Genomic DNA, 115343 nt, shown 5'->3' with positions numbered 1-115343 from the left:
TTTGATCACCGACGCCAAGTCAGCCTTCCTCACCGGCATGCACGTGGCCGCAGCTGCAGCCAGTCTGTTGCACCTCGTACTCGGCCTCACAGCACTCCGCTGGCTACCTCGTCCAGTCAGGAACGACATCCCGGCTGATGGCTGTCGGCTCCGCCTGAAAACTGACCACGTGGTTCCGGCTGAATCGGGACCACCTCCTGAAGCATCGGGAGGTGCTGAGCGTGGAGGACTGGGCGGAGATCCGGCGGCTGCGGCGGTCGGAGGGGATGGCGATTCAGGCCATCGCACGGCGGTTGAGGATGTCTCGCAACACGGTGAAGAAGGCCCTGGCCAGTGATGAGCCGCCGCGGTATCGGCGGGCGGTGAAGGGTTCGATCGTGGATGCGGTGGAGCCGCAGATCCGGGTGTTGTTGGCGGAGTTCCCGGACATGCCCTCAACGGTGATCATGGAACGGGTCGGGTGGACCCGGGGGAAGACGGTGTTCTGCGATCGGGTGCAGCAACTCCGGCCGTTGTTCCGCCGTCCGGATCCGGCTCAGCGGACGGAGTATCTGCCGGGTGAGTTGGTGCAGTGTGATCTGTGGTTCCCGCCGGCGGACGTGTCGTTGGGGTTCGGGCAGGTTGGCCGGCCTCCGGTGTTGGTGATGGTGTCGGGGTATTCGCGGTGGCTGTCGGCGGTGATGATCCCGTCGCGGCAGTCGGCTGATCTGCTGGTCGGGCATTGGACGTTGATCTCTGGTTGGGGGCGGGTGCCCAGGGCGTTGGTGTGGGACAACGAGTCCGCGGTCGGGCAGTGGCGGGCCGGTCGGCCGCAGTTGACCGAGGCGATGAACGGCTTCCGTGGCACCCTGGGCATCCGGGTGATTCAGTGCCGGCCGGCGGACCCGGAAGCCAAGGGCCTGGTGGAGCGGGCCAACGGCTATCTGGAGACGTCGTTCCTGCCCGGGCGCCGGTTCGGCTCACCGCAAGACTTCAACGCCCAGTTGGCGGACTGGCTGGTGCGGGCGAACAACCGCCGGCACCGGATGTTGGGCTGCCGCCCGGTGGACCGGTGGGACGCCGACCGGCAGGCGATGTTGTCGCTGCCGCCGGTCGCTCCGGTGGTTGGCTGGCGACAGACGACGCGGTTACCTCGTGATCATTACGTGCGTTTGGACAGCAACGACTACTCGGTGCACCCGGCTGCGGTGGGCCGTCGTGTCGACATCGTCGCTGACGCCGATCGGGTGCAGGTGTTCTGCGACGGCCGCCAGGTTGCTGGGCATGACCGCTGCTGGGCGAGGCATCAGAGCATCACCGATCCGGCTCACCGCGAGGCAGCCGCCGACCTGCGCACGGCTGCCCGGCAGGCACCGGCGCCGGTGGGCGCTGCTGAGGTCGAGCACCGGCAGCTCAGCGATTACGACCGGATGTTCGGCCTGGAAGAGGTGGCTGCGTGATGGCCGCCAAGACCAACAACCGCAATGTCACCTCGGAGATCGCGTTCCTCAGCCGCGCACTGAAAGCACCCTCCCTGGCCGCCTCGGTCGAACGTCTGGCCGAGCGGGCTCGGGCGGAGTCGTGGACGCATGAGGAGTTCCTCGCCGCCTGCCTGCAACGGGAAGTGGCCGCCCGGGAAGCTCACGGCGGTGAGGGCCGGATCCGGGCCGCGAGATTCCCAGCACGCAAGAGCCTGGAGGAGTTCGACTTCGAGCACCAACGATCGTTGAAGCGGGAGACGATCGCTCACCTGGGCACCCTGGACTTCGTGGCGTCGAAGGAGAACGTCGTCTTCTTGGGCCCGCCCGGCACTGGCAAGACTCACCTGTCCATCGGTCTCGGGATCCGGGCCTGTCAGGCAGGACACCGGGTCGCGTTCGCGACCGCCGCCCAGTGGGTGTCCCGCCTGGCCGACGCCCACCACGCCGGCCGCCTTCAAGACGAGTTGGTCAAGCTCGGCCGGATCCCGCTGCTGATCGTCGACGAGGTCGGCTACATCCCCTTCGAAGCCGAAGCCGCGAACCTGTTCTTCCAGCTGGTCTCCAACCGCTACGAACGCGCCAGCCTGATCGTCACCAGTAACAAGCCCTTCGGCAGGTGGGGCGAAGTCTTCGGCGACGACGTCGTCGCCGCGGCCATGATCGACCGCCTCGTCCACCACGCCGAGGTCATCTCCATGAAGGGCGACAGCTACCGACTCAAAGACCGCGACCTCGGCCGCGTCCCACCGGCCACCAAAACCAACGACTAAAAATCAACCAACCCGGGGGTGGTCCAGTTTCAGCCGGACCACGGTGGTCAGGGTTGAGGCGGCGTTGACAATGGCGAGCACGGCGAGGCAGTCGAGGCGCGATGACCCCTGCCAACACACCCTCTCCGTCGAAGACGACGGCGGCTGGCGGATCCACGGCCGCGACAGTGACAGGCCAAGGCCGCCTACCGAGCCAAGTCAGCTGGCGCGAAACGCGGCTACGTCTGCCTGCACTCGATCGTCGGTGACGCGCTCGCCGCCGCCGAGAATCAGCTCACCGAGACGGTCAGCCGCACCCGAGGAACCACTCACGGTCGTTGAGATTCGGCGTGCCTGGCCTGAGGTGGTGTCACGTCTACGGCGAAACAACCTGCGCGTGTCGGCCCTCGCTCAAACCGCCTAGGTGGACAGCCTCAGGGAGGGTGGGCTTGTCCTGTCCGCTGCCAGCCCTGTGGTGGTGCGGATGATCAACGACAGTGCGGCGGTGGTCGGCGAAGCGGTGTACGAGATTCTGGGCACCAAGTGAAGGCGCCGGACGGCTCGGCTCAACCATCCGCGCCGAGATCAGCCAGAAGCTGGATGCGCACGGGATGCGGCACCTGCCAGCTCGCCCTTGACGCCGACCAGATGCCCGCCACCATCACCCTCAAACTGCCCATCGAACACGCCGCAGTCATCGCCCGCGCGATCGGTAAGCTGCCGACCAGGCAGGCCGCCGACGTGTACTTCTGCCTCAGCCTGCTGTTCGAGCGCTTCTGGATGGAGGGGCTCGACGGGTACGCCAAGGACAACCGGTGACCGCAGCCCCGACCGTCGCCGACGCTGACGCCCTCGCCGAGCACGCCCACCGCGGGCAGGTCGACAAGGCCGGGTGGCCGTACATCGAGCACCCGCGCGCCGTTGCCGCGATCCTCGCCAAGCAAAGCCACGGCTACCACGCCGTCATGGCCGGTGACCTGCTACATCCCCGGTGCTACCCGCGCTATCCTGCTGGTATGACCGAGCCTGTTCAGCGGTTCCGCAAACTGTCGATCTCCGTCCCCGAAGATGTAGCCGACCGGCTCGAAGCCGAACCCAACGCCAGCGCGTTCGTCGCCGACACCATCCGCGCCCGCATCGAACTCGAACAGCTCACCAACCTCAACCGGGACCTCGGCATCACCGTCACCGCCGAAGGCGTCGCCCGCGCCCGCGCCCGCCGCCTCGCCGTCGAAGCCGAATGGTCCCCCGAACGGCGAGCCGCGCTCCGCGAAGACATCCGACGGGCAGCCGCCGACATGCTCACCGACCCCGGCGCTTCCCACTCCTCCGCCGCGTGACCGCACCCCACCGGCCCGTCCGGCTCATCCTCGACAAGTCCGCGCTACTCGCCTACATCGCCGGGTCCGTGCACGTCGCCGAACCCATCCACGAAATCGTTGAAGGCCGTGTCGCGTTCGGCGTGCCCGCCATCACCGCCGCCGAAGCCCTCGCCGACATCGACGACGGCCGCGACCGGGCCCTACTCATGCGACTCCTCCAACACAGGGCCTGCGCTGTACTCGACACCCACGGCGAGTCGTGGCATGAACTGGCGTACTGGCGCTCCGCGACCGGCCGCCCCGACCTCGCCGCCTGCGCCATGGCCGCACTCGACCACGACGCCGCGGTGCTCACCGCCGACGGGAAGCTGTACGGCGGGGTGCCCGTCATCGACATTGCGGATGTGTGACCCATGCGCGTACACGAGTTCGACGGCTGGCTCGCCGACAGCCTGGCCGTCCAGCCGTGGGCCGGTGGCGTGACCCGCTGGTCGACCGACAGCGGCCCGAAACCAGTCGGTGTCACCCTCGCCGGGCGGGTGCAGATGCAACTCCTCAAGGCCGAGTCCGGGCAGATGTACACCGGGGAGTGGGAACAGCCGCCACCGGCGCCGGCCGTGGAGGCGACACCTGTCGACCCGGTGTCGTGGGCGGCAGCGGTCCCCGATGTACGGCTGCATCGGACCGAGGTTGGCAGGGAGCTCACCGCGCTTTGCTGGCCGTAGCCGTCACCTCCAGACAGCACTCGCGTACCGTTCGTCTGCTGCCGATTCGGGGGTCGGAGCGTCGGCGCGGCCCGTTCGGTGGTGCTGGCTGCGGCGGGGGTTGCGGTGGGCCGTTTCCGCGCTCCGAGGGCTTCTCGGGAAGGAGTCGGAAGGCGTTGTTCGATGATCGGTGAACTAAGTAAGCGAGTCCTGTCCGACCGATTAAGCTCTTTGAAGTTGTGATCCTCTACCTGTGTTTCCGCAGGTGGAGGTGGGTTTGTGGGCGCGGCAGGTTTCGAACCTGCGACCCCTCGCTTGTAAGGCGAGTGCTCTCCCACTGAGCTACGCGCCCCGAACGCCCGTACGGCGGGCCGGAGTCCGGCAAGCCTACCCTGCCGGCCCCGGCCCGACGCGCCGGTGTGCCTGGGGTGGGATCAGGCGGCGACGGCCTCGGCGAGGGCCTTGCGCCAGCCCTGCTGGTCGCGCGCCTCGCCCGGCATGTTCATCTCGGCGAACCGGACGACGCCGGCCTTGTCGATCACGAAGGTGCCCCGGTTGGCGATCCCGGCGACGTCGTTGAACACGCCGTACGCCTGGGCCACCGCGCCGTGCGGCCAGAAGTCGGCCAGCAGCGGGAACTGGTAGCCCTCCTTGTCGGCCCAGATCTTGTGGCTGTAGACCGAATCCACGCTGACGGTGAGCACCTGCACGTCGTCGTTGACGTACTCGTTGAGGTTGTCCCGCACCTCGCAGAGCTCGCCCTGGCAGATGCCGGTGAAGGCGAGCGGGTAGAAGACCAGCAGCACGGTGCGGCTGCCACGGAAGTCCGACAGCCGGACCTCCTGGTTGTTCTGGTCCTTGAGCACGAAGTCCGGCGCGTCCGCGCCAACCTCGATCGGCATGCAAGCTCCTCAGGTCGAGTCAGGGTCACACCAGCCTGCCACCACGCCCGGCGGCCGGGGCTGCCGGGTGTGGTGGCGGAGGGCTGCTGCCCGGTCTTGCCCCGGGCGGGGCCGCTGCTACTTCTTGGCCTTCGCACCCCGGCGCAGCACCAGGCGTGCGCCGCTCCAGTCCCGGCCGGCGTTGACCGTGGAGGTCTGCTGGAGGCCAGCGGTGGGTGCGGACTCCGCGACCTCGCTCGGCTCGACGTGACCCTCCCGCCCGGCCTTGGGTGTCAGCAGCCACACGACGCCGTTGTCGGCCAGCGGGCCGAGGGCGTCAACGAGGAGTTCGAAGAGATCACCGTCACTGTCGCGGTACCACACCAGCACCGCGTCGACCACCTCATCGGTGTCCTCGTCGACCAAATCTCCACAGCGGTCGGTCAGGGCGTCTCGGAGATCCTGGTCGACGTCTTCGTCGTACCCCATCTCCATGACGACCATCCCCGGCTCGATCCCGAACCGGTCCGCCAGGCTGCGTACCCCGTCGGCGGCCTGACCAGCGGTCGCGCTCACTGTCGCGTGCCTCCTCATCTCGTCCCTGCTCGCGGCATCGTTGCGATGCCGTCAGGCAGAGTCCACACACTCGTGGCTCCCCGCGCAAGTGGCGCACCGGGTGGATCGGAATTTACCGTGCCAGCAGCGTACGGGCACCCTGGGTGATGGCCTCCTCGGACACCAGCACCTGGCGCGCTGCCGGGCCTAATGGTACAAACGAGTCAATTGCCGCCACCCGCAGCGCCGCCCCGACGTACCCCCCGTCCACCAGCGCCGCGAGCACCCCCTCCCCGACCCCGCCGGACCGGCGCGTCTCATCCGCGACCAGCACCCGGCCGGTCGCGGAGGCCTCCCGGACGATGTCCGCGACCGGCAGCGGCGCGATCCAGCGCAGGTCCACCACCCGGGTACCGACCCCCTCGTCGGCGAGGGCGGCGGCCGCGCGCAACGACATCCGCACGCCGTTACCGAAGGTGATGATGGTGACATCCTCGGCCGAGCCCACGCCGTAGACCCGGGCCCGCCCGACCGGGGCGTGTCCGGCCGCCCACGCCTCCGGCTCCGGATAGTCGGCCAGCCACTCGCCGTCGCCCTTGGTGTACAGGTCGCGGGTGTGGTAAAGCGCGATCGGCTCGACGAAGACGCACACGCTGCCGTCCACCGCCGCGCTCGCCAGGCAGGCGCGCAGCATCGGCGCGGCATCGTCGGGGCGGGCCGGCACAGCGATCACCAGGCCCGGTACGTCGCGGAGCACGGCGAGGGAGTTGTCGTTGTGGAAGTGCCCGCCGAAGCCCTCCTGGTACGCCAGCCCGGCCACTCGGACCACCATCGGGTTGCGGAACGCGCCCGAGGAGAAGAACCGCATGGTGGCCGCCTCGCCGCGGAGCTGGTCCTCGGCGTTGTGCAGGTACGCCAGGTACTGGATCTCCGGCACCGGCAGCAGCCCGGCCAGCCCGGCGCCCAGCCCGAGCCCGAGGATCGAGGTCTCGTCGAGCAGGGTGTCGAAGACCCGGGCCGCGCCGAACCGGTCGCGCAGCCCCTTGGTCACCCCGTACACCCCGCCCTTGGCGGCGATGTCCTCGCCGAAGACGACCATCCCGGGGTGGTCGAGCATGCCGTCGGCGAGGGCGGCGTTGATGCTCTGGGCCAGGGTGAGCGGGCCGGCCGACTCGGGCAACCGGCCGCTGAACGCCTCGGCCCGGGCGACCGCGCCGGGCCCGGCGGCCCGGGTCGCCGCGTCGGCCACCGCGCGGGCCACCCGGGCCGGACGCCGGGGCGCGATCTCGGCGACCACCTCGGCCGCGGAGGCGAGTTTCGGCTCGCCGAGCACCTCCTCGGCGATCCGGCGTACCTGCCAGCCGCGCTCGTCGTAGCGGGTCAGCAGTTCGTCGGCGGTGGCCATGCCGGCGGAGACCAGCAGCCGCGCGGTGGTCAGCAGCGGATCCCGCGCCAGGTCCGCGGCCAGCTCCCCGGGGCGGCGGTACGCGGCCTCCGCGTCGGCCCCGGCGTGTCCCATCAGCCGCACGGTGGACAGGTGCAGCACGGCCGGCCGCCGGTGCCGGCGCACCCAGCCGGCCGCCTCCACCGCCGCCTCGTACGACTGCACCGGGTCGGTCCCGTCGGCGGCGAAGTAGCGGATGCCCGGCTTGGCCCGCAGCGTCGCCTCCACCCAGCCCCTGGGCGAGCGGACGCTGATGCCGAGGCCGTTGTCCTCGCAGACGAAGAGCACCGGGATGCGCAGCCCGGTGTGGTCGTACCAGCCCGCGGTGTTGAACGCGGCGGTGGCGCTGGCGTGATTGACCGAGGCGTCACCGAACGAGCAGACCACGATGGCGTCCGGCGGCCAGGGCGAGCGGGGTGGCTGCCCGACGTCGCCGACCGGGGCCGCCCCGGCCGGCCGCCCGGCCGGGTCACGCCGGCGCAGCCGCTCCAGGGCCAGGCCCGCGCCGACCGCCCGGGGCAGGTGGGAGGCGATGGTGGAGGTGGTCGGGACGACGGCGAGGTCGGCCCGGCCGAAGACCTTGTGCCGGCCACCGGCGATCGGCTCCCGGGCGGAGGCGACCATGCCGCGCAGCACGTCCCGGGCCGCTTCGGCGTACGCGTCCTCCGGGTCGGTCTCCCCGGCCGGGCCGGCACCCTCGGCGGCGTCTCCCCCCGCCACGGCGTCGGCCGGCGCGCCGGCCGGGCCGTTCGGGCGGACCGCGCCGGCCGGGCTGGGCGGACCGGCCGGGCTGGTCAGGCCGGCGTCGGGGCCCTCGGCGTCGGCGTCTGCGGCGTCCGTGTCTGCGGCAGCCGTGTCGTCGGCGGCGAGGTCTGGGGCGGTAACGGCGGCGTCGGGGGCGGGGTCTGGGGCGGCAACGGCGGCGTCGGGGGCTGGGGCGGTCTCTGGGCGGCGAGGGCCGGCGTGGTCGCCCGCGCCACCCTCGTCGGCGTTCCCGGCCGGGTCGGGGAAGGCCGGCTCGGGGAAGGCGGTCCGGCCGGCGGCCAGGGCGGCCCGGAGGCAGTAGAACGCGCCCGAGCGGTAGTGCAGCAGGGCGGGGTCACCGGGACGCAGCGCGGCGGCGACCGCCGCGTTGCCCTCGTGGCCGGCCGACCCGATGGTGTAGAAGCCCTCGCCGAAGCTGCGCAGCCACCGCCCGGCGAGGTCGAGTTGCCGGCTGGTGACCTGGGCGTCGAAGAGGTCCAGCAGTTGCGCCCCGGTCAGCGCCGTGCCGTCGCGGACGGGCTCGGCCGGGTCACGTCGCCGAGGCGCGGCAGCCAGCCCGGCGAGGGCCTCCCGGAACCGGTCGTCGAGATCTTGCGGGGTGGTCACGTCGGACAGCATTACCGACTCGACGCCCGCTCGCCCACTCAGACACGATTCGCCCGGCGCGGCTCAGTCCTCCGCGCACCGCTGCGGGCAGCCGCCGTCGGAGACCTTCCACACCAGCTCGCGCAGGGTGGCCAGCTCGGCGTCGGTGAGCCCGGAGAGCAGTCGGGAGTCTGACATCGCCCGTTCGACGTGGCCGCGCATCCGCCGGCCTGCCTCGGTGACCGCCAGCGTCTTCAGTCGGCGGTCCGTCGGGTCGGCCCGGCGCTCCACGAGCCCCGCCTGCTCCAGCTTGTCGACCAGGGTGGTGACGTTCGACCGGTCGCAGCCGAGCTGCTCGGCCAGGTCGCGGGCCGGCTGCGGGCGGTCCGGGTCGAGCTGGTGCAGCGCCCGGGCGGCGGCCGGGATCAGCCCCAGCTCGGCCACCTCGGCGTCCTGATGGTGCCGCACGGCCGCCGCGACGTGCAGGAGCCGGCGCACGGTGTCCCCGGCGAGGCCGGAGCGGTCGCCCGCGTCGGGCCCGCTGCCGGGAGGGACGGGCTGCGGCATGGGCGTCATCGTACGTCCGGCCTGCCGAGGGGGGACCGTCCCGCCCTGAGCCGGGTGCCGATGGCGGGTGGGGCCCGCCCCGGGTCAGCCCGGCAGGAACGAGAGACGGACCTTGCGGGTGGGGTTGTCGCCGTTCGTGTCGACCAGGCAGATGGACTGCCAGGTGCCCAGCGCGAGCCGCCCGTCGACCACCGGCAGGGTCGCGTACGGCGGGACGAAGGCGGGCAGGACGTGGTCCCGCCCGTGCCCCTGCGAGCCGTGCCGGTGCCGCCAGCGGTCGTCGGTGGGCAGCAGGTCGTCCAGCGCCCGCAGCAGGTCGTCGTCGGAGCCCGAGCCGGTCTCGATCACGGCCAGGCCGGCGGTGGCGTGCGGCACGAAGACGTGCAGCAGGCCGTCGCCCTGGCCCGAGACGAACTGTTCCGCCTCGGCGGTGATGTCCCGGACGGTCGGCCGGGACCCGGTCTGGACGGTGATCACCTCGGTGCGCATACGGCGCATTCTGCCCGAGGGACGGCGTGCCCGCCGGCAGCCGCCGCGACGGCGGTCACCAACTTCCGCCGCCCCCGCTCTCGCCGCCGCCCGACCAGCCGCCGGAGTCCCCTCCGCGCCGGCGGCCCGCCCGCTCGAACAGCACCAGGCCCGCCGCCAGCAGGGCCAGGCCGAACACCCCGGACCGGGCCGCGTCGAGTTCCCCACCGGCGAGCCCGATCAGCGCCAGCAGGAGGACGAGCCCGCCGACCAGTACGACTGCGCCGGCCAACCCCCGCAGCATCGTCATGGCCCGACGGTAGAGGGCGCGGGCAACCCGCCCGCCACGCCGGGCGGGGCGGGCCGACCCGAAATTACCGACGGGTACGTGTGTCCAGCGTCGCGTCTAGGGGAGGCAGACGTGACGATCACCGTCGGGAGGAGGCAGGATGGCATCTAGAGACCTGTCCCACACACAACCGAGGGAACGCCTGTGGCCACGGAACGCAAGCGCCCGGTGATCACCGCCGGTCTGCCGAGCCAGCTTCCGGACATCGACCCCGAAGAGACCGGCGAATGGATCGAGTCACTCGACGGAGTGATCGACGAGCGCGGAACCAAACGCGCCCGGTACGTCATGCTGCGTCTGCTGGAGCGCGCGCGCGAGCGTCAGGTCGGGGTGCCGTCGCTGACCACCACCGACTACATCAACACCATCCCGCCGGAGCACGAGCCGTGGTTCCCGGGTGACGAGCACATCGAGCGGCGGATCCGGGCGTACATCCGGTGGAACGCGGCGATGCTGGTGCACCGCGCGCAGCGCCCCGAGATCGGCGTCGGCGGGCACATCTCCACCTTCGCCAGCTCGGCGTCGCTCTACGAGGTGGGCTTCAACCACTTCTTCCGGGGCAAGGACCACCCGGGCGGCGGCGACCACATCTTCTACCAGGGCCATGCCTCCCCCGGCATGTACGCGCGCGCGTACCTGGAGGGGCGGCTCAGCGAGCACCAGCTCGACGGGTTCCGCCAGGAGCTGTCCCACCCCGGCGGCGGGCTGCCCTCGTACCCGCACCCGCGGCTGATGCCGGACTTCTGGGAGTTCCCGACGGTCTCCATGGGTCTCGGCCCGATGAACGCGATCTACCAGGCCCGGTTCAACCGGTACCTGCAACACCGGGGCATCAAGGACACCTCGCAGCAGCACGTCTGGGCGTTCCTCGGCGACGGCGAGATGGACGAGGTCGAGTCGCTCGGCGCGATCGGCGTGGCCGCCCGCGAGGAGCTGGACAACCTCACCTTCGTGATCAACTGCAACCTCCAGCGGCTCGACGGGCCGGTCCGGGGCAACGGCAAGATCATGCAGGAGCTGGAGGCGTTCTTCCGGGGCGCCGGCTGGAACGTCATCAAGGTCGTCTGGGGCCGCGAGTGGGACCCGCTGCTCGCCGCCGACACCGACGGCGCGCTGGTCAACCTGATGAACACCACGCCCGACGGCGACTACCAGACCTACAAGGCGGAGTCCGGGGCGTACGTGCGGGAGCACTTCTTCGGCCGCGACCAGCGGACCCGCAAGATGGTCGAGGGGTTCACCGACGACGAGATCTGGAACCTCAAGCGGGGCGGCCACGACTACCGCAAGCTCTACGCGGCCTACAAGGCGGCGACGGAGCACACCGGCCAGCCGACGGTGATCCTGGCCAAGACGATCAAGGGCTGGACGCTCGGCTCGCACTTCGAGGGCCGCAACGCCACCCACCAGATGAAGAAGCTGACGCTGGACGACCTCAAGCTCTTCCGCGACCGCCTCTACCTGGATATCTCGGACAAGACGCTGGAGGAGAACCCCTACCTCCCGCCGTACTACCAGCCGGGCGAGAAGTCTGACGAGATCGCGTACCTGAAGGAGCGGCGGCAGCAGCTCGGCGGTTACCTGCCGTCCCGGCGGACCGCCGGCAAGGCCCTGGCGATCCCGGGCAGCGAGCGGTTCGCCGACGTCAAGCGCGGCTCCGGCAAGCAGAAGGTGGCCACCACGATGGCCTTCGTCCGCCTGCTCAAGGACATCATGAAGGACAAGGAGTTCGGCAAGCGCTGGGTGCCGATCATCCCGGACGAGGCCCGCACCTTCGGCATGGACTCGCTCTTCCCGACCCAGAAGATCTACTCGCCGCACGGCCAGCGGTACACCTCGGTCGACCGGGAGCTGTTCCTGTCGTACAAGGAGTCGACGACCGGGCAGATCCTGCACGAGGGCATCAACGAGGCCGGCTCGGTGGCCTCGTTCACCGCCGCCGGCACCGCGTACGCCACCCACGGCGAGCCGATGATCCCGCTGTACATCTTCTACTCGATGTTCGGCTTCCAGCGCACCGGCGACGGCTTCTGGGCGGCGGCCGACCAGATGGCGCGGGGCTTCGTGCTCGGCGCGACCGCCGGGCGGACCACGCTCAACGGCGAGGGCCTCCAGCACGAGGACGGCCACTCGCTGCTGCTCGCCGCCACCAACCCGGCGGTGGTCGCCTACGACGCGGCGTTCGCGTTCGAGCTGGCGCACATCGTGGAGAACGGCCTGCACCGGATGTACGGGGAGCAGCCGGAGAACATCTTCTACTACCTGACGATCTACAACGAGCCGATCCACCAGCCGGCGGAGCCGGCGGACGTGGACGTCGAGGGCCTGCTCAAGGGCATCTACCGCTACTCCCCCGCCCCGCAGGTCGACGGCCCGAAGGCCAACATCCTGGCCTCCGGCACCGGCATGCAGTGGGCGCTCAAGGCCCAGCAGTTGCTCGCCCAGGACTGGGGGGTGGCCGCCGACGTCTGGTCGGTGACCTCCTGGGCCGAGCTGCGCCGCGACGCGGTGCAGTGCGAGGAGCACAACCTGCTCAACCCGGGCGCGGAGCAGCGGGTGCCGTACATCCAGCAGAAGCTGGCCGACGCCGACGGGCCGAAGGTCGCGGTCAGCGACTGGATGCGCGCGGTGCCGGACCTGATCGCCCGCTGGGTACCGGGCGACTACACCTCGCTCGGCACGGACGGGTTCGGCATGTCCGACACCCGGCACGCGCTGCGCCGGCACTTCCACGTCGACGCCGAGTCGGTGGCGGTCGCGACGCTGCGGCAGCTCGCGCTGCGCGGCGTGGTGCCGGCCACGGTTCCGGCCGAGGCGGCCAAGAAGTACGCGATCGACGACGTGAACGCGGCCCCGGTCGGCGAGACCGGCGGCGACAGCTAGGGCCGGCGAGCACAGGGCCCGGCGCGGTGATCACCGCGCCGGGCCCTTCCGTTTTCGCAACTCGGCGGTGGCCCGGACGCCCCTGGCGGGGACGCCGGACCACCGCCGTCGCGGGTGACGCCTCAGGACGCGGCCCTCAGCCGACGGCGGCCAGATCGGTGAGCCGGGCCAGCGAGTCCTCCAGGTCGGCGCCGACCCGACGCAACCCGAGCCGGAGCAGGGCGGCCTTGACCGGGCCGGCCGGCCAGCGTACGACGATGAGCCGCACGACGGTCCCGCCCTGCTCCTCGTCCCCGGTGAGCTGGACGTAGATCTCGGTCCGGGCCTCGGCCCGGGCCCCGGCGCCCTTGGCGCGCTCCCGCCAGCCGATCAGGTTCGGCTCCTGGTAGGCGATCACCTCGGCCTCGTGGGCCGAGCCGCGCCCGGCCTGGACCAGCTGCCGGCGGCCGAAGCCCTCTCCCGAGAGCACCTCGGCCGCACGGACCCCCGCCAGCCAGGCCGGTAACTGCTCGGCCCGCTGGACGACTTCCCAGACCGCTTCCACCGGCGCCGCCACGTGCGTACTGCGTTCCACGAGGATCATTTTCGTTCTTTCCCCCACTGAGGACATCCGCGATATTCCGCACTCTATGCATGAAAACGGACTTACTAGGACTTCTTCGGAAAAGACACGCCGAAAACCCTTGCGTGCCGATCGCCGACCGCCTATGGCGCGATCGATGGTCGGGGGCCTAGAGTCCGAACACGTTTCGCGTTTCGCGGGCGTCCTGCGGGTCGCGCTCCCGGCGTCCCCGCGGACCGCGAACGCCGTCGGTTCTCGACTCGCCTGGAGGATGCATGACCACCGAGCCGCTGCCCGGGTTCCCGGCCGGATTCCGCTGGGGCGTCGCCACCGCCGCCTACCAGATCGAGGGCGCGACGACCGCCGCCGGACGCGGGCCGTCCATCTGGGACACCTTCGCGCACACCCCGGGGCGGGTCGCCGACGGCAGCACCGGCGACGTCGCCTGCGACCACTGGCACCGGACCGGCGAGGACGTCGCGCTGATGGCCGGGCTCGGCGTGTCGGCGTACCGGTTCTCGGTCGCCTGGCCCCGGGTCCAGCCCGGCGGCACCGGCCCGGCCAACGCCGCCGGCCTGGACTTCTACGACCGGCTCGTCGACGACCTGACCGCCGCCGGCATCGACCCGGTCGCCACCCTGTACCACTGGGACCTGCCGCAGCCGCTGGAGGACGCGGGCGGCTGGCTGAACCGGGACACCGCCGCCCGGTTCGCGGAGTACGCCGACCTGGTGGCCGCCCGGCTCGGCGACCGGGTCAAGCTGTGGATCACCCTCAACGAGCCGTTCGTGCAGATGAGCCTCGGCTACGGCACCGGCCAGCACGCCCCCGGCCGGACGCTGCTGTTCGACGCGTTCCCGGTGGCCCACCACCAGCTCCTCGGGCACGGCCTGGCCGTCGCCGCGCTACGCGCACGCACCACGAGCCCGGTGGCCATCACCAACAACTACTCGCCCGTGCGGGTGGCCGGCGACACCGACGCCGACCGGGCCGCCGCCGACGCGTACGACGCGCTGCACAACCGGCTGTTCACCGACCCGCTGCTCGGCCTCGGCTACCCCGACGTCCCCGGGGCCGACACGGGGGCCGTCCGCGACGGCGACCTCGCGGTCATCGCCGCACCGATCGACGTGCTCGGCGTCAACTACTACAACCCGACCGGCGTACGGGCCCCCGACGCGGACTCGCCGCTGCCGTTCGAGCTGGTGGAGCTGACCGGCTACCCGCGCACCGCGTTCGACTGGCCGGTCGTCCCCGAGGGACTGCGCGAGCTGCTCACCGGCCTGCGCGACCGGTACGGCGACCGGCTGCCGCCGATCCAGGTCACCGAGAGCGGCTGCGCCTACGACGACGCGCCGGACGCCGACGGCCGGGTCCACGACCCGGAGCGAATCACCTACCTGGACGGGCACCTGCGCGCCGTGCGGGCGGCGATCGACGAGGGCGTGGACGTGACCGGGTACTTCGTCTGGTCGCTGCTGGACAACTGGGAGTGGGCCGACGGCTTCACCAAGCGCTTCGGCCTGGTGCACGTCGACTTCGCCACCGGGGCCCGCACGCCCAAGTCGTCGTACGCCTGGTTCCGCGACGCCGTCACCCGGCCGGCGGGCCCCGCGACACCGAACGCGGAGTAGGGCCGTGACCACCGTCGACCCGCCGCCGGTCGCGCTGCCGGCGGCGCTCGCCGAGCCGATCGTGCCGGTGCGGCGGGGCTGGATCGCGCTGATCTTCGCGGCGAACCTCGGGGTGTGGATGGCCTTCTTCACCCCCATCCAGGTGCTGCTGCCCCAGCAGATCGAGCGGATCGCGCCGGGCAACAAGGAGGCCATGTTCGCCGTGGTCACCGGCCTCGGCGCGCTCGCCGCCGTGCTGGCCAACCCGCTCGCCGGTGCGCTGTCCGACCGGACCTGCCTGCGGCTGGGCGGCCGGGAGCTGGGCCGCCGGCACGTCTGGACGGCCGGCGGCGCGGTCCTCGGGGCGCTCGCCCTGCTGCTGCTGGCCCGGCAGAACACGATCGCCGGGGTGGCGGTCGGCTGGGTGGCCGCCCAGGTCTGCTTCAACGCGATGCTGGCCAGCCTCACCGCCGGCATCCCGGACCGGGTGCCGGTGGCGCAGCGCGGTGGCGTCTCCGGCTGGATCGGCATCCCGCAGTCGCTCGGCCTGGTGCTCGGCGCGGTGCTGGTGACCGCCCTGGTGACCGGCAACGCCGCCGGGTACGCCGCGGTCGCGCTGGCCGTGCTGCTGCTGTCGCTGCCGTTCGCGCTGCTCACCGCCGACGACCCGCTGCCCCGGGAGCACCGCCCGGCGCTGCGGCTGCGCACCCTGCTCGCCTCGATGTGGATCAGCCCGCGCCGGCACCCCGACTTCGCCTGGGCCTGGATCACCCGGTTCCTGGTCCAGCTCGGCAACGCGCTGGGCACTTTGTACCTGCTGTACTTCCTCACCGACGGGGTGCGCCACCCCGATCCCGAGGGCGGGCTGCTGATCCTGATCCTGCTCTACACCCTCGGGATGATCCTCACCGCCGTGGTCTCCGGCCGGCTGTCCGACCGGTCCGGGCGACGGAAGGTCTTCGTGATCGCCTCGGGCCTGGTGATGGCGGTGGCCGCGACGCTGTTGGCCGTCGCCCCGGTCTGGTCGATGGCCATGGTCGCCGCGCTGCTGCTCGGCGCGGGCTACGGCGTCTACCTGTCCGTCGACGCGGCGCTGATCACCGAGGTGCTGCCGACGGCCACCGACCGGGCCAAGGACCTCGGGGTGATCAACATCGCCAACTCCGCGCCGCAGGTGCTCGGCCCGGCGCTGTCCGCCCCGCTCGTGGTGCACCTGGGCGGCTACCCCACCCTGTACGCGGCCACCGCGGCGGTCACCCTGCTCGGCAGCGTCCTGGTGGTCAAGATCCGCTCGGTGGCCTGACCCGTCGGGAGGGGGTGGCCCGCCCCCTCGCGAAAGCCGCTGGCCAACCGCCGTAGGCTGGGGGACGTGACGGTACGTGTGCGCTTCGCCCCTTCCCCGACCGGTATGTTCCACGTCGGCGGTGCCCGCTCGGCCCTGCAGAACTGGATCTACGCCAAGCAGCAGGGCGGGGTGTTCGTGCTCCGCATCGAGGACACCGACGCGGCCCGCAACAAGCCTGAGTGGACCGAGGGCATCCTCTCGGCGCTGGACTGGATCGGCATCGCCCGGGGCAGCTACGAGGGCCCACACTTCCAGTCTTCGTACGCCGGGGAGCACCGCGCCGCCGCCCAGCGCCTGTTCGAGGCCGGCCGGGCGTACTACTGCGACTGCACCCGCGACGCCGTGCAGGCCCGCACCGGCTCCCAGTACCAGGGCTATGACGGCTTCTGCCGCGACCGGGGGCTGGAACCGGGCGAGGGTCGGGCGCTGCGCTTCCGGACCCCCGATTCCGGCGAGACCGTGGTGGTCGACCTGATCCGCGGCGAGCCGACCTTCGAGAACAAGCTGATCGAGGACTTCGTCATCGCCCGGGGCGACGGCTCGCCGGTGTTCCTGCTGGCCAACGTCGTCGACGACATGACCATGGGGATCACCCACGTGATCCGGGCCGAGGAGCACCTGCCCAACACCCCGAAGCAGCAGCTTCTCTGGGACGCCCTCGGGGTCACCCCGCCGATCTGGGCGCACGTGCCGGTGGTGGTCAACGAGAAGCGGCAGAAGCTGTCCAAGCGGCGGGACAAGGTCGCCCTGGAGGCGTTCCGGGACGAGGGCTACCTCGCCGACGCGATGCGCAACTACCTGATGCTGCTGGGCTGGGCGCCGTCCGGCGACCGGGAGATCGTGCCCTGGTCGGTCATCGAGGAGGAGTTCCGGCTGGAGGAGGTCAACCCCTCCCCTGCGTTCTTCGACGAGAAGAAGCTGCGCGCGTTCAACGGCGACTACATCCGGGCGCTGCCGGTGGACGGTTTCGTCGCGGCCTGCCAGCCGTGGCTGACCGGCACCGACACCATCGCCCCGCCGCCGTGGCAGCCGGAGGAGTTCGACGCGGAAGCGTTCGCCGCGGTCGCCCCCCTGGCCCAGACCCGGATCGCCGTGCTCAGCGAGATCGTGCCGAACGTCGACTTCCTCTTCCTGGCCGCACCGCTGATCGACGAGGCGGCCTGGGCCAAGGCGATGAAGGAGGGCGCGGCCGAACTGCTGGACGCGGCGGTGGTCGCGTTCGAGGCGCTCCAGTCGTGGAACGCCGACTCGCTGAAGGCGACGCTGGAGGCGGTCGGCGCGGAGCGGGGCCTCAAGCTCGGCAAGGCTCAGGCACCGGTCCGGGTCGCGGTCACCGGCCGCACCGTGGGCCTGCCGCTGTTCGAGTCGCTGGAGGTCCTCGGCCGCGAGCGCTCCCTCACCCGGCTGCGCGCCGCGCGTCTCCGCCTGCCCTGACCTGACTTGCGAAGGGGCCCGCCGGTGACCCGGCGGGCCCCTTCGCCGTCAGCGCCCCGGGCGCGCCCGGGGCAAGGTTCCTTCGCCGTCAGTACCCGGGCACGCGCCGGCTCAGGGGCGGGGCGAGCGGCGGCGCAGCAGGAGGCCGGCGGCGAGGGCCGCGAGGACGACGAGCCCGCCGAGCGCCCACAGCCAGCCGGCACCGCCGCCGTCGTCGTCGGAGCGTTCGGCGGCGGCCGGGGCAGCCGCCGGCGGGCTCGTCGTGGCAGGCGGTGACGACGGCGCGGCCGTCGGGGCGGCGCTCGCTGTCGGGGGCGACGACGGGGGCTGGGCCGGGGTGCCGGTGGTGAGGGTGAACCGCACCTCGCCCTTGATCGGGTGGCCGTCGCCCGAGGCGACCTGGTACCCGACGACGTAGAGGCCGGCGGCGCCGGGCGCGAACGGGACGCTCACCCGGCTGCCGGAGAAGGTGGGCTCGCCCCCGAGCGCGGCCACGTTGTCCGGACCGGTCACTGTGATCTTCGTCGTACCCGGGTCCGGCTTCGCCAGGAAGCGAAGCTCGATCCGGGCCGGCGCGGCGGCCACCCGCGCGCCGTTCTCCGGGTTGCTGCCGGTCAGCGAATTGTGCGCCGAAGCCGGCGCCGCCGGGAACGCCAGCGACACACCGAGCGCCACGCCGAGAACCACTACCCAGGTACGTGCCACACGTGGGAACGTGCCCCCCATGAACCCCTCCGGAAAGGTACTATCCGCCCGCTAATCAACGGCTGATGATTAGTCGGCCCAGGATCGCAGATAGTTCCAATTCCCGATCCAGTAGCTGCAACTGATCGACGTTCCGCACAGTCTTAGAGGTGGGCACCCGCCCTGGGGGCAAGGTCACCGCCGTCGACCGACCAGCGCGTGACCCACAGTGAAGCCATCCAAATCGAAACGGGGCGAGGAGGCGGCGATGGTCCGACAGGTGAGGCGGCTGATCGCGTTGGCCGCAGGGGTGCTGCTGGCGGCGGTCCTCACGGGACCGGCCCACGCTGGCCGTCCGGCGCAGACCGCCGGCCCGGCGCGGGTCGCGGTGCCGGCCGCCCCGAAACCGCAGCCGGCCGGCGTGGACATCACCGGCGACCGGCTCCCCGAGCCGCTGCGGCTGCGGGCCGCCACCCACCCCGCCGCGGTGCCCGCGGTCCTCGACCAGGTGAGCTGGCTGGGTCGCACCGGCTCGCCCTCCGGCCCGGCCGCGAAGGACCTCGGGCCGAAGTACACGGTCGTGGTGTTCGCCGGGGAGATCGCCACCCAGACGTACGACCTGTATCCGCTGGCCAAGGGCGGCCCGCGGGTGTACCGGCCGGCCAAGCAGCCGGGCCCGTCCCCCAAGGTGAAGGCCGGCTGGTTCCTCGGCCGGCTGAACATGTCGGAGAGCCTGCGCACGGCCGGGGTGCCGCTGGAGCGGCAGCTCGACACGGTCGGCGGGGGCGGCGTCGGCGGCGGCGAGCGGGTGAACCCGGACGATTCGCTGAACCCGGGCCAGGACCTCGACGAGACCCTCGGCGAGTTGCAGCGGCTGCTGCTGCTCAACGTCGGGGTGATGCTGGTGATCACCCTCGGGCTGGCCGGGATCGCGCTGCTGATCCGCCGCCGCACCCGCTGATCCGCACCCGCTGAGCCGCCTGAGCTGCCCGAGCGCTACCCGCCGGGCGGTCGGCGGGTCAGACCTCCAGGACCACCTTGCCCCGGACGTGCCCCTGCTCGACCAGTCGCTGCGCCTCGGCGGCCTGGTCCAGCGGGAACGTCCGTGTCACGTGGACGGTGAGCCGGCCGGCGTCGACCAGCCCGGCCAGGACGCTCAGGTCCGTCGTGGAAGGCCTGACGAACAGGTAGTTGCCGCCGAGGCGGGTGACGTGTTCGGGGTCGGCGGTGGAGACCAGCCGGGCGGGGCGGGTCAGCAGCTCGGCCGAGACGTCCAGCGCCGCCCCGCCGAACAGGTCCAGGGCCACGTCCACCCCGTCGGGCGCGACCGCGCGGACCCGGTCGAGCAACCCGTCGCCGTAGCTGACCGGCTCCGCGCCGAGCGACCGGACGAAGTCGTGGTTGGCCTCGCCGGCCGTGCCGATCACCTTGCCGGCGCCGAGCGCCCGGGCGATCTGGACGGCGAGGTGCCCGACCCCGCCGGCCGCGCCGTGCACCAGCACGGTGTCCCCCGCCCCGGTACGGGTGAGCTGGAGCGCCTGGTACGCGGTGAGCCCGGCCAGCGGCAACCCGGCCGCCTCCGCCCAGGACGCGCGGACCGGCTTGTCCGCCACCGTCCGCTCCGGGGCCGGCACCAGCTCCGCGTACGTGCCGTGCTGGAGGTCGTCGCGGCGGACGTACCCGATCACCTCGTCGCCCACGGCGAACCCGGCCACCGCCGGGCCCACCGCGGCCACGACGCCGGCCGCATCCCAGCCGGGCACCAGCGGGAAGTGGGCGGGGATGGCCGCAGCGAGGTGTCCCTCGCGGATCTTCCCGTCGACCGGGTTGACGCCGGCCGCGCGCACCCGCACCAGCACCGTGTCCGGCCCGACCGGCGGGTCGGGCAACTCCCGCACGGCGAGCCGGTCGGCGGGGCCGTACGCGTCGATCGCGATCGCCTTCACCCTGTTCACGCTAGCCGCTGCGGGGTCACCGCGGGGCCGGCACGGGTGGGCCCGCGGACCCGCGCCACGGGGCGGGGCCGGCGGCGGGCCGTCAGGCCGCTGTCAGCACCAGCGGCGCGGCGGGCGCTCCCGGCGGACCGCCCGGTGCCGGGGGCGGACCGGGCCGTGCCGGTGCGCGCCGGCCCAGCCGGGCAGGTCGCTGCGGCAGGCCGCCGCGCGGCCCAGCTCGTCGGCGAGTGGCTCGGGGGTGCGCTGGCGGGGCACCGGCGCGTCGTCCTCGGCCCGCTCGGCGGCCCGGCCGGAGGTCGGCTCGACGGGGTGGACCGGGCCGGTGAGCCGGCGGTGGTGCTCGGCCGCCGGCTGGGGGTCGTGGTGGCCCGGCCGGCGGGTCTCCCCCTGGGCGCAGCCGTACTCGGCCTCCCCGTGCGCCATCCCCGGTCTCCCCCTGCTCGCCGTCGCGCCTGGCCGGTCGTGGCCCGCGTGCCCTGTCACCGTACTGGGGCGGGCCGACGAGTCGTGCGGCGCGTACCCCACCTCAGTGCTTGGGGCGACGCGGGAAGATCGTCTCCCAGACCGGGAAGGCGACCAGCCAGATCCCGATGGCGAGGGTGAGTTTCTGGATCCAGTTCCACAGCTCACGGGTGCGTTCGGCGTCGTCCACGTAGAGGATCCCGGCACCGAGCAGCGCGCAGGCGACGGCCCAGCCCAGCAGCCCCTTGCCCCACTCCCGCCACTCGTGCCGGGTGCGCGCCCAGCCGTGCCGGGGCGGCCGGACCGGGGGCGGGCCGCCGGCGAACCGGTGGGCGAAGCGCTGGTCGGCCCAGCGGATCATCGAGTGTCCGAAGGCCACCGAGAAGCCCAGGTAGGCGGCGGCCAGGCCGTGGGTGACGTCCGCGGTGGCGCCGCGCCGCAGGTCCAGCGCGGTCGCCACGAGCAGCACCAGGTCGACCAGGGGTACGCAGAACAGCAGCGCCGCGCCGAGGCTCGGTCTACGCAGCGGGTAGCGGGCCACCAGCCCCGCCGCGAGCACCACCCAGAACCCGATCTCGCACCCGATGATGATCGTGACCAGCACGCCGACCTCCCCGTTCGTCGGGGTCCAGCATGTCGCCCGTCGCGGGCCCCGGCGTCGGCGCGGACGGTGAGATCCGGGTCCGCCGAAGGACGGACCCGGTCGGGCTCGCAGGGGCCGCCAGGCGGCCAGGGCGACGCCGGGCACCTGCGCCCGGCCGCCGTCATGACCCCGGTGTACGGCTGAGCCGTACCTCCTTCGGCGGACCACGGCCTCGTGCCGTGGGCGGAGCCGGGGCGGCGGCGGGTGTGGTGGGATCGGGCCATGCGACCGCCACCCTGGCTCGGCTCCGGGACCCTTGGCCGGGACCTGGCGCTGGCCGGCGCCTCCCTGACGGGCGGGCTGGCGCTGCTCAGCCTCGGCTCGTACCTGGCGATCGCCCCGCGCACCGACGTGCCGGCTGCGGCCTTCCTGCCGTCGCTGCTGGCCGTGTCGGTGGCGGTCGGCCTGCGCCGGGTGGCCACCCGCACCGGCCTGGCCCTCGGCACGGCGGCGCTGGTCGTCGACGTCGCCCTCGGCACCACCCTCGGCACCGCGCTGATCTACACCCAGGTGCTCTACGACTCCTGCGTGTACGGCCCGCCCCGGCTGTGGCGGTGGCTGTTGCGGGTCGCCGTGGCACTCAGCCTGCTCGCCGCCGGCGGCGGGACGCTGCTGGCCGGCAACTGGCGGGGGGTGGCGCTCGCCGTGCCCGTGGTGCTGGTCGCGGTCCTGCCGGTGCTGACCGGGATCAGCGTGCGGCAGTACCGGGACCAGGCGGCGGCCGAGCGGGCCCGGGCCGAGCAGACCGCCCGGCTCACCGAGCTGGACCGGCGGGAGGCGGTCCGCGCCGAACGGTCCCGGATGGCCCGGGAGCTGCACGACGTGGTGGCCAACCACCTCAGCGCGGTGGCCATCCACGCCACCGCCGCGCTCTCCGTGCCGGGGCTGGACCGGGCGCAGGTGAACTCTGCGCTGCGGGTCATCCGGGAGAGCAGCGTTCAGGGCATGGCGGAGATGCGCCAGCTCATCGGGCTGCTGCGGGAGCCGACGGCGGGGGCGGCGGGGGCGGCCGAGGAGGCGACCCGGGTCCGCCTCGACGAGCTGGACCTGCTGGTGGACCGGATGCGGGCCGCTGGGCTGGCGGTGCGGGCCGAGGTGACCGGCGGGCCGCGTCCACTGCCGGTGGGGGTGGACCTGGCGGCGTACCGGATCGTGCAGGAGTCGTTGACCAACGCGCTGAAGCACGGCGCGGGCGAGGCGGAACTGATCGTGACGTACCGACCGGCGGAGGTGGTGGTGACCGTGGCGAACCCGGTCCAGGCGGGCGGTGGCGGGCTGGCCGGGGCGGGCGCCGGCCTGATCGGGATGCGCGAGCGCGCGGTGCTGCTGGGCGGCGAGTTCGCCGCCGGCCCGGCCGACGGGCGCTGGCGGGTGCGGGCGGCGCTGCCCACCGGGGAGCCGGCGTGAGCGGCCCGGGCGTCGCCGGCCCCGGCCGAGGGGGCGACGGCGCGGAGGGTCCGGTGCGGGTGGTCCTCGCCGACGACCAGGCGGCGGTGCGGTCCGGGCTGGCGCTGATCCTGGCCGGCACGCCGGGGATCGCGGTGGTCGGCGAGGCCGCCGACGGGGAGGAGGCGGTGCGGCTCTGCGCCGAGCTGCGCCCCGACGTCGCCGTGCTGGACGTGCGGATGCCCCGCCTGGACGGCATCTCCGCCACCCGGGAGATCGTCGCCGGCCGGCTCGCCGACGTGCTGGTGCTGACCACCTTCGACCTCGACGAGTACGTGTTCGGCGCGCTGCGCGCCGGGGCGGCCGGCTTCCTGCTGAAGGACACCGACGCGGACACTCTGGTCGCCGCCGTCCGGACGGTGGCCCGGGGCGAGGGGTTCATCGCCCCGGCGGTGACCCGGCGGCTGATCAGCGCGTTCGCGGCCACCGCTCCGGGGGCGTCGGCCGCCGTCCGGGAGGCGGTGGCCGGCCTGACCGCCCGGGAGCGGGATGTGCTGGCCTGCCTCGGGCTGGGCCTGTCCAACCAGCAGCTCGCCGACCGGCTGGCGATGGCGGAGAGCACCGCCAAGACCCACGTCAGCCGGATCCTGGCCAAGCTCGACCTGCGCAGCCGCGTCCAGGCCGCGATCCTGGCGCAGGAGCTGGCCCTGCCGGCCCCGCCGCCGAGGGGGTGAGCGCCCGCGCCACCGGTGCCGTTGACCGGGGCCCCCGGCCTTCTGAAAGGCTGGGGGGGTGAGCGAGCCGGGCGGGATCGAGCTGTCGGCCACGCTGCGCCGGATCGAGCGGGCGGCGGGGGCGCTGGCCACCGCCAGCGTGGCCCGGATGGACGAGACGCTGCCCTGGTTCCGGGCGCTCCCGGCCGACCAGCGCTCCTGGGTGATGCTGGTGGCCCAGGCCGGCGCCCGGTCGCTGGTGCAGTGGCTGCGTGAGGGCGGCGGCTCGGCCGACAGCACCCAGGAGGTCTCCGACGAGGTCTTCGCCACCGCGCCGCAGGCGCTGGCCCGCTCGATCAGCCTCCAGCAGACGGTGGCGCTGGTCAAGGTGACCATCGAGGTGGTGGAGGAGCAGGTCGGCGCCCTGGCCGCCGAGGGCGAGGAGCAGCGGCTGCGGGAGGCGGTGCTGCGGTTCTCCCGGGAGATCGCCTTCGCCGCCGCCCGGGCGTACGCGCGGGCCGCCGAGTCGCGCGGCTCCTGGGACGCGCGGTTGCAGGCCCTGCTGGTGGACGCCCTGCTGCGCGGGGACTCCCCGGACGTGCTGGCCAGCCGCGCCGCCGCGCTGGGCTGGTCGGACGCCCCGCCGGTCGCGGTCGCGGTGGGCCGCTCCCCCGGCGGCGAGGTGGCCGCCGTGCTGCACACCGCGTACCGGCTGGCCCGGCGGATCGGGGTGGAGATGATCGGCGGGGTGCACGGCGACCGGCTGGTGATCGTGCTCGGCGGGGCGGCCGACCCGCTTTCCGCCGCCGGGACGCTGCTGCCCGCGTTCGGTGACGGCCCGGTGGTGGTGGGCCCGGCGGTGCCGAGCCTGGACGAGGCGACGGACTCGGCCCGCGCCGCGCTGGCCGGGTTCCGGGCTGCCCCGGCCTGGCCCACCGCGCCGCGCCCGGTGCCGGCGGCCGACCTGCTGCCCGAGCGGGCCCTGGCCGGCGACGCCGAGGCCCGCCGTCTGCTGCGCCACGACGTGTACGCGCTACTGGCCCGTGCCAGCGGCGAGCTGTTGGAGACCCTGGACGCGTTCTTCGCCGCCGGCGGGACGCTGGAGAGCGCCGCCCGGGCGCTGTTCGTGCACCCCAACACGGTGCGCTACCGGCTGCGGCGGATCGCCGAGGTGACCGGGTTCTCGCCGCTGGTCCCCCGGGACGCGTTCGCCCTCCAGGTGGCCCTGACCGTGGGCCGGCTCGACCCGGTGGTGCCCCTGCTCGCAAATCAGCCAGTAAGCGCCACGAGCCGGCAAAAGTCCACATAACGACTATCACCGTTGCCGATCTTTGTAGGGTTCCTCCAAAGGTTCTAGTGCGGTTTGGTGTCGGTCAGTAGCACCGTGACCGGCGAGTATCCGGAAGAGTCATATCCGTGCTCGCCGTACTCTCACCCGGACAGGGTTCCCAGAAACCCGGCTTCCTGACACCCTGGCTCGACCTGACCGGCGCCGAGGCACGGCTGCGGTGGTGGTCGGTGCTGGCCGGCGTCGACCTGGTCCACCTCGGCACGACGGCCGACGCCGACGAGATCAAGGACACCGCCCGCACCCAGCCGCTGCTGGTCGCCGCGGCGCTGCTCGCGGCCGAGCACCTGCCGATGCACGACGTCGCACTCACGGTCGGGCACAGCGTCGGCGAGCTGGGCGCGGCGGCGCTCGCCGGGGTCTTCCCCGCCGAGACCGCGATCACCCTCGCCGGGGTGCGCGGCCGGGAGATGGCAGCGGCGTGCGCGCTGGAGCCGACGGGCATGGCCGCGGTGCTGGGCGGGGACGCCGAGGAGGTGCTCGCCGCCCTCGACAGGCACGGGCTGGAGCCGGCCAACCGCAACAGCGCCGGGCAGATCGTCGCCGCCGGCTCGCTCGACGGGCTGGACAAGCTCGCCGCCGAGCCGCCCGCGAAGGCCCGGGTGGTCCGGCTGAAGGTGGCCGGCGCGTTCCACACCCCGTACATGGCCCCGGCGGAGGCCGCTCTGGGCGCGGTGGCCGCCGGGATCACCCCGGCCGACCCGGCCCGGATCCTGCTGTCCGACCTCGACGGCGCGGCGGTCACCCACGGCCGGGAGATGGTGCAGCGGCTGGTCCGCCAGGTCACCTCGCCGGTGCGCTGGGACCTGTGCATGCGCACCATCGCCGACCTCGGCGTCACCGGGGTGATCGAGCTGCCGCCGGCCGGCACCCTCGCCGGCCTGGTCAAGCGGGAGCTCAAGGAGTCGGGCCTGCCCGAGATCGTCACCCTGAACACGCCGGCCGACCTGCCGGCCGCGCGGGACCTGATCGCCCGGCACGGTACGGCCCCGGGCCACCGGCCGACCAGGCAGTTCCGGGTCGTCGTCTCCTCCTCGGCGGGCACCTTCGAGCCCGCCGCGGGGCTGGCCGAGGGCCAGTCGCTGCGCACCGGTCAGGTGATCGGGCACGTCGCCACCCGGCAGGGCCAGGTCGAGGTGACCGTGCACGACAGCGGCGCACTCACCGAGTGGCTCGCCCACCACGCCGACCCGGTCGCGCCGGGCCAACCGCTCGCCCGGATCGGGGGTCAACACTGATGACTGGCAGCCGGATTCTCGCGCTGGGGCACTACCAGCCGTCCCGGGTCGTCACCAACGACGACCTCGCCCAGTTTGTCGAGACCAACGACGAGTGGATCCGGGACCGGGTCGGCATCGCCAGCCGGCGGATCGCCGGCGACGAGACGGTGGCCGACATGGCGGCGGCCGCCGCCGACAAGGCCCTGGCGAACTCCGGGCTCACCGCCGCCGACATCGACCTCGTCGTGGTGGCCACCTGCACCTCGATCGACCGCAGCCCGAACGTGGCCTGCCGGGTCGCCGCGAAGCTCGGCATCACCGCGCCGGGCGCGTTCGACCTCAACACCGCGTGCTCGGGCTTCGCCTACGCGCTGGGCACCGTCGACCACGCGATCCGGGCCGGGGCGTCACGGAACGCGATCGTCATCGGGGCGGAGAAGCTGTCCGACTTCACCGACTGGACCGACCGCTCCACCTGCATCATCTTCGCCGACGGCGCCGGCGCCGCGGTGGTCACCGCCACGGCCGAGGGCGAGCCGGCCGGGGTGGGCCCGGTGGTCTGGGGCTCGGTCCCGGAGAAGGGCGACGCGGTACGCATCGAGGGCTGGCGGCCGTACGTCAAGCAGGAGGGCCAGACGGTGTTCCGCTGGGCCACCACCGAGCTGGCCCCGCTGGCCCTGCGGGCCTGCGAGCGGGCCGGGGTCGCCCCGTCGGAGCTGGCCGCGTTCGTGCCGCACCAGGCCAACACCCGGATCATCGACGGCATCGCCAAGCGGCTCGGCATCCCCAACGCGATCATCGCGAAGGACCTCATCGAGTCGGGCAACACCTCGGCGGCGAGCGTGCCGCTGGCGCTGTCCAAGCTCGTCGAGCGCCGGGAGGTGCCTTCCGGCGCCCCGGTCCTGCTCTTCGGCTTCGGCGGCGGCCTGACCTACGCCGGTCAGGTTGTCCGCTGCCCCTGACGTCCGGTCCCTTCCGGGGCCGTTCGCACGCCGCCGGCACGCGCCGCGCGGCGAGTCCAACCATCGAGAGGAACGCACCAACCATGACCCGTGACGAGATCACCGCAGGCCTCGCCGAGATCCTCGAAGAGGTTGCCGGGGTGAACCCGGACGACGTGGCCGAGGGCAAGTCCTTCACCGACGACCTCGACGTCGACTCGCTCTCCATGGTGGAGGTCGTGGTCGCCGCCGAGGAGAAGTTCGGCGTCAAGATCCCCGACAACGAGGTGCAGAACCTGAAGACCGTAGGCGACGCCGTCAGCTTCATCGAGGCGCAGGCCTGATCATGGCTCGCTCCGACGTCGTCGTCACCGGGCTCGGCGCGACCACCCCGCTGGGCGGGGACGTCGCGTCGACCTGGGACGCCATGCTCGCCGGCCGCTCCGGGGTGGGTCCGCTCACCCAGGAGTGGGCCGCGCAACTCCCGGTCCGGATCGCCGCGCAGCTCGCCGTCGACCCGTCCGAGGTGCTGGACCGGGTCAAGCTGCGCCGGCTCGACCGCTCCGAGGCAATCGCGATCATCGCGGCCAGGCAGGCCTGGGCGGACGCGGGCCTGGCCGACTCCGGGTTGGACCCGGAGCGGCTGGCCGTCAGCGTCGGCTCCGGCATCGGCGGGGCCACCACCCTGCTCGCCCAGGACGACATCCTGGAGGCGTCCGGGCCGCGGCGGGTGTCCCCGCACACCATCCCGATGCTGATGCCCAACGGCCCCGCCGCCTGGGTGGGGCTGGAGCTGGGCGCGAAGGCCGGCGTGCACACGGTGGCCAGCGCCTGCGCCACCGGCGCGGAGGCCATCTCGCTCGGCCTGGACATCATCCGCTCCGGCCGGGCCGACGTGGTGATGGCCGGCGGCACCGAGGCGGTCATCCACCCGCTGCCGATCGCCGGGTTCGCCTCGATGCGGGCGATGTCCACCCGCAACGAGGAGCCCGAGCGGGCCTCCCGTCCGTGGGACACCGGGCGGGACGGCTTCGTCCTCGGCGAGGGCGCGGGCGTGCTGGTCCTTGAGCGGGCCGAGCACGCCGCAGCCCGGGGCGCCCGGGTGTACGCGCGGCTGGCCGGCACCGGGATCACCTCCGACGCGTACGACATCGTGCAGCCACACGCGGAGGGCGAGGGCGCGATCCGGGCGATCGCGAAGGCGATCGCGGACGCCGGCGTCGCGAAGAGTGACATCGTGCATGTCAACGCGCACGCCACCTCGACCCCGGTCGGGGACATGCTGGAGATCGGGGCGCTGCGCGCGGCGCTCGGCGACCATCCGGTGCTCACCGCCACCAAGTCGATGACCGGCCACCTGCTCGGTGCGGCCGGCGCGTTGGAGTCGATCGCCACCATCCTGGCCATCCGCGACGGTGTCATCCCCCCGACGATCAACCTGGACGACCCGGACGCCGGCCTCGACCTGGACGTGGTCGCCCACAAGGCACGGCACATGGAGATCCCCGCCGCGCTGAACAACGCGTTCGGCTTCGGCGGGCACAACGTGGCTCTCGTCTTCACCCGGCCCTGAGACTCCAGGCCCTGAAGGCGGAGCTGTCCGGACGACGCGGCCGGCATCGGGGCGGGGCACGACCTGACCGCCACGATGCCGGCCCCGGCCACCTGCCCGGCCCGGGCCAGGAGCGGGACGGCGTGGTCTGTGACCGGTGGTGAGGCAGCCCCCTGTTGACGCGATCCGCGCAGCAGGGGGCTTTTCGACGTTCCGGGGCGCAGGCGTGTTCAGGCTCGATCGCGGGTCAGGCTCGGTTGCGGGGGTGCTGCCGCGCGGCGCGTTCGTTGCCCCGGCGGTAGTTGCCGGTCCACCGGGCCATCACCAGTTGCGGGTCGCCGTCGACCTCGGCGAGGAACTCCGCCGCCCGGCCGCCCCGCAGCGTGCCGGCCACCCGTCCGTGGTGCGTGATCACCACCGACCCGTCCGATCGCTGGGCGTACGCGAAACCCTGTGCTTCTCCCATGCCCGGCACGCTCCCACCCCGCCCCCACCCCCCGCACCCGATTTAGCCCGGACGCCGGACAGATCTTGGTAGGAAACGGCCCCTCCACTTGGGCTCAACCGGTGGTTGCAACACCTTCGTTGATGGTGATGGAGGTGGTTGCTGATGGCGGCGCGGTTGTCGGCGGGGGAACGTGAAGAGATTGGTTTGGGTCGGGCGGCGGGGCTGTCTGTGCGGGAGATCGCTCGCCGGTTGGGGCGGGCGCCGTCGACGGTGAGCCGGGAGGTCGGCCGGTTCGAGCGGTATGGGCAGGTGTACCGGCCGTCGGTTGCGGAGTGGGCGGCGTGGCTGCGTCACCGGCGGGCGAAGCGGGCCTGCAAGCTGGCGGTGGAGGGGTCGCTGCGCCGGCTGGTGATCGATTGGCTGGGGCAGCGGTGGTCGCCGCAGCAGATCGCCCTGCGGTTGCGGCGCGACCATCCCCACTCACCGCACCTGTGGGTGTCCCACGAGACGATCTATCAGGCGATCTACCTGCAAGCCCGAGGTAACCTGCGGGCCGAGTTGACCCGGCAGGTCGCGTTGCGCTCTGGTCGGGCTGCCCGACGCCGCCGACCCCAGGCCGCCGGGGCGATCCGTTCGCAGCGGCCCTGGCTGGGTCTGAACATCAGCGCCCGGCCTGCCGAAGCGGCGGACCGGGCCGTGCCCGGGCACTGGGAAGGCGACCTCCTCGAGGGCGGTCGGGGCCCGAACGGCGGGTCCGCCATCGCCACCCTGGTCGAACGGCAGACCCGCTTCGTGATCCTCGTCGGCCTGCCCGAGGGCAAACTCTCCGAGCACGTCGCCACGCAACTGGCCACCGCGATGACCTGGCTGCCCCGACGACTACGCGCCTCGCTGACCTGGGACCAGGGCACCGAAATGGCCCGCCACCGCCAATTCAGCATCGCCACCGACTGCCCGGTCTACTTCTGCGACCCCCACAGCCCCTGGCAACGCGGCTCCAACGAGAACACCAACGGCCTGCTGCGCCAGTACTTCCCCAAAGGCCGCACCGACTTCCGCACCCTCACCCAAACCGACCTCGACGCCATCGCCGACGAACTCAACGGACGCCCCCGACAAACCCTGGGCTGGGACACCCCTGGTGAGAGAATGTCCCAGCTCCTCGGTGTTGCAACCACCGCTTGAGACCGCCCCAGGGGCCGAAATCTTCCAAGATCTCTCGCGGGCGAGAGAGGGAGGGAGGGAGGGGGCGGCTAGTTGGGGCTTTTCTCGGCGAGGATTCCGGTGCCCTGGCCGAGCTCGATGAGGTAGCCGTCGGGGTCGCGCAGGTAGCACCGGATCTCCACGCCGTGGTCCTTCGGCCCGGTGAGGAACTGCCCGCCGCGCGAGCGCCACAGCTCGTAGACGGCGTGCACGTCGGTCACCCGGACGTTGAGCGCGCTGTGCAGCAGGTTCGGGTCCGTCGGCGCCTGAGCGAGGACGGTCGGCTTGTCGTCGGTCGGGCCGCCCTCGTCGTTGATGACGAGGTAGCTGTTGTGCAGCCGGAGGATGGCGGGCTGGCGCTCCCGTACCACCGTCGCGCCGAGCACCGTCCGGTAGAACTCACGCGAGCGCTCCACGTCCCGCACGATCAACAGGTGGGTGAGCACCATGCCGTTTTCCGGCTGGAAGTAGTCCGGGGCCTCGTTCGTCACTGCCGCCTCCCTCGGGATGACCCGTCGGGTACCCGCGTGCGGCCACGGCATGCCTGCAACGCCTGGTCACGCCCGTCAACGGACAGCTTTGAGGAGACTCGACAGGCGGCCAGGACCCGCCGCCTGCCGGACCAGGCGGCCTACCGGATCAGGCGCCCTACCGGGCCGGGGTGCGGAGACCGGTGACGAAGGTTCGCCAGGCGGAGGGGGCGAAGGTGAGGGTGCCGGCGTCGCGGGCCTTGGAGTCGCGGACCAGCACGACGCCGGGCAGGTTGTCGGCGACCTCGACGCAATTGCCGCCGTTGGTGTTGCTGCGGGTGGCGGTGCGCCAGCGGGGGTGGGGGGTGCTCACAGCTCGTTCACCTGCTTCAGGATCAGGTCTCTGGACTGGTCGCGGGGCAGGGCGACCGCCCGCACAGCTTCCCACGCCCGCTCCAGCGCGGAAACCTGCTTCGGGTCGGCGACCACCCGTCCCTCCAACTGGTCCTCCAGGAAGGCCAGGTGCTCGCCGCCGGCCGCCTCGGCGAGGGTGAACGCGCCGGACTGGCCGATGTAGGGGCCCGCGCCGTACGGCACCACGTGCACCAGCACCCGGGTCCGCAGGCCGACCTCGGCGAGGTGCAGGAGCTGCTCCTTCATCACGGTCGGGTCGCCCCGGCGCAGCGCCGCCTCGTCGATCACGAACGTGGTCAGCGGCGGCTCGGGGCGGTCGAGCAGCGCCTGGCGTTCCAGCCGGAACGCGACGTGCTCGTCCACCTTGTCGGGCACGAGCAGGCCGCTGGCGAGGGCCGCGCGGGCGTACGCCTCGGTCTGCAACAACCCCGGGATGATGACCGGCTCGAAGCAGCGCAGCGAGGTGGCCTCCCGCTCCACCTCCGCCCACGGCCGGAACCAGCGGGGCTGGGCGTCCCGGCGGGCCTCGGCGGCCATCCGGCCGATCAGCTCCCCGGTCTCCAGCAGCTCGTCGAGCCGGCGGGCGGTGTCCGGGTGCGGGATGCGCCGCCCCGTCTCGAACATCGCGATCAGCGAGCCGGAGACGTGCACCGCCTCACCGGTCTGGTCCTGGGTCAGTTTCCGCTTGCCCCGCGCGTGCTTCATGACCAGGGCGAGATACGCGCTCACTCCTCACTCCTCCTCACTGTCGGTGGGTCGGCGGTCACGCTGAGCGCCGTGCCCCTGGTGATCCTCCTTCCTGGGGGCGGCCGAGTCCAGGGTGGAAGCACGCGATCCGGCCGGTGGAGGCGACGCCCGGCGACCGGATCCGCGCGGGGCCGCCCCGCTTCCCCCTTGCGGGGCGGCCCCTCCCCCGACCGGCGAGGAGGCGACAGACGTGGGACATCACCGACGCAGCAGGGGGCGCGGCCGACCTGGGCGGCACTGCGCCTGCCAGGCCTGCCAGCTCATCCGCGCAGACCGGAGCAGCCCCGCGCCAGCCCGAGCGGACCGGGGCGACCCGGCCCCGCCGCGCCCGGACCGGGGCGACGGGGTTCCACCCCGCGCGGACCGGAGCAACGCCGGCCCGCTCCGGACAGAGCGGGCACCCGGCGGCCCGGGGCACCCGGCGCGGGGGCTGGTCCCGGCCGCCGTCGTCCTGGGCTTCGACCCGCCCAGTGGCGGCGTCGCGGGGTGGGGCGGGCCGCCGGCACACCCCCGGGCCGCCGCCGGCCCGCCGACAGTTCCGGCCGTACGCCGATGACCGACACCCGGCCGCACCCGCCGCTGCGCCCGCTGTGGCTGTGCCGGGTGTGCCTGGCCCCGTGGCCCTGCCCACCGGCCCGGGACGCCCTGCTGGTCGCGTACGCCGGGGACCGGGTCGGCCTGTGCCTGTTCCTGGCCTGGCGGATGTTCGACGCCGACGCCGACCTGCGGGCGCTGCACCCGGCCGACCCGCCGCCGCCCACCGAACTGTTCCGCCGGTTCCTGCGCTGGACACGCCGCCCGGCCCCGGGCGCTTCCACCCAACTGGGCCGGGCGGACAGGCCGGGCTGAGCGGACCGACGGTTCCGGGTGCGGTTGTCGCGGCCCGGGCAACAACAACCGCACCCGGAGGGCACTGCCCCGCAAGCGGGGTCAGCGGGGGGCCGGGACCGCCTCGCGGGCCAGGACGACCGCGCCGAGCAGCGCGGCGTCGTCGGCGAAGCCGGAGAGCACCACGTCCGGCCGGTACGGCAGCACGGCGGCCAGCCGCTGGACCAGCAGGCCGCGGATCAGCTCGCTGCCAGCCACCCCGCCCACCAGCACCACCCGCTGCGGGTCGAGCAGCAGGCAGCAGGTGACCAGGTGGCGGGCCAGCTCGTCGACCCGGGCCGTCAGCGCGTCCCGGGCCGGGCCGGGACGCTCGGCGGCGGCGGCCAGCCCGGCGGCCGTCCCCGGCACGCCGAGTTCGTCGGCGAGCCGGTCCAGCGCCCGGCCGGAGAAGTCCAGCTCCAGCATGGTGCCGGGCCACGGGCCGCCCGCCACGGCGTACCCGATCTCGCCGGCCGCGCCGTGGTGCCCGGCCAGCACCGACCCGCGCACGGTGAGCGCCGCCGCGACCCCGGTGCCGAGGCCGACGACCAGGCCGGGGTCGGCGTCGCGGAGCGCGCCGAAGCGCAGCTCGGCGAGGGCGGCGGCGTTCAGGTCGTTGTCGACCGCCACCGCCGGCACGCCGAACCGGTCGCGGACCGCGTCGGCCAGCCGGAGCCGGTCCCAGCCGGGCACGTTCGGGGCCAGGTCGATGCCGTCGGACCGGACCACCCCGGGCGAGGCGATCCCGGCCGCCGCGACCGGGCCGCCGACCTCCCCCAGCAGCTTCGCGGCCAGGTCCAGCGCGCGGTCCAGGGCCTGCGGGGCACCCTGTTCGGCGTGCGTCGGCACGCGCTCGCAGGCCAGCAGCCGGCCCTCGCCGTCGGCCACCCCGACGGCCATCTTGGTGCCGCCGAAGTCGATGCCGAGCAGCACGGGCGCGTCACCGACCACCGGCGCGGGCTGGGCCGCCCGGCCGGCCAGCCGCACGCTCACAGTTCGGTCCCCTCGGTCGTGCCCGCGACGCCCGCGCTCATCGAGCCGCTCGCTCGGCGGCCACGGCGTCCAGCGCCTCGTCGGCCCTGGCCAGCCGGTCCCGTACGGCGGCCAGCCGGCCGGCGACGGTGTCGAAGGTGCCGCGCAGCACGGTCACCTGGGCCCGGACGGCGTACGCGCCGGGGCCGTCGACCTGGGCCCGGTCGAGCACCAGCTCGGGGCGGACGGCGGCGGCGATCAGGTCGCCGATCGCGTCGTCGTCGAGGCGGTCGGTGATCTGGTCGGCCGCCGCCCGGACGCCCTCGGGGGTCCAGGTGTCCGGCGCGCCGCCCCGGACCAGCCGGCCGACCACCGAGTGGGCGGCCCGGAACGGCACCCCGTGCCGGGTCAGCGCGTCCGCGGCGGCCGTGGTGGTGGCCCCGGAGGCGACGATCTCCTCCCGCGACGGCGGCTCCAGCGGCTCGATCTCGGCGAGGAAGCCGCCGAGCAGGGCGAAGAACCGGTCGGTGCGGTCGTTGCTGTCCCACAGCCGCACCTGCACGTCGGTGGTGGCGTTGTTGGAGTCCTCCCACCAGGCCGCGCCCACGTTGTTGAGCACGCTCGCGGCGTCGGCGGCGGTGGCCCCGGCCATCGACACCAGGTGCTCCAGCACCACCGGGTTGCGCTTCTGCGGCATGATGCTGCTGCCCTGGGTGAAGTCGCCCGGGGTGGTCACCCAGCGCCAGGTCAGCCAGTCCATCAGGGTGCGGGCCAGCCGCGCCCCGGTGGCCAGGGCCTGCGCGTTGAGGGTGCCGACCCGGACCAGGTGGTCGGCGCCGGCCACCGCCTCGTACGAGTTGGTGACCAGGCCGCCGAAGCCGAGCAGTTCGGCCACCCGGGCGGGGGCGATGTCCAGGTCGGTGCCGGCGAACGCGCAGGAGCCCAGCGGCGAGGTGTTCAGCTGGTCGATCAGGTCCGCGTACGCGACGGCCTCGCCGGCCAGGGCCTCGGCGTACCCGGCGAGGGCGTGACCGATGGTGGTCGGCTGGGCCGGGCGGCGGTGGGTGTAGCCGGTGATGACCACGTCGGCGTACCGGTCGGCGGAGGCCAGGGCGGTGGCCCCGGCGGCGAGCACCCGGTCGAGCACCCCGAGGAGCTGGTCGCGCAGCAGCATCCGGAACACCCCGGCGTCGAGGTCGTTGCGGCTGCGCGCCATCTGCACGTCCAGCTCGGACGTGGGGATGCCGCACGCCTCGGCGATCCGCTTCTCCATGAGGTAGTACGTGTCCTCGAAGGTGCCGTCGAAGGCGGGCGCGGGGCCCGTGTCGGCGCGCAACTCCGCCAGCCCGCGCAGCAGCCGGGCGCCCCGCGCGGCGGGGATCAGCCCCTGCTCGGTCAGCATGACCACGTGCGCCTGGCTGGCCCGCACCATCGCCGGGTAGAGGTACCCGACGTGGTGGTCGTATGTCGGCCGCAGGTGGTGCCGCTGGTAGGTGGTCAGCGCGGGTGTGCTCATCAGGAGTCTCTGCTTCCTTCCAGGCCGGGTGCGGCGCTGTTCGCCGCGCCCGGACGTCAGCCGGTCTACTCGTGCACGCCGAGCAGGCGCTCGGCGTTCCCGGCGAAGATCGCGCCCAGGTGGTCGTCGGGCAGGCCCAGCTCCCGGCAGATCCGGAGCTGGTCGTCGAGGTAGCGGGTGACGTACCCGCGCGGGAACCACGACGAGTCGCTGCCGTACACGATCCGGTGCGGGCCGATGGTCTCGTAGCAGCGCCGGAACAGCTCCTCCAGCGTGAGCTTGTACGGCATCCAGCGCACCCACTGATTGGAACCCGACGTGTCGACGTGGATGTTCGGGCAGCCCCAGGCGGCGAAGAGCAGGTCCTGCACGTGCTGGACGCCGAAGTGCGGCACCACCACGGCCAGCTCGGGGAAGCGGCGGGCCATCCGGGCCAGCTCGTCCGGGCCGCCGTACCGGCCGTGGGACAGGCCGCCGGCGCTGCCGTAGTGCCCGATGTGGATCAGCACCGGCACGCCGAGCCGCTGGGCGGTGGACCAGAGCGGGTCCAGGTCGGCGTGGTCGAGGGGCCCGCGCAGCAGCGGGGCGAACAGTTTCAGCCCGCGCAGGCCGCGCTCGGTCACCGCGCGGTCCAGTTCGCCTGCCGCGTCGGGGCCGTACGGGTCGTGGTGGGCGAAGCCGAGCAGCAGGTCCGGGTGCCGGTCGACGACGTCGGCGACGGTGTCGTTGCCGCCGCCGGTGACGAAGACGGCCCGGCGGACGTTCACCCGGCGCAGCTCCTCGGCCCACCGGTCCGCCTCGTCCTGCCAGCGCTCGGCCGGGGGCTCCGGGTCGGGAAAGGCCCAGGCCTGCCGCCACTGCCGGGCGTACGGGGCGGAGCCGGCGGCCCGGACGGCCCGCTCGTGCTCCCCGCCGGGGTGCATCCCGGCGGCGTGCTCACACGCCTGGATGGTCGAATCCGCGCCGATGCGGAAGTGCAGGTGGAAGTCGACGATGTCGAGTCCCCGGTCGACGGTCACGATGCCCCCTCGGTCGGTTCGCCGGCCCGCGACGGGGCCGGGACGGCAGCCGGGCTCGGCGCGGGGTCGACGGCCGGGTCCGGCAGCGGGTCGGCGGTGGGCGGGGCGGGCGGCGGGGCGGCCACCCAGGCGGCGACGACCTCGCGCAGCCGCGTCCCGGCCAGCTCCCGCACCCGCCGGCCGGCGGGCTCGTCGGCCACCGAGATGTGCCCGGACCAGCCCTGCCACGGGTCGGGCCGGGACTCCACCAGCACGTACGGGTGGGTCACCGGCAGCTTCGGCTTCGGCGGCAGGTCGTCGACCGCGCCGAGCCGGACCGCGCCGGGGTCGAACCCGAGCACCCCGGAGGTTTCGTACGCCCCGCCGTGCCCGCGCGAGACCAGCGGGCCGTACAGCTCGGTGGTCTCGGCGGGGGTGACGAGCTGGAACCAGTTGACCAGCAGCAGGCTGGCGGTGCGCCGCCCGGAGACCCACTCCATCGCGGCCCGGACGGTGGACATGTTGGCGTCGTGCCCGTTGACGATGAGCAGCCGGGGGAAGCCGGCCGCGACGATGCCCTCGATCACGTCGGCCAGGTAGCCGACCGCGATCTCGGGCCGGATCGCCACGGTGCCGGGCCAGGGCCGGGTCTGGCCGGGGCAGGCGGCGTACGGCACGGCGGGGAAGAGCACCCCGCGCGGGCCCACCGCCGGCCGGCCCTCGGCCGGGGTCGCGGCCTCGTCCGGGGTCCCGCCGCCGGACGAGGCCGCGTCGACTCCGGCCGCCGGGGCGGGGCCGGTCGCGCCGGAGCGGGTCGCGCTCTCGGCGGCGAAGCCCTCGGCGAGGATCAGGTCGGTGCCCAGCGGCAGGTGCGGGCCGTGCCACTCGACCGCGCCGACGGGCAGCACCGCGAAGTCCGCCGCCCCGGCGACCGCCGCCAGCTCCCCGCCGGGGACCCGGGCGACCGGGACCAGCCCGCCGTGGGCGAGCCAGGCGGCCACGTGGTCGCCGCCGGGGGTCACGTCCGTCACGCCGTCCACTTCGCCGCCTCCCGGCTGGACCGCCGGCCGCCTTCCAGCCGGCCGGAGACCACCATCACCACGAAGATCAGGACCACCTGGAGCATGCCGTACGCGGCGGCGGTGCCGACCTCGAACGAGTACATCCGGTTGTTGATCTCCACCGAGATCGGCGCGGTCTCCGAGGTGTAGATGAGCACCGAGGCGACGAACTCGCCGACGCCGTGCACGAAGGCGAGCAGCGCGCCGGCCAGCACGCCCGGCAGCATCAGCCGCAGGGTGACCGTGCCGAACGCCCGCCACCAGGACGCGCCCAGGTTGCGGGCGGCCTCCTCCAGCGACGGGTCGAGCTGCGCCAGTGCGGCCGAACTGGACCGGAACACCAGCGGCAGGAACCGCACGAAGTACGCCAGCGGCATGATCCAGAAGGTGCCGATCAGCACCTGGCCGAAGCTGAACGCGTTGCCGGTGCTGAACGCCGAGATCAGGTTGATCGCCACCACCGTGCCGGGCAGCGCCCAGGCCAGCATGACCGCCACGTCCAGCAGCCCCCGGCCACGGAAGTTCAGCCGGCGCACCGCGTACGCGATGAGCACGCCGACCACGACGCAGGCGACGGTCGCGATCAGGCTCATCTGGAGCGAGTTCAGGATCGGCTGGAACGCCCGGGGCTCGGAGAAGATCGTGACGAAGTTCTGCATGGTGTACTGCGCCGGGATCACCTCGGTGGTCCACGAGCCGTCCGCGGAGAACGCCACCAGGGCGATGGTCGCCACCGGGGCCAGCAGCACGGCCGTGGCCAGCAGCGACGCGGCCAGGGCGAGCCACTTGCCCAACGGATTGGTGATCTCGCGCCGGTGCGCGGCGACGCCCTTGGACTGGGAGCGGTAGCTGCGCCGCCCCTCGTACCAGCGCATGCCGAGCAGGAACAGCACCGAGACGACGCCGAGCACGGAGGCGTACGTGGAGGCCATCGGCAGGTCGCCGTTGGTGCGGTTGATGTAGATCTGCATGGTCATCGTCTGGTCCACCCCGAACAGCAGCGGGGCGGTGTACGACGCCAGCGAGGTCATGAACACCAGCAGCGACGCGGAGACCAGCGCCGGGGTGAGCATCGGCAGCAGCACCGTGCGCCAGACCCGGACCCGGCCGGCCCCCAGGTTGTACGCCGCCTCCTCCACCGACGGGTCCATCCCGCCGAGCGCCGCCGAGGCGGACAGGTAGAAGTACGGGTACATGGTGAACGTGTGCACCACCAGCACCCCGGCGATGCCGCTGAACGGCAGCACCGGGTTCTCCGCGCCGAAGAGCTGCTGGAGGCCACGCGGCAGGATGCCGGTCTCGCTGTAGAGGAGCTGGAAGGAGATCGCCCCGATCAGCGGCGGCAGGGCCGCCGGCACCAGGATGATCGCCTCGATCAGCTTGCGCCCGGGGAACGAGAAGCGCTTGAGCAGGAACGCCATCGCCACGCCGACGATCCCGCAGAGCAGCACGCTCGCCGCGGAGATGATCAGTGAGGTGAACAGGGAGGACCGGGCCACCCCGTCGCTGGTGAGGAAGCTGCCGTAGTTCTCCACCCCGTCCACGCCGACGCTCTCGGCGAAGGTGGCGAACATCGGCTGCACCACGTACCCGAACAGGACCAGCGCGAGCGGGAAGACCAGCACGTACGGGAACCAGCGGGAGCCGGTGCCACCGGCGAACCGGGCGGCGAGCCGGCGGCGCGGGCCCGGCGGCGGTGTCGGGTCCTTCGTCACCGGCGCGACGGTGGCCGGGGTGGGGGTCGCGGGGATGGTGCTCACGGGCGCACCACCCACATCCGCTCGCGGTTGAGCAGCAGCCCGACCTGGTCGCCGACGGCGATCCCGGTGGGCACCTCGACGGCCGCCACCTGCACCTGCTCACCGGCGGTGTCGACGACCAGGTTGGTGGCCATGCCGGTGAACTCCAGGTCGACGATCCGGCCGGGCAGCGCCCCCGGGTCGGTGGTCGAGGTGAGGCCGATGTGCTCGGGGCGCACGGACACCAGGGCGGTCTCCCCCTGGCTCAGGCCGTGGTCGGCCGGCGCGGGGACGACGATCTCCCCGCCGCCGGGCAGCCCCACCGTGAGGGTCTGCGCCGTGGCGCCGAGCACCGGCAGGGTGAGCACGTTGCTGCGGCCGATGAACCGGGCCACGAAGCTGGTGGCCGGGCGGTGGTAGATCTCCTGCGGGGCGCCGATCTGCTGCACCCGGCCGGACTGCATGACCGCGATCCGGTCCGACATGGCCATCGCCTCGGCCTGGTCGTGGGTGACGTAGATGCCGGTGGTGCCGGCTTCCTTCTGGATCCGGCGGATCTCCGTCCGGGTCTCCTCGCGCAGCTTGGCGTCGAGGTTGGACAGCGGCTCGTCCAGCAGCAGGGTCTTCGGCCGGATGACCAGGGCGCGGGCCAGCGCCACCCGCTGCTGCTGGCCGCCGGACAGCTCGTCGATGCGCCGGTCGCCGTACCCGGCGAGGTGTACCTGGCCGAGCGCCTCCTCGACCCGCCGCCTCGACTCGGCCCGGTTGATCTTGCGGATCTTCAGCCCGTACGCGACGTTCTGCGCGACGCTCATGTGCGGGAAGAGCGCGTAGTTCTGGAACACCATGCCGGTGTCGCGCTTGTTCGGCGGGCGCCGGGTGACGTCCTCCGTGCCGAACCGGATCCGGCCCGAGGTGGGGAAGTAGAACCCGGCCACCATGCGCAGGGTGGTGGTCTTGCCGCAGCCGCTCGGGCCGAGCAGGGTGAAGAACTCCCCGGCGGCGATGGTGATGTCGACGTCGTCCACGGCTGCGGTGTCGCCGCCGCGCGCGAAGCGCTTGCTCACCGACTCCAGCGTGACATCGATCATGATGCCTTTCTCCTTCTGCGGTACCGGACCTGGGTCGGTCGTGTGACGGGTGGGCGGTGGACCGGAGGACGGGCACCTGACGCCTCCGGCGGGAAGGGCTCCCCTCCGCACACCGTCCGGGCGCCCCGTGAACGGGCGACGCCGGGGGCGGGAACCTCCCCGCCCCCGGCGTCTGCTGGTCAGCCCTTGTTCTTGATCTGGCTGTTCCAGTGGTTGATCCACTCGGTCTCGTTCTTGCCGATCACGTCCCAGTTGACGTCCAGCGGCTTGAGGTTGAGCTGGGCCAGCCACTCCGGCTTCTCGGCGATGTCCACGGCCGGGATCTGGAAGTAGTCCTTGGCCAGGTCAGCGCGGAGCTTGTCGTCGAAGAGGAACTCCATGAACTTCTGCGCGCCGGTGGTGTTGCCGCCCTTGACCGTGGCGATGCCGTCGACCAGCACCGGGGCGCCGGAGGCCGGCATCACGTAGCCGAACGGCATGTTCGACTGGTTGGCCTGGAGCAGGACGTCCTGGAGGTTCCAGGCGCTGAGCACGCCCTGCTGGCGGGAGAGCTTGAGGTACAGGTCGGCCGGGTTGGCGGCGTACGAGCCGGTGTTGGCGTCGAGCTTCTTCAGCCAGTCGTAGCCGGGCTGCGGGTTGCTGCCGTCCGGGGACTGCCGCATGATCATCGCGGAGTAGATCGACCGCATGGTGCCGGACGCGGCCACGTCCCGAATGATGATCTTGTCCTTCCACTCCGGCTTCAGCAGGTCGTCCCAGTCCTTCGGGGCCTGCTCCGGGGTGAGCGCCTTGTTGTTGTACATGATGACCTCGGGCAGCAGAATCTCCCCGAACCAGCGGCCCTCGGCGTCCTTGTACTTGGCGTCCATCTTGCTGGCGAACGCCGGCTGCCAGCCGGTCAGCAGGTCCTCGGACGCGCCGGCGGAGAGCCCCTGCTGGGTGCCGCCCCACCAGACGTCGGCCTGCGGGTTGGCCTTCTCCGCCCGGACCCGCTCCAGGATCTCCTGCGCGCCCAGGTTGAGGATCTCGACCTTGCCCTTGTACTCGGGGTACTTCGCCGTGAACTGGTCCACGACGAAGGTCGAGACCTTCTTGTCGCGGGCCGTGTAGATGGTGAGCTTCTCGGCGCTCGCGCCGCCGGACGCGCCACCAGCCGCGTCGTCGTCACCGCCGCCGCCACAGGCGGTGCCGGCGGCGAGGACGGTGGCGAGCGCACCGGCGAGCAGAAGACGACGTCTCATGGGGTACCTCCGAGGGGAATAAGGGGAAACTCGTGGGTCAGGGACTGGAGAGCAGGATCGGCAGGCCGGCCGCGGCGGCGGAGAGCGCGTAGCTGACCGCGCCGTGCAGCACGGCCCGGTCACCGAGCACCGCACGGCGGACCTCGGTGACGCTCGGCGCGGCGGCGTCGACCAGCGACTGGAGCCGGTCGACGGCCTGGTCGTCGAGCTGGGCGGCGGCCCCGCTGAGCAGCACCCGACCGGGGTCGATGACGCAGACGCAGGAGACGATCAGCCGGGACCAGGCGGTCAGCACCTCGTCCAGGTACGCGGCGGCCCGCTCGTCGGCGCCGGCCAGCGCGACCAGGGCGGCCACCGGCGCGTCCGGCCGACGCCCGGGGGCCAGGGCCACCACCCGTTCGGCGATGGCGTTCTCCGACCAGCGGGCCTCGAACGGGCCGATACCGTCGTGGCCCCGGTCGGCCGGGTCCAGCGGCAGGAAGCCGACCTCGCCGGCGGCCCCGCCCGCGCCCCGGCGGACCTGGCCGTCGAGCACCAGGCCGGCGCCGATGCCGTCGGCGACGTGCAGCAGCAGCAGGTCGGCGACGTCGCTGCCGGCACCGGCCGCGTGCTCGCCGGCCGCCATCAGGTTGACGTCGTTGTCCACCACCACCGGCACCCCGAGGTGCCGCTGCACCGACTCCCCTATCGGTCGGCCCTCGACGAGGCCGACCGAGGGGGCCAGCCGGACCGCCCCGCCGGAGGAGACGCCGGGCGCGGCGATGGCCACCCCCCGCAGCGCCGGCAGGCCGTCGCCGGCCAGCTCGGGGACCGAGCGGCAGATGGTGTCGATGATGTCGCCGGTCAGCCGGACGGCCCGGTGGGCGACCACGGTGCCGTCGCTGTCGGCGATCTCGCAGCTGATCCGGGACGGCTCCAGCGAGACGGCGGCGACCAGCTCGGCGCGCGGGTTGAACTCCAGCATCGCCCGGGGGCGGCCGGAGCGGGACGCCCCGGGCCCTCGCTCGATGAGGTACCCCTCGGCGATCAGCTCGCGCACGAGCGGGGTGAGCGTGGCGGGACTCAAGCCGGTGAGCTCGGTCAGCTCGGCGCGCGAGAGCAGCCGGACCTGGCGGGCGGTGGAGATCACGGACAACCGCTTGATCTCCTTCGACCGCTCCCGGCTCACCGGGCTCGTTGGTGGCGTCACCACGTCAGTCACACTTCCTTCCTACGGCGAACGAACTATGGAGTCAAGTAACGAAACCGTCTCGGGTTTCGGCGAACCCCTCCGCGAGCAGGGGAAACGTCCCCCTTTGGCACTGCAGTCGGGTTGGGCGCATGCGGCCACGCAGGCACTGATGGGGGCAGTTCGGACGCACTTTCTTTCTTTCGCAAAGAAAGAAAGACCTTGCAAAGCATTGACTGGCCGCCGCGCCGGTCCTTAGCGTCACCGGGCGAAGGCCTTCCAGTGTGTACGGACCACCGTGCCGCTGCTGTACCCGGTGACCCTGCGTCCGTCGGCGCCCACCGGTCCCGTCCTCCACTCGCCGTCCGATCACGACACCCGCGTCGACGCCCCGCGTCCGACGACGGTGGTCGCTGCCCGGACCTCGTAGTTCCGGAAGGATCTGCATGCGAATCAAGGCGTTCCTGCTACCCACGGCGCTCGCCCTGGCCCTGTCCGGGGTGCCCACCGCCGCTCTCGCCGCCCCCGCCGCCACCGACGCCGTCGACCTCGACGTTCTCTTCGTCAGCGCCCACCCCGACGACGAGGCGGGCAGCCTCGCCACCCTCGGCCAGTGGAAGGAGCGCTACGGCGCCAAGGCCGGCGTCGTCACCATCACCCGGGGCGAGGGCGGCGGCAACGCCGTCGGCCTCGAGGAGGGCCCGCCGCTCGGCATCATCCGGGAGCGCGAGGAGCGCACCGCGATCGGCAAGGCCGGCGTGAAGAACCTCTACAACCTCGACCGCGTCGACTTCTGGTACACCGCCTCCGCCCCGCTGTCCGAGCAGATCTGGGGGCACGACGACACCCTGGCGCAGATCGTCCGGGTGATCCGGCAGACCCGGCCCGAGATCATCATGACGATGAACCCGTCGCCGACCCCGGGCAACCACGGCAACCACCAGCAGGCCGCCCGGTTCGCCGCCGAGGCGTTCCAGGCCGCCGCCGACCCGGCCGCGTTCCCCGAGCAGATCAGCAAGGAGAAGCTGAAGCCGTTCCGGGCGGCGAAGTTCATGCGCTCCGGGGGCACCGGCACCTCGGCCGCCGGGCCGCAGTGCGCCACCAGCTTCGTACCCACCGTGCCGACCGACCAGGTCTTCGGCGTCTGGGAGGGCACCCAGAGCACCACCGGCAAGACCTGGGCCGCGATCGAGGTCGACGCCCGCCGGGAGTACGTCACCCAGGGCTGGGCCAACAGCGCTGACGCCTCCACCGACCCGACCAAGATCCGCTGCGACTTCTACACCCTGATCGACAGCCGCGTCCCGTACGACCCGGCGGACACCTCCCCCGAGGCGATCCTGCGCGGCTCCGTGCTGCCGAACGCGGCCGGCGGCCTGCCCAAGGGTTCCGAGCTGTACCTCACCACCGACCGGTTCGACCTCGCCCCCGGCGAGACCGTCAAGGTCACCGCGCACGTGCGAGCGCCCCGGGACCGGGCACTGGCCGCGCCGCGGATCGACCTGCGGCTGCCGCAGGGCTGGACCGCCAAGGGCTCCGGGACGCTGAACAACGCCGTACCGGCCGGCAAGGAGCGGACCAGGACGTTCACCGTCACCGTGCCGGCGAACGCCGACACCAGCCAGCAGCAGCTCATCGGCGCGACCCTGACCACCCGCCAGGGCGTCGGCCGCACCGACCGGGCCGTCCGGGTCGTCGCCGACGTGCGCGGCACCCTGGAGCCGCTGGAGGAGGTCGGGGTGTTCCGGCAGTGGGCCGGCGAGGGCGGATACCCGCAGCTCGACACCCTGATCAAGCCGGTGCTCACCGTCGGCTCCGGCCAGAGCCGGCCGGTCCGGATCGACCTGCGCAACCACGGCGAGGCCGCCCAGAGCGGCACCGTCACTCTCGGCCTGCCCGCCGGCTTCACCGCCGACGCCACGACGAAGAGCTACGCCGACCTGGCCCCCGGCGCGACCGGGGCGGTCACCTTCACCGTCACCGCCGACGCCAGCCTGCCGACCGCCAACGAGGGCGGCACGGGCGGCGACTACGGCATCACCATCACCACCACCAGCAAGGCCGGCAGTGCCGTGGAGACCGGCGCCCTGGAGGTCATGCCGACCACCGAGGTGCCGCAGGCCGGCCATGACCACGCCGTCGACGGCGTGGCCTCCCCCGGCGAGTACCCCGGCGAGGAGCTGGACTTCTCCCGCATCTGGGAGGGTCAGGCCACCACCCCGCAGGACGCCTCGGCAAAGGGCCGCATCGCCTGGACCGCCGACGCGCTGAAGGTGTACGTGCAGGTCACCGACGACGTGCTCGGCACGAAGGTCGTCCCGGAGGACTGCAAGCGGCAGCGCCGCACCGACAGCGTGGAGATCATCGTCGACCCGAAGGGGAACTCGGCGGACACCTCCACCGTGTTCAAGGCCGGCATCTTCCCGATCACCGACGACCCGGCCAACGGCAACCCGCCGTGCTGGCAGCGCGACGCCGACAACCGGCAGGGACCGGGCGCCACCACCGCACCGGGGATGACCGTGGTCAGCAAGGTCACCAGCCCGTACGCGGGCTACACCATCGAGGCGAGCATCCCGTTCGCGGTGCTGCCCGACGCGGTGGACCCGGCCCGGATGGGCTTCAACGTGCTGGTCTACGACTCGGACACCCAGGACCTCAGCTCCCAGTCCCGGCTGGGCTGGTCCACCTTCACCGGCGTCCGGGCCGACCCGTACCGCTACGGCCTGGCCACCCTGCCCGGCTACACCCCGGCGCAGCAGCAGCCCAGCGCCCCGGTGTTCCCGGACACCTCCGCCCGCAGCGTGCACAGCCCGCAGACCATCGCCCAGTCGGCGGTGGACGGGGTGGCCCCGGCCTCCGTGGCCAAGCTGCCCGAGAAGGCGCTGCGGCTGACCGACCAGCGCCGGGTGGCCGGCGGGGTGCTGGTCACCCTGCGGGCCGACCGGGCCGGCACGGCGTACCTGTACGCCTGGAACGGCACCACCGCCATCGGTGACAAGAAGGTCGAGCTGACCGCCGGCCGCGCGGTGACCGTCGTGGTCCCGGTCGCCTCGGGCCGGCCCAGCGCCCTGCTGGCCGCGTTCGAGTCGAACGGCTCGGCCCTGGCCAGCAAGCTCCCCCTGAACTGACGCACCAACCGGGGCCTGTCGGCGACGCATCCGCGTCGCCGGCAGGCCCCGCGCCTTGCGCCTTGCGCCCCGCGCTTGGGCACCGCCGCCGCGCAGCACCGGGGTCGCGGCACCCTGGACGCCGCGAACGTCGGGTCAGTTGCCGCAGGCCGTGGCGGGCAGACCGGAGACCGGCACCGGGGAACGCCCGGCCGGGCGGGCCTTGCCGGCGAGCACGTTCGCCAGCGCGGTCATCGACGCCCGGCCGGAGGAGTACGTGGCCAGCAGCGTCGGCGACTTCGCCTTCGCCAGCAGGTACGGGGTGTCCATCGCCACGGTCACCGCGGCGTCGGCGCTGAGGTCGGCCGAGCCGTCGCCGTACCCGACGAGGTGCACCCTCGTGCCGCCGCTCGGGACCACCTTCACCCCGGTGGCGGTGAGCGCCTCGGTCAGCAGGGCCCGGGTCTTCTCCCGCCCCCCTGAGGAGGTGACGGTGACCGGGCCGCGCACCCCGGTCGCGCAGGAGCCGCGCAGCACGGTCACCGCGCCGGCCGCCAGCGCGTCCGCGGCCTGCCGGTGCGCGGGGCTGTTCAGCGTGGACATCGCCGGGGCGGGCGTGTCGGCCAGGGTGAACTTCATGGTCAGCACCCGGGTGACCGCCTCGACCAGCCGGTCCCGGGGCAGCGAGCCGTCGCGCAGCGCGGCGAGCAGACCGTCGTACGCCTGGGTGACGTTCGGGGGCATCAGGATCAGGTCGTTGCCGGCCTTGAGCGCCCGCACCGCCGCCTCCCCCGGCGCCCAGCGCTTGGCCGGGGGCATGTTCATCCCGTCGGTGACCACGACGCCCTTGAACCCGAGCTGGCCGCGCAGCACGTCGGTGAGGACCTTGCGCGAGAAGGTGGCCGGGGTGCCCGGGTCGATGGCGGTGACGTCGAGGTGGGCGGACATCACCGCGAGTGCACCGGCGTCGATCCCGGCGGTGAACGGCGGGAACGCGGTGCCGTCGAGCACCTTGCGGCTCTGCGGGATCACCGGGACGTCCTTGTGCGAGTCGGTGGCGCTCAGGCCGTGCCCGGGGAAGTGCTTGACGCTGGCCGCCACCCCGGCGCTCTGCAACCCCCTGACCGCACCGGCGACCTGCGCCGAGGCCCGCTTCGGGTCGGCGCCGAAGGACCGTGAGCCGATCACCGTGCTGCGGGTGACCAGCACGTCGGCGACCGGGGCGAAGTCCATGTTGATCCCCATCGCGGCCAGCTCGGCGCCGGCGGCCCGCCACGCCGCCTCGGTCAGCGCCGGGTCGCCGGCCGCCCCGGCGGCCATCGGGCTGGGCAGCAGGGTGACGCCGTCGGTGATCCGGGTGACGATGCCGTGCTCCTGGTCGGTGCCGACCAGGAAGGGCGCGGCGGCGGTGGGGAGCTTTCCGGCTGCCTCGCGCAGGCCGGTGGTCAGCTCGTGAACCTGCTTCGGGTTGTCGACGTTGGTGGTGGCCTGGTTGCCGGCGGTCGGGTCGTCGGCGCTGAAGCCGACCAGGATCAGCCCGCCCAGCCGGTACTTCGCGACCATCTCCGCGGGGGTGGCCACCCCCGCGAGGGACCGGTTGCCGGCGGCGGAGCCGTCCGAGACCTTCGTCGCCGAGCTGCCGTACGCGTACGGCATCAGCACCTGGCCGACCAGGTCCTCGTCGGCGAGGGTGCCGACCAGGGCGGCGGCCCGGGCGGCCGGGTCGGCGGCGGCGGGCGGGCCACCGGACGCGGTCGGTTCCGCCCCGGCCGTGCTGGCCGACGGCGTGGGACGGGGCCGGTCCGGCTCCCCCGAGCATCCGGTAACGAGCACAGCGGTCAGGGCGGCGAGCGCGACGCCGGCACGTCGCGGGGTAATCGACACGCGGACCATCCCACCAGTTCCCCCGTTATCAGGGCAACTTGACCTGGTCGAACACCACCCTGGTCGGGCGCGCGTGGGGCCAGCGCCACCCCACCGGACGCGCGGCGGGGGCGGGTCAGCCGACCCGGGTGAGCAGGGTCACCGGCGCGCCGTCGCCGGCGTACCGGTAGGGCTCAAGCTCGGCGTCCCACGCGGTGCCGAGCGCCTTGTCGAGGGCGTGCGCCAGGGCCTCCGGGGCACGGGCTGCGGCCATGATGGCGCGCAGCCGGTCCTCGCCCAGCTGGATGTCGCCGGCCGCGCCGACGGCGGCCCGGAACAGTCCCCGGCCCGGGACGTACATGAAGCGCTCGCCGTCGACGCCCGCGCTCGGTTCCTCGGTCACCTCGAAACGGATCATGGGCCACTGCCGGAGGGCAGCAGCCAGCTCGGCGCCCGTCCCCGGGCGACCGGTCCACCCGCACTCGGCGCGACGGGCGCCGGGGTCGACGGGCTGAGCCGTCCACTGCAGGTTGACCGGCGCGGCAAGGACGCGCGCGATCGCCCACTCGACGTGCGAGCACACGGCGAGCGGGGTCGAGTGGACGTATACGACGCCACGCGTTGGCACGGTGACCTCCCGGAGAGCGAGGTGCGTCTTCCCCTACGACCTCGACCACCCGAGTGGCTGTTGCAACACATGATGACTGGTGTGGCGGATGGTGCGCCAGTGAATCGGAGAATTCGCCGGAACGGGCGCTCGGATCCACCCCGGCCCGGGTGCCCGGAGCGGCCGTCCCGGGTCGGCCGGCGAGCGGTCCGACCCGGCGGAATGCCGGGCCGGCGTCCGTGGTTGTGCCCTTCGGACAGGCACGGTGACCAGCCAGGCATCGCGGTCGTGTAAAGTTCTCTCGGCGGCTTGTTGCCGCGCACAACTTCGGCGGACCGAGGCTCATTCCGAGCGTCACCCCGTCACAGCCCCCGGACGTTACCGTCCTCCCGTACGTCTCAAGGAGTACCTCCGTGGCGAGCAACACCTCTAAGACCGCGCGCGCGTCAGTCCGGGCCGGCCAGGCAGGCCAGGGTGGCGCCCTCAGCGTGCTGGGCGAGTTCAAGTACGTCATCCCGCTCAACGGCGGCAAGCACGCCTACGTGCGCAACCTGACCAACGGCAAGACCGCGCACCTGCGCACCGACTCCGAGGCCTTCGTCGAGGAGATCCGGGTGCTGGCCGCCGCCGGCCACGCCGCCAAGATCCGGGCCGAGCTGAACAACCTCGCGGCCACCCACCCGGACCACGGCTGGGACGCCACCGAGAAGCGCCTCGCCGAGGCCGGCGTCTTCGGCGGCTGAGCCCGCCCACCGCGACACCAGGAACCGCCCGTCGGGTCTACCCGGCGGGCGGTTCGTCGTCTCCGCCGCCGCTCACGGCAGGCAGTCACCTCCCGTCCACGGCAGGCGTCACCTCCCACCCACCGCAGCCGGCCGGCTGACCTCCTTCCCCTGGGAGGGTTGGCGTGGTGTCATGACGGGTAGCCGGTGTTACCGCCGGGTCACCCGATGGTGAAATTCTCGCGGCGGCCCGAGGGGAGGCGGCGATGCCGAAGCAGACCGAGGTACGGCTCGCCGACGACGTGCGGCTGCACGTCGAGGTGTCCGGGCCGGCGGACGCCGAGGTCACCGCGCTCCTGCTGCACGGTTGGACGCTGGACGGGCGGAGCTGGCACCGGCAACTCGCCGAGGTCCGCGAGCGGTTCGGCGGCCGGGTCCGGGTGGTGACCTACGACGCCCGGGGACACGGCCGGTCGAGCTGCATGGCGCTGCGCACCGCCACCCTCGCCCAGCTCGGCGACGACCTGGTCGCCGTGCTCGACGCGGTGGCCCCGACCGGGCCGGTGGTGCTGGTCGGGCACTCGATGGGCGGCATGACGATCATGGAGTACGCCCACCGCCACCCCCGGCACTTCGCAGCCCGCACGGCCGGGCTGGTCTTCGTCTCGACCACGGCCGAGGGGCACACCCACACCGCCTACGGCCTCTCCCCGCGCATCGCCCGGCTGATCCGGCTGGCCGAGACCGCCGGAGCCGGGGTGCTGGCCCGCTGCGGCGCGTGGCGCCCGCCCCGGGCGCTGCTGCGGGCCCTGCGGCCCAGCATCCGCTGGATGCTATTCGGCGACCGCTGCGAGCCCACCGACATCCGGCTGGTCACCTCGGCGGTGGCCCGCGCCTCGCTGCGCTCGATCGGCGGCTTCCGGGCCTCGATCGGGACGCAGCACCGGCTGGACACCCTCGCCGCGCTGGCCCACCTCCCGGCGGCGGCGCTGGTCGGCGACCGGGACCGGCTCACCCCGCCACCGTGCGCCGAGTCGATCGCGGCGGCGCTGCCGGCGACCGAGCTGACCGTCTGCCCGGGCGCCGGGCACATGCTGATGATGGAGCGGCCGGGCCAGGTGAACGCCGCCGTGGCCGGCGTGCTGCACCGGGTCCTGGCGGGCGCGCCGCACACGGCTTCCCCGGCCTGACCGGAGCCGCGCCACAGGGGTGAGCGGCGGTCCGGGACGTGGGCTGGATCGCGGCGGCGGCATGGCCCCGCGTCCCGGTCGGCCGGTGGCCGTACCCTCTCCGGTTAGCCCGAGGCGCGGCCCGCGCCCCGGCGCGGCCGTCCGCCGCCGTCTGCGAGGAGCTGCGCGTGACCGACCGGACCACCCTGGAGCAGGAGATCGCCGTCGAGCAGCGGCATCTCGACCGGGTGTACGCCCGCCTCAGCGAACTGCGCCGCTCGGCCGCTCAGGCCGAAAAGGACGGCTACCAGCTGGCCCTGGTGGGCAACTTCGGCGCGCTGGTCGAGCGGGACGCGATGGTCTTCCACGCTGCCCAGCGCCGGCACCGGCTCGACGCCGAACACGAGGGGCTGGTCTTCGGCCGGCTGGACCTGCGCGACCGGCAGGTGCTGCACGTCGGACGGCTCGGGGTGCGCGGCGAGGACGCGGAGACCCTGGTGGTGGACTGGCGGGCCCCGGCCGCCGCCGCGTTCTACCAGGCCACCCCGGCGCAGCCGCTGGGCGTGGTGCGGCGGCGCACCATCGGGTCCTCGGCCGAGCGGGTGACCCGGATCGAGGACGACCTGCTGGACCCGGCGGCTGCCCCGCCGGACATGGCGGTGGTGGGCGACGGGGCGCTGCTGGCCACCCTGTCCCGGGCCACCGGCCGGGGCATGCGGGACATCATCGCCACCATCCAGCGGGAGCAGGACGAGGCGATCCGCTCCCCCGGCTCCGGGGTGACGATCGTCTCCGGCGGCCCGGGGACGGGCAAGACGGCGGTCGCCCTGCACCGGGCGGCGTACCTGCTGTACTCCGATCGCAGCCGGTACGCCGGCGGCGGCATCCTGGTGGTCGGCCCGTCGGCGGTGTTCGTGGAGTACATCGCCTCGGTGCTGCCGTCGCTGGGCGAGGAGACCGCGACGCTGCACTCGCTCGGCTCGCTGTTCCCGGGGATGGACGCGACCCGCACCGACCCGCCCGAGGTGGCCGCGGTGAAGGGATCGCTGCGGATGCGGCGGGTGCTTGAGCAGGCTGCGCGGGACGCGGTGCCGGGCGGGCCGGGCGAGCTGCGCCTGCTCTACCGGGGTGCCCTGCTCCGGCTGGACCGCCGGGAGCTGGACGGCATCCGGGACCGGGCGCTGTCCCGGGGGGCCCGCCGCAACGAGGCGCGCCGGGCCGGCTTCGACGGCGTGTTCGCCGCGCTGTGGGCCCAGGCCCGGCGGATGAACGTCGGGCGGCTGCCGGAGCAGCGCGCGTTCGAGGACGAGATCGCCGAGCGGTCCGAGTTCCGCGAGTTCCTCAAGGCGTGGTGGCCCCGGCTGCACCCCCGGCACGTGCTGGGCTGGCTGGCCCGCCCGGACCGGCTGCGCCGGTACGCCGGGGGGATCCTGTCCCGGGCGGAGATCGGCCTGCTCGCCGAGGCATACCGGACGCTGGACGCCGAGGGGCTCACGATCGCCGACATCGCCCTGCTGGACGAGTTGGACGCGCTGCTGGGCAAGCCGATGCAGCCGAAGCGGGCCAAGCGTGACCCGTTCCAGCTCGCCGGGGGCGTGCGGGAGCTGAGCACGCAGGCCGACCGGCAGCGGGCGGCCCGGGAGGCGGCCCGGCAGCGCCCGGAGGACTACCGCGACTACGCGCACGTGGTGGTCGACGAGGCGCAGGACGTCTCCCCGATGCAGTGGCGGATGGTCGGCCGGCGCGGCCGGCTGGCGTCCTGGACGGTGGTGGGCGACCCGGCGCAGACCGCGTGGACGGGCACGGAGGAGGAGCTGACCCGGGCCCGGGACCAGGCGCTGGGCCGGCGGCGCCGGCACCAGTTCGAGCTGACCACCAACTACCGCAACTCGGCGGAGATCTTCGCGGTGGCGGCGGCGGAGATCCGCCGGCTCTACCCGGACCTCAGGCTGCCCAGCGCGGTGCGGTCCACCGGCGTGGAGCCGGTCGCGCTGACCGTTCCGCCGGCCGAGCTGGAACGGGCCACCGTCGCGGCGGTCGCCGCGCTGCTCGGCGACGTGGAGGGGACGGTCGGAGTGATCACGCCGGTGCCGCGCCGGGACGAGGTCGCCGGCTGGCTCGCCGGCCTGGCCGCGCCGCGCCTGCAGGTGGTGACCAGTCTTCAGGCCAAGGGCATGGAGTACGACGGGGTCGCGCTGGTCGCCCCGGCCGAGATCCGGGCCGATCCGGGCTCCGGCGTGCGGACGCTGTACGTGGCGCTGTCCCGGGCCACCCAGCGGCTGACCACGATCGATCCGACCGGCTGACCGGCCGGCGCCCCCGTCCTCGGTCGGACGCCCGACTTTTACTTGCATACATAGCGATGTGAGCATACATTAAATCGGGTTCGGATCGGGGACGGAGGGTGTTGGCGTGGGCGCAGGTCATGACCACCACAGCGCGGTGGCGAACGCCGCAGACCGCCACTCAGGGCGGCTCTGGGCGGCCTTCGGGCTGCTCACCGCCCTGATGATCGTCGAGGCGGTGGCCGCGTTCGGCACCGGCTCGCTGGCGCTGCTCTCCGACGCCGGGCACATGTTCACCGACGTGCTCGGCATCGGCATGGCGCTGGCCGCGATCACCGCCACCCGGCGGGCCACCGCCGACCCTCAGCGCACCTTCGGGCTCTACCGGCTGGAGGTGCTCGCCGCGCTCGGCAACGCCGTCCTGCTCAGCGGCGTCGCGGTCTACGTCCTCGTCGAGGCGGTCCGCCGATTCGGCGACCCACCCGAGGTGACCGTCGGCCCGATGCTCGTGGTGGCGACCCTGGGCCTGCTCGCCAACATTGCCGCGTTCGCCCTGCTGCGCAGCGGGGCGAAGGAGAGCATCAACATGCGTGGGGCATACCTGGAGGTGCTGGGCGACCTGCTCGGGTCGGTCGGGGTGATCGGCGCCGCGGCGCTGATCGCCGTCACCGACTGGTGGTGGGCGGACCCACTGGTGGCCGTCGCGATCGGCGTGTTCATCCTGCCCCGCACCTGGCGGCTCGGGCGGGCCGCGGTTCGCATCCTGGTGCAGGCCGCGCCGGAACACCTCCAGGTGACCGCGGTGCACGACCGACTGGCGGCGGTGCCCGGCGTGGTCGAGGTGCACGACCTGCACGTCTGGACGCTGACCTCCGGCATGGAGGTCGCCTCGGCCCACCTGACCATGGCGCCGGACGCCGAGGTGGGCGCGGTGCTGACCGCGGCCCGCACCGCCCTGCACGAGGACTTCCACATCGAGCACGCCACGTTGCAGGTGGAGCCCGGGGCGTCGGCGGACCCCTGCGGGCCGACCGGCTGGTGATACCCACACCCATCAATTAGGTGGTGTATTGTGCCCTCATGCCGGTTTTGGAGGTATTGGCCCACGCACCGTCCGCCACGGAGACAGCGGGGGTCTCATCCGCACCGGTAAGCTCTCATCCGGCCTCCGCCGGGCGGCGCCCTCCGGCGCCTGCGGTGGCCGCCGCCTAATCGCCTCCTGGCGAGCCGGGGAACCATGTTCGTGGGGTGCATCCGCCTGAGCGGTAGGGATCTTCCGTCCCGAACCCGTCAGCTAACCCGGTCGGCGACTGACGGAAGGACATACGTATGCCAGTAGTGGCACCTGTACGAAGGACCGCCGCCCGGATGGCGGCGATGCTGGTGCTGACGCTCGCCGTCGGCCTCGGGTTCGGGCCGGTGGCCCCGGCCGGCGCGGCCCCACCCACCGGCCTGCGCGCCCCCACGCCCGGCCAGGACGAGGAGGGCGGCACCCCCGCCCTGCGCGCCCAACTCGAAGCGGCCAGCAAGGGCTACCTGGACGCCAAGAGAGCCCTGGCCAGCTCGGTCAAGCGGCAGCAGCAGCTCGGCAGCCAGCTCAAGACGGTCGAGGCGGAGCTGACCGTACGCGGCGCCAAGGTCGACGAGATCGCCGGTGTGGCGTACAAGTCGGGCCGGCTCAGCCCGGTGTCCGCGCTGCTCAACAGCACCAACCCCGCAGGCTTCCTGGACCGGGTCGCCGCGCTGGACGCGGTCGCCACCAACGAGGACCGGGCGCTGCGCGACCTGCTGGAGACCCGGGACCAGGCCGCCAAGACCCGGCTGGCCCTCGACGGGGAGATCCGCGAGCAGCGCAAGCAGGTCACCGTGATGGCCAAGCGCAAGGATCAGGCCGAGCAGGCCCTGACCGTGGCCAATGAGAAGGCCAGCACCAGCGCCAGCGGCGACGGGGCCAACCGGGGCACCTCCAGCGCGAACGCCACCCCGGCGAAGCGCAACTCCGACGGGTCCTGGCCGTCGGAGTCGTGCAGCGTGAACGACCCGACCCCGGCCAACGGCTGCATCACCCCACGGACGCTGCACGCGCTCCAGCAGGCCAAGTCGGCCGGCTTCACCCGGTACGTCTCCTGCCACCGGCCCAGCGGCTCCGGCGAGCATCCCAAGGGACGGGCGTGCGACTTCGCCGCCCAGAAGGGCGGCTTCGGCGGGGTGGCCTCCGGCGGGGACCGCACCTACGGCAACAACCTGGCGGCGTACTACATCCGCAACGCCGACAACCTCGCCGTGCTGTACGTGATCTGGTTCAGGCAGATCTGGCTGCCCAGCAGCGGCTGGAAGTCGTACAGCGGGGGCAACGGGGACCCGTCCAGCGACCACACCAACCACGTGCACCTGTCGGTGTACTGACCGGACGGTGGGTGGCCCTCGCCGTCCGGGGGCCACCCGCACAAGCCGTGGGCCCGGCCGCGCCGCTCAGGCCGGCTGGGCCGGGCCGTCCCCGGCGCGGTCCAGCACCTCTCCCAACCTCCGGGCCAGCCCGAGATGCGCCGACCGGGCCTGCCGGAAGGCGTACCGGAACAGCGGTGCCGGGGCGGCAAGGGTGATCTCCACGTCGATCCGGACCACCCCGCCCGGCTCGTCACGCAGCCGGGTGCGGTTGCGCACGGTGGTGGCCGGCCGCTGCCGGGCCACCGTGACGATCTCGTCGTCGGTGACGACCAGCACGTCCGCCTGGTACGTCACCGGGAAGCGCAGCGGCCCGGCGGCGAGCCGGTCGGTGATGGCATAACTGGCCCGGGCGCCCGGCCGGGGCGGCAGCCGGCGCACCCGCGTGATCAGCGGATGCAGCTCGCCCTGCCGGGCCAGGTCGCCGAGCAGCGCCACCGCCTCGGCCCGCGGGCAGCGGGCCTGAACCGAATACTGGAAGGTGTCTCGCCGAAGCACGTCCCGATCGTCCCCCACCCGACCCCCGGAGGGAAGGACCACCGACCCGGCCACGGTGAACCGACCCATAGTGACCGACCCGGTGAACCGCCCCGGGTGGCACCCGAGGCGGACGGCCGTCAGGCGCCCGGCAGCACCTCGGGGGTGGCGGCGCCGGCACCCGCGTAGTAGGGCTCCGGAGCGCCGAACAGACCGAGCAGCCCGGTCACCCAGAGCTGTCGGTGCACGAACCGGCTCGGCTCGGTGACGACCAGCTTCACGCTGCTGACCTCGGCGGTCTGGAAACCAGCCACCATCGCGCTGATACCGACGGAGTCGATGAAGGTGACGAGGCGCATGTTGAGCTCGATGCGGGCGGGACGCCCCTTGGCGAGCACCTCTGCGATGGCTTCGCGCACCTCGTACGCGGTGTCGACGTCGATTTCGCCGCGCGGGACGATCTCGATGACACCACCCGACAGTACCGATTTCACGATCGACAGGCTCACGCGAGCACCTCCACTCGCCCGTTCACGGGCGCCTCATCAGTACGCGGGCCGCGACCGAGAGTATTCCTCCGACGGCCTCGGTCGCCACCCCTCGGGATGAGCAATTCATGGATCAGGGCACAGCGGGCTGGCCCTTATCCGGACTTTTCACGTCCTGCTCAGCGGACGATCGACCCGGGGCCGACGTCGCCGACCCAGGGTAACGGTGACCCCCGACCTTCGCGCGCACATTGTGCGCCGGGCGCGCCCCGCCCCGCCCACAGCGAACCCGGTGCGAGAGGTCACCGCCGCCGTTGCCCGCCCCGCCTACGCTCGGTGGCGTCCGTCACCCGTACCACGGAAGGACCACTCATGATCCGGAGACTGGCCGGCCTCGCCGGCGTCGGCGCACTGCTCGCTCTCATGCTGGCCTGCGGCTTCGGCGGCGCGGGTGACGACGACGATGACGACGACGGCGACGACTTCGCCCGTGGCGCTGCCGTGGTGTCCGTCCGCTGACCGCCGCCCGGCGGGCCGCCGCCGGACGGGCCGGGTTTGCGGCCGGATCCGGCGGGGCACTGCCCGAGTGGGCGGACGGGCCCGCCGGACCATGCCGGTGGGCGGGGCGCCCGAGCCCTGCCCTAGCCGAGAAGCCGAAGTGGCCGCAAGCTTCGGCACCCCGAGGAGGTAAGAACGATGTTCGGAACCGATCTGCTGGAACGCCGCAGCAAGCCCGAGCGAATCGCGGACCAGGCGTGGCAGCACCTGGTCTCCGCCGTCAGCTCCGCCGGGGACAACGTCCGGGACACCGCCCGTTCGGCCCGCCGCAACGGTTCGGGCCTCGCCGACGACGCCGGTGACCTGGTCGGCTCCGCGGCCGAGGTGGCCCGCCGCCGGGCGTTGCTGGCCTTCGACGCGCTCGCCGGCCGCCGCCCGGCCCTGCCCTGGACGCTGCTGATCGGCGCCGCGCTGGTCGGCGCGGCGGTCGGCTGGGCCGCGGGGTCGGCCGCGCGGGCCGCCGGCGGCCGGGGCGACCGGGACGCCGACGACATCGAGTTCGTCGACGTCGACCGGCCCGACTCCCCCGTCGGCCTCGAAGGCTGACCCGACCGGCCCGGCGGCGCGGCGGATGCTCTCCCGCCGCGCCGCCCTGCCCGGGCGGGGTCGCGGAGCGCGGTGGCGGCTCAGCCCGGGCCGCCCACCGCGGTGGCGGCTCAGCCCGGGGACGCCCACCGCGGCGGCGGCGCTCAGTCGAGGTGGTAGACGAGCCCGTCGCCGACGGTCTCCCGCCGGATGCCCAGCCCGTCCACCGGCCGGCCCGCCGCGTCGGCCCACGGCGTGCCGGCCGCGTACGCCGGCAGCAGCACCACCGTGCGCACCCCGAGCCCTCGCAGGTACGCCACCGACGCCGCGTCGGGGAAACCCCCGCTCGCCGCCCGGATCTGCTGCTGGCCGGCCGGGGTGAACGAGGCCAGCCCGTTGACCACCTTCGGGAAGCCGTCGGTGGACCAGAGCATCACGTGGAACTCCCGGATGCCGTCGCTGGGTAGCACCAGCGCCGGCCCGCGCAGCCCGTGCAGCGCCGCCGGCTGCACCGGGGCGGGCACGTGTGGGGTGCGGTTGACCCCCTCGGCGAGCACCAGCAGCATCGGGAGCACCAGCACCGCCTGCCCCCAGCGCCGCCACCGGCTGCCGGGCGACCCCGGCTCCGGGTCCGGCTCACGGACGGTCAGCGCCCCGGCGGCCAGGACACCCAGCAGCAGCGTCGTCCAGAGCACCAGCCGACCCGGGGTGCGCACCCCGTCCCAGCCGGGCACGTGCTCCACCAGGGTGACGTAGCCGGGGTCGCCGTCGCCGAACAGCGTGGTGCCGGCGGCCAGCGCCGCGCTGACCAGCACCCCGGCGGCCAGCGCCAGCCGGTGCCGCAACCGCCACGCCGAGACGAACAGCCCGGCGAAGGCGAGCCCGATCAGCACCATCCCGGGCAGCAGGGTCATCTCCCCGGCGAAGCTCAGGGTGGCCCGGGCGGCGATGTGCCGCTCCCCCCACAGCCAGGACTCCGGCGGCGCGGTGAGGAAGCCGCGCAACGGTGGGGAGAACATCGCGATCTGTTCGACCGTGCGCCGGCCGGACGGGTGCCGGGCCACCACCTCGAAGTAGGGCGCGGCCATCAGCAGGGTCACCCCGGCGAAGAAGGCGCCGCCGGCCAGGTCCGCCACCAGCAGCCGGCGCGGGAACGCCGGCCGGGCCCGCCGCCACCACGACCAGCCGTACCCGCCGGCCGCGCCGAGGCAGAGCAGCCCCAGCGCGTACGCGAAGGGCAGGCCGATGCCGAAGCCGAGGCTGACCTGCCAGGCGGCGACCAGCCAGCCGGCCCCCGCCCAGCCCGGCCGGGCCCGGTCCGGCCGGTACCCGTGCCGCAGCGACCAGCCGTGCCCCCGAGCGAGCATGGCCAGCGCCAGCGCGATCCCGCCGATGCTGAGCACGTGCAGGTGCCCGGCCTGGGCCAGCTTCCACGGCGCGTACGCGAAGGACGCCCCGGCCACCGCGGCGCCCGCCCAGCCCGCGCCGAGCTGCCGGGACAGCGCGTACGCCCCGACGAAGGCCAGCGCGTGCACCAGCATGTACAGCAGGTTGTAGCGGACCACGGCGGCGACCGGCCCGTGCCCGATCATCCCGAACGGGGCGTAGCCGAGCAGTGTGTCGGAGTATGCGTAGGTGTACGGCTCCGGCCAGAACGTGTTCGAGTGCCAGACGTGCACCGGGTCGGTGAGCAGGGCGTGTCCGCCCCACGCGACCTGCCACGCCTGGAGCGTCGGGTCGCCGGTGTCCTGCGGGATGGTGCCGGCCAGGTCGCGCAGCGTCGGCCAGGTCAGCACGGCGGCGAGCAGCAGCGAGCCGAGCACCGCGAGGGTCCACTCGTGCCGGGCCAGCAGGCCCAGCCGGACGGCCGCCGCCCGGCCCCGCCCGGGGCCCCACCGCCCGGGGGCGGCGACCGGAGCCGCCATGCGAACCTCACCCATCGCTCACTCCCCGCCGCCGACAGTCACGCCGCCCACAGATGGTGCCGGACCCGGCGGGTCCTTGTCGACGCCCGGCCGCCTCCCGCCGCCCCGGGACCGGCCGTGCGCGGCACCCCTCACCCGACCGGGGTGGGTCCGGTTCACCCGCTCCGGCGGCAGGATCGGCCCCGGCGGGCCCACGCGCGCCGCCGATCGTTCGTCGACATTCGGGAGGATGCAGCGATGGCCACCGCGACGACCACCCGCACCGACCAGGACATCCAGTCCGACGTGCTGGACGAGTTGACCTGGGAGCCGCGGGTCCAGCCGCACGAGATCGGCGTGACCGTCACCGGGGGCGTGGTCACTCTGACCGGCTGGGTGGACAGCTACGCGAAGAAGTGGGTGGCGGAACGCGCCGCCCACCGGGTCGCCCGGGTCCGGGCGGTCGCCAACGACCTCACCGTCCGGCTGCCCGGCTCGGCGGAGCGCACCGACACCGAGCTGGCCACGGCCGTCGGGCGGGCGCTGGAGTGGGACGCGTTCGTGCCGGTCGAGCGGATGGAGGTCACCGTCGCCGACGGGTGGGTCACCCTGCACGGCGAGGTGGAGTGGGAGTACCAGCGCCGGGCCACCGAACGCGTCGTCGGCCGGCTGACCGGCGTACGCGGGTTGAGCAACGGGGTCACCGTGCGGCCGGCGGTCCGGCCGGACTCCGGCGACCTCACCGCACGGATCGTCGACGCGCTGACCCGCGCCGCGGCGGTCGACGGCGAGCAGGTCACCGTGCGGGTGCACGGCGACGCCGTGCTGCTGGAGGGCACGGTGCACTCGGTGCCGGAGCGCGAGGCGGTGGAGCGGACGGTCTGGTCGGCGCCCGGCGTCCACGAGGTGCGCAACCGCCTCACGGTGGTGACCCGATGACCACACCGTTGCAGGTCACCGCCCGGCTTCGGGTGCCGGTGACCGGGACCGACCACGCCCGGGGGCCGGCGGACGCCCCGGTGACCCTCGTCGAGTACGGCGACTTCCAGTGCGGACACTGCGGCGCGGTGCACTCGAACCTCGCCGAGCTGCTGCGCCAGCGGGCCGACGTGGTCCGGCTGGTCTACCGGCACTTCCCGATCGCCAACATCCATCCGTACGCCGAGAGCGCCGCCGAGGTCGCCGAGGCGGCCGGGCGACGGGACCGGTTCTGGGAGATGCACGACTGGCTGTACGAGCACCAGGACCAGCTCGACCCGGTGCACCTGGCGCTCGGCGTGGCGCAGCTCGGCCTGCCCGCCGACGAGGTGGGCGGCGAGGTGGAGCGGCACGCCCACGCCGACCGGGTCCGCCGGGACTTCGTCGGGGGCATCCGCAGCGGGGTGAACGGCACCCCGACGCTGTTCCTCAACGACGTCCGGTACGAGGGCGGGCACGCCCTGCCCGAGCTGCTCGCCGCCGTGGACCAGGCCGCCACCGCCTGACCGGGGACCTGCCGTGGCTTCAGGCGGCGCCGCTTGCCGGCCCCCGTGGTGGGTGGCCCCGGGCCCGGTCAGGGCCTTGTCGGCGCCAGGTGGGTGCGTTGCCCGTCGTGGTCGAGGATGCACAGGATCTCGGCCGCACCGCCGTGCGCGCCGAACGCGTGCGGCACCATCGTGGAGAACTCCGCCGCCTGACCGGCCTCGACCAGGATGGTCCGCTCGCCGAGGCGTAGCACCACCGTGCCGGAGAGCACGGTGAACCAGTCCCGGCCCGGATGCACCCGCCCCTCGTCGGGGACCGACCGGGTGATCCGCATCTTGGCGACCGTCACGCCGTGCGGTGCGCCCTCGCGGGACAGCAGCCAGGTGGTGACGCCGCCTGCCTCGTCGCGGTGGGGGCGGATCACCACGTCGTCGTCGGCGCCCGACTCCACCAGGTGGTCGAGCGTGGTGCCCAGCGCCCGGGCGATCGGCGTCAACTGGTCCAGGGCGATCCGCCGGTGGCCGGTCTCGATCCGGCTCAGCGTCGACGGGCTCAGAAAACAGCGAGCTGCCAGGTCGTCGAGCGACCAGCCGCGCGCCACCCGCAGCCCCCGGATCCGCTGCCGAACGAGGGCGTCCAACTCACCGTCTTGCGTCATACGCAAGATACTATGCTGTCGCCGCAAGAAGCGCGTACCGTCGTCGGCATGGCACATTCCCAGCTGGGCGAAATGCTCGACCTCGACGCCGACGTACTGCACGAGTTCCACCGCGAGGTGATCGCCTGGGCCGGCTCACTGGTCCCCGACCGGCCACGCATCATCGACGTGGGTGCCGGCACGGGCACCGGCGCCCTCGCGTTGGCCCGACACCTGCCGGACGCCGAGGTCATCGCGGTGGACCTCTCCGACGAGATGCTCGAGCACCTGCGGCACAAGGCCCGGGCGGCCGGCGTCGCGGACCGGATCCGCACCGTGCAGGCCGACCTGGACCAGCCGTGGCCGGACCTCGGGCCCGCAGACCTGGTGTGGGCGTCGGCCTCCCTGCACCACATGGCCGACCCCGTTCGTACCCTCGCCCAGGCCCTCGCGGCGCTGCGCCCCGGCGGCATCCTCGTGGCCACCGAGCTGGACTCGCTCCCCCGGTTCCTGCCCGACGACGCCGGCGCCGCGCTGGAGGAACGCGGCAACGCCGCCATAGCCGAGATCCGCGCCGAGGCGGGAATGCACATGGGCCAGGACTGGACGGCCCACCTCACGGAGGCCGGCTTCACCGTCGAGGCGCAGCGGCACTTCGACATCGCCCTGCGAGCACCCCTGCCACCGGCCACCGGCCGCTACGCGCAGCTCTGCCTGCAGCGCCTGCGGCACGGTCTCGACGGCCGGCTCAGTGCCGACGACCTGGCGGCCCTCGACACGCTCGCGGCCGGCGTCCTCGACCGCGACGACCTCGTCGTCCGGGCGACCCGGACGGTATGGCTGGCTCGGCGTCGGTAGCAACCCGAAGCCCCGAACCCACGCCTCGCCAGGGCCCACGACGCCGGGCCCCGCGAGGCTCAGATCAGGTGCAGCTCCCGGGCCCGGCGGACGGCCTCCCGGCGGCGGGTGGCATCCAGCTTGCGGTAGATGTTGCGCACGTGCGTCTTGACCGTGTTGACCGACAGCGACAGCTCGCCGGCGATCTCCACGTTGGACAGGATGCTCTGCAGGTACCGCAGGATGGTCAGCTCCCGCTCGGTGAGCGGCTCCTCCAGCGCCCGCCCCGACGCCGGGTCCGGCCGATCGGTCGGCTCCTGGGCGCGGACCAGGTCGCTGACCGTCGGCCAGTGCGCCGTGCCGGAGTCCAGGTGCGCGGCGAGCAGGTCCCGCGCCCCCGGCTCGGCCCGGGTGAAGACCCGCCGGTACCCGTCCGCTTCGGCCAGCTCCAGCGCCCGCTCCAGCAGCCGCCCGGCCCGCCGCTCGTCGCCCGCCCGCCCGGCCAGCACCGCGTCGAGCAGCGCCGCGTCGAGGCGTACGGGCAGCGGCCAGGCGGCGGCGTCGGGGCCGTCCCAGTCCGGCAGGGCGTACCCGGCGGCCCGCGCGTCCCCGGCGCGCAGCTCGACCCGGGCCAGCGCCACCGCCACCGCCGGCGGGGGCCCGTCCGGGTGGCGCAGCCCGTCGGCGAACAGCTCCCGGGCGGTTCCCAGGTCGCCGTGGGCGGCCCGCAGCCCCGCCTCGGCGGCCAGCAGCCAGCCGGCGAGCTCCCGCGCCCCGGCTGCTCTTTCCCCCGCCCCGCCGAGGCGGTCCCGCGCCGCCGCGAGCAGGCGCAGGCCGGCGGCCGGGTCACCCCGGTCGTTCAGCAGCTCCGCCCGGCACAGCGCGGCGAGCGCCGCGACCGGCGGCTCCCCGGCGTCACCGAGGCCGCCGGGGGTGCCGAGGCCGCCGGGGGTGCCGAGGCCACCGGGGGTGCCGGGAGCGCGGGGGCCGCCAGGGGCGCCCGGGGCGTCGCCGCCGGTGGCCGGGGCGGCCAGCGCCAGGTGCGCCGCCGCCTCGTCGGGCAGGTCCCGGTGCAGCGCCACCAGGGCCAGCGCCAGGTGGCCGTGGGCGCAGTCGACCCGGCAGGACCAGCCCTGGCAGGCCGGCAGGGCCAACGCCTCCCGGGCCGTCCGCTCGGCCGCCCGCAGCTCGCCGAGGGCCGCGTGCAGCAGCGCCGACCGGCTCGCGCAGAGCAGCTCGGTGCGGGGCCGGCCGCCCTCCCGGGCCGCCGCCAGCGCCGGCCCGAACTCGGCCGCCGCGCCGCGCAGGTCGCCCTCGGCGAGCGCGGCCAGGCCGAGCGCCGCGCCGGCCGTCGCCCGCACGTCGGCGTCGTCGGCCGCGCCGGTGCGCGGGTCGTCCGCCGACCCACCGGGGGTACGCGTGGCGAGCAGCCGGTGCGCCGCCCGGCGTACCTCGTCGTGGTCGCCGGCCAGCCGGGCCAGGGTGACCTCCAGCGCGGTGGCCAGCCGCCGGAACCGGTCCCGGCGCGGCACGGGCAGCGGCCGGGCGTGAGCGGCGGCCCGGTGCAGTTGCGCGGCGGCGGCGGCCGGATCGCCGGCGTGGGCCCGTTCGGCGGCGGCGGCTAGCCCCAGCTCCGGGTCCCGCCGGACCGCCTCCTCCGGCGGCGCGGCCGGCGGCGGCCCGCCCGCGCCCTCGCGGTCGTACGGGACCAGCTCCGGCCAGCGGGTGACCAGCAGCTCGGCGGCCCGGTCCCAGTGGCCGGCGGCGAGGTCGTGCCGCAGCGCCTCGGCGGGACGCCCGTGCCCGGCGTACCAGCCGGCCGCCCGCAGGTGCAGCTCGCGCCGCTCCTCGGCGGGCAGCCCGGCCAGCTCGGCCCGGAGCAGGTCGGTCAGCAGCGGGTGGCAGCGGTACCAGGGCGGCCGGTTGTCGTCGCGGCGCACGAACCCCCCGGTCACGGCCAGCGCGGCGAGCACCGGCTCGGCGCCGGGGCGGCCGGTCAGCGCGTCGACCAGGTCGGCGCGGAACGCGTCGGCCACCGCGCCCCGGCGCAGGCAGTCCCGGGCCGCCCCGTCGAGCGGGTCGAGCACCTCCTCGCGCAGGTAGCCGGCGACGTCCGGCTGGTCCCCGCCGAACTGCTCCAGCCAGCGCACCGGGTCCGGCCGGTCCCGCACGGCCAGCGCGGCGAGCCGCAACCCGGCCGCCCAGCCGGCGGTGCGCTCCCGCAGCCGGGGCACCACCGCCGCCGGCAGGTACACGCCGTGCGCGGTGAGCAGGTCCGCCACCTCGTCGTCGGTGAAGGCCAGCTCGTCGGGGCCGACGGTGGTCAGTTCCCCGGCCAGGCGCAGTCGGTGCAGGCCCGGCGGCAGGTCGGTGCGCGCCCCGACCAGCAGGCGCAGCCGCTGTCCCGCGTGGCGGAGCAGGAACTCCAGCCCGGTCAGCGCCGCCGGGTCGGCGATCCGGTGCAGGTCGTCCAGGACGAGCAGCACCGGGCTCTCCCGGGCGGCGAGCGCGGCGGCCAGCAGTTCGAGCTGGTCCGGGCGGGGCGGCGCGTCGGCCGGGGGCGGGGCGGGCGGGGGCGGCTGAGCCGGGTCGGGCCGCCCGTCGGTGGCGCCGCGCAGCGCCGCCGCCAGGTAAGACCAGAGCCGCGCGCCCGTGTCGCCGGCCTCGACCGTCACCCACGCCGGGGCCGGCTCGACCGTGCGGGCCCAGGAGGCGAGCAGGGTGGTCTTTCCCCAGCCGGCCGGGCCGGAGACCAGGGTGACCGGGCCGGCCGTGCCCTCGTCCAGCCGGCGCAGCAGCCGGGGCCGGACCAGCACCGGCTCGGCCAGCGGGGCGGGGGCCAGCCGGGACGCCAACAGCGGCGGCGGTCCGCCCGCCCCGGCGCTCCCGGCAGCGGGACCCGGGACCGCGTCCCCGTCGTGGGTCCCCGGCCCGGCGCTCGTGGCGGCCACGACCGTGGCGTCCCAGTCCTGCTGCGGCATCCGGCCCCACCCCCACGGACGCGTCCACTTCCCCAGGTCGTGCGGCGGGCGGTTACCCGGCCCCGGCCGGTTCACCCCTTCGGGGGGAACCCGCTTCACCCGGCCTACGGCCACCGTGGGGGCACGCGGGGGCCGGCCGCTTGTCCGCCGGCCCGGTTTCGCAGCAGCTCGAAGGCGGGCGACCGGATGCCGCAGGACGACGAGGACCGTCGACGACGAGGGGTGGGTGGGACGGATGGGACGCGGGACGCGGGGGGCGCGGGCGGTGGCCCGTACCGCCGGGGCCATGACGGCCGGCGCGGTGACGGCGGCGCGGGCGCTGCGCGGACCCGGGCGGGCGGACCGGTCCCGCCCGACGGGCCCCGGCGGCCGGGCGGACCGCTGGCAGGTGGTGACCGTCGACCGGCCGCCGGAGCGGGTGCTGCCGGGCGGGCGACGACCCGAACCGCTGCGCCGCCTCGGCGACGGGGTGGAGGTGACGCTGCGCCCGGCGCCCGGCGGGCGGGGTACCGAACTGGCCGCCCGCCCGGCCGGCGGCGGCCCGCTCACCGGGCCGGCCGCCCACCTGGTCGGGGACGACCCCGGGCTGCTGATCCGGGAGACCCTGCGGCAGGTCAAGCAGCTCGCCGAGACCGGTGAGCTGCTCCGCCCGGACCGCTCCCCGCTGGACGGGCCGGCGCCACCTGCCGGGCCGGGCCGCCCCCCGTTCGACGGCCCGCGCGACGGGTCGGCGCGCGGATGAGGGCGCTCTGCTGGCTCGGCGCGGACGGCCTCGGGATGCGCGAGGTGCCCGACCCGGAGCTGCGCAACTCCGCCGACGCGATCGTCCGGGTACGGCGCAGCGCCACCTGCGGGGCGGACCTGCCGCTGCTCGGCGGCCGGGGGCCGAGCCTCGCCGTCGGCGACGTGCTCGGGCACGAGTTCCTCGGCGACGTGGTCGAGGTGGGCCCCGGGGTGCGCCGGCACCGGGTCGGCGACCGGGTGGTGGTCTGCGCCGTCGTGGCCTGCGGGAGCTGCTGGTACTGCCGGCAGGGCCTTTACGCCTGCTGCGACAACGGCAGCACCGGGGCGGCCGTGGCCGAGCAGGCGTGGGGGCAGCCCACCGCTGGCTGCTACGGCCAGCCCCGCTCGGCCGGGGGCTTCGCCGGCAGCCACGCCGAGTACGTCCGGGTGCCGTACGCCGACGTCGGGGCGTTCGCCGTGCCCGACCCGGTGGACGACGACCGGGCGGTCTTCGCGTCCGACGCGGTGCCGACCGGCTGGCTCGGCGCCGAGCTGGGCGAGGTGCGCCCCGGCGACGTGGTGGCGGTCTGGGGGGCCGGGGCGGTGGGCCAGATGACCGCGCAGGCCGCCCTGTTGCGCGGCGCGGCCCGGGTGGTGGTGATCGACCGGTACCCCGACCGGCTGCGGTCGGCCGAGCAACACGTCGGCGCGGAGACCCTCGACTACCGAGCCACCGACGTCGCGGCCGAACTGCGCGAGCGCAGCGGCGGGCGGGGCCCGGACGTCTGCGTGGAGGCGGTCGGGATGGCCTGGGACGGCACGGGACCCCGGTCGCTGGCCGACCTGTTCGCCGCCGCCGGGCGGGCCGGCGCGGTCCCGGACCGGCCGATCGCGGTCCGCGAGGCGGTGCACGCCTGCCGCAAGGGCGGCACGGTCGTCGTGCTCGGCACGTTCACGGGGTTCGTCGACACGTTTCCGCTCGGCGCGGTGATGCACAAGGGGCTGACCATGCGCAGCTCCCGGCAGCACGGGCAGCGGTGGATCCCGATGCTGCTGGACCGGATGGCCCGTGGCGAGATCAACACCGGTCACCTGGCCACCCACCGCCTTCCCCTGGAGCAGGGCGCACACGGCTACGACCTGTTCCGCGAGCGCGCCGACGGCTGCCTGCGCGCGGTCTTCACGCCCTGAGCCGTTCCGTTCCCTGAGCCGTTCTCGGGGGCCGGCCGTTCTCGGGGGCCGTTCTCGGGGGCCGGGCGGGGTGTCGGCCCGGGTGGGACACTCGCAGGATGCGTGAGGACCGGGCGTACGACGTCGTTCTGTTCGGGGCCACCGGGTTCACCGGGGGGCTCACCGCCGAGTACCTCGCCCGGCACGCGCCGGACGGGCTGCGCTGGGCGCTCGCCGGGCGCAACCCGGCGAAGCTGGCGGCCGTCCGGGACCGGCTGGCCGGCATCGACCCGGCGCTGGCCGGGCTGCCGCTGCTCACCGCCGACGTCACCGATCCGGAGTCGCTGCGCCGGGTCGCCGGCAGCGCCCGGGTGGTGGCCAGCACGGTCGGGCCGTACGTGCACCACGGCGAGCCGCTGGTCGCCGCGTGCGCCGCGGCCGGCACCGACTACCTCGACATCACCGGCGAGCCGGAGTTCGTCGACACGATGTACGTGCGCCACCACGCCGAGGCGGTGCGCACCGGGGCCCGGCTGGTGCACGCCTGCGGCTTCGACTCCGTCCCGCACGACCTGGGCGTCTGGTTCACCGTCAAGCAACTCCCGGCGGACGCCCCGATCACCGTGGACGGGTTCGTCCGGGCCGGCGGGCGGTTCTCCGCCGGGACGTACCACTCGGCGCTGACCGCGTTCTCACGTACCGCCGAGGCGAGCCGGGCGGCGCGGGAGCGCCGGGCCGTCGAGCCCCGGCCGGAGGGCCGCCGGGTCCGGGCGGTGCCCGGGAAGGTGGGCCGGTCGAAGGAACTGGGCACCTGGGCCGTGCCGCTGCCGACCATCGACCCGCAGGTGGTCCGCCGGTCGGCGGCGGCCCGCCCGGAGTACGGCCCGGACTTCCGCTACCGGCACTTCGCCGCCGTGAAGCGGCTGCCGACGATCGTGCTCGGCGCGGCCGGGCTGGGCGGCCTCGTCGGGCTGGTCAAGCTCCCGCCGACCCGGCGCTGGCTGCTCGGCCGGCTCGCCTCCGGGCAGGGGCCGAGCCCGCAGCAGCGGGCCAAGTCCTGGTTCCGGGTGCGGTTCCTCGGCTCGGGCGGCGGCCGGCGGGTGCTCACCGAGGTCTCCGGCGGCGACCCCGGGTACGACGAGACCGCGAAGATGCTCGGCGAGTCCGCGCTCTGCCTGGCCCTGGACGAGGGCCTGCCAGTCACCTCCGGCCAGGTGACCCCGGTGACCGCGATGGGCGACGCCCTGCTGGACCGGTTGACGCGGGCGGGGATGACGTTCCGGGTCCTGGACGCACCCCGCTGAACGTCAGCCCGGCTCGTCGCCGGGCGGCGGGTTGTACGTGTGGGCCCGCTGCTGGCCGGAGAGGGCACCGATGGCGTCCATGATCTGGTCGGTCACCCGGCGACGGGCCGGGGCGGAGCCGGCGTTCCCCCGGTGCGCGGGGAACTCCAGCACCGGGCCGAACCGGACCGCCGGCCGGGCGGCGCCGGGCAGCAGGGCCGCCGCCGACCCCAGCCGGGCCGTGCCGACCACCGCCACCGGCACCACGGGGGCACCGGAGGCCATCGCCAGCCAGGCCACCCCGGTGCGCCCCCGGTGCAGCCGGCCGTCCCGCGAGCGGGTGCCCTCCGGGTAGATGCCGAAGGCGCCGCCCGCCTCCAGCAGCGCGAGGGCGGCATCGAGCGAGGACTGGAACTCGCGGTTGACGCCCCGCCGCACGGGGATGGCCCCGAGGCCCGCGAAGAACTGGCGGCGCAGCAGCCCGCCGGCGCCGTGGCCATCGAAGTACTCCGCCTTGGCCAGGAACGACACCGGGCGGGGCGCGGACAGGGGGATGAGCACACTGTCCTGGAAGGACAGGTGGTTGCTGGCCAGGATGACCGGACCGGTGGCGGGCACGTGCGATGCCCCGTCGATGCGGGGGTGCCAGGCCAGCCGCATCAGCGGTCGCAGCACGGCCCGGACGGTGGCGGGGGCTCGGGGCAAGGCACTCTCCTGGAGTGAGGGGTCCCTCGCACTATAGCGACCGAACGTTCGGACGTTATTGCCTGCGCGCGTCGCTACACTCTCCCGATGAGTCCCCGCTCGTCCCTTGCCGACGCCGCCCGAACGCGCGCCGCCATCCTGGCGCACGGCGCCGCGGTCGCCTCGGTCGAGGGCCTCGCCGGGCTGACCATCGGCCGGCTCGCCGCCGACCTCGGCATGAGCAAGTCCGGGCTGCTCGGCCCGTTCGGCAACAAGGAGACCCTGCAACTCCAGGTGGTCGAGGCCGCCGCCGACGTGTTCTGGCGGGAGATCTGGGAACCGGTCGCGGACCGGCCGGCCGGGCTGCCGAGACTCGCCGCCGTCTGCGGCAGTTGGGTACGCCACCTCGCCCGTCCCGTCTTCCCCGGCGGGTGCTTCTTCATCGCCGCCGCCAGCGAGTTCGACGACCGGCCGGGCCCGGTCCGCGACCTCGTCCTCGGGTACGCCGACCGCTGGCACCGCGAGCTGCGGGGGCAGGCCCTGCGGGCCGTCGCCGACGGGGACCTGCCCGCCGGCACCGACCCGGAGCAGCTGGTCTTCGAGCTGACCGGGCTGGCGCTGGCCCTGCACCAGGCGCTGCGGCTGCGCCAGGACGCGGGCGCGGTGCCACGCGCCTGTCAGGGCATGGCGCGGCTGCTCGGCGTTCCGGTCCTGCCCCTGGCTTGACCCTCGACCAGGTTGAGGCAACAGGATCCTCGGTGTGGAGAGCGAACTGCGCAGCATCGGCGAGCTGGCCCGGGCCAGCGGGCTGACGATCAGCGCCCTGCGGTTCTACGACCGCTCCGGGGTGCTGGTGCCGGCCCTGGTCGACCCGGTGACCGGCTACCGCTGGTACGCCGACGACCAGGTTGCCCCGGCCCGCCTGGTGGCGGGGCTGCGCCGGGTCGGGATGCCGCTGGCGGAGATCGCCGCCGCGGTGCGGCACCGCGCCGAGCCGGCCGTGGTGCGCCGGCTGCTCGACGGGCACCTGCGGCGGCTGGAGGACGGTCTCGCCGACGCCCGCCGCGAGCTCTCCCGCGTCCGCGCCCTGATCGATCCCGAGGAGAACCCGATGACCACCGCTCTTGTCCTGTCCCGCGTCGACCTCGCCGCCGCGATCGACGCCGTCCGCTTCGCCGTCGGCGCCGACCCCGAGCTACCGATGCTGTCGGCGGTCCTGTTCGAGGCGGACAACGACGGCGTACGCCTCGTCGCCACCGACCGGTACCGGCTGGCGGTGTCCCGGGTTCCGGGCCGGGTCGACGGGCCCGGAGCGCGGGCGCTCGCCCCGGTGGCCCTCGTGGACCGGATCCGCGCGCTGCTCGACACCGACGCCCCCGAGGCGCTGCTTCGGCTGGACGGGTCGAGCGTCTCCGTCTCCGTCTCCGTCTCCGACGACGAGGTCTCCGACACGGTCCTGCCGTACGACTCCCCGGACTACGGGCGGCTGCTGCGCGGGCACGTCGCGCCCGCGTACCGGATCGAGGTGGACGTGCCGGCGCTGCGCGCGGCGCTCGCGGGCGCGACGCCGGCCCTGGTCCGGCACGAGGGCGTCGACGTACCCGTGACGGTGCTGGGCCTGGACGACGCGGGCGGGCTGCGGGTCCTCGACGGCGAGGCGCCCGCCGACCCGGGCGCGGTGCGGGTCGGGGTCAACGGGCGGTACCTGCTCGACGCCCTCGACGCGGGCGACCGGGGCCAGCTCGTGCTGGAGCTGGACGGCCCGATCGCCCCGCTGGCCGTGCGCCGACCCGACGACGCCGACGCGTTCTCGATCCTGATGCCGATCCGCCTGTGACCGCAGGCCGGGGTCGTCGACCCGCGCGGCCCCGGCGGGCGGTCACAGGGCCGGGCCGGTGGTACGGGGCGGCGACGGTAACATCTGTGGGTTCCACCTGACCCCCGGACGGAGGCGTACGGAGCAGCATGCTCGACATGGAGTTGATCCGGAAGGATCGCGAGGCGGTGGCGACCGCGTTGGCGAAGCGACTGGATCCCGCCGAGGTCAACCGGGCGCTGGACGAGATCCAGCGGCTCGACCAGGAACGTCGCGCCCTCATCACGGAGATCGACGCCGAGCGGCAGCGCCGCAAGGCGGACGCCCGGGCGTACGCGGCGGCGAAGCGGGCCGGCACCACGCCGGAGAGCGTCGCGCCGGAGGCGGAGCGCAAGCAGCTCGCCGAGCTGGAGTCCCAGCTCGACGAGGTGCAGTCCCGGCTGCGCGACCAGATGAGCGAGCTGCCCAACCTGCCCGCCGACGACGTGGTCGCCGGTGGCAAGGAAGCCAACCGGGTCGTCAAGACCTTCGGCCAGCCGCCGGCCATCGAGAAGGTCCGCGACCACGTCGAGCTGTCCCGGTCGCTGGGCCTGGTCGACTACGAGCGGGGCGTCAAGCTCGGCGGCTCCGGCTTCTGGATCTACACGGGTCAGGGCGCGCGGCTGGAGTGGGCGCTGATCAACTGGTTCATCGACCGGCACGTCGCGGCGGGGTACGAGTTCCTCCTCCCGCCGCACCTGCTGCTGGACAGCGTCGGGTTCGCGGCCGGGCAGTTCCCCAAGTTCTACGACGACGTCTACCACCTGGACCGGGAGTCCGCCCCGCGCGGGCAGTTCCTGCTGCCCACGGCGGAGACGGCGCTGCTGGGCACGTATCAGGACGAGATCCTGGACACGACGAAGCTGCCGCTGAAGACCTTCGCGTACACCCCCTGCTACCGGCGCGAGTCGGCCGGGTCGCACTCGGACGAGCGGGGCACCGTGCGTGGCCACCAGTTCAACAAGGTGGAGATCTTCCAGTTCACCCTGCCGGAGCAGGCGAACGCGGCGCTGGAGGAGATGCTCGCCCACGCGGAGAGCCTGGTGGAGGGGTTGGGCCTGCACTACCAGCGCAGCCTGCTGTCGGCCGGCGACGCCAGCGCGGGGATGAAGAAGACCCTCGACATCGAGGTGTGGATGCCGAGCACCGGAAAGTACAAGGAGGTGTCGTCGGTCTCCTGGGCCGGCGACTACCAGGCCCGTCGGGCGGCGATCCGGTACCGGGAGCCGGGCGGCAAGCAGACCCGGTTCGTGCACACACTCAACGGTTCGGCGCTGGCCACCAGCCGGCTGTTCCCGGCGATCCTGGAGCAGTTCCAGCAGCCCGACGGCTCGGTGCTGGTGCCAGAGGTGCTCCGCGACCGGGTGGGCACCGACCGCCTGACGCCCCTCCGCTGACCACTGCGACAGAAGGCGGGGGCCACTCGGCCCCCGCCTTCTGTCGCCGGCACCAGCGCGCGCCGGGCCACCCCGACGGGAGGGCCGTCGAGTCCCGGCGCCACCCCACCCCCACCCTGACCCCCCGCCCTCGCCCTCACCCTCACCCTCACCCCCGCCGATCTTGCACTTCGGCCCACCAAAAGGGCGTGATGGGGCATTTGTCGGGGCCGCAACTGCAAGATCGCGAGGCGCAGGAGCGCACGGGCCGGTCGGCCAGGGCGGCGACTGTGTGGGCACGTCGCTCGTCCGCCCGGGTCGGTCCGGCGGTGCTACGGCCAGCGGCGGCTTGCGAGGCCGCGCCTTCCTTCGGGAGCGGGCGGCGGGAGAGGCTGGCGCTGTGACGCCCCGGCTTCCGACCAGTCCAGCGATGACCAGCGGCAGGCCAATTCCGCTCCCCGATCGAGTACGGAGCGTCGGAGCCAACGCCCTACGCAGTGACGCATGTCCATGTATTGACAGCCCTTGCAACACGCTTGTAATCTCTCCGCAAATTTCAGCTCGGCTTGCAATATTGCGTCAGTCGAGCCCTCCCCGCCGCAGCATCACCACGGTTCCCCCCGACCCCCGTCAGGAGTTCCGATGCATCGACGTAGCCGCCGCTCGGCGGTCCTCGCCCTCGGCGTGATCGCCAGCCTGCTCGTCCCGGCCGTTGTGGCGGCGCCCCCGGCCGCCGCGGCCCCGTCCGGCAGCAAGAAGGTCATCGCCAACCTGTTCGAGTGGAACTGGCCCTCGGTGGCCAGCGAGTGCACGAACGTCCTCGGCCCGAAGGGGTACGGCTACGTCCAGGTCTCCCCGCCCCAGGAACACGTCCGGGGCAACCAGTGGTGGGTGGCGTACCAGCCGGTCAGCTACCGCATCGAGTCGCGCAAGGGCACCCGGGCGCAGTTCCAGTCCATGGTGAACACCTGCCACGCCGCCGGGGTGAAGGTGATCGTGGACGCCGTCGTCAACCACATGTCCGGGCAGGACGCCGGCGGAACCGGCTGGGCCGGCTCGTCGTACGGCCACTACGACTACCCGGGGATCTACCAGACGCAGGACTTCCACCACTGCGGGCGCAACGGCGGCGACGACATCGTCAACTACAACGACCGGTACGAGGTGCAGAACTGCGAGCTGGTCAACCTGTCGGACCTGAAAACCGAGTCGGAGTACGTCCGGTCGAAGCTCGCCGGATACCTGAACGACCTGCTCTCCCTCGGCGTGGACGGGTTCCGGCTGGACGCGAGCAAGCACATGCCGGCCGCCGACATCGCCGCCATCAAGAGCAAGCTCTCCCGCTCGGCGTACCTCGTGCAGGAGGTCATCCACGGCGCGGGTGAGCCGATCCAGCCGCCGGAGTACACCGGCAACGGCGACGTGCACGAGTTCCGCTACGGCAAGGACCTCGCCCGGGTGTTCCGCAGCGAGAAGCTGGCGTACCTGAAGAACTTCGGCGAGGGGTGGGGCCACCTGCCGGGCGGCGCGGCGGCGGTCTTCGTGGACAACCACGACACCCAGCGCGAGGGTGGCGTGCTGACCTACCGCGACGGCGGGATCTACGCGCTGGCCAACGCCTTCATGCTGGCCTGGCCGTACGGCTCGCCGACGGTGATGTCCAGCTACACCTTCAGCAACCGGGAGGCCGGCCCGCCCTCGGACGGCGGCAACAAGACCTTGAACACCACCTGCTACTCCGGCTGGGAGTGCGAGCACCGCTGGCGGGTGGTGGCCAACATGGTCGCGTTCAACAACGCCGCCCAGGGCGCGGGCGTCGCCAACTGGTACGACAACGGCAACAACCACATCGCGTTCAGCCGCAGCGGCAAGGGCTACCTGACGGTCAACGACGAGGACGGCGCGATCAACGGGCGCTCCTACTACGCCGGGCTGCCCGCCGGCCGGTACTGCGACGTCATCCACGGCGACTTCTCGGGCGGGGCGTGCAGCGGCCCGGTGATCACCGTGGACGCGGGCGGCTGGTTCGCCGCGAGCGTCCCGGCCCACGACGCGGTAGCCATCCACGTCGGCGCCAAGCTGAGCTGAGCTGAGCCGAGCCGAAGGGAGGGCCCTCTCCGGGCGCATTTCGCACAGGAGGGGGCCCAACCTTGGACAGGTGGTTACAGTGCTTTTGTGCTTTTTGCCCGATTGACCTCGCGGTGGGTGCTCGGTTGGCTGGCCACCGCGCTCGGCGTACCGCTGTTGTTGGCCGCCGCGCTGCTCGCCGGCCAGGCGCTGACCCCCGACCCGGTCCGCCCCGCGCCCCCGCCCGCCGCCGCCCCCACCGGGGACGCCGCGCCCAGCGACGCCGCCGTCCCCACCGACGAGCCGGTCCCGGCGGCGGCCCCCGCACCCGCCACCCTGCCGGTCGTCGACTACGACCCGGCGCCCACCGGCTTCCCGGCCGACCCCCGCCCGCTGGACGCCACCCCGCTCACCGAGGGGTTACGGCCGAGCCGGAACGTCGCCGCCTACGACGCCCCCGGCGGCCGGCCGCTGGCCTTCCTCGCCCCCACCATCAACGGCGTCAGGCTGACCGTGCCGATCGCCGAACGCCGGACCGGCTGGACGGCGGTGCTGTTGCCCTCGGCCAACCGGCGGCTCGCCTGGCTGCCGCCCGGCGACGACCGTAGCGTCGTGCCGCTGCGCGACCAGATCGTGGTGGAGCGCCGGCAGCACCGGCTCACCTGGTACCGGGACGGCCGGACGATGAAGTCGTGGCCGGTCAGCCTCGGCATGCCGGGCCAGTCCACCCCGCTCGGCCGCACCTTCGTCCTCGGCCGCACGCCCCCGCCCGAGGCGGTGTACGGCGGCGTGGACGTCTACGCCCTCGGCGCGGTCCCCGACGACCCGGACGCCGTCCCGGCCGGGCTGCGCGGCGCGCACATCGGCGTGCACAGTTGGCACAACGACGACACCCTCGGCGAGAACGTCACCAACGGCTGCATCCGGCTGACCCGCAGCGCTCAGCGCCAACTCCTCGCCGAGGTCCCGCCCGGCACCGGCGTACTGGTGGTCGACGCCCTGCCCACTCCCCCGACCGCCTGACGTCTTCAGGAGCCCCGCCGACAGCCGCCCAGCAGTCAGCCGCTGAGCCACCACCTGTGGATGATCCACAGGAGTACGCCGGCCCGAACCATCCGGGTATCCGCGTGACGCCGTCCAGCCGGGAACTGAAGCAGTGAGATCAGGTCAGGTCTTCACGAATCGGGTCGGCTCGGTGAGCACCGCCGCTGCTCCGCCGGGGTCGGCCAGGCGGGCAGCGAGCGTAGTCGCAGCCAGGCGCTTCGGCAGGGCGGCGCTGAACTTCAGGCCAGCGAGTGCCTTCTCGTTGACTTCCGGTAGACAGAGCCGGTCAGCGGCGTCGGCCGTGAGCGCCCTCCAAGCAGCCGGCGACAGGTCCTCCCGGAGCCGAATGCTGCAGTCGTCGAATCGTCCGACCGGATCGACCACCTCGCCCAACGTAGAAGTCAGGGTCGCGTTTGCTCGAAATCCCGCCCAGGTCCACCACCGCAGGTCACCCTTGCTTTCCCGCACGACGAGAGTGCCGCCCGGGTGTACGAGGTGCATCATTTCGGACCGTTCCCGCGCCAGCCGTTCGACCGCACGGCGGGTCAGCTTCACGGGTGGGTCTGCCCCGAGCAGCACCTCACGTACTGCCCGCACCATTTCGAAGCCGAGGTACGCCCATCCGCTGCCGGGCCAACGCGCCCGCCCACCGCCGTCAGCAGGCTCGACGAAACACCGCCGCCGGCGCCAGTCGATGTACGTGACCCGCCAACTCCGGCCTGCCAGCAGGAGCCGGCGCTCGCCAAGGACCTTCTCTGTGAGGAGACTCGGGTCGATCCGGCCCAACTCGTCACGCCCGAGCAGAACGATGAACTCCGGTGGCCCGGTGAACACCGCCGTCATCTCCATGAAGTGACGCCGTCCGAAGTGCTGCTCCGCCGCCGGCCCGATGAACAGCATCCCCTCGTCCTGGTCGAGATAGCCGTGCTCGACCAGGTGACGGACGATCGGCCAAGCGCTCTCGTCGAACGGGGCCAGCCCGTTCCATGCCCGGACCCACTCGTGGTCGCCGACGCGGTGCTCTTGGAGGCAGAGCGCGAGCATCTGCTGGGCAATGATGTGTCGGGGCTCGGGCGGCGGGGTCACCCGCTCCACCCAGCCTCGTGACCAGAGCACGAGCAGTGCCGCCGCCTCGGCCAGCGCCTCCCCGCCCAGCGTCAGGAAGAGGCAGTTCCGGATGCCACCCGGGCGCCGGCCAGTCCGGCCGAGTCGTTGCAGGAATGAGGCCACCGTGGCCGGGGTGTCGATCTGGATCACCCGGTCCAGGTCCCCGACGTCGATACCCAGTTCCAGCGTGCTGGTCGACACGATCACGCAGTCCCGGGCCTCGCTGAATGCCTGCTCCGCGTGCCGCCGTTCGTCACCGGACAGCGACGCGTGGGAGAGGAACGTCCGCACCCCCTTCGCGCGCAGCAGTTGCCCAAGTTCTTCGACGGTCTGCCGGGACTCGCAGAAGACCAGCCGCTTCTCCCCCGCGTGCAGGCCGGCAATCACCGTCGCCGCGTTGGCCAACGAGCCGACGTAGTCCAGCTCGATATCGCCCGGTGGCGGGAGACAGGCCACCGCGCTCACGTCGGGAGCCACCACCCGGGCCGGCCGGCTACTCACGCCCGACGCCTGCAGCCAGGTGAGCAGTTCGTCGGGATTGCCGACGGTGGCGGAGAGTCCGATCCGTTGCAGGGGCCTGCCCGCCACCCGGGTCAGCCGTTCCAGCACAGCCAACAGATGCCAGCCACGGTCGTCCCCGGCGAAGGCGTGCACCTCGTCGACGACGACGGCGTGCAGCCCCGCGAAGAAGAGGTGATGGTCGACCTTCGTGCTGACCAGCATGGATTCCAACGACTCGGGGGTGGTGAGCAGGATGTCGGGTCGCTCGTGGAGCACGGCCCGCCGGCGGGAGGCGCTGACGTCGCCGTGCCACACCGCCGCGCGCCGTCCGAGCCAACCGGCGTACTGCTCGATCCGGGGTTGGAGGTTGTTGAGCAACGCCTTCAGCGGGGCGAGGTACAGCACGGACGTGCCGGTCCACCGCTGTTGCGCCATGCGGGTCAGCAGCGGGAAGAGCGCCGCCTCCGTCTTGCCGCCAGCGGTGGGTGCGAGAAGCAGGGCGTCCTCTCCTGCGCGCACCGGTGCGATCGCGGCCCGCTGCATCGGCCGCAGGTCCCGCCAGCCGAGCGTGTTGACGAGGTGGTGCACCACGACCGGGTCGAGGTCCGGCGGCACCTCAGATCGGCAGTTCGATGTCGTCGGCCGAGGCGGCGGCGTTGCGTTCCACCTCGGTCAACTCGTCGGCCCGCAGGGTCAGTTCGTAGTGGCGGCGCGGGTCCCAGTCGGCGAACTGGTCGACCCGGTCGAAGACGTCCGCCACGAGCTTCTTCAGGTAGACGCGGGGAGCAACCCCGACCTTGCCGCCGAGCGCTCCGGTGACGGCCCGCGCCAGCGTGGCGAGGTACTCGTCGTCGACCCGCGCGTCCACCACCGGGCTCGCGTAGATCGAACGCACCCGCTGGCCGAGCTCCATCAGGGCGTCCGCGGTGAAGCCGGGCAGACGGAGTTGGGCGGCGCGCGGGTTGTCCCAACGCGGGTCGGACCCGAAGTCGGTGGCGAGCCGCTGGGCGAGCGGCGCGAGCCGCTGGGCGCCCTGCGGGCCGTCGAAGAACGCCGGCGTTCCGGTGATCACCAGCAGGAGGCCGGGGAAGCGGTCCGCGTGAACCTCGTCGATGAGTTGGCGGAGGGCGTTGAGCGCCTTGTCCCGCGCGTCGGAGCGCACCCGTTGCAGGGTCTCGACCTCGTCGAGCACCAGCAGCAGCCCCTGGTGACCGCTGTCGCGCAGGACGGTGAGCAACCCGCGCAGGAAGCTCAGTGCGCCGAAGTGGTCGAGGTCGCCCTTGACGCCGGCCGCCCGCCGGGCCGAGGCCGCGACGTGCGGCTGGCCGCCCAGCCAAGCGGCGAGCCCGTCGGCGGTCAGGTGGTCACCGGTGGCGTTGGCGGTTCGGTAGCCGCGCAGCGCCGCCGCGAAGCCGGGGGTGCTGCGGGAGATGTCGCCCAGCCGCCGCTCAAGCAGGTCGGCGACCGCCCGGTCGAGCGCCTCGGCGTCGTCCTCGCTGATCGTCCCCTGCGCGAGGACGTCCTCCTCGAGCGCGAAGATCCAGCCGTCGAGCACGGGCCGGAAGGCGCTCGGCGCGAACTGCTCGGTGCTGAGATGCTCGACCAGCCTGCGGTAGACGGTCTCCATCCGGTGCAGGGGCGTCTCCAGCTCGGAGACCTGCACCTCGGCGGCGGCGAACCTCCGCCGTTTGGCGCGCTCGGCCAGCCATCGGGTGAAGAACGTCTTGCCGGCGCCGTACTCACCCCGGACCGCCTTGAAGACGCTGCCACCGCTGCCGACCCGGTCGAGGTCGTCGTCGAGGGCGGCGGTGAACCGATCCAGCCCGACCGCGAGCGCGTCGAGCCCGTTGCTCGGCACCACTCCGCGACGCAGGGCGTCGATGACATCCCGGCGACGACGGGCGGAGATCTCCGGCGTCACTGGGACTCCAACCCGAACTGCTCGATGAGCAGTGCCCGGTTGAGGTGGACCGTGCGGCCGTCCGGGTCGAGGGTGACCACGGGATAGCCCTCGACCTGGAGCAGCCGGCGCAACGCGGTGACGGTACCGCTGATCCGATGCGCCGGCACACGGGCCCGGGCGGCGAGCGTGTCGAGGGTCGCCCGGTCGCCGCCGGCCAGCAACGTATCCAGCAGCGCCGCGACCCGCTCATCGGTCAGCGGCGTCCGGGGGTCCCGGCGCTGGGCGTAACGCTCGCTGGCGAGCAGGGCCGTCACCAAGCCGGGCGTGGGCGCGACGGGTTCCGGTGCGGCGACGGCCGCGACGTCGAACAGGCTCGCCGGCTGCTGCTCCACCGCCCGACGGAGATGCCGCCGCCCGGACCCACCCGAACGGGGGGGTGGCGTGGGGCTCTCCGTCAACGGCTCCCGCCACCAGTCCGGGCTGGCCACCGGGGCGCCCCCCCACCCGGGTACGGCGTGCTCGTCGCCGGCGGTCAGCACGAGCAACGGGATCACGGCCTCCGCCGGGGCCGCCCCGCCGTGGTAGCCGGCCTTGCGCGGCCCGTACCGGACCTCTTCCCGCCAGGGCAGCACGGCCGAACCGCCGCCGAGCAGCACCCGGCTGCCCGTGACGGCGACCTCGGCTTCGCCGGCCGAGCTGGTCGCCGCGCGCCACCGGTTCTCGCTGCTGGCGCTCGGCAGGGTGACCGCGTCGGGTCCCCGGTCGACGACGTGGCCGTGGTCGGAGACGAGGACGACAACCCGGTCGGCGGCCGAGGCGAGCAGGTCGCCGACGACGGTGATGGTGGTGTCCTTGCCCCAGACCGCGGTGCCCGGGTCGCTGCGGTCGAGCGCGTCGTCGATCGTGTTGACGACGGCGGCGACCAGCGGAACGGTGGGGTTCTCGAGTGCCGCCAGCACGTCCGGGTCGAGCGCCGCGCCGGCTCCGGCCCGCAGGGCCGCCTTGTGTAGCAACCTTCCCGCCGGGAACCGGGCGTTGAAGCTCTTCCGCTCGGCCTGCTGTCCCCCGGCGGCGAGCCGTCCGCTCAGCAGGCTGCACCGGCTCGCCTCGGTCACGGTCGGGAGGGCCGCCAGCACCCCGGTCCGCGGCCCGCCTTCCGGGGTGAGTTCCACCCAGGCGCCGCTGCCGGTGATCGATTCGGCCACTTCGGTGGCGGCGGCGACGCCCATGCCGTCCAGGACGAGTAGGAGCACCCGACGGTCCTGGTCGAGAATCGGTTGGACCACCCGGTCGAGCAGGTCCTCCACGCGCAGCAGCGCCCCCGGCTCGGCCTCGGCGGCGGTCGCCTCGGCGAGCATCGTGGCGAACTGCCGGTCGTGCCGGGACCGCCGGGCGTCGACTGCGCGGTGCAGCAGCCGGTACGCCTCGGCGACCTGCGGATCGGGGTCGCCCGCGAAGATGTCGAGCCGGGCCCGGTCGACCCAGCCGTCCTGCCGGACGTGGCGGTGCAGCGCGTCGAGCAGCGTGGCCGAGGGCGGGCCGTCGGTCGTGCTGAGCCAGCGCAGCAGGCGTACCGCCATCCGGGCGATCTCCACCCGGCGGGGCTCCGCCGCCCGGTGCGCCTCCACCGTGGCGAGCGCTGACTGCGCCCTGGTCACGGCCGCCGGGAGCGCCGACCCGCCGGCGGGCACGGCGAGCCGGACGGCGCCGGCGAAGGCCCGCAGCCGCTGGACGAACCCGCTGGGCAGGACGGCCGATACGCCGAGCAGTTCGGTGATGCCGATCTCGGCGGCGACGACCTCCGCGCGCCGCAGCATCCGCACCGCCTCGTCCCGGCCGTCCCCGCCCGAGTCGAACGTCCGGTAGATCCACGCCTCGGCGGCCTGATGCAGCGCACCGGCCTGCTGGGCGGTGAGCCGGAGCCCGCCGAACCGGGGCTCCAGCCGGGTGCGGCCGACGGCGGCCTCCACCTGGGCGGCCTGCCCGCCGCCTTCCGGCCAGAGCAGTCCGGCCAGCAGCCCGAGCGGAATCACGTCCACGCCGTGACCGGCCCGAACGGCCGCCATGACCGGGACCGCGACGTGGCCGGCGACGGCCGACAGGTACGTCGTGACGCCGTCGGCGACGGCCTTCGGGAGGAGGGTGAACCGCCGCTGCCTGAGGGCGTCGGTGCTCCACTGCACCAGCCCACTGTCATCGATTTCACCCCGCGGCAGGTCGAGCAGTTCGGCGGTGAGGCTGCGTAGGGCGTGGTCGCGGGTGACGATCGCCCCGGGTGGGGCGGGCCAGCCGTCCGGCGGGTAGTGGTCGCTGAGTGCGTCGGCGACCCAGCCCCCCACCTTCACGAGGGTGGGGTCGAGGTCGGCCACCCCGCCGAACATCTGCCGGACCAGGTCCCATGGGTCGATCTTGCGAACCCGCTGTCCGCTCAGGTGGGCGAGGAGCCCGTCGCCCAGCTCGGCGTCCGTCAGCTCGGTCAGCAGCACCAGGCGTTCTCCGTCGGCGCGGTCGTGCAGGGCGGCGCGGGCCGCCAGCGGGGTGGGGCACGGGACCACCCGGACGGCCGTTCCGTCGATCTTGAGCAGCGGCTCGGCCGGCCACTCGGGTCGGGCGGCGAGCGCGATGGCGTCCGCCTGGTCGTCCTTGGCGAGCCAGGCCTCGACCCTGCGCCGGACCGCGTCCGGCTGCGCTACGCCGATCGGCGCGCTCACCAGTCCGCCCTTTCGGAATTGCCGCGACCGGGGGCGGCGGCGCGGGTCACCGCGCCTCCCAGGTGACTGTGACCTGCCGCCCGGCGGCGATCTCGGCCGCGATCTCGGCCGCGACCGTGTCCCAGGTCGCCGCGTCAGCCACCTCACGGCGCTGCGGGGCGACCGGCAGCGTCCCCACTCCGGCCGTGCCACCGCCCTCCGTACCCGGCAACGCGGTCGTGCCGTCGCCGCCCGGCACGGCGGGTGGGCCGTCGCCGGCCGGCACCCGGGCCGGGTCGGGATCGACGGGCTGGCGGGTCGGCGGCACCCCGGCGGGACCTGCCCCGGGCGTCCCGACCACGGGCGGCGTGGCCGGGGGGTCGGTCGGCCGCGGCACCGGTGGATCGGCGGCGAGCAGCGCCGCCGACGCGTCGACGGCCGCCTGGAGGGCGTCGACCAGGTCCTGGCCGTGCTGTTCGTGGCGGGCCACGTCTCGGAGCCGGTCGAGGATCGCCCGCGCCCGCTCGTCGTGGCGGGCTCGGGGCACGATCGCCTGCAGCAGGGACCACTGGTGGGTCCGGGTCAGTGCCTCGCCGATGTTGCCGGCCTGGGCGAGCACCTCGCCGACGGCCTTGTCGTCGATGTCGCCGACGTCGGCGCGGGCGGCGAGTTGGACCAGCACCACGTCGTCGCGTTCGCCGGCCAGGTCTTCCACGAGACGGGCCGCCCGGCGGGCGGTGGCGAGCCGGCCGGTGGTGGCGGACAGGTCCAGGCCCAGCACCTCGGCGTGCGCCTCCAACGCCTGGACGAGGTTGCCGGCCGCCTTCTTCCGCGCAACCGCCGCCGTGCGCAGGGTGCCGGCGAGGTTGCTGAGGTTGGCCGGCGTGCGCCAGACGGGCAGCACCGCGCCGAAGAGTTCTCCGCCGCGCCGGACCGCGTCGGCCCACGCCCGCTCGTCGGGCATCGGCGGGTGCCTCAGCTCCATCCCCTCGTCCCGGATGGCGACCAGGTTGGTCACGTCGGCCTTCCCGCCGAACTGGTACCAGGCGAGCTGCTGCTCCAGCCCGAAGACCGCGATGATCAGGTTCTCCAGCTCCCGGTCGAACCCGAACGCGGCGGGCTCGTCGATGAGCCCGCGCAGCATGGAAACCGGGAACTCGGCCGTGTGGCCCTTGTTCGCGGCGGCCTGGAGAAAATGCTGGCTCCACCGACAGGTGGTGGTGTTCAGCACGTACCGGCCGTCGGCGTACTCGCCGAGGCGCAGGTTGTTGCAGACCCGGCGGAGGATGCGCTGGTCGACGGGGTTGGGCACGCTGACCCCCCGGGCCGAGTCGGCGGCGGCCTGCCGGGCGTACTCCAGGATCTTGGTCAGCTCGCCGCGGGTGACCGGCTTCTCGTCGTCCGGCATGGCCGGGCGTCCGGGGTAGGACCAGGCGAGCAGTTCCCCGGTGAGGTTCCGGAACGCCTCGGCGAGGGTGCCGCCGCGCGGGTCACCGACGTGCAGCCCGTTGGCGAGGGTGTGGAAGACGCCGACGCTGTCGTCCTGCACGTCCGCGCCGAGCGAGGTAGCGGTCCCGTACGCCTGCATGAGCGCGCCGAGCAGCGTGGAGCGGAGCTGGCTCTGGCGCTGCTGGAGGTAGACCCGGCCCTGCTGGCGATCGGCCAGCGGCCAGTCGGCGGCCAGCGAGTTGAGGCGGTCGCCGCTGCCGTTGGCGAGCAGGTAATTAATCTTGGCGAGCTGGGCGACCTTGCCCATCATCTCGTCGGTGAGGTAGAAGGGCAGCCAGAAGACGGTCCGCGAGCCGCGCTCCAGCCTCTCGATGCGGGAGCGGTCGGCGCTGCGCTCGTAACCCAGCGGGTCGAACGGGTAGTCGATAACGATCCGCCACGCCTCGCCGGTGGCGATCAGCGCCGAGACGGGCATGGTGTCCTGGTCGCGAATGTTGCCGAACTTCACCTGGACGGTGTGCCGCCGGCCCCGCCAGTCCCGGAAGTGCAGCAGCTCGCCGAGCTGCCCCTCCGCGCCGACGATCCCCATCTCGGCGGTGACCAGGTCCCGGATGAGGTGCTGCCGCACCCCCGTGGTGTTGGCCTCCTCGTCGGGGACCAGGTCGAGCAGCCTGTCGTAGTCGACGGTGTGCAGTTTGAGCGTGACCACCGGGTCGGGGGTCTTGGTCAGGTGCAGCTCGCCGGCGCCGTCGGCGACCCGGTTGAGCCGGTTGAGCACGATCTGCCGCTCGTAGCCGGGGATCGGCGAGGTGATCGAGCCGAAGTTCAGCGCGTGCAGCTTGGCGGCGGTGAGGTTGTGCAGCGCCGGCACCTCCGGCACCAACGCGCCGAGCAGCACCGTTTTGATCAGCTTGTCGTCGAGCTGGAACTGCTGGTGCCCGGCGGCCTGCTCCTCGCCGATGCCGTTGAGGTTGAGCAGGATCGGCCGCAGTTTCTGGGTGTAGAGGACGCGGGCGGACTGGAAGAGCTGCTTGAGTTTCGGCCGGTCGGGCAGCTCGCCGTGCAGCAACAGCGGGTCGAAGAGCGCGGCCACCCCGATCAGGTCGTTGACCTGGAGGGTGTCCCGGCGGGCGACGAGCAGCTCCGTCATCACCTTCAGTGCAGTACGTTCGCGCTGCAACGCCTGGGAGAGCGCGACGAGGGTCGCCACCAGCGCCGGCGAGAACGGGTAGAGCTTACGGAAGGCGGCGGCATCGGAGCCGATGCCGGCGTCGCCGTACTGCGCGCCGAGCAGGAGGGCGTCCCACACCTCCCGGTTGCCGCGCACGGCGGCGAACGCATTGTCGATCACCGCTCGCCCCTCGACGGTGAGCGGCTTGAGCAGCCGCCCCTCGGTGATCTCGGGCAGGTTGGTGTCGGCGAGGACGATCTCCCCGAACCGGCCCTGCACGCTGCGCATGACGTGCGCCAGGGCCTCCCGCTCGGTGCCGCCGACCTGCGGGCCGAGGAACTCCTCCAGGTTGCGCTGCCGGGCGACGAACGAGATCAGCGGCAGCGGCCGGGTCGCGTCGGCCGACTCGACCAGCTTGTTGAGCTTCGCGCCCTCGCTGTTGACGAAGGTGGGGTCGCTGATCTTCGTGGAGAGCCAGAGGATCAGCTCGTCGAGGAAGAGCACCAGCGCGTCGTACCCGAGGGCCTTGGCGTGGCGGGTGATCACGGCGAGGCCGGTGTCGAGGTCGAGGTACTCCCCGCTGCGGACCGCGCCGGTGAAGAAGGTGCTGGTCAGCGCGCTGACCAGCACGTCGCGCCGCTCGGTCCCCGGGGGTGCGGCCGCGGCGGCGGCGTAGGTGTCCGGCGTCCAGCCGGCGGCCCGCGCCAGGTGGGCGGCGAGGCCGCCGTCGCCAGCCGCCGGGGAGCTGCCGCCGTCGCGCAGCGCGGCGAAGAATGCCTCGTCGCCCATCCGGTCGCGCAGCCGCGCGGCGTCGTCGAGCATCGCGTCCGACCGGTGTACGGCGGGAACGGACGCCTCCGGGTGCAGCGCGGTGATCTGGTTGAGGTACCCCTCCAGGATCGCCTGCTCGACCGAGCGCGCGTCGAGCATGTGGAAGGTGAGGGTGAGCAGTTTCCGGTCCCGCAGCCAGGGGTCGGCGGCGAGGACCGGCTCGGCCAGGTTGCGCACCTCTCGGGCCGCCGGGTTGTGCTGGAGGATCTCCCGCAGCACCGCCATGAAGTGCGACTTGCCGGAGCCGAACGAGCCGTGCAGGAACACCGCCTGGGAGCGGCCGGTGGTGGCGGCGTGGCCGATCTGGCGCAGCGCCGCGGCGAAGCTCTCCCGGAGCTGGTCGGTGACGACGTACCGGCGCAGGTCCGCGCCCTCGGCGGCGCGGACGACGAAGTCACCGTCGCCGACCGAGGCCGGAATGTCGATCACGTCCCGTAGCAGGGTCATCACCGCTCCTCGCACCCGCCGCTCCCCGTCACGCCAGCGTCACCGGCGACCCGCCGATCCTATGTCCGGACGGTCCGGACAGCCTCTGCCGGGCATCCGACGCGTGCCGGCCCGACGCCGACGCTCACCGCCACGGATGCCGGCGGGAGCACTCGCCGTCATGGTCGGGCCGGAGCAGGCAGCGCCGGCCGCCGGAGAGGAGCCGGTCGCAGAAGACCCAGTGGCGTACGTTCTGGTCGTCCTCCGCCGAGACGGTGGTGCCGGCCGGTTCGGTCTGCGGCAGGACGTGCGTCCAGTGCGCCACCACCCGGGCGAGCCGCTGGGCGGAGACGATGTCGTTGGCGACCACCGGCAGGTGGATGACGAAACGCTCGCTCATCGGCCCCACTCCCGTTCGTTGCGGACGTGAGCCCGCTCGGACTGCAGGTGACACAGCGCGACCTTGATCCGACTGGTCTCCCGCCGGCTCTGCGCGAGCGCGTCGTAGACGGCGGCCAGGTCACCGGCGAGCCGGTCGAGGAACTCCTGCACCTCCTGCGGGTCGAGCCCGCGCCGGCCGAACTGCGTGGGCCGGAACCGCTGCTCGCGCACCTGCCAGGGCAGCAGCGGACGGCAGGCCGCCGAGCGGAGGCCGACCGGCCGAGCGACCGACCGGCGGCGATGCCGGATTCGGTGGAAGAAGACGCGCATGACGGGACCTGCCTCTCGTCGACATTGACCTGTGGAAGGGCGGGCCCACCGGCCCGCCGCGCACCGGCGGACCCACCCCGGCACCTGCCACCGCAGCTCCGATCGCCGTACGGCAGCAGGGCACACATAGCGGCTGAGCAGCAGAAACTCCACAGTGGCCGCGAACGCAGTCAAGCACCACGCCTGCCTTAATGCAACGTCTAACGAAACTAGCTCTATCTAGCTCTGACATTGGAAGGAGGACACACAGTGACGTGTCTATTGTTTCTGATACAAGATTGGCGTTTACTTAGACGGACGCGCGTCAACCATGACTGACCAGCGGAGGCTCGGGTGTCACAGGCGGTAACGGGTTCGACCATGCTCCGGCGGCAGCTCGGCAGGAAGCTCGAGGCGCTCCGCAAGGCGTCCGGGTTGACGATGGAGCAGGCAGCAGAGCAACTGGACCGGGCGCGAGCAACCCTCTACCGGATCGAGAACGGCGCGGAAAACGTCCGCTTCCGCGCTGCGGACGTCAGGGAGATGCTCACTCTCTACCGTGCGACCGACGACGACACCGACCTGGTCCTCGCGATGGCGGCGGCCACGCGAGAGAACAAGAACTGGTGGCACGACTACATCGGCTCCGGCCTGCCGCGCTGGTTTCAGCTCTACATCGGACTCGAAGCGGCAGCGTCAAGCATCCGCAAGTACCAACCCGAACTGGTCCCCGGCCTGCTTCAGACTCGCGCCTACGCGGAACAGGTCTTCCAGATGCCCGGCGGCTCCATCGATGCCGAAGATCACGAAGAACAGCAACGCGCCATCCAGCTCAGGACAGAGCGGCAAGGGCTACTCACCCGGTTCGCCGCACCGCAACTCAGCGTGATGATGAACGAGGCGGTGTTGCGCCGTCCGGTCGGCAGCGCCACGATCATGGTCGAGCAGCTTCACCAGATCCTGAAGGCTGCGGAGCTACCGAACGTGACCGTGCAGGTGCTGGAATTTTCTGCGGGGTTGCACGCCGGGGCGATGACCGGAGCCTTCTCGATCATGGACTTTCCCAAAGACAGCGGCGGCAAGGAGGTGGAGCCGCCGGTGACTTACCTTGAGGCAGCCACGGGCGCGATCTATCTCGACAAGCCACACGAGATCGCCGCCTACAACAACATCTGGGCCGACATGGCTGGCCGCGCGCTGAACGCGTCTCAGTCCAAGAACCTGATCCACCGGATCGCAGAGGAGTACTCCCGTGCCTGACCTGACCGATGCCGTCTGGCGCAAGTCCACCCGCAGCAACAACGGCGGCGACTGTGTCGAGGTCGCCGACAACATCCCTGGCGTTGTCGGGCTGCGCGACAGCAAGGATCCGTCCGGTCCTGTGCTGGCCTACAGCAGGATCGCCTGGGATGCCTTTGTCCAAGACGTCAAGGCACAGACGTTGAGCCGCTGACCAACGGTCGGAGCCGCCTCCGAGATATCTCGGAGGCGGCTGACTGATTTTCGCACCACTCGGATTGCCTTTTACACCCCTAATTCTGGTTGGCGCGGTCGATCGGCCGATGTGCGATCCACGCTGAACGATGATGATCGCCTCATGAGGCGACACCTGACTGCTTCGGCAATTGCGCTGACGATGCTTGCCGGTTGCGGCGCGAAAGAGAATCCGCAAGCTGCCGCAGACCCGACACCGTCGGTCGTTGCCACGTCGGCCAGCCCTTCGCCGTCGCCGTCGTACTCCCCCTCGCCGGCATCAAGCACGAGTCCGCCAGCACCGCCGAGCCCCACACCAGCGTGGGCTCCCTGCGATCTTTCGCTGAGCCACTGGGAAGGCGGGTGCGACGACGACTTCATCACTGGCGACACCTGTGACGCCTCGTACGCCTCCGATGCCCTACTTGACGTCTATATCGAGAACAAGGACTACGTCGACGCGAACCGACTCAAGGACTGCCCGCAGTTTCTGCCGACCTGGAAGAAGGCCCAGCACAGCATGGACGAAGGCAGCTTCGAGGTCGGGGCGGAGATCAAGCCGGGTACATACGAGACCACCGCGCACCTGACGAAGGGCAAGGTGACCGACTGCTACTGGGAGCGTGCCGGCTCCAACGGGCGGATCATCGCCAACAACTTCATCACTGCCGCCAAGAAGGTCCGAGTGACGATCCGGTCCTCAGACGAGATGTTCACCAGCCGCGGCTGCGGCAACTGGGTAAGGGTCTAAAGCATTCAGCCCTCAGCCCTGCGCCCTGGTCAAGACCCAGCCCGAGGGCTGCTCGTAGCTACAGGTCCGGCCCCGGCCCTCCACAGCACGAGACATGCGCGACCCAGGCAAATATCAGCGGCCAACCTTCGCGGTGGATCGCGTTGTAGCGGTGTCTACCTTCGATCAGCTGGTAGGGATGCCCACGCTCGTCAGGCTGGTGAATCAGGACAACTGCTGGCAGCGGCTCTCCCGCCCGCAGGGTTTCCCCGATGCTCTCCACCTTCATGTGTCCATCGACATCATCTGGGTCATCGATCAACTGGTTGGGATGTACTAGACGGGTGCGGACGTACTCCTTGCGCCAACATTCCAGGTGTTTGCTGACCTGGAAGCCATGATCGAGGTTGTCCACCGTGGAGCCGTGATCATGATCCGGCACCTCGTCGTTCAGGGCCGTCAGAGAAGCCCATCCATCGCCAACCATGGCCAAGATGGTAGTTGTTGCGCTGTGCCATGCAACACGCCGCCTGCGCTCTTCTCGACACCGCTCGATCGCCGGGTATCTTATCCGTCATGAGTCAATCCCACGATTTCACTCTCGATCAGGTGAACGCGGCAATCGATTTCGTAACCAAGAGTGGCGCCGAGGATCGGGGACAGACGATCTCGTACTCACGGGTCTTCGGTGCTGCTGGCCTCGCCGCCCCGCAGCACCTGCACATGGGCGGCGACTCCCACTTGGTCACCAAGTTCATGGAGTCCTTCCATAGGAACTGCCAGGAACGGCAACTACCGCCGCTTGACGCACTGGTTGTCCACGTCGCCGGCCCTCGGGCTGGTTTCCCTGGCGCTGGCTAATTTCGCGTCAATGGCAAAGCTGACCCGCTCGGAGAACGAGTTCCTGCCGAGGCCCAAGTCGCCAGCGTTCGGTTCTGGGAGGCGCAACGCGAAGAGTGCAGGCGGTGGGGAACCCTGAGCCGACGCGGGCACCAATTGGGCCGGTAACGCACAGCCGCGCCGCCTCCAAGTCGGCTTGGAGGCGGCGCTTATTGTCCTACACCTATTCCGACACGAGGATCAGGTCGAGTCCCTGATCTGGGTGGTAGGTCCATGATGCTCGGATCTTGCCCCATTGAGCTGTCTGCTTGCCATCGAGGGCGCGAGTGGACGACATCTCAGAGATGACATGGTCGGGGGTGTTCAACTCTTTCAACACGCATTCGATATTGGTGTAGGAGAGGCCGAAGCCTTCTTTGCCCGCGCCGTTGATGGTGAGGGAGCTTCCGCCGTCTCCGACGCTTGCATTAGCCGAGCTGAGTGAGCACTTATCCTTGGCAAGCACCAAGGCGGAGTCGCCCTTTTCCCCGCCCTCGCCGTCGTCGTTGGGGCGGAAGATCAAAGCGCCCACGCCGATGCCAGTGCAGAACAGGATGACACCTGCAACGACCGCAAGGCCGAGCTTCCACTTCCAATCCGGCCGGGCAGCAGGTGCGGGAGCAGGGGGTCCGCCAAGCGATTCGGCGAGCGCACCCAACTGCTCAGGACTCATCGACTTCATCTCGGCATCGCTGGGGTACGGGTCGCTCGCAGGCTCAGGGTTCAAGGGGCCCGAAGTCACTTGTCTTCCTCGCATGAAATAGCTGACCGGCTCTGCCGGCAGAGACTGGGATGTCGATTGCCGCCATCTACTCGGCGATGCCCACATCGAAACACCGCCCAAACCGCCCACTGCGGAACCGGCCGTCGCGAAGCGAATGTAGTTGCTTCCGGACCTCGCCACCAATCACTGTCGGGAGCCCGACAGCAACATGCCTCCCATGTCAGTTCTTGGAGTGCAGCCGATTCAATAGCCGACTGCATCTGAGCCACGCCCCGACCCAGCTCGGCGACCAGATCATGCCAGTTCGGGCACACCGCGCAGCAGCGTCAACGCCGAGCGGTCGGAACTGAGCTGCGACAACTCTGCGTCGATGAAGCCGGTGAAGAAGTTGGCAGGCGACCCGAAAAAGCCGGGCTTGTCGTCCGAGTGCCACTGGTGCAGCCACGGCTCGATTTCCGCCAGCCCCGCGAGCAGCGGCAACAGGCGGTGCGCCGGCCAGGCCTCCTGCGTCTTCCGGTCCAGGTAGACGGCGGCGAGCGCCTGCGCCTGCGCCAAGTGGTCCCACCCCGCCCAGCCGAGCAGTTCGCTGCCGTCGCTGTCCCGCCCCGCCCGTGGGTATGAGATGAACCGCTCCTTCACCACATCGAGCTTTCCGCGCGCCCGCCAGTACGACGGCCGGGCGAAGTCCGCTGAGGTGTACTTCGGTGGCACCTCGATCGTGACCTTCTCCCCCTCGTCCTCCCGGCGCTGCAACGCCCAGGTCCGCTCCCACTGCGCCCGCTTGCGCAGCCCGGCCGGCTTGTACCGCTGCGCCGGCAGATAAGGCACATACTCGTCGGCAACCAGTTGGCCCAGCGTTCGAGCCAGGTCGTAGGTGTCGTGTCCGACCCACAGGTCCAGCACCGCCCGGAAGTCCTGATCGGCGCCGATTCGGTCGGCGAGCTGCGCCACTGACAACGGAGCAGGCGTCCCACCCCACAGCTCGGGAGCTTCCAACCGGTCAAGCAGCCAGTCCCGCAGTGCGGCCGACTGCATCTTCTCCCACCCGTCCGTGGACCAGCGCCGCTTGCACTCCGGCCGCTCAATCAGCCCAAGGTGTCGGTTGGACCCGATGGCGGCGATCCGCCGCTCCACCAACGATCGGTACTCCGCCGGCCAGTGCGGCTGCGGCCGATCAATCGGCTTGGACCCGTGCCGGTTGAACCACTCGGTCTGGACCCCGCTGGTATGCAGCACGATCTCGAAGGCCCGCTCCCCCAACGCCAACTCCGGCGGGTCGGCGCTCGTCAGGTCATCGTCGATCAGCCCGTAGAGCCGGTAGACCTCCCAGTCCAACTCCTCCTGGAGCGCGATCATCCGCGCCCGGACAGAGTGGTACCCCGTCTCGGCCTCCGCGAGCCGCTGCCGGGTGGGCACCCCCGAGGCGGCAACCGCCGCCGGGGTCAGGCTGGACAGCCGCTGCGCCAGCCCATCCAAATCACGCGCCCTATCTAACGGGTACTCCCCCGGCAGCGGAAACTCTTGCAACTTCGTCCCGGTAAAGTCGTAGAATCGCTCCCAATCCTGGCTCTTGAAGCCTTCGTTGACGCCTTGACTACCCTTGTTGTGACATACCTGCTTAAGCCAAAAACAGGCGGTCGAGCTGTTTAATACACCAAGCAGCCGCACATATTCTTCCTCACCCGCAGTATCCGGCAGCTTAATTACCGGAGCAGCCCTATTGAAGATCTTCCTACCGCGGTCGATCGCGAAGCGATTATGCGTGGCAACAAAGGCGAAAGTGATCTTGATAGGAGCAACCCACCTTGCCGGGTGAAAATCGGAATACTCGAACCAGGCAAGACCGCGGTCCTCCTGCGCGCCGGAGAGCGCCTGCCGCTTCTTCAGAAGAATCCTATACAACCATAATAGGCGAGAACCAGCCTCCCCCACACAGGCATCGTCACCATCCCGTGAATACGGAAAGATGATCTGATCGCCATCATCGACCGCAAAGTCTTTGATCGCAGATCCGGCAATGAATGAGACAACCGCTGTGTCACCGTGAAGTCGGCGCCGGAGTGACGCCCCGACGAGATAGGCGTCGTCCAAACGAGTCTCGGCCACTAGTCCAATTGCTTGGGAGACAGCCTTCAGCTTCCTAACTGATCGCTCATCAATTAATTGTCTTGCCTCGACCGCCCCCGCACCCGAGAGGCTCCAGGGATGAGATCTGAGCTGACCATGAGCGAGGTCAGCGACTGTCACCCACTCGGATTCTGATCGCGGTTCATCGATCTGCCGCACTATGGCGGTCCATACCTTACCCTCGGCCGGGTTAACCGGTTCGTCGGGTTCGCCGCGCACGCTGAGGACGGTTCGAACTGTCAAAGGGCGGCGGCGGCTGTTGTTGCGACCAACGAGAATCACTGTGGGCGTGCCGTGGCCGGGGATAAAGGCGCCGGAAGCGTCGATCACCTCGGCTAGTTCAACTTCATGGGCAAAGTAATTCTCAATCAGCTTCTTTCCGAATTCGCGCTTCATGAAGGCGTTTCCAGTAATCTGGCCGGCGTAACCAGCACCCTCACCGTGCTCGTCTGAGCGCTTGGCCAGATCAAAGAAGCGCTTGGCGAACGGCACCGTCAGGGCGTACTGCCGGTGGCAGACGGTCGGGTAGGCGCTGCGGTAGAGCTGATTGCGAGCGCTGTCTGCAACGGTGATGTAGGGCGGGTTTCCGACAACCACCGTATACTGGTTTTCGGCCAGGTAGTCCTTCAGCAGGTCTTCGTCTTCGCTCTCGTACGCGAAGATCTCCCTCTGCTCCTCCGCCCCCGGTTTGTCGCTCTCCGCCGCCTGGCTCTCCAGCATCTTGAGGAGGTCGCCCTGCGCGCGGGACCTAAACGCTCCCCACGGCAGCAGCGAGTCCCCGGTGGCCACCCGGATCGGCCAGGCCGGGGTGCGTTCCAGCCTGGTCAACCCGCACACCTTCATGGCGGCAATCAGCAGCCGGAAGCGGGCGATCGCCACCGCGAAGGGGTTGATGTCGACGCCGGTCACCTGGCCGAGGGCCCGCTCGGCCAGGATCTTGACGTCGGTGGCGGGTTCCCGGTTCTGCCACTTGCGGAACAGCCGGTGGAACGCGCCGAGCAGGAAGTGGCCGGAGCCGCAGGTCGGGTCGATGACGCTGGTGGCGGGGAGGCCGAACTCCTTGACCGCCGGCTCGAACGTCCGGTCGAGGATGAACTCTTCCACGAACTCCGGGGTCTGCAACAGCGCGTACGTCTTCTTGGCGTGCGTCGACAGCTCCTGGTAGAGGTCGCCAAGGAAGCGGGTGTTCAGGTCGTCGCGGCGCAGCGACTCCTGGCCGGCTCCCCGGCGGAAGAAGTCGCTCAGGTCCTCGGCCACCGGGCCGGAGATGTCGAACCGCCACACGGGGTTGTGCTGGTCGAAGATCTTGCCGGTGGCCTTCAGGCCGCGCAGGTAGCGGAACCCCTCCCGCAGCCAGTCGCGGTCGTTGTTCCGAAAGTTCTTGATCAGGTACGCCTGCCGGTGCTGGACGGCCCGGTCGGCCGGCGCGGCCGGGTCGGCGCCACCGATCCAGAGGCCGTCGACCAGCTCGTTGTCCTCGCAGAACCGGACGAACACGCAGCCCAGCACCCAGGCCACCGCCGCCTGGTCGAGCATGTCGTCGAGCCAGGTCTCGAAGCTCGCCGCGACCCGCTCGGCGGACTTGGCCTGGTCGTGCTCCCGGCGCAGCTCCGCCCGCAGACCCGGTGCCTCCGCGACCTGCCCGCGCAGGTCATCCACGAGGGTCTTGACCTGCGCTTGAAGTGCCTTCAGCTCGATCACTGCTAGATCCTAAGGTCTGTCGTTCTCCCGACCGCTACTCCGAGTCGTCGTCGGCCACGCCTTCCAGGTTGTCGCCCAGCCGCACCCCGATTTGAGCGGCAAAGACCCGCAGTCGTTTGCCCAGGTATGCGGTCCGATCCTCAACGAACAGGTCACCGCGCCCCTCGTTCAACCGGAACCACGCCGCCCTCGGGATGCCGTGGCTGTCCAAGATTTCCTGCGCCCCCGCTGATCCGAGGACGGTGCCGTCGAAGAACCCACGCTGGATCAACGGCAAATCGAGCAATGACCTTTCCACGCCGTAACCGGCGATGGTGGGGAGGATGAGCCGGTTGGCAGGCCGGGAGTCCCCTGAGACGACCGGCCGGTAAGCCTGGGTTGCCCCTGCCGCGAGCAACTGAACGACATCGAACTCCTGGCCGAGGACATCACGTCGCTTAGGCAACTCCCCAGCCTCCCAGGCCACATATGCCAGGGTGCGGGCACTGTTGAGGTTGAAGGCATCCGGCATGGGCTGAACTGCGGCCAGGTCGAGCGCGAGTGTCCCGCGGTTCTCCGCGAACTCGCGCATCTCACGCAATGCCGACTTTAGCGTCGTGGAGTTTGCGCCGGCGAACGAACCGGACCAGGACGTCACCCAGAACCAACGCCGCAGCTCCTCTAACTGCTCGCGGCTCGGATTGCGGCAGCGGTGGAAAAACTTGGTGAGCACCACGAGTTGGTGTGCGTACGGGAGAAGCCTGGCAAGCTGAAGGCCGGCGTACTTGAGGAAGGTCACTGCCTCGTGCACCGCCCGTTCAGCGTCCGGGACCGCGTTGACCAGCTTGTTCTGGAGCCGGACGGCGACCGATTCCCACCTCGGCGTCATGACGTCCGGCTCGTCGGCCACGGCCAGCACTGCCCGGAAGATAGCCAGTCGAGGCAGCTCTCCGAACCCGGTCGTGGCGACCGACTCCACGATGGCGTCGATCCGACTGGCCAGGGTCGGTAGACCCGGCCGATGGGTGAGTGCGGAGATCATCTGGTCGGCTTCCATCCGCACGCCCTTGCGATTGAGCCTGGTGTAGACCTCCACCGCCTGGTCCAGGTCACCACCCTGAAGCCGGATCACCGACAGCTTGCAAGTCTTCAGGCGTTGGGCGACCCGGTCCGCCTCCCGGACCAACTGCTCCGCACGGTCCCGCCCGACCCGCAGTTCGAGGCCCCTGGAGAAGGCGAGGAAGTCGAGCGTGTCGGCTACCGCCCGCACCGGTAGAAAGTGGTCCGGGGCAGGGACCGGCGGACTGCCTGCGGCACGGTGGTGCCGGTAGCGCTCAGCGTCGCTCCGTGGCGTTAGATCGCGATAGACCCGCCACTTCCACTCTCGCTGGTCGTCTGCGCGTGGTGGACGACCGAGCCGCCTCAGCACGCCGAACAGGGTGGACAGCCTCTGGTGACCGTCGAGCACATAGGAAGCAGTGCGACTTGAGGGCGCTTCCGGCACTGGAATGTCGCCAACCTCGATGAGCGACGGAACCTTGTCGGCCGTCTCCCACACGAGGATGCTGCCGATGGGATATCCCCGCTCAATGCTGTCGAACAGGTCGAGCATCTGCTCCGGTCGCCAGACGAAGGGCCGCTGGAACGCGGGCACCCTGAGCACACCGCGGGCAATATCCTCCAGGATCTGATCCAGATGCAGGACCACGGGTTCCAGTCGGCTTTCGGCCCGATCGCTCAACATGGCACCCAGTGTCCTACAGAATTCCGTGGATCATCGCGAGCACCTGCCGCAGTTCGGCGACGACATCGGGCCCCAACTCGTGGAAGTCGGCTTCGGACAACGCCATGCCGTCAGGCATCAGCGGCGAAGGCATCTTTCCCTTTTCGCCTATAAAGTGAATTTTGAGGTGTCGGTAGCCACGCTGCTGCGGGATCCACTCACGGAGGTCCTTGATCTTGGCTGCCTTGTACGGGAAGTGCCGCTCCCACACCCGGAACGGCACGTAGTTCTCCACCATCCGCCAGGTGAGCATGTGGACGTGCGGCACCCCGCCCCGCCTGGCCTTTTGCACTTTTTGATCATTTGGGCTGGGCGTGGCAGCATCGGGACGGTCACTGTCGATGAGCATTGCCACCCGGACGATCAGCGAGAAGTCGCGACACTCGTCAACTGCCAACTCCGCCATCTGCCCGGTGCCGCCACTGTGGCAAAACTTGAGCCACCGCTTCCTGAGTGCGTGCACCACGCGCTCGTCTCTGAGTGCGGTTGCCATCGCCTGTACGAACCCGCCATCGCCGATCCTGTTCTCGACCACCAGGACAGCCGGCTTACCCAGGTCTTCAGCGGCCGGCCCCACGTTGGCCGGAGTTACCCTGACCGGCCGCGCACCGCCCGATGGCGGAAACGCCGATCCGCCGCGATCGGCAGCCGCCTCCATCGTTTTCCGCGCCCAGAGCTTCAGGTCCGGTGCCTTGACCTTCGCGGCGTACAAGGACGCCACGAACGACTCGGCCCGCATCGCGTCCGACTTGGAGGGCAGCCAGTCGTGGCGGCCACGGGCGACCAGCTTGAAGATCTCGATCACCGGGAGGTGGTCGCTGCCGTCGAAGACCTCGACGTCGATGTCAAGAAGCATTGTCGAGCCGCTCCATCTGCGCCGTCGTGAGTGCCCGCACCTCGTGGTAGTCCTGCGAGAAGTAGCCGTCCGGCCAGCTGTCGTCGAGATTTCCCAGCTCGTCGATGTCGACGTGGCGCACCACGGACGCGCCGTCGCGCTGTTCCACGACGTAAACCTTGACCATGTCTGCCGTAAATTCGTTGTCAGCCTCGGCGATGCGTCGGCGTAGCCGCAGCAGCAGGGTCTCGCTGTGCGTCTCGACGAGGAACTGGGTCTTCGTCGCCAGAGCGGTTTTCAGGTAGATGTCAGCGAGCTCGGCGTGCGCGGCCGGATGCAAGTGCATCTCCGGCTCCTCGACGATCTGCAAGGGCGCGCGCTCCGGCTCGCCGCGCAACTCGTCGAGGGCACACTGCACCAGGATGGGCAGCACCTGGGCCAGGCCAGTACCTGCGTCGGCCAGGTTCACTTGGACCTCGCTGCCTCGGCGGGTCAACACCGTCGACCAAAGGGGGCCAGCTGGTATCTCCGCGACCCGCCAGTCCGGCACGATCGACGCCAACAACTCGTTGACCCGCTTGACCAGCACCCCACCTGCCCGCTTGGAATCGTCGGCGAGGATGCCCGACATCCCTTCGCCCTGCACGCCCAGCAGAGCCGGTGCCCCCAGGGGCAGCCGGTGGTGCCGCGCGATCCGCTCCCTGTACGGGCTTAGATACCGAATCGGCCCTGGGCTCAGGTCGAGGTTGCCGACGTCCTGCAGTCCTCGTACGGCGGTCAGGTCGGGCACCAACCCACGGAAGCCGACCCGTTGAACGACAGGAGGCTTCCAGGCCCGCCGGATCTCGTACTCCAGCTCCTCTCCGCGCCGGATCTGCGGCAGGGGCGTGACCGAGATCCCGTCAATGTCTGGCGTCTCGTGGCGACCTGCTCCCACCAGCCGAGACGAGACGAGCATGGCCTTGAACTGCGGGGACATGAGATCCAGGCTCGACACCACCGCGCTGTTGATGCTGTCCACGTACTGGACCTCGGCCTCAAGGGCGAACGGTGAGATGCCCGCCACCGTCAACCCGATTTTGATCGGCCGGCCGGTCAGATGGTCGTGGAACAGCTCGCGAAAGTCATCCACGATGTCCGGGCCGAGCCGGTCCAGATCGAGCGGAGCCGTACTGGTGGTGTCGAAGCCAGTGGCGATGACCAGCGGGGCCCGTGCCAACACGCTCTTGCCGGAGTTGTTCTTGCCGAGCACCACCGTCACCGGGGCCAGCTCGATCTCCTGACGCTCCCGGAAGCAGCGATAGTTCTCAAGCACGATCTTGCTGAGGGGCATTCGCATGTTTCTAGCAGGACTTCTGGGCAGGAAAGGCCCCCGAGGCTGTCAGAAACACGACATACCACCCCTCGAACCGAGCCTGATATCGGATCAGCGAGAAATTGATATCCTCGTTCGGTTGCTACCAGGCGAGGAGGCCCACATGTCCCGAACCATCATCGACATCGACGACGAACTGCTCGAGGAAGCAGCGAAGATCTTCGGTACCACTACCAAAAAGGCCACCGTCAACGCCGCTCTGAAGGCAGCCGTCGATCGGGAGAAGCGGCGGGAGTTCGCCGACTGGCTCAAGAGCGGCGGTCTCCCCGGCCTCACCGGGCAGCGTGCGGCAGCGCCGGACGCTGCGTGAGCCGGGAGTTCTACCTCCTCGACAAATCCGCTCTCGCTCGCTGGTCCAAGCCCGTGATCGCACCGGTGCTTGACGAGTTGTCCGACCGGGGCCTGCTGGCGGTGTGCGGCGCAATCGAGATCGAGGTGATCCAGAGCGCCCAGACGGCGAAGGACGCTCAGCGCGCCCGCTGGCTGCTCGGCGGATTCCACTGGCTGGCCATGCCTGACGAGATCTGGGACCGGGCGATCGACGTCCAGGTGCGGGCGCTACACAAGGGCAACCACCGTGCGCTGTCCATGGCCGACCTGCTGATCGCCGCGACCGCCGAGCGCCACGGGGCCACCGTGCTGCACTACGACGGCGACTACGACATGATCACCGCGATCACCGGGCAGCCCACCACGTGGGTGGTGCCCGGCGGGACCGCGGACTGATCAGCGCGTTTTCGACCGCTCTTCGCCGGCCGCCTCGATCCACTCGTCGGCGAGCCAGAGCGACTGACTGGCCGGGGAAGTCAGCGGTAACTGCACCCCGTCCAGCACCGCCGGCTCCGGCCGCCACGCCGGGACCAGCAGCAGCCGGGCCGCCGGCCGGGGCCGGGTCGGGTCCGCCAACTCCTGGAGCAGCCCGAGCTGACCGTAGCGGGCCAGCGGCGCGGCCTCCGTGATCAGCACCGGCCCGTCGGCGGCGGCGATGGCCGCGCCTACCGCCGGCACCACCTGGTGCCGGAACAGGTCCAGCAGACTGCGGAAGTCCGCGTCCAGCGGCGAGCCGTTGTCGGCCGCCACGATCGCCTCCCACGGGACGCCCAACGCGCGCAGCCGCTCCAGCAGGATCGCCGTGACGTCCACCTCGGTCAACGGCAGCCGGGCCAGCAACGCCCGCCGGGCCGGGCCGAGCCGGCGCAGCGGCGCCAGCAACGCCAGGAACGCCCGCCGCTCGATCGCCGAGGCGAGCCGGTCAGCCGCCTCGTCGGCCGCGCTGAGCCCGAGCAACGGCACGTGCGTGGTGTTCATCCGGGTGCCGGTCACCGACGTCAGGAAGACCGGCGGCCCGTACACCTGGTCGTTCGCATGCCAGGTCAACGGGACCTCGGCCGCCGCGAGCAGGTCGGTCAGGTCGGGCCGGTCGGGTGCCCGTTCCGCCCGGGGGAAGCGGCTGTGCACCCTGTCGCGGATCCGTGCGGCGCTGAGCCGCTGGCCGATCAGGCTGCCCACGGACAGCCGCAGCGCCCGCTTCGCCGGCATGTTGACCGGGTATAGCTGGCCCTGCGCGTTGACGTCGACCCGGTCGTTGCTGCCGGCCGCCGCGAGCTGCAACAGCCGCAGGTCGGTCACCGCCGGCATCCCGGCGGGGGCCGGCAGCCGGCGCAGCTCCTCCACGGCGCGTTGTCGGGTCGGCAGCGGGTCGGCGGCGGCCAGCTCGGCGGCTCGGCCGCCCAGCTCCACCACGTACGCGAGGAAGTCGGCGGCCGTGACGTCGGACGCCGGGTCGTCCGGCTCCCGGCCGACCAGGACAGTGTTCGAGGCGCGGAAGCGGTGGATGGCCACCCGGGCGTCCCCGCCGGTGCTCAGCTCGGCCTCGACGGCGGCGCGCACCAGCCCGATCGCCTGCGGCAGCCGCTTCGGCCCGGAGGTGTACGAGCCGCGCGCGGCGATCAACGCCTGGGCCAGCTCCTCGGCGGACATCACCGCGCCCCGGGTCTCGAGCAGCGCCACGAGTTCGTTGCGCACCGCCGCCAGCGCCGGCAGGCCCAGCCAGAACCGGGCCTGCGCGCCGAGCAGCTTGGAGATCTGCGGCTGGGTCCGGTCGGTGGCCCGGGCGGCTTCCGCCTGCGCCGGCCAGCGCAGGAAGACGCCGTCGCCGGTGGGCACCTGCCCCAGCAGCACGGCCAGCGCCCGGTGGTTGCGTGACGTCGCGGCGGGCAGCAGCACCTCGCAGAGCGCCTCGACTCCCTGGGCCGCCGGCTGGTCCTCGGTGGGTGCCGGCTCGCTGTCGTCGGGCAGCACGGCGCGCAGCGCCCGCGCCTGGGCGAGGATCTCCTTGCGGGTGGCGTCGGGCACCCCCTTCGCCCGGGTCAGCGCCGACGGCTCCGCGTCCAGCAGGTCGCCGACGGTGTGCAGGCCGAGCCGTTCCAGCGCCGAGCGTGCCCGGGCGGTCAGCTCGGTGACCTCCAGCGGCGATTCCCTGGTCAGCCCCACCGTCGCCGGCACCGGGCCGATCGGGGTCACGGCCGGCTGCGGGACCTGCTGGAAGATGGCCCGCCAGGCGTCGGTCATCTCGTCGACGGTGTCGAACCGGGCCGCCGCGTCCCGGGCCAGCGCCCGGCGGAAGAACTCCACCAGCCGGTCGGCGACCGCCGGATCGAACGCCGCCGGATCGAGGGTCACCTCGTCGCTGACAGCCACCGGGTTGGCATTGTCCCCCCAGCGGGGCAGGGCGCCGGTCGCCATCTCGTAGAGCACCACGGCCGCGGCGAACCGCTCGGCCGCCGCGTCGTAACGCAGCCGCCGCGCGGAGCCGAGGAACGGGTCGAGGTAGCCGACCGTGCCCGCGCCGAGCTGGTCGGCCGGCGTCGACGACAACGAGAAGTCGAAGACACACAGGTGCGGCTGCTTGTCCTTGGGGCGGGGACGTGCTGCCAGGTTGGCCGGCTTCAAATCCCGGTGCCAGACGCCCTGGCCGTCCAGGTAGTTGACGATGTCGAGCAAGTCGCGCCCGTACCGCTCCAGCAGGTCCAGCGCGAGCCGGCCCCCGCGGAGCTCCTCGGCGAGCGTCAGCGCCCCGGCGCTCTCCATCAGCAGGGCCGTCCGGCCGCCGACCCGCACCGGGCCGTCCACCAGCGCCGCCACCTGGGGATGCTTCAACCCCGCGAGGGTACGCGCCTCAGCGGTCAGCCGTTCCTCGTGCTGCTCGTCGCGGGCCACCTTCAGGACCAACTCACGGGACACTGCAACGCCCCCGGTGACGAGCAGGGCGACCGCCGTGGCACCGGAGCCGAGCCGGTCCTTCACCTCCAGTCCCCCGTCGAGCAGGTCGCCCCGGTGCGCGGAGAGCGGATCGGCCACCGGCTCGGGCTCCGGCGCGGTCAGCTCGTTCCACACCTCCTCCAGGTCTTTGCGGAACTTCGAGACGCTGGGCGTCCGGGCTGCCGGGTCGCCCCGGGTCGCGTCGTAGACCAGCTTGACCAGCTCGAACGGCATGCCGTCGACGGCCGCGTCCAGGTGCAGGCCGCTGTCGCGGACCGCGTTGACCAGTTCCTCCGGCGTGGCGGCCGGTGCCGCCCCGGCGAAGATCCGGTACGCCAGCGCGCCGAGCGCGAAGACGTCGAGCTGGTGGCCCGGCAGCAGGGTGGCGCCCCCCGCCTCCGGTGCCTGATAGCGGCGGACCTCGTCGTCGAAGAACAGCTCCAGGCTCGCCGGGTCGCTCGACGGGCCCAGCCGGGTCAGGTGGCTGGTGCCGGCCAACCGCCCGCCGGTCTGCCAGTCGGTCACCACCAGCGTCGGGCGCGGCCCGTCCGGTTCCCCGACGTAGACGGCCCGGGGCGAGAGGGCCCGGTGAGCCAGCCGGCGTGAGTGCGCGTAGTCGATGATCTCCGCAAGGTCCTGTACCAGTTGCAGACGTTGGGCCAGGGTCAACGCGTTGCCGCGCCGAAGCAGCCACTGATCGAGGCGTACCCATTCCTGCTGGTGGTCGAAGACGACCGCCGGGCCCCAGGGGTGCTCGACCAGGTCGTGCGCCCGGGCCACCCCGGGGTGGTGGATGCCCTGCAGCAGGCGGAACTCCCGCTCCGCCGCCCTGCGGATGGCCGGCACCTCGTGCTCGGCGGCCCGGCTGGTCAGGTAGAAGCGCACCCGTCGCACCAGCGCGGTGTCCAGCGCGTGGCCGGCGAGGAAGTCCTGCCAGCCGAGCCCTTCAGCGAACGGCTTCGGGTGCAGCAGCAGTTGCCCGACCTTGCGGTCCGCCACCGACGGCCGGATCTTGGCCCCGCGCACCAGCTCGACGATCTGCCGAGCCCGCGCCGCGTCCACCAGGTGGTCGGCGTTACGCGGCAGCGCGAGCAGGAACCTCTTCAAGCTGGGCAGGTTGGATTCCGCCTCGTGCCCGTCCAGCCCGTGGACGTGCTGGCCGCCGATCGCGTCCAGCTCCGCCCGCATCGCCCGGGCATGCAGGAACACCGCCGCACCGACGTAGGGCGCCTCGTCCTGCCGTCCGTGCTGCTTGGCGTAGTAACGGATCAGGCTGGCCAGCCGCTTCGCCTTCCGGTTGGCCAGGATGTACGGATTGTCCTCGGGGGTGAGTCGGGAGTTCGGTGCCCGGCGCACCCACTGGGTTCCGTCCCCGCTGATCTCGCCCTGCCAGTGCTTCAACTCCAGCACGTGCAACCCGCTGGGCGTGAGCACCAGCGCATCGACCTCGTTGATCGAGCCGTCGACGCCCACGAACTCGACGTTGGCCCAGACGTGGTACGGGTCGGCGTCCGGCAGGTAGCCGGCCAGCTCGCGCAGCCCGTCCTGCTCCCGGAGGTGGGCACTAGCGTTGATCTGCTCCCAGCGCGGTGAATCCTCACGCATCAGGCCGAATCCTCCACCCCGGCCGTCGGTACCCCGGCTCAGCCTCCGCACTTTACCCGCCCCGCAGCGGATCCTTGGACCCCCGACCCGCCCCCTCCTCGTCCCCCTCCCACCGCGCAAATACGAGGCCGGTCGGCATCGCGCCGCGCAGACCGGAGTCCTGCGCAAGGTGCAGTTTCACGGAATCTGTGGCATTGGAGCGCGTCATGGCCACGAATTCAGTGAAACTGCACCTTCGTACGACTGCGCGCGGGGCGGCATGCGCGGGCACGATCTCGCGCGCCGCCGTCACCCGACGAGTGCGCCCCTACTCGCGGAGACCCTGCTCTGCCGCGACGGCCACCGACCGCTGGTGCGGCGGCGCGGCCGGGCCCGCCAACTCCCCGCTCAGGTTGCGCCACAGGAACTCCAACGTCAGCGCCCAGACGAAGGCGCGCTGCGCGCTGTTCGCCGCCGCGCCGTGTCCGCCCTCGACGTTCTCGTAGTACGCCACCTCGTGCCCGTGCTCGCGCAGCCGGGCCGCCATCTTGCGGGCGTGCCCCGGATGCACCCGGTCGTCCCGGGTCGAGGTGACGAACAGGGCCGGCGGATACGGCTGGTCGCTGCGGATGGTGTGGTAGGGCGAGTACCGGCTCAGGTAGGCCCAGTCGGCCGGCTCGTCCGGGTCGCCGTACTCGGCCATCCACGAGGCGCCGGCCAGCAGCCGGTGGTAGCGCCGCATATCCAGCAGCGGGACGTGTGCGACGACCGCCCCGAACAGCTCCGGGTAGCGGGTCAGCATCACCCCCGTCAGCAGGCCGCCGTTGCTGCCGCCCTCGATGCCGAGTCGCGCCGGCGTGGTGATCCCCCGGGCGACCAGGTCGGCCGCCACCGCCGCGAAGTCCTCGTACGCCCTGGGCCGGTCCTCCCGGAGCGCGGCCCGGTGCCACGCGGGGCCGTACTCGCCGCCGCCCCGGATGTTCGCCACCACGTAGGTGCCGCCCCTGGCCAGCCACCCCCGGCCGATGATGCCGCTGTAGTGCGGGGTCAGGGAGATCTCGAAGCCGCCATACCCGGTGAGCAGGGTCGGCCCACCGGTCGCGTCGGGGTCGCCCACCACGAAGTACGGCACCCGCGTCCCGTCCGCCGAGGTGGCGAAGAACTGCCGTTCCGCCAGGGTCTCCCCGTCGAAGAACGTCGGCGCCCGCTTGAGCGTCTCGACCGTGCCACCGACCTGTCCGAGCCGCAGGGTCGCCGGTTCCCGGAACCCCTCGGACGCGAGCAAAAAGTCGTCGCCGGTGTCGCGGTCGGTCTCCACCACCCGGCTGTGGCCGGACTCGGGTACGCCCGGCAGCGGCTCCCGCCGCCATCCCGTCGCGTCGGGGGTCAGCACCTCCAGCCGGCTCCGCACGTCCGCGAGGGTGGCCAGGATGAGATGGTTGCGGGTCCACGCGTGGTAGCCCAGCGCGGTGCGGTCGTCCGGCCTGAACAGCACCGCCAGGTCCCGCCCACCGGCGAGGAACTCGTCGAACCGGGCCGCCAGCAGCGCGCCCGCCGGATGGGTGACGCCCTCGACCGTCCACGGCGAGCGCAGCCCGATCAACAGCCACTCCCGGTGCACGTCCCACCGGGCGTCGTCCGGCACGTCGATCCGCAGCCGCTCGCCCTCCCGCGTCAGCAGGTGGCTCTCCCTGCGGTAGAAGTCCAGTTCCCGGACCAGGAAGGTGCGCTCGAACCCGGGCGTACAGTCGTACGAGGCGTAGGCGTCCATGTCGTCCACCTGCCCCTCGAAGACGATCTCGGCGGCCGACAGCGGCGTGCCCCGCCGCCACCGCTTGACCACCCGGGGATAGCCGGAGGTGGTCAGCGATCCGGGCCCGAAGTCGGTGGCCACGTAGATGTGATCGGCGTCGATCCAGCAGACCGTGCTCTTGGCCTCGGCAAGCGTGAAGCCGTCCTCGACGAAGGTGCGGCCGACCAGGTCGAACTCGCGCACCACGACCGCGTCGGAGCCGCCTCGGGACAGGCTGACCAGGCAGCGCTCGTATCCGGGGCGCAGCACCGTCACACCGTCCCAGACCCAGTTCTCGCCCTCCTCGGCGGCCAACGCGTCGAGGTCGAGCAGCACGTCCCACTCGGGCTCGGGCCGGCGGTACTGGTCGAGGGTGGTCCGCCGCCACATCCCCCGCGGATGCGTCGCGTCGGTCCAGAAGTCGTAGTAGAGGCGGTCCCCACGCCACCCGGGGTAGGGGATGCGGTTGTCAGAGTCGAGCACCTGCCGGATCTCGGCCCGCAGGGCGGCGAACCGCTCGTCCCCGGTCAGCGCGGCCAGGGTCTCCGCGTTGCGGTCCCGCACCCATCCGGCGGCGTCCGGACCGTCGAGGTCCTCCAGCCAGAGGTACGGGTCGTCATGCTCATCAATCAGCCTCGCCACGTTGCCACTATCCCCGACGGCGTCAACCCGGCCGGAGAACCGGGCCACCGGCAAGGGCATGCTCCGGTTTTGACGGGGTATGCCCGTAAACATGAGGGCGAGTTTCCGGATCGGCCGAGTCGCGGGCGTGCCGGTCGGGGTCAACTGGAGCGTCCTGGTCATCTTCCTGCTGATCGCCTGGGGGCTGTCGGCCAACCAGTTCCCCCGGTCGTACCCGGACCGGCCGACCTGGGAGTACGTGCTCGCCGGGCTGAGCGCCGCAGTGGTCTTCTTCCTCGGGCTGCTGGCCCACGAGGTCTCGCACGCCGTGGTGGCCAAGCGCAACGGCATCGAGGTGGAGGGGATCACCCTGTGGCTCTTCGGCGGGGTGGCCGAGCTGCGCGGGGAGGCCCGCGACCCCGGGGCGGAGCTGCGCATCGCGGGGGTCGGGCCGCTGGTCAGCCTGATCATCGGCGTCTTCTTCGGCGGCATCGCGGTGCTGCTCGCCCTGGCCGGGGTGCACGGGCTGTGGTTGGGGGCGCTGGCCTGGCTGGCCGGCATCAACATCCTGCTGGCGGTCTTCAACGCGCTGCCGGCCGCCCCGCTGGACGGGGGCCGGCTGCTGCGGGCCGCCGTGTGGAAGGCCACCGGCGACCGGACGAGGGCGTCCGTGGTGGCGGCGCGGGCCGGCCGGATCCTCGGCGTGCTGCTGATCGGGCTGGGCCTGTGGCAGTTCCTGCGCGGTGCGGGCTTCGGCGGGCTCTGGCTGGCGCTGATCGGCTGGTTCCTGATCGGGGCCGCCGGCATGGAGGAACGGCAGGCCCGGACAGGCAGCGCGCTGCGCGGGGTGCGGGTGGCGGACGTGATGACCCCGCAGCCGCAGACCGCGTCGGCCGAGATGACCGTGGCCGACTTCGTCGACCACTACCTCTTCGCGTACCGGCACTCGGCGCTGCCGCTCACCGAGGACGGCCGGCCCGTCGGCCTGGTCACCCTCGACCGGGTACGCGGCGTCCCGGCCGACCGGCGGGCCGCGACCACGTTGGCCGAGGTGGCCTGCCGGGCCGACCAGCTCGTGTTGGCCTCCCCGGACGAGCAGCTCACCGACCTGCTCCCCCGGCTCAGCGGGTGCACCGACGGCCGGGCGCTGGTGGTGACCGACCAGCGGCTGGTCGGCATCGTCTCGCCCAGCGACATCAGCCGGGCGGTGCAGCGCGGCAGCCTCCGCGACCAGGTAGCGGCCGGCCGGCACTAAGCCCCCTTGATCGTTTGCTGTGCACCGGCACCCGCTCCGGCGTGTCGTGCCGCTCAGGCGCAGACGATCAAGGGGGCCGGTGGGTCAGCGGGGGAAGTGGTGGTCCAGCAACTCGGTGCGGAATTTTCCCGTTGGGTCCAGGGTGTGCAGGAGGGTCAGGAAGTCGGCGTGCCGGGGGTACGCGGCGGCGACCGCCGTCGGGTCCAGCGTGAACACCTTGCCCCAGTGTGGTCGGGGCGCGAACGGGGTCAACCTCTGTTCCACCTCGGCCAGCACGGGGGTCACCGCGTCGGCGTCGGCGGTCCAGGTGAAGTGCACGGCGAGGCTGTCCCGCTCGTACTGCGGGCTCAGCCACAGCTCGTCGGCGGCGACCGTACGCAGCTCGCAGACCTGGAGCACGGCGGCGATCCGGTCCGCCACCGGATCGAGGGCGGCCAGCGCGTCCGCCGCCGTCGCCCGGGGCAGGTGGTACTCCGACTGGAGCTCGTCGCCGCTGCTCGGGGTGAACCCGAGCCGGAAGTGCGGCAGCCGCTCGTGCCACGGGCCGGGCTCGCCGAGCTGGGCCGTGCAGTTGTCCGCCGCCATCCCGGGCACCGGGTGCACCGGCCCAGCCGCCGCCGTGGTGCCCAGCCAGTCGGCCTCCGGCGGCGGGACGTCGGCGAGCTGCTTGCGCCACACCTGCCCGATCCGGTCGCCGCGCCAGTCGGTGAAGAGGCTGACGCTGTACGCCGAGGCGAACGCCTCGTCCAGGGCCACGCGGGGCAGGCCGAGCCGGACGTACTGCCGTATCTCGAAGGCGGGCAGCACGTCCAGGGTGACCCGGGTGACCACGCCCAGCGCGCCGAGGGCGACCACCATCCCGGCGAACCGGTCGCCGTCGGCGTCCCGGCGCACGGTCAGCAGGTCCCCGTCGGCGGTGACCAGCTCCAGGGCGGCCACGGCGGTGGCCAGGTTGCCGATCCCGACGCCCGAGCCGTGGGTGGCGGTGGCCACCGCGCCGGCCACCGAGATGTGCGGCAGCGACGCCATCGTCGGCAGGGCGTACCCGGCGGCGTGCAGCCGGATGGCCAGGTCGCCGTAGCGCACGGCGGCGGCCACCGTGACCGTGCGGCGCTCCCGGTCCACCTCGACGGTGGGCGGCAGGCCGGCCAGCGACACCAGGTCGCCGGTGGTGTCGCCGAGCCGGTTGAACGAGTGCCCGGTGCCGACCGCCCGGACCCGGTCGCTGCCGGCGACCAGCCGGCGCAGCTCGTCCACCCCGGACGGGCGGTGCCGCCGGGCTGCGGCGTACCGGACGTTGCCGGCCCAGTTGCGCTCCGGCACGCCCGGTGCCCGGTCGGCGGGCCCCGCCCCGGGCACACCGACGCCCCCGCGTGGTTCCCGCTCCCCTGCGTCCACGTCGCACTCCCGTCGGTCGAGTCGCACTCGATCGTCATCCACCACCTGGGGCGGCATCGTCATCCACCACCTGGATGGCTCGGCACGATCCTGCGCGCCCCGCACCCCGCGCCCCGCCCGCTGAGGCCCGGCCCGACCACGCCGAACGAGGGCTCGGGCGGGCGCCAGGACTCAGAGCTGCGGCATGACCTCGGCGGCGACCAGCTCGACGTGGTCCAGGTCGGCCAGGTCGAGGACCTGGAGGTAGATCCGCTCGCTGCCGATCTCGGCGTACCGGCCGATCCGGTCGACGATCTCGGCCGGGGTGCCGGCGAGGCCGTTCTCGCGCAGCTCCGCCGGCTCCCGGCCGATCACCTCGGCCCGCCGTCGTACCTCCGCCTCGTCCCGGCCACAGCACAGCACCAGCGCGTTCGACCAGCGCATCCCGGCCGGGTCCCGGCCGATGTCGGCGCAGGCGGCCCGGACCCGGTCGAACTGGGCCACCGAGTCGGCGACGGAGACGAACGGCAGGTTGAACTCGTCGGCGTAGCGGGCCGCGAGGCGGGGCGTGCGCTTCGGCCCCATGCCGCCGAGCAGGATCGGCGGGCGCGGCTGCTGCACCGGCTTGGGCAGCGCCGGCGAGCCGGTCACCGGGTAGTGGCGGCCCGCGAAGTCGAACGTCTCGCCGGTCGGCGTCTCCCAAAGCCCGGTGATGACCGCGAGCTGCTCCTCCAGCCGGTCGAACCGTTCGCCCACCGAGGGGAACGGGATGCCGTACGCGGAGTGCTCGTCGGCGAACCAGCCGGCCCCGATGCCCAGCTCCACCCGGCCGCCGCTCATCTGGTCGACCTGGGCGACGCCGATCGCCAGCGGGCCGGGCAGCCGGAACGTGGCCGCCGTCATCAGGGTGCCGAGCCGGATCCGGGAGGTCTCCCGGGCCAGCCCGGCCAGCGTGATCCAGGCGTCCGTCGGGCCCGGGTCGCCGCTCACCGCGCCCATCTTCAGGTAGTGGTCGGACCGGAAGAACGCGCCGTAGCCGGCGTCCTCGGCGCAGCGGGCCACGGCGAGCAGCTGGTCGTAGCTGGCCCCCTGCTGGGGTTCGGTGAAGATCCGCAGTTCCATGCCCCGAGCATAGGGAGCCCACCGGGCCCCCGCCGCGAAAGGAAGGCCCCGGGGTCGCAGCCGGCCCCCGCCGGGGAGTACCGGTCAGGGTTGGCCGAGGCCTGCCTCGCGGGCCCGCTGGATCGCCTGGCTGCGGTCGGCGACCTGGAGCTTGCCGAGCACGTTGGACAGGTGGTTGCGGACGGTCTTCGGGCTCAGCGTCAGCCGGCGGGCGATCACCACGTTGCTCAGCCCCTGCGCGACCAGGTCCAGCACCTCGCGTTCCCGGTCGGTCAGCTCGGGGAACGGCGCCGGCCCGCCGGCCCGCCCGCCGGCGAGGAAGCCGATCGCCCGGCTGGCGATCACCGGCCCGAGCAGCACCTCGCCGTTGGCGACCGCGCGGATGGCCCGTTCCACCTCGCCCGGCGCGGCGCCCTTGAGCAGGTACCCCCGCGCCCCGGCGCGCAGCGCGGCGAACACCGAGTCGTCGTCGTCCAGCATCGTCACCACCAGCACCCCGATCCCCGGGTGCCGGGCGACGATCTCCCGGGTGGCCTCCACGCCGGACCGCCCGCCGAGATGCAGGTCCATGATGATCACCTCGGGCCGGGTGCGGTCGGCGAGCCGGACCGCCTCGTCGGCGTCCGCGGCCTCGCCGACCACCTCCAGTCCCGGCGTGGACGCCAGCAGCGCCGTCATGCCGAGCCGGAACACGGGATGGTCGTCGACCACCGCCAGCCGGATCACCGCCGCGCCACCGACCACCGCTCCGTCACCCGTCACCGCCGCACCGCCAGGGCTCGTCCCGCCACCGTCCACCGCATCGTCACCGGTCACCGCCGCACCGCCAGGGCTCGTCCCGTCCGCGTCCCCGGCACCGTACCGGCCTCCGCCGGCACCCCCCACGGCTGCCGCTGGCCCGTCGACGGCTCGGCCGGGGCGGGGTCGGCGGCCGACGGCCCCGGGTCGGGGTCGACCGGGGCCCACCCGCGCTGGGCGGGGACGGCCGGCGGCCGGTCGCCGTCGACCGGCCGCAGGCGGTCGGCGGACACCCGGACGGTGACCTCGGTGCCGCCGTCGGGCGCCGGGCCGATCACGCACACCCCGCCGATGCCCTCGGCCCGCTCCCGCATGGAGAGCATGCCGACCCCGGCCGGCGTGCCGACCACGACGCCCCGGCCCGGGTCGGTCACCCGGACGGTGAGCCCGTCCGGATCCCGCTCGACCGCCACCCGGCAGGTCGGTGCGCCGGAGTGCCGTTGGGCGTTGCGGACCGCCTCGGAGACGATCCCGTACACGGCGGTGGCGACCGGCTCGGGCAACGGCAGCGGCAGCGCCTCGACCAGCACGGTCAGCCCCGAGCCGTCGTACCGTTGGGCCAGCTCGTGCAGGGCGGGGACCAGGCCGCGTTCGCCGAGGACCGGCGGCAGCAGCCCCCGGGCCAGGTCGCGGACCTGCTCGACCCGCTGGTCCGTCTCGTCGCGCAGCCGGTCCAGCAGCCGCCCGGCCGCGCCCGGGTCGGTGCCCAGCAGGTTGCGGGCCGCCTGGAGGCCGAGCGCCACCCCGGCCAGGGCGGGACCGAGCCCGTCATGCAGGTCCCGGCGCAGCTTGCGGCGTTCCGAGTCGCGGGCCTCGGCCAGCCGGGCCCGGGAGGTGACCAGCGCCCGGCTGGTCGCGGCGAGGCTGGCCGCCGAGGCGACCACCGGCACCAGGTCGACCAGCGCCGAGCGGGTACGCCCGTCCAGCCGCTCGCCGGCCCGGGCCCACGCGGTCAGCCGCCCCACCTCCCGCCCACCCCGGCGCAGCGGCAGCACCAGCGGCTCCCCCACCGGCCCGGCGGACGCGCAGTGGGCGGTGCACGGGTCCGGGCCGTCCACCTCGATGCCGCAGGCGCCCAACCGCAGCGACTCGGTGAGACTCCGCGCCACCCCGGTCAGTACGTCGGTCGGGTCCTCGCTCGCGCTGATCCGGTCGCCGACGCCCCGGACCACACCGATCGGTTCCGCCGCCGCGCCGTGGATCAGCCGGTCCACCCGCCGCTGCACCCACCACCGGCCCGGCTGCACGGCGGCCGCGACCAGGGCGGTGACCAGCACCCCGGGGACCGCCCGGCTGGCCGGGAGCAGCGCGTCCAGCGTGGTCACCCCGCCGACGTACGCGGCGACCAGCAGGAAGGTCAGCAGGAACCAGACCAGCGTGCGGCGGACCGCGATCTCGATCCCCCACAGCCGCTGCCGCAGCACCACGGCCAGCACGGCAGCCGGGAAGAACGCCTGCGCGGCCAGCATGGCGATCGGCGGCAGCCACTCCGCCCCCGCGCCCACCCAGCCGGCGGGCAGGGCGATCGGGGCGAAGCTCACGGCGAGCAGCACCGTGCCGACCGCGAGCCAGCCCAGGCCGACCCGCTCGGCGACCGGCGAGACCCGCCGCCGCCACAGCAGCCCGGCGGCGGCGACGAGCCCGAGCAGCGGCACCAGGGCCGTGAGCCCAGGCTGCACCCGGGCGACGAACTCGGCCCAGTCCGCGCTGCGGATCGCCAACGGCGCCCCGGACGGGGCGCCGCCCAGCCCGGGGAAGGTCAGCTGGAACAGCTCGGTCGTGGCGACCACCGCGACGCCGGCCGCCACCGCCAACCGGGGGCCCAGCGTGAGCCGGCTCTCCCGGACCAGCCAGGGCAGCACCACGATCAGTGACAGCATCCCCGGCACCCAGCCCCAGTGCCGGGCCGAGGTCAGCAGCGTGACCTCGGGCAGCTGGGGATACACCCGGAGCAGGTCGAGGTACTGGGCACCCAGGGCAGCGATCCCCCCGCCGACCCCGGTGACCGCCAGCAGCCAGGCCACCGGGTGACTGCGGCGCAGCAGGATCAGCCATCCGGTCGTGCCGTACACCGCGCAGTCGGTGTAGTCGACGAGGAAGTAGAGCTGGGACAGCCCCCACGGGCGGTGGGCGAGCGCCCAGCAGAGCGTCGTGGCGGCGAGCAGCAGCACGCAGCCGACCAGCACTGTCCAGGCGGCGACCGGTCGGCGGGGGTCGTCACCGGCGTTCGGGGCGATCAGCGCGCGCGGCGCCGGGTCGACCAGCATGGCGTGATCCTGTCAGTCGGGGCGTCGGTTGCCGAGACCCCGGCGCTGCGCAGCGGGTGTCGGTCCGGCGACAGTCGCGCGGAGCCGGCCGGGACGGGGTACGGCCACGGGTGGGGACACGGGCGCCTCCCGGTGGGACGTGGTCGTCGGTGGGGCCGGCGGGTCGGGGTGCGGGCGACACCGCCGGTCCACCGAGCGTGCCGGTCCCGGTGTCCCGGCCGCATGTGCGCGCCGTCCCGGCCACCCGGGAACTTCCGCCGGGCAGGGGGCGCCCGGCGGGCCGGTACCGCCGTCCCTTTCCGCCGGGACGCCGGGCCGTCCAACGTCTGAGCCGCGGATGCCGCAGGCCGGTTCCGCGAGTCCGACGGCGCCGGGACGGCGCCGCGACGCCCGGGGCGAGCAGGAGGCAACCATGGACGAACAGCACCGGACCCGACTGACAGGTGCGGTACGGGAGCTGACGCCGGAGCTGAGCCGGCGGGCGGAGGAGATCGAGGCCGCCCGGGAGTTGCCCGCCGATCTGCTCGACGGGCTCCGGGCCGCCGGCTGCTTCCGGATGTTCGTGCCGCGCAGCCACGGCGGGTACGAGGCGGACCCGCACACCGGGCTGGCGGTGCTGGAGGAGTTGGCCCGGGCCGACGGCTCCACCGGCTGGACGGTGATGATCGGCGCGGAGACGCCGCACCTGCTGGCGTTGCTGCCCCGGGACCGGTTCGACAAGTTCTACGCGTCGGGCCCGGACGTCGTGGTGGCCGGCGGTTTCGCCCCGCAGGGACGGGCCGAGCTGGCCGACGGCGGGTTCCAGGTCACCGGCCGGTGGGGGTTCGTCAGCGGCTCCCGGCACGCCGACTGGATCTTCGGCAACTGCCTGCTCACCGGGGACGGCCAGCCGCTGCCCGGCCCGAACGGCCAGCCCGTGGAGATACGTTCGATGCTGCTGCCCGCCGACGCGGTGACGGTGCAGGACACCTGGCACACGCTGGGGTTGCGCGGCACCGGCAGCCATGACGTGCTGATGGAGTCGGTGTTCTGCCCGGTGGAGCAGAGCTTCGACCTGTTCACCGGGGCCCCGTGCGTCCCGGGGCCCGGGTTCGTCGCGCCGCTGGCGCAGTTCGTCCTGCACCTGGGCGCGGTGGCCGTCGGGATCGCCCAGGGCGCCCTGGACGACACCGTGGCGCTGCTCGACGGCGGCCGGCAGCGGCTGTACGCGCGGCAGTCGCTGGCCGACTCGCCGGCCTTCCGGGTGCAGCTCGGCCGGGCCGACCTGAACGTCCGGGCGGCCCGGGCGCTGGTGCGGTCGCTGGCCCACGACCTGTTCCGGGCGGCCGACGCGGAGGACCCGGCCGCGGTCGAGGCGCTGCGCCCGCAGATCTCCGCCAGCCTGCCCTGGGTGACCGAGGTCGCCACCGCCGCCGTGGACGCCTGCTACCGGGCGGGCGGGGGCGGCGCGGCCCGCGACTCCTCCCCGGTGCAGCGCCGCTTCCGGGACATCCACACCTTTGCCCAGCACGCGGCGGCGGCGGAGGGCTGGCTGGGCAACAACGGCGCCCACCTGCTCGGCCGCCCCGTCGAACTGGCGTACTAAGCACCGACGATCCCACCCGATTCTTGGACAGTTCTCGTCAACCGTGAACGAGACTGTCCAAGAATCGAAATTCATCGGGCGAGCCTTGCGACACCGGAGGCATCCAGATGCCGGAGGCGCCCCTCAGCCCGGCCCGTTTCCACCATCTTCGGACCGGGCTGCCCGCTCGACCACCTCCTCGGGCGTCAGCGGCGCCTTGGGGTGGTGGGTCAGGCACAGCGGGGTGTCGACCTTGACGAACGGGAAGCCCTCGCCCGCGACGTAGAACTGGCCGCTGCTCAACAGCCCGATGTCGGGCAGCCGGCCACCCTTGGCCTCGGCGAGTTGCCGCGCCGCGTCGATCTGCGCCGGGGCGTTGAGCAGACCGAAGAACTGGGTGGTGGCGTTGCCCGAGATCTGGTTGTGCAGGCCCTTGGGGGCCTGGGTGGCGAAGACCAGCCCGAGGCCGTACTTGCGGGCCTGCGAGGCCAGGGCGATCGTGCTGGCCGTGCAGGCGGTGTTCCCGGTCGACGGGGCGAGGGTCTGCGCCTCGTCCATGACGAACAGGCCGCCAAGCGGCCGGTCCCCGGCGGGGTGCCGCCGCACCCAGGCGAACAGCGCCATCTGCAACTGGTTGACGAAGCTCTGCCGCTCCTGGTCGGAGGTGAGCCCGACGAAGCTGACCACCGACACCCGGGCCCGCCGGCCGGGCGTCGGGGTGAGCAGCAGCCCGGGGTCGGCCGGGGCGCCCGTGCCGCCGAACAGCGGGTCGGTGACCATCGCCGCCTTGAGCGCCTCGGCCAGTTCCAGGGCCAGCTTGTCGGCCCGGACCAGCCGGCTCACCCCGTCGGGCAGGTCGGCGAGGAACTCGGTGAAACCGGGCAGGCCCACCATGCCGGTCCTCGCGTACGCCAGCAGCGCCTCCGTCAGCACGGCCTTGCCCTGCTGGGCGAGCCGGGTGGGGCGGTCCACCCCGGCCCGGGGCGCGAGGGCCTCCACCGCCGAGCGGATGGCCTGGTCGAACTCGTCCGGCGAGTCCCGCACGGGGCTGAAGTCCGGCAGCGGCTGGAAGCTCAACGGACGCCCGGCGTTGACCCGGGGAGTCCAGACGACGACCTCCGTGTGGTCGAGGTAGTCCCGGGCCCGCTCGTCGTCGCCCGGCTCCCAGCCGACCGGCGGCTGCGGCCACGCGTCCCCCAGCCGGGCCAGGTCGTTGTTCGGGTCCAGCACGATCGAGGACACGCCCTGCCGGGCGCACTCCTCGACCAGCCGCCGGATCAGCACCGTCTTGCCCGACCCGGAACCGGCGAAGACCACGGCGTGCCGGCGCAGCGACTCCAGGTCCACCTGGAACGGTCGCCGCCCGTCCGTGGTGTGCCCCAGCCGGACCGTCGCCGGGTCCGGCCCGTCGCCGCCGACCGGCCGCTCCCCCGCCGCCCGGCCGTCGGCGGGGGCCGGCACCGCAGCACCGGGTGCGCCCGGGTCCGGCCCGTCGGGGGTTACCGGCACCAGGCCGTCGGCGGCCCCGGAAGCCGCCGTCGCCGGCTCGGCCGGGGCGGAGGCGGCCGGCGCAGGGGCGGCCGGGCCGGAGGCGTCGAGCACCGCACGGAACAGGGCGGTGCCGCTCGCCGGCCGGCGAGCGAGCAGCCATTCCTGGTACGCCGCGTCCGGCTCGCGGGCCAGCTCGCGCAGTGCGGCGAACACCCGCAGGTCGGCCTCCGCCACGGCGCACCGTACCCCGCCGGCGGCGTCGAACTCCGCCAGCACCTGGGCGGTACGCGGGCCGGTCGGCCAGGGGTCGTTGCGCAGGAGCACCAGTCGCCGCTGCGGGTACTGCCGGTCCAGGCCGGCCATCGTGCAGGCCGCCCGGACCCGGGCGATCGTGGCGATCGCGTTCGGGTGGGCGAGGCCGCGGAAGCACCAGTGCGCCTCGTTCTCGGTGGCCTCGTCCAGCACCTCGATGAGGCGACCGTGCAGCGCCGGCTTGCGGCCCGGCGGCGGGTCGTGCTTGTACGTGGCCCCCGTCGGGGCCTGCTCGGCGATCCACGCGGCGAGCCCGGCGGCGAGCAGCGGCGGCAGGTGCTCGTCCTCCGTGCGGTGCTCCAGCGCGGGCCCGACCTCAGCCGCCGCCACCAGCCGGGCGAACCGCTCGTCCAGCGGGCGCAGGTCCGCCGTCCCGGCCGGCCCCGGCGGCGGGACGACCGGAGAGTCCCCGCCGCCGACGAGCCGGTCGAGCAGGGTCACCTCGTCGGCGTCGCGGCACCGGGCGACGTGCCGGTCCACCCGGCGCAGCAGGGCCCGCGGGGTGAGGTTCGGGGCGTCGGCGAAGGCGTCGGGGCTGACCGGCCACGTCGGGTGGGGCGGGAAGAACCGCCGCTCGGTGAACACGGCGGCGAGCCGCTTCGCCACGATCGCCCGCCCGATCTGCGGCGTCGGGATCCGGTCGGGCAGCAGGGACACCCGGAACCGGTCCGCCACGGAGGTCGGCGCGCTGCGGGTCAGCAGCTCCCAGGTGTCCGGCAGGCAGGA

At 72.9% G+C, this 115343-nt stretch carries 98 protein-coding genes, 1 tRNA gene and 1 riboswitch (2 of these 100 cut by a window edge); of the genes, 48 read left to right on the top strand and 51 right to left on the bottom strand.

Annotated elements, in window-relative coordinates; genetic code table 11:
- The 8 genes from OG559_RS19565 to OG559_RS19530 all read left to right on the top strand — a co-directional run.
- Positions 1 to 337, top strand: the end of a protein-coding gene (locus OG559_RS19565) for an MFS transporter (protein ID WP_405105723.1). 1337 nt of this gene lie to the left of the window's left edge; 337 of the gene's 1674 nt are visible here — the last part of the coding sequence; its start codon lies off the left edge, out of view; it ends in the stop codon at positions 335 to 337.
- The gene (gene istA / locus OG559_RS19560) at positions 267 to 1439 is read left to right on the top strand and encodes an IS21 family transposase (RefSeq protein ID WP_405116800.1); all 1173 of its coding nucleotides are present in this window, start codon (positions 267 to 269) and stop codon (positions 1437 to 1439) included. Before OG559_RS19565 ends, istA begins: the two co-directional genes overlap by 71 nt.
- Positions 1439 to 2230 (top strand): IS21-like element helper ATPase IstB, encoded by a 792-nt coding sequence (gene istB / locus OG559_RS19555; RefSeq protein WP_405105721.1) that lies wholly within the window; start codon positions 1439 to 1441, stop codon positions 2228 to 2230. Before istA ends, istB begins: the two co-directional genes overlap by 1 nt.
- Before the next feature lie 403 nt (positions 2231 to 2633).
- Positions 2634 to 2756: a hypothetical protein gene (locus OG559_RS19550; protein WP_405105719.1), complete on the top strand. Its 123-nt coding sequence runs from the start codon at positions 2634 to 2636 to the stop codon at positions 2754 to 2756.
- Positions 2757 to 2809: 53 nt separating this feature from the next.
- A complete protein-coding gene (locus OG559_RS19545; protein ID WP_405105717.1) occupies positions 2810 to 3028 on the top strand; it encodes a hypothetical protein in 219 nt (72 codons plus the stop codon).
- Positions 3025 to 3549: a hypothetical protein gene (locus OG559_RS19540; protein WP_405105715.1), complete on the top strand. Its 525-nt coding sequence runs from the start codon at positions 3025 to 3027 to the stop codon at positions 3547 to 3549. The genes OG559_RS19545 and OG559_RS19540 overlap by 4 nt, the downstream gene beginning before the upstream one ends.
- The gene (locus OG559_RS19535; RefSeq protein ID WP_405105714.1) at positions 3546 to 3941 is read left to right on the top strand and encodes a hypothetical protein; all 396 of its coding nucleotides are present in this window, start codon (positions 3546 to 3548) and stop codon (positions 3939 to 3941) included. Before OG559_RS19540 ends, OG559_RS19535 begins: the two co-directional genes overlap by 4 nt.
- A gap of 3 nt (positions 3942 to 3944) precedes the next feature.
- Positions 3945 to 4256: a hypothetical protein gene (locus OG559_RS19530; RefSeq protein ID WP_405105712.1), complete on the top strand. Its 312-nt coding sequence runs from the start codon at positions 3945 to 3947 to the stop codon at positions 4254 to 4256.
- 259 nt (positions 4257 to 4515) lie between these two features.
- On the opposite strand, the gene OG559_RS19525 is transcribed toward OG559_RS19530, so the two are convergent.
- The 7 genes from OG559_RS19525 to OG559_RS19495 form a co-directional block, all read right to left on the bottom strand.
- Positions 4516 to 4587: transfer RNA gene (locus OG559_RS19525), tRNA-Val, on the bottom strand.
- An 82-nt stretch (positions 4588 to 4669) separates the two neighbouring features.
- Entirely contained in the window at positions 4670 to 5137 is a 468-nt protein-coding gene (locus tag OG559_RS19520) for a peroxiredoxin (RefSeq protein WP_387025741.1), read from the bottom strand.
- Between the two features lie 117 nt (positions 5138 to 5254).
- Positions 5255 to 5692, bottom strand: coding sequence for a DUF3052 domain-containing protein (locus OG559_RS19515; protein WP_405105710.1), 438 nt, complete (start codon positions 5690 to 5692; stop codon positions 5255 to 5257).
- A gap of 112 nt (positions 5693 to 5804) precedes the next feature.
- Positions 5805 to 8498, bottom strand: a complete 2694-nt coding sequence (locus OG559_RS19510) for a thiamine pyrophosphate-dependent enzyme (protein WP_405105708.1) — start codon at positions 8496 to 8498, stop codon at positions 5805 to 5807.
- Positions 8499 to 8549: 51 nt separating this feature from the next.
- A complete protein-coding gene (locus OG559_RS19505) occupies positions 8550 to 9032 on the bottom strand; it encodes a MarR family winged helix-turn-helix transcriptional regulator (protein ID WP_405105706.1) in 483 nt (160 codons plus the stop codon).
- 84 nt (positions 9033 to 9116) lie between these two features.
- The gene (locus tag OG559_RS19500) at positions 9117 to 9521 is read right to left on the bottom strand and encodes a secondary thiamine-phosphate synthase enzyme YjbQ (protein ID WP_396671280.1); all 405 of its coding nucleotides are present in this window, start codon (positions 9519 to 9521) and stop codon (positions 9117 to 9119) included.
- A 55-nt stretch (positions 9522 to 9576) separates the two neighbouring features.
- On the bottom strand, positions 9577 to 9810 hold the full coding sequence (locus OG559_RS19495) for a hypothetical protein (protein ID WP_405105704.1): 234 nt from the start codon (positions 9808 to 9810) through the stop codon (positions 9577 to 9579).
- Positions 9811 to 9993: 183 nt separating this feature from the next.
- On the opposite strand from OG559_RS19495, the gene aceE reads away from it, so the two are divergent.
- The gene (gene aceE / locus OG559_RS19490; protein ID WP_405105702.1) at positions 9994 to 12732 is read left to right on the top strand and encodes a pyruvate dehydrogenase (acetyl-transferring), homodimeric type; all 2739 of its coding nucleotides are present in this window, start codon (positions 9994 to 9996) and stop codon (positions 12730 to 12732) included.
- A 136-nt stretch (positions 12733 to 12868) separates the two neighbouring features.
- Here the strand turns inward: aceE and OG559_RS19485 are convergent, their stop codons facing one another.
- Positions 12869 to 13315 (bottom strand): SRPBCC family protein, encoded by a 447-nt coding sequence (locus tag OG559_RS19485; protein WP_350882602.1) that lies wholly within the window; start codon positions 13313 to 13315, stop codon positions 12869 to 12871.
- A gap of 254 nt (positions 13316 to 13569) precedes the next feature.
- On the opposite strand from OG559_RS19485, the gene OG559_RS19480 reads away from it, so the two are divergent.
- From OG559_RS19480 to gltX, 3 genes are all read left to right on the top strand, one after another.
- Positions 13570 to 14928 (top strand): GH1 family beta-glucosidase, encoded by a 1359-nt coding sequence (locus tag OG559_RS19480; RefSeq protein WP_405105699.1) that lies wholly within the window; start codon positions 13570 to 13572, stop codon positions 14926 to 14928.
- A 4-nt stretch (positions 14929 to 14932) separates the two neighbouring features.
- Complete coding sequence (locus OG559_RS19475) at positions 14933 to 16210, top strand: MFS transporter (RefSeq protein WP_405105697.1); 1278 nt, start codon at positions 14933 to 14935, stop codon at positions 16208 to 16210.
- 66 nt (positions 16211 to 16276) lie between these two features.
- The gene (gene gltX / locus OG559_RS19470; RefSeq protein WP_405105696.1) at positions 16277 to 17686 is read left to right on the top strand and encodes a glutamate--tRNA ligase; all 1410 of its coding nucleotides are present in this window, start codon (positions 16277 to 16279) and stop codon (positions 17684 to 17686) included.
- Positions 17687 to 17797: 111 nt separating this feature from the next.
- Here gltX and OG559_RS19465 read toward each other — a convergent pair whose 3' ends face one another.
- Positions 17798 to 18391 (bottom strand): copper resistance protein CopC, encoded by a 594-nt coding sequence (locus OG559_RS19465; protein ID WP_405105694.1) that lies wholly within the window; start codon positions 18389 to 18391, stop codon positions 17798 to 17800.
- Positions 18392 to 18638: 247 nt separating this feature from the next.
- Between OG559_RS19465 and OG559_RS19460 the strand changes: the two genes are divergently transcribed.
- Positions 18639 to 19331, top strand: a complete 693-nt coding sequence (locus OG559_RS19460; RefSeq protein ID WP_405105692.1) for a hypothetical protein — start codon at positions 18639 to 18641, stop codon at positions 19329 to 19331.
- 58 nt (positions 19332 to 19389) lie between these two features.
- Here OG559_RS19460 and OG559_RS19455 read toward each other — a convergent pair whose 3' ends face one another.
- From OG559_RS19455 to OG559_RS19445, 3 genes are all read right to left on the bottom strand, one after another.
- Positions 19390 to 20316 carry an NADP-dependent oxidoreductase gene (locus OG559_RS19455; RefSeq protein WP_405105690.1) on the bottom strand — a complete coding sequence of 309 codons (927 nt, stop codon included), beginning with the start codon at positions 20314 to 20316 and terminating at the stop codon, positions 19390 to 19392.
- Positions 20317 to 20418: 102 nt separating this feature from the next.
- On the bottom strand, positions 20419 to 20748 hold the full coding sequence (locus OG559_RS19450; protein WP_405105688.1) for a hypothetical protein: 330 nt from the start codon (positions 20746 to 20748) through the stop codon (positions 20419 to 20421).
- A 103-nt stretch (positions 20749 to 20851) separates the two neighbouring features.
- Positions 20852 to 21391, bottom strand: coding sequence for a hypothetical protein (locus tag OG559_RS19445; protein ID WP_405105686.1), 540 nt, complete (start codon positions 21389 to 21391; stop codon positions 20852 to 20854).
- A gap of 261 nt (positions 21392 to 21652) precedes the next feature.
- Here OG559_RS19445 and OG559_RS19440 point away from each other — a divergent pair, with 261 nt between their 5' ends.
- The 7 genes from OG559_RS19440 to fabF all read left to right on the top strand — a co-directional run bounded on the left by OG559_RS19440 (position 21653) and on the right by fabF (position 28611).
- Positions 21653 to 22837, top strand: a complete 1185-nt coding sequence (locus tag OG559_RS19440) for a sensor histidine kinase (protein ID WP_405105684.1) — start codon at positions 21653 to 21655, stop codon at positions 22835 to 22837.
- Positions 22834 to 23550, top strand: a complete 717-nt coding sequence (locus OG559_RS19435) for a response regulator (RefSeq protein ID WP_405105682.1) — start codon at positions 22834 to 22836, stop codon at positions 23548 to 23550. Before OG559_RS19440 ends, OG559_RS19435 begins: the two co-directional genes overlap by 4 nt.
- A 58-nt stretch (positions 23551 to 23608) precedes the next feature.
- Positions 23609 to 24838 carry a PucR family transcriptional regulator gene (locus tag OG559_RS19430; RefSeq protein WP_405105680.1) on the top strand — a complete coding sequence of 410 codons (1230 nt, stop codon included), beginning with the start codon at positions 23609 to 23611 and terminating at the stop codon, positions 24836 to 24838.
- A gap of 107 nt (positions 24839 to 24945) precedes the next feature.
- Complete coding sequence (locus tag OG559_RS19425) at positions 24946 to 26115, top strand: acyltransferase domain-containing protein (RefSeq protein ID WP_405105678.1); 1170 nt, start codon at positions 24946 to 24948, stop codon at positions 26113 to 26115.
- Positions 26115 to 27059 (top strand): beta-ketoacyl-ACP synthase III, encoded by a 945-nt coding sequence (locus OG559_RS19420; protein WP_405105676.1) that lies wholly within the window; start codon positions 26115 to 26117, stop codon positions 27057 to 27059. The genes OG559_RS19425 and OG559_RS19420 overlap by 1 nt, the downstream gene beginning before the upstream one ends.
- 83 nt (positions 27060 to 27142) lie before the next feature.
- Positions 27143 to 27382 carry an acyl carrier protein gene (locus tag OG559_RS19415; protein ID WP_117673394.1) on the top strand — a complete coding sequence of 80 codons (240 nt, stop codon included), beginning with the start codon at positions 27143 to 27145 and terminating at the stop codon, positions 27380 to 27382.
- A gap of 2 nt (positions 27383 to 27384) precedes the next feature.
- Positions 27385 to 28611 carry a beta-ketoacyl-ACP synthase II gene (fabF, locus tag OG559_RS19410; protein ID WP_405105674.1) on the top strand — a complete coding sequence of 409 codons (1227 nt, stop codon included), beginning with the start codon at positions 27385 to 27387 and terminating at the stop codon, positions 28609 to 28611.
- A 226-nt stretch (positions 28612 to 28837) separates the two neighbouring features.
- Here the strand turns inward: fabF and OG559_RS19405 are convergent, their stop codons facing one another.
- Positions 28838 to 29056 carry a hypothetical protein gene (locus tag OG559_RS19405; RefSeq protein WP_405105672.1) on the bottom strand — a complete coding sequence of 73 codons (219 nt, stop codon included), beginning with the start codon at positions 29054 to 29056 and terminating at the stop codon, positions 28838 to 28840.
- 144 nt (positions 29057 to 29200) lie between these two features.
- Here OG559_RS19405 and OG559_RS19400 point away from each other — a divergent pair, with 144 nt between their 5' ends.
- On the top strand, positions 29201 to 30223 hold the full coding sequence (locus OG559_RS19400) for an IS30 family transposase (protein WP_405104739.1): 1023 nt from the start codon (positions 29201 to 29203) through the stop codon (positions 30221 to 30223).
- A gap of 68 nt (positions 30224 to 30291) precedes the next feature.
- Here the strand turns inward: OG559_RS19400 and OG559_RS19395 are convergent, their stop codons facing one another.
- From OG559_RS19395 to OG559_RS19385, 3 genes are all read right to left on the bottom strand, one after another.
- The gene (locus OG559_RS19395) at positions 30292 to 30732 is read right to left on the bottom strand and encodes a VOC family protein (protein ID WP_405105670.1); all 441 of its coding nucleotides are present in this window, start codon (positions 30730 to 30732) and stop codon (positions 30292 to 30294) included.
- A gap of 157 nt (positions 30733 to 30889) precedes the next feature.
- Entirely contained in the window at positions 30890 to 31084 is a 195-nt protein-coding gene (locus OG559_RS19390; protein WP_396671299.1) for a DUF397 domain-containing protein, read from the bottom strand.
- Positions 31081 to 31854, bottom strand: a complete 774-nt coding sequence (locus OG559_RS19385) for a Scr1 family TA system antitoxin-like transcriptional regulator (protein ID WP_405105668.1) — start codon at positions 31852 to 31854, stop codon at positions 31081 to 31083. The genes OG559_RS19390 and OG559_RS19385 overlap by 4 nt, the downstream gene beginning before the upstream one ends.
- Before the next feature lie 570 nt (positions 31855 to 32424).
- Here OG559_RS19385 and OG559_RS19380 point away from each other — a divergent pair.
- Entirely contained in the window at positions 32425 to 32721 is a 297-nt protein-coding gene (locus tag OG559_RS19380; RefSeq protein ID WP_405105666.1) for a hypothetical protein, read from the top strand.
- 81 nt (positions 32722 to 32802) lie between these two features.
- Here OG559_RS19380 and OG559_RS19375 read toward each other — a convergent pair whose 3' ends face one another.
- The 8 genes from OG559_RS19375 to OG559_RS19340 all read right to left on the bottom strand — a co-directional run bounded on the left by OG559_RS19375 (position 32803) and on the right by OG559_RS19340 (position 42558).
- Positions 32803 to 33732 carry an ROK family protein gene (locus OG559_RS19375; protein WP_405105664.1) on the bottom strand — a complete coding sequence of 310 codons (930 nt, stop codon included), beginning with the start codon at positions 33730 to 33732 and terminating at the stop codon, positions 32803 to 32805.
- Positions 33733 to 33769: 37 nt separating this feature from the next.
- Complete coding sequence (locus OG559_RS19370; protein WP_405105662.1) at positions 33770 to 35227, bottom strand: lyase family protein; 1458 nt, start codon at positions 35225 to 35227, stop codon at positions 33770 to 33772.
- A gap of 65 nt (positions 35228 to 35292) precedes the next feature.
- The gene (locus OG559_RS19365; protein ID WP_350882561.1) at positions 35293 to 36246 is read right to left on the bottom strand and encodes an amidohydrolase family protein; all 954 of its coding nucleotides are present in this window, start codon (positions 36244 to 36246) and stop codon (positions 35293 to 35295) included.
- Entirely contained in the window at positions 36243 to 37256 is a 1014-nt protein-coding gene (locus OG559_RS19360; RefSeq protein WP_405105660.1) for a creatininase family protein, read from the bottom strand. The genes OG559_RS19365 and OG559_RS19360 overlap by 4 nt, the downstream gene beginning before the upstream one ends.
- Entirely contained in the window at positions 37253 to 39046 is a 1794-nt protein-coding gene (locus OG559_RS19355; protein WP_405105658.1) for an ABC transporter permease, read from the bottom strand. The genes OG559_RS19360 and OG559_RS19355 overlap by 4 nt, the downstream gene beginning before the upstream one ends.
- The gene (locus tag OG559_RS19350) at positions 39043 to 40116 is read right to left on the bottom strand and encodes an ABC transporter ATP-binding protein (protein ID WP_405105656.1); all 1074 of its coding nucleotides are present in this window, start codon (positions 40114 to 40116) and stop codon (positions 39043 to 39045) included. Before OG559_RS19350 ends, OG559_RS19355 begins: the two co-directional genes overlap by 4 nt.
- 179 nt (positions 40117 to 40295) lie before the next feature.
- Complete coding sequence (locus tag OG559_RS19345; RefSeq protein WP_405105654.1) at positions 40296 to 41357, bottom strand: extracellular solute-binding protein; 1062 nt, start codon at positions 41355 to 41357, stop codon at positions 40296 to 40298.
- Between the two features lie 37 nt (positions 41358 to 41394).
- Positions 41395 to 42558: an ROK family protein gene (locus tag OG559_RS19340; RefSeq protein ID WP_405105652.1), complete on the bottom strand. Its 1164-nt coding sequence runs from the start codon at positions 42556 to 42558 to the stop codon at positions 41395 to 41397.
- 413 nt (positions 42559 to 42971) lie between these two features.
- Here OG559_RS19340 and OG559_RS19335 point away from each other — a divergent pair, with 413 nt between their 5' ends.
- A complete protein-coding gene (locus tag OG559_RS19335) occupies positions 42972 to 45656 on the top strand; it encodes a sugar-binding protein (RefSeq protein ID WP_405105650.1) in 2685 nt (894 codons plus the stop codon).
- A gap of 135 nt (positions 45657 to 45791) precedes the next feature.
- Here OG559_RS19335 and OG559_RS19330 read toward each other — a convergent pair whose 3' ends face one another.
- Complete coding sequence (locus OG559_RS19330; RefSeq protein WP_405105648.1) at positions 45792 to 47528, bottom strand: glycoside hydrolase family 3 protein; 1737 nt, start codon at positions 47526 to 47528, stop codon at positions 45792 to 45794.
- A 106-nt stretch (positions 47529 to 47634) separates the two neighbouring features.
- Positions 47635 to 48126 (bottom strand): DUF3145 domain-containing protein, encoded by a 492-nt coding sequence (locus OG559_RS19325; RefSeq protein WP_396671310.1) that lies wholly within the window; start codon positions 48124 to 48126, stop codon positions 47635 to 47637.
- 392 nt (positions 48127 to 48518) lie between these two features.
- Here OG559_RS19325 and OG559_RS19320 point away from each other — a divergent pair, with 392 nt between their 5' ends.
- The 5 genes from OG559_RS19320 to OG559_RS19300 all read left to right on the top strand — a co-directional run bounded on the left by OG559_RS19320 (position 48519) and on the right by OG559_RS19300 (position 54687).
- Positions 48519 to 48848 carry a hypothetical protein gene (locus tag OG559_RS19320; protein ID WP_387025805.1) on the top strand — a complete coding sequence of 110 codons (330 nt, stop codon included), beginning with the start codon at positions 48519 to 48521 and terminating at the stop codon, positions 48846 to 48848.
- A 245-nt stretch (positions 48849 to 49093) separates the two neighbouring features.
- On the top strand, positions 49094 to 50017 hold the full coding sequence (locus OG559_RS19315) for an alpha/beta fold hydrolase (RefSeq protein ID WP_405105646.1): 924 nt from the start codon (positions 49094 to 49096) through the stop codon (positions 50015 to 50017).
- Positions 50018 to 50184: 167 nt separating this feature from the next.
- Complete coding sequence (locus OG559_RS19310; protein WP_405105644.1) at positions 50185 to 52302, top strand: HelD family protein; 2118 nt, start codon at positions 50185 to 50187, stop codon at positions 52300 to 52302.
- Between the two features lie 106 nt (positions 52303 to 52408).
- A complete protein-coding gene (locus OG559_RS19305; protein ID WP_405105642.1) occupies positions 52409 to 53323 on the top strand; it encodes a cation diffusion facilitator family transporter in 915 nt (304 codons plus the stop codon).
- A gap of 153 nt (positions 53324 to 53476) precedes the next feature.
- A riboswitch (cyclic di-AMP (ydaO/yuaA leader) is annotated at positions 53477 to 53606 on the top strand.
- 4 nt (positions 53607 to 53610) lie between these two features.
- A complete protein-coding gene (locus OG559_RS19300; RefSeq protein ID WP_396671314.1) occupies positions 53611 to 54687 on the top strand; it encodes a coiled-coil domain-containing protein in 1077 nt (358 codons plus the stop codon).
- 66 nt (positions 54688 to 54753) lie between these two features.
- Here the strand turns inward: OG559_RS19300 and OG559_RS19295 are convergent, their stop codons facing one another.
- On the bottom strand, positions 54754 to 55224 hold the full coding sequence (locus OG559_RS19295; RefSeq protein WP_405105639.1) for an SRPBCC family protein: 471 nt from the start codon (positions 55222 to 55224) through the stop codon (positions 54754 to 54756).
- Positions 55225 to 55343: 119 nt separating this feature from the next.
- Positions 55344 to 55712 (bottom strand): STAS domain-containing protein, encoded by a 369-nt coding sequence (locus OG559_RS19290; protein WP_350889171.1) that lies wholly within the window; start codon positions 55710 to 55712, stop codon positions 55344 to 55346.
- A 351-nt stretch (positions 55713 to 56063) separates the two neighbouring features.
- Between OG559_RS19290 and OG559_RS19285 the strand changes: the two genes are divergently transcribed.
- Positions 56064 to 56210 carry a hypothetical protein gene (locus tag OG559_RS19285; RefSeq protein WP_396671316.1) on the top strand — a complete coding sequence of 49 codons (147 nt, stop codon included), beginning with the start codon at positions 56064 to 56066 and terminating at the stop codon, positions 56208 to 56210.
- A gap of 177 nt (positions 56211 to 56387) precedes the next feature.
- Positions 56388 to 56795, top strand: coding sequence for a hypothetical protein (locus tag OG559_RS19280; protein WP_405105637.1), 408 nt, complete (start codon positions 56388 to 56390; stop codon positions 56793 to 56795).
- Positions 56796 to 56938: 143 nt separating this feature from the next.
- Here OG559_RS19280 and OG559_RS19275 read toward each other — a convergent pair whose 3' ends face one another.
- Entirely contained in the window at positions 56939 to 58714 is a 1776-nt protein-coding gene (locus OG559_RS19275) for a hypothetical protein (RefSeq protein WP_405105635.1), read from the bottom strand.
- A 222-nt stretch (positions 58715 to 58936) separates the two neighbouring features.
- Here OG559_RS19275 and OG559_RS19270 point away from each other — a divergent pair, with 222 nt between their 5' ends.
- Both OG559_RS19270 and OG559_RS19265 read left to right on the top strand, forming a co-directional pair.
- Positions 58937 to 59617, top strand: coding sequence for a BON domain-containing protein (locus tag OG559_RS19270; protein ID WP_405105633.1), 681 nt, complete (start codon positions 58937 to 58939; stop codon positions 59615 to 59617).
- Positions 59614 to 60162, top strand: a complete 549-nt coding sequence (locus OG559_RS19265) for a DsbA family protein (protein WP_405105631.1) — start codon at positions 59614 to 59616, stop codon at positions 60160 to 60162. Before OG559_RS19270 ends, OG559_RS19265 begins: the two co-directional genes overlap by 4 nt.
- A gap of 68 nt (positions 60163 to 60230) precedes the next feature.
- Here the strand turns inward: OG559_RS19265 and OG559_RS19260 are convergent, their stop codons facing one another.
- A complete protein-coding gene (locus OG559_RS19260) occupies positions 60231 to 60800 on the bottom strand; it encodes a helix-turn-helix domain-containing protein (RefSeq protein WP_405105629.1) in 570 nt (189 codons plus the stop codon).
- 48 nt (positions 60801 to 60848) lie between these two features.
- On the opposite strand from OG559_RS19260, the gene OG559_RS19255 reads away from it, so the two are divergent.
- Positions 60849 to 61637: a class I SAM-dependent methyltransferase gene (locus tag OG559_RS19255; protein WP_405105627.1), complete on the top strand. Its 789-nt coding sequence runs from the start codon at positions 60849 to 60851 to the stop codon at positions 61635 to 61637.
- Positions 61638 to 61696: 59 nt separating this feature from the next.
- Here OG559_RS19255 and OG559_RS19250 read toward each other — a convergent pair whose 3' ends face one another.
- Positions 61697 to 64696 carry a LuxR C-terminal-related transcriptional regulator gene (locus tag OG559_RS19250; protein WP_405105625.1) on the bottom strand — a complete coding sequence of 1000 codons (3000 nt, stop codon included), beginning with the start codon at positions 64694 to 64696 and terminating at the stop codon, positions 61697 to 61699.
- 136 nt (positions 64697 to 64832) lie between these two features.
- Here OG559_RS19250 and OG559_RS19245 point away from each other — a divergent pair, with 136 nt between their 5' ends.
- The 3 genes from OG559_RS19245 (at position 64833) to OG559_RS19235 (ending at position 67794) form a co-directional block, all read left to right on the top strand.
- Positions 64833 to 65339 (top strand): hypothetical protein, encoded by a 507-nt coding sequence (locus OG559_RS19245; RefSeq protein ID WP_405105623.1) that lies wholly within the window; start codon positions 64833 to 64835, stop codon positions 65337 to 65339.
- Positions 65336 to 66511 (top strand): alcohol dehydrogenase catalytic domain-containing protein, encoded by a 1176-nt coding sequence (locus OG559_RS19240; RefSeq protein WP_405105621.1) that lies wholly within the window; start codon positions 65336 to 65338, stop codon positions 66509 to 66511. The genes OG559_RS19245 and OG559_RS19240 overlap by 4 nt, the downstream gene beginning before the upstream one ends.
- 98 nt (positions 66512 to 66609) lie before the next feature.
- On the top strand, positions 66610 to 67794 hold the full coding sequence (locus tag OG559_RS19235) for a saccharopine dehydrogenase family protein (protein ID WP_405105619.1): 1185 nt from the start codon (positions 66610 to 66612) through the stop codon (positions 67792 to 67794).
- 3 nt (positions 67795 to 67797) lie between these two features.
- On the opposite strand, the gene OG559_RS19230 is transcribed toward OG559_RS19235, so the two are convergent.
- Positions 67798 to 68478, bottom strand: coding sequence for a lysophospholipid acyltransferase family protein (locus tag OG559_RS19230; RefSeq protein ID WP_405105617.1), 681 nt, complete (start codon positions 68476 to 68478; stop codon positions 67798 to 67800).
- 87 nt (positions 68479 to 68565) lie between these two features.
- On the opposite strand from OG559_RS19230, the gene OG559_RS19225 reads away from it, so the two are divergent.
- The 5 genes from OG559_RS19225 to OG559_RS19205 all read left to right on the top strand — a co-directional run bounded on the left by OG559_RS19225 (position 68566) and on the right by OG559_RS19205 (position 74778).
- Complete coding sequence (locus OG559_RS19225) at positions 68566 to 69183, top strand: TetR/AcrR family transcriptional regulator (protein WP_405105615.1); 618 nt, start codon at positions 68566 to 68568, stop codon at positions 69181 to 69183.
- A gap of 46 nt (positions 69184 to 69229) precedes the next feature.
- Positions 69230 to 70294, top strand: coding sequence for a MerR family transcriptional regulator (locus tag OG559_RS19220; RefSeq protein WP_405116797.1), 1065 nt, complete (start codon positions 69230 to 69232; stop codon positions 70292 to 70294).
- Positions 70295 to 70422: 128 nt separating this feature from the next.
- The gene (gene serS / locus OG559_RS19215) at positions 70423 to 71709 is read left to right on the top strand and encodes a serine--tRNA ligase (protein WP_405105613.1); all 1287 of its coding nucleotides are present in this window, start codon (positions 70423 to 70425) and stop codon (positions 71707 to 71709) included.
- Between the two features lie 621 nt (positions 71710 to 72330).
- Positions 72331 to 73776 carry an alpha-amylase family protein gene (locus OG559_RS19210; RefSeq protein WP_405105611.1) on the top strand — a complete coding sequence of 482 codons (1446 nt, stop codon included), beginning with the start codon at positions 72331 to 72333 and terminating at the stop codon, positions 73774 to 73776.
- 87 nt (positions 73777 to 73863) lie between these two features.
- Positions 73864 to 74778, top strand: a complete 915-nt coding sequence (locus tag OG559_RS19205) for a L,D-transpeptidase (RefSeq protein ID WP_405105609.1) — start codon at positions 73864 to 73866, stop codon at positions 74776 to 74778.
- 144 nt (positions 74779 to 74922) lie between these two features.
- Here OG559_RS19205 and OG559_RS19200 read toward each other — a convergent pair whose 3' ends face one another.
- The 6 genes from OG559_RS19200 to OG559_RS19175 all read right to left on the bottom strand — a co-directional run bounded on the left by OG559_RS19200 (position 74923) and on the right by OG559_RS19175 (position 85588).
- Positions 74923 to 77022 carry a DEAD/DEAH box helicase gene (locus OG559_RS19200; RefSeq protein WP_405105607.1) on the bottom strand — a complete coding sequence of 700 codons (2100 nt, stop codon included), beginning with the start codon at positions 77020 to 77022 and terminating at the stop codon, positions 74923 to 74925.
- A gap of 1 nt (position 77023) precedes the next feature.
- The gene (gene brxD, locus OG559_RS19195) at positions 77024 to 78328 is read right to left on the bottom strand and encodes a BREX system ATP-binding protein BrxD (protein WP_405105605.1); all 1305 of its coding nucleotides are present in this window, start codon (positions 78326 to 78328) and stop codon (positions 77024 to 77026) included.
- Positions 78325 to 81021, bottom strand: coding sequence for a BREX-2 system phosphatase PglZ (pglZ, locus tag OG559_RS19190; RefSeq protein ID WP_405105603.1), 2697 nt, complete (start codon positions 81019 to 81021; stop codon positions 78325 to 78327). The genes brxD and pglZ overlap by 4 nt, the downstream gene beginning before the upstream one ends.
- Positions 81022 to 81067: 46 nt before the next feature.
- The gene (locus OG559_RS19185; RefSeq protein ID WP_405105601.1) at positions 81068 to 84898 is read right to left on the bottom strand and encodes a phage resistance protein; all 3831 of its coding nucleotides are present in this window, start codon (positions 84896 to 84898) and stop codon (positions 81068 to 81070) included.
- A 124-nt stretch (positions 84899 to 85022) separates the two neighbouring features.
- The gene (locus tag OG559_RS19180) at positions 85023 to 85277 is read right to left on the bottom strand and encodes a hypothetical protein (protein ID WP_405105599.1); all 255 of its coding nucleotides are present in this window, start codon (positions 85275 to 85277) and stop codon (positions 85023 to 85025) included.
- Positions 85274 to 85588: a DivIVA domain-containing protein gene (locus OG559_RS19175; RefSeq protein WP_405105597.1), complete on the bottom strand. Its 315-nt coding sequence runs from the start codon at positions 85586 to 85588 to the stop codon at positions 85274 to 85276. The genes OG559_RS19180 and OG559_RS19175 overlap by 4 nt, the downstream gene beginning before the upstream one ends.
- Positions 85589 to 85948: 360 nt before the next feature.
- On the opposite strand from OG559_RS19175, the gene OG559_RS19170 reads away from it, so the two are divergent.
- The 3 genes from OG559_RS19170 to OG559_RS19160 all read left to right on the top strand — a co-directional run bounded on the left by OG559_RS19170 (position 85949) and on the right by OG559_RS19160 (position 87791).
- Positions 85949 to 86827, top strand: a complete 879-nt coding sequence (locus tag OG559_RS19170) for a helix-turn-helix domain-containing protein (protein ID WP_405116795.1) — start codon at positions 85949 to 85951, stop codon at positions 86825 to 86827.
- Entirely contained in the window at positions 86820 to 87020 is a 201-nt protein-coding gene (locus OG559_RS19165) for a DUF397 domain-containing protein (protein ID WP_405105595.1), read from the top strand. The genes OG559_RS19170 and OG559_RS19165 overlap by 8 nt, the downstream gene beginning before the upstream one ends.
- Positions 87021 to 87164: 144 nt before the next feature.
- Positions 87165 to 87791 carry a hypothetical protein gene (locus tag OG559_RS19160; protein WP_405105593.1) on the top strand — a complete coding sequence of 209 codons (627 nt, stop codon included), beginning with the start codon at positions 87165 to 87167 and terminating at the stop codon, positions 87789 to 87791.
- Positions 87792 to 87849: 58 nt separating this feature from the next.
- On the opposite strand, the gene OG559_RS19155 is transcribed toward OG559_RS19160, so the two are convergent.
- From OG559_RS19155 to OG559_RS19130, 6 genes are all read right to left on the bottom strand, one after another.
- Positions 87850 to 88257 carry a hypothetical protein gene (locus OG559_RS19155; RefSeq protein WP_405105591.1) on the bottom strand — a complete coding sequence of 136 codons (408 nt, stop codon included), beginning with the start codon at positions 88255 to 88257 and terminating at the stop codon, positions 87850 to 87852.
- 576 nt (positions 88258 to 88833) lie between these two features.
- A complete protein-coding gene (locus tag OG559_RS19150; RefSeq protein WP_405105589.1) occupies positions 88834 to 89322 on the bottom strand; it encodes a hypothetical protein in 489 nt (162 codons plus the stop codon).
- 345 nt (positions 89323 to 89667) lie between these two features.
- Positions 89668 to 93201, bottom strand: coding sequence for a BREX-2 system adenine-specific DNA-methyltransferase PglX (gene pglX, locus OG559_RS19145; RefSeq protein WP_405105587.1), 3534 nt, complete (start codon positions 93199 to 93201; stop codon positions 89668 to 89670).
- Positions 93202 to 93235: 34 nt separating this feature from the next.
- A complete protein-coding gene (locus OG559_RS19140; RefSeq protein ID WP_387024690.1) occupies positions 93236 to 94924 on the bottom strand; it encodes a DUF262 domain-containing protein in 1689 nt (562 codons plus the stop codon).
- A 13-nt stretch (positions 94925 to 94937) separates the two neighbouring features.
- Positions 94938 to 95819: a hypothetical protein gene (locus OG559_RS19135; RefSeq protein WP_405105585.1), complete on the bottom strand. Its 882-nt coding sequence runs from the start codon at positions 95817 to 95819 to the stop codon at positions 94938 to 94940.
- Entirely contained in the window at positions 95809 to 97131 is a 1323-nt protein-coding gene (locus tag OG559_RS19130; protein ID WP_405105583.1) for a DUF3696 domain-containing protein, read from the bottom strand. Before OG559_RS19130 ends, OG559_RS19135 begins: the two co-directional genes overlap by 11 nt.
- Positions 97132 to 97276: 145 nt before the next feature.
- On the opposite strand from OG559_RS19130, the gene OG559_RS19125 reads away from it, so the two are divergent.
- Positions 97277 to 97483 (top strand): type II toxin-antitoxin system VapB family antitoxin, encoded by a 207-nt coding sequence (locus OG559_RS19125; protein ID WP_387024696.1) that lies wholly within the window; start codon positions 97277 to 97279, stop codon positions 97481 to 97483.
- The gene (locus OG559_RS19120) at positions 97480 to 97899 is read left to right on the top strand and encodes a PIN domain nuclease (protein ID WP_405105581.1); all 420 of its coding nucleotides are present in this window, start codon (positions 97480 to 97482) and stop codon (positions 97897 to 97899) included. The genes OG559_RS19125 and OG559_RS19120 overlap by 4 nt, the downstream gene beginning before the upstream one ends.
- Here OG559_RS19120 and pglW read toward each other — a convergent pair whose 3' ends face one another.
- Positions 97900 to 102039, bottom strand: coding sequence for a BREX system serine/threonine kinase PglW (gene pglW, locus OG559_RS19115; protein ID WP_405105579.1), 4140 nt, complete (start codon positions 102037 to 102039; stop codon positions 97900 to 97902).
- A gap of 307 nt (positions 102040 to 102346) precedes the next feature.
- Complete coding sequence (locus tag OG559_RS19110; protein ID WP_405105577.1) at positions 102347 to 104452, bottom strand: prolyl oligopeptidase family protein; 2106 nt, start codon at positions 104450 to 104452, stop codon at positions 102347 to 102349.
- Positions 104453 to 104543: 91 nt separating this feature from the next.
- Between OG559_RS19110 and OG559_RS19105 the strand changes: the two genes are divergently transcribed.
- On the top strand, positions 104544 to 105686 hold the full coding sequence (locus OG559_RS19105) for a site-2 protease family protein (RefSeq protein WP_405105575.1): 1143 nt from the start codon (positions 104544 to 104546) through the stop codon (positions 105684 to 105686).
- An 84-nt stretch (positions 105687 to 105770) separates the two neighbouring features.
- Here the strand turns inward: OG559_RS19105 and OG559_RS19100 are convergent, their stop codons facing one another.
- The 4 genes from OG559_RS19100 to OG559_RS19085 all read right to left on the bottom strand — a co-directional run bounded on the left by OG559_RS19100 (position 105771) and on the right by OG559_RS19085 (position 111250).
- Complete coding sequence (locus OG559_RS19100; protein ID WP_405116793.1) at positions 105771 to 107009, bottom strand: FAD-binding protein; 1239 nt, start codon at positions 107007 to 107009, stop codon at positions 105771 to 105773.
- Positions 107010 to 107255: 246 nt separating this feature from the next.
- A complete protein-coding gene (locus OG559_RS19095; RefSeq protein WP_405105573.1) occupies positions 107256 to 108185 on the bottom strand; it encodes an LLM class F420-dependent oxidoreductase in 930 nt (309 codons plus the stop codon).
- 84 nt (positions 108186 to 108269) lie between these two features.
- Complete coding sequence (locus tag OG559_RS19090; protein ID WP_405105571.1) at positions 108270 to 109001, bottom strand: response regulator; 732 nt, start codon at positions 108999 to 109001, stop codon at positions 108270 to 108272.
- Positions 108998 to 111250 carry a histidine kinase gene (locus OG559_RS19085; protein ID WP_405105568.1) on the bottom strand — a complete coding sequence of 751 codons (2253 nt, stop codon included), beginning with the start codon at positions 111248 to 111250 and terminating at the stop codon, positions 108998 to 109000. The genes OG559_RS19090 and OG559_RS19085 overlap by 4 nt, the downstream gene beginning before the upstream one ends.
- Before the next feature lie 412 nt (positions 111251 to 111662).
- Between OG559_RS19085 and OG559_RS19080 the strand changes: the two genes are divergently transcribed.
- Positions 111663 to 112835 carry an acyl-CoA dehydrogenase family protein gene (locus OG559_RS19080; protein ID WP_405105566.1) on the top strand — a complete coding sequence of 391 codons (1173 nt, stop codon included), beginning with the start codon at positions 111663 to 111665 and terminating at the stop codon, positions 112833 to 112835.
- Between the two features lie 123 nt (positions 112836 to 112958).
- On the opposite strand, the gene OG559_RS19075 is transcribed toward OG559_RS19080, so the two are convergent.
- Positions 112959 to 115343 carry the 3' portion of an ATP-binding protein gene (locus OG559_RS19075; RefSeq protein WP_405105564.1) on the bottom strand. Its footprint extends 876 nt past the window's final position, so only the last 2385 of its 3261 coding nucleotides appear in the window; its start codon lies beyond the right edge, outside the window — the gene reads right to left on this strand; its stop codon occupies positions 112959 to 112961.

This window comes from Micromonospora sp. NBC_01405 (assembly GCF_045040155.1).
Lineage (GTDB): Bacteria > Actinomycetota > Actinomycetes > Mycobacteriales > Micromonosporaceae > Micromonospora.
The sequence above is the reverse complement of the archived record's forward strand: the minus strand, read 5'-3'. Positions and strand labels throughout refer to the sequence as shown.

Bases quoted from the DNA above. Each gene is read 5' to 3' on its own strand.
- istA (WP_405116800.1), top strand. From the start codon at position 267: ATGGCGATTCAGGCCATCGCACGGCGGTTGAGGATGTCTCGCAACACG.
- istB (WP_405105721.1), top strand. From the start codon at position 1,439: ATGGCCGCCAAGACCAACAACCGCAATGTCACCTCGGAGATCGCGTTC.
- OG559_RS19545 (WP_405105717.1), top strand. From the start codon at position 2,810: ATGCGCACGGGATGCGGCACCTGCCAGCTCGCCCTTGACGCCGACCAG.
- OG559_RS19530 (WP_405105712.1), top strand. From the start codon at position 3,945: ATGCGCGTACACGAGTTCGACGGCTGGCTCGCCGACAGCCTGGCCGTC.
- OG559_RS19520 (WP_387025741.1), bottom strand. From the start codon at position 5,137: ATGCCGATCGAGGTTGGCGCGGACGCGCCGGACTTCGTGCTCAAGGAC.
- OG559_RS19510 (WP_405105708.1), bottom strand. From the start codon at position 8,498: ATGCTGTCCGACGTGACCACCCCGCAAGATCTCGACGACCGGTTCCGG.
- OG559_RS19505 (WP_405105706.1), bottom strand. From the start codon at position 9,032: ATGCCGCAGCCCGTCCCTCCCGGCAGCGGGCCCGACGCGGGCGACCGC.
- OG559_RS19500 (WP_396671280.1), bottom strand. From the start codon at position 9,521: ATGCGCACCGAGGTGATCACCGTCCAGACCGGGTCCCGGCCGACCGTC.
- OG559_RS19495 (WP_405105704.1), bottom strand. From the start codon at position 9,810: ATGACGATGCTGCGGGGGTTGGCCGGCGCAGTCGTACTGGTCGGCGGG.
- OG559_RS19485 (WP_350882602.1), bottom strand. From the start codon at position 13,315: ATGATCCTCGTGGAACGCAGTACGCACGTGGCGGCGCCGGTGGAAGCG.
- OG559_RS19480 (WP_405105699.1), top strand. From the start codon at position 13,570: ATGACCACCGAGCCGCTGCCCGGGTTCCCGGCCGGATTCCGCTGGGGC.
- OG559_RS19460 (WP_405105692.1), top strand. From the start codon at position 18,639: ATGGTCCGACAGGTGAGGCGGCTGATCGCGTTGGCCGCAGGGGTGCTG.
- OG559_RS19450 (WP_405105688.1), bottom strand. From the start codon at position 20,748: ATGGCGCACGGGGAGGCCGAGTACGGCTGCGCCCAGGGGGAGACCCGC.
- OG559_RS19440 (WP_405105684.1), top strand. From the start codon at position 21,653: ATGCGACCGCCACCCTGGCTCGGCTCCGGGACCCTTGGCCGGGACCTG.
- OG559_RS19420 (WP_405105676.1), top strand. From the start codon at position 26,115: ATGACTGGCAGCCGGATTCTCGCGCTGGGGCACTACCAGCCGTCCCGG.
- OG559_RS19415 (WP_117673394.1), top strand. From the start codon at position 27,143: ATGACCCGTGACGAGATCACCGCAGGCCTCGCCGAGATCCTCGAAGAG.
- fabF (WP_405105674.1), top strand. From the start codon at position 27,385: ATGGCTCGCTCCGACGTCGTCGTCACCGGGCTCGGCGCGACCACCCCG.
- OG559_RS19405 (WP_405105672.1), bottom strand. From the start codon at position 29,056: ATGGGAGAAGCACAGGGTTTCGCGTACGCCCAGCGATCGGACGGGTCG.
- OG559_RS19400 (WP_405104739.1), top strand. From the start codon at position 29,201: ATGGCGGCGCGGTTGTCGGCGGGGGAACGTGAAGAGATTGGTTTGGGT.
- OG559_RS19380 (WP_405105666.1), top strand. From the start codon at position 32,425: ATGACCGACACCCGGCCGCACCCGCCGCTGCGCCCGCTGTGGCTGTGC.
- OG559_RS19370 (WP_405105662.1), bottom strand. From the start codon at position 35,227: ATGAGCACACCCGCGCTGACCACCTACCAGCGGCACCACCTGCGGCCG.
- OG559_RS19350 (WP_405105656.1), bottom strand. From the start codon at position 40,116: ATGATCGATGTCACGCTGGAGTCGGTGAGCAAGCGCTTCGCGCGCGGC.
- OG559_RS19345 (WP_405105654.1), bottom strand. From the start codon at position 41,357: ATGAGACGTCGTCTTCTGCTCGCCGGTGCGCTCGCCACCGTCCTCGCC.
- OG559_RS19335 (WP_405105650.1), top strand. From the start codon at position 42,972: ATGCGAATCAAGGCGTTCCTGCTACCCACGGCGCTCGCCCTGGCCCTG.
- OG559_RS19330 (WP_405105648.1), bottom strand. From the start codon at position 47,528: ATGGTCCGCGTGTCGATTACCCCGCGACGTGCCGGCGTCGCGCTCGCC.
- OG559_RS19315 (WP_405105646.1), top strand. From the start codon at position 49,094: ATGCCGAAGCAGACCGAGGTACGGCTCGCCGACGACGTGCGGCTGCAC.
- OG559_RS19300 (WP_396671314.1), top strand. From the start codon at position 53,611: ATGCCAGTAGTGGCACCTGTACGAAGGACCGCCGCCCGGATGGCGGCG.
- OG559_RS19285 (WP_396671316.1), top strand. From the start codon at position 56,064: ATGATCCGGAGACTGGCCGGCCTCGCCGGCGTCGGCGCACTGCTCGCT.
- OG559_RS19280 (WP_405105637.1), top strand. From the start codon at position 56,388: ATGTTCGGAACCGATCTGCTGGAACGCCGCAGCAAGCCCGAGCGAATC.
- OG559_RS19275 (WP_405105635.1), bottom strand. From the start codon at position 58,714: ATGGGTGAGGTTCGCATGGCGGCTCCGGTCGCCGCCCCCGGGCGGTGG.
- OG559_RS19270 (WP_405105633.1), top strand. From the start codon at position 58,937: ATGGCCACCGCGACGACCACCCGCACCGACCAGGACATCCAGTCCGAC.
- OG559_RS19265 (WP_405105631.1), top strand. From the start codon at position 59,614: ATGACCACACCGTTGCAGGTCACCGCCCGGCTTCGGGTGCCGGTGACC.
- OG559_RS19260 (WP_405105629.1), bottom strand. From the start codon at position 60,800: ATGACGCAAGACGGTGAGTTGGACGCCCTCGTTCGGCAGCGGATCCGG.
- OG559_RS19255 (WP_405105627.1), top strand. From the start codon at position 60,849: ATGGCACATTCCCAGCTGGGCGAAATGCTCGACCTCGACGCCGACGTA.
- OG559_RS19245 (WP_405105623.1), top strand. From the start codon at position 64,833: ATGGGACGCGGGACGCGGGGGGCGCGGGCGGTGGCCCGTACCGCCGGG.
- OG559_RS19240 (WP_405105621.1), top strand. From the start codon at position 65,336: ATGAGGGCGCTCTGCTGGCTCGGCGCGGACGGCCTCGGGATGCGCGAG.
- OG559_RS19235 (WP_405105619.1), top strand. From the start codon at position 66,610: ATGCGTGAGGACCGGGCGTACGACGTCGTTCTGTTCGGGGCCACCGGG.
- OG559_RS19225 (WP_405105615.1), top strand. From the start codon at position 68,566: ATGAGTCCCCGCTCGTCCCTTGCCGACGCCGCCCGAACGCGCGCCGCC.
- serS (WP_405105613.1), top strand. From the start codon at position 70,423: ATGCTCGACATGGAGTTGATCCGGAAGGATCGCGAGGCGGTGGCGACC.
- OG559_RS19210 (WP_405105611.1), top strand. From the start codon at position 72,331: ATGCATCGACGTAGCCGCCGCTCGGCGGTCCTCGCCCTCGGCGTGATC.
- OG559_RS19185 (WP_405105601.1), bottom strand. From the start codon at position 84,898: ATGACCCTGCTACGGGACGTGATCGACATTCCGGCCTCGGTCGGCGAC.
- OG559_RS19180 (WP_405105599.1), bottom strand. From the start codon at position 85,277: ATGAGCGAGCGTTTCGTCATCCACCTGCCGGTGGTCGCCAACGACATC.
- OG559_RS19175 (WP_405105597.1), bottom strand. From the start codon at position 85,588: ATGCGCGTCTTCTTCCACCGAATCCGGCATCGCCGCCGGTCGGTCGCT.
- OG559_RS19170 (WP_405116795.1), top strand. From the start codon at position 85,949: ATGCTCCGGCGGCAGCTCGGCAGGAAGCTCGAGGCGCTCCGCAAGGCG.
- OG559_RS19160 (WP_405105593.1), top strand. From the start codon at position 87,165: ATGAGGCGACACCTGACTGCTTCGGCAATTGCGCTGACGATGCTTGCC.
- OG559_RS19155 (WP_405105591.1), bottom strand. From the start codon at position 88,257: ATGGTTGGCGATGGATGGGCTTCTCTGACGGCCCTGAACGACGAGGTG.
- OG559_RS19150 (WP_405105589.1), bottom strand. From the start codon at position 89,322: ATGAGTCCTGAGCAGTTGGGTGCGCTCGCCGAATCGCTTGGCGGACCC.
- OG559_RS19140 (WP_387024690.1), bottom strand. From the start codon at position 94,924: ATGTTGAGCGATCGGGCCGAAAGCCGACTGGAACCCGTGGTCCTGCAT.
- OG559_RS19135 (WP_405105585.1), bottom strand. From the start codon at position 95,819: ATGCTTCTTGACATCGACGTCGAGGTCTTCGACGGCAGCGACCACCTC.
- OG559_RS19130 (WP_405105583.1), bottom strand. From the start codon at position 97,131: ATGCCCCTCAGCAAGATCGTGCTTGAGAACTATCGCTGCTTCCGGGAG.
- OG559_RS19125 (WP_387024696.1), top strand. From the start codon at position 97,277: ATGTCCCGAACCATCATCGACATCGACGACGAACTGCTCGAGGAAGCA.
- pglW (WP_405105579.1), bottom strand. From the start codon at position 102,039: ATGCGTGAGGATTCACCGCGCTGGGAGCAGATCAACGCTAGTGCCCAC.
- OG559_RS19105 (WP_405105575.1), top strand. From the start codon at position 104,544: ATGAGGGCGAGTTTCCGGATCGGCCGAGTCGCGGGCGTGCCGGTCGGG.
- OG559_RS19095 (WP_405105573.1), bottom strand. From the start codon at position 108,185: ATGGAACTGCGGATCTTCACCGAACCCCAGCAGGGGGCCAGCTACGAC.
- OG559_RS19085 (WP_405105568.1), bottom strand. From the start codon at position 111,250: ATGCTGGTCGACCCGGCGCCGCGCGCGCTGATCGCCCCGAACGCCGGT.
- OG559_RS19080 (WP_405105566.1), top strand. From the start codon at position 111,663: ATGGACGAACAGCACCGGACCCGACTGACAGGTGCGGTACGGGAGCTG.